This is a genomic window from Sphingomonas qomolangmaensis, assembly GCF_024496245.1.
In the GTDB taxonomy this organism is placed as follows: domain Bacteria; phylum Pseudomonadota; class Alphaproteobacteria; order Sphingomonadales; family Sphingomonadaceae; genus Sphingomonas; species Sphingomonas qomolangmaensis.
Genome location: NZ_CP101740.1, coordinates 1,081,179 through 1,172,500, shown reverse-complemented (window position 1 = coordinate 1,172,500; position 91,322 = coordinate 1,081,179). Strand labels below are relative to the sequence as shown.

The window sequence follows — 91,322 nt, the reverse complement described above, 5'->3', positions numbered from 1 at the left end:
AGGCGTGCGAAGGTTGGCTCAAGACGGTTGGAAACCGTCTGTTAGAGTGCAATGGCATAAGCCAGCCTGACTGCGAGACTGACAAGTCGAGCAGAGACGAAAGTCGGTCATAGTGATCCGGTGGTCCCTCGTGGAAGGGCCATCGCTCAACGGATAAAAGGTACGCCGGGGATAACAGGCTGATGATTCCCAAGAGCTCATATCGACGGAATCGTTTGGCACCTCGATGTCGGCTCATCACATCCTGGGGCTGGAGCAGGTCCCAAGGGTTTGGCTGTTCGCCAATTAAAGTGGTACGTGAGCTGGGTTCAGAACGTCGCGAGACAGTTTGGTCCCTATCTGCCGTGGGCGTCGAAATTTGAGAGGAGTTGACCCTAGTACGAGAGGACCGGGTTGAACATACCTCTGGTGTACCTGTCGTTCCGCCAGGAGCGCAGCAGGGTAGCTATGTATGGACGGGATAACCGCTGAAAGCATCTAAGCGGGAAGCCTCCCTCGAGATAAGATTTCACAGGACGGTCGAAGACCACGACCTTGATAGGCTGGATGTGGAAGTGGAGTAATCCATGGAGCTAACCAGTCCTAATTGTCCTATTCGCGCTTGAAGAGTCCCACCATCAATGACAGCGCTGCTGTCTAGGTGTGGATGATAAGCAACAAGCCTTGCACGGGCATCGATTTGAAAACCCAAGGACTACACCGGCTTCATTGCTTGGTGGCTATAGCGTCTGTGACCCACTCGATCCCATCTCGAACTCGAACGTGAAACCAGACTGCGCCGATGGTACTATCGTCTAAGCGATGGAAGAGTAGGTCGTCGCCAGGCATTGCAGCCGGTGTTGTCTTTGAGAAAAACCCATTCATATGTCATGCCGCCCGCCGGTCCCCAAAAAGGACCGCCGGGCGGCTAAACGTCTTTGGCGCGGGGTGGAGCAGCCCGGTAGCTCGTCAGGCTCATAACCTGAAGGTCACAGGTTCAAATCCTGTCCCCGCAACCAAACACCCCCCCCATCCGCCCAGGACATCCTGCGGCGGACTTTTTTTGCTGTTTTTGTGGCTTAGTCGAAAGGTGCTCGGCCCCCGCCTTTGGACAGGCCGCTACCAATATCTAGCGCTCGCCAGCCGCGCGCCTTCGGCGAGCACCGCGAGCTTGGCCCAGACGATGTCGCGATCGACCCCGCCCGAGCCGACATGGACAGAAAAGCCGCAATCGACCCCCGCCATGACATTGTCGCGCCCGACCAGATCGGCATAGCGGCCGATCCGCTGCGCGATCAGTTCGGGGTGCTCGATATAATTGGACTGGCATTCGACCACGCCGGGGATCAGCACCTTGCCCTCGGGCAGGCTGCCGCGCTCGAACATGGCGAATTCGTGCGCGTGGCGCGGATTGGCTGCCTCGAACTGGATCGCGTGCGGCCGCGCGCGCCAGACCAGATCGATGATGTCGTCAAAGGGTACGTCGCAATGGTGCGGGCCGGGGTAATTGCCCCAGCACATATGCATGCGCAGCTGCTCGACCGGGATGTTGGCGGTGGCGCGGTTGAGTGCCTCGATATTGAGCATCATCCGGTCGCGGAATTGCGACAGGCTGAGCTCGCGGAACTGGGTGTGGCGGCCCATCGCGAGATCGGGGCAATCGATCTGCAGCGTGATCCCGGCGGCGGCGATCGCCTCATATTCATGGCGCAACCCCTCGGCGAGCGCGAACAAATACTCCTCGTCGCTGTCGTAATATTCGTTGGCGAAGAACAGCGCGGTAACCCCTGGCGAGGCGGCGCTGAGGAACGCCTGGCGCCCGTCGTGCCGATCGATCGCGGTGGTGAGCGTCGCCACGTCGCGTTCGACCGCGGTCATGTCCTTGACGGTGATCGGCGCGTTGCAGGCCGGGGTCTTGCGATGCTTGCGCCCGGCATCGCCCGCGATGCGCGCCTTCACTCCGGGGAACGCCTCGACATCGGCAAAGACATAGCTGTTGCCGGTGCCGCCGAAGCCGTTGAGGCGATCCTTGATATAGGTTGCATAGCTTGGCTTCGACTGTTCGCCGTCGTTGATCACGTCGATCCCGGCGGCGGTCTGGCGGGCGACGACATCCTCGACCGCCGCGACGACCCGCGCCTCGACCGCGGCGGGATCGAGCGGCAGCCCCTCCTCGCGCGCGAACATCAGCGCGATCAGATCGTCCTGGCGCGGCAGGCTGCCGACATGCGTCGTCAGGAAACGCCCCGCGCTCATGCCACGCCCGCCCGGACGATCGCCTGCTTGCTGCCGACGGAGTGAGCGAAGGCGAGTTGGGTCGGCCGATCGCGTCGAGCGCTGGCAAAGGTCTTGGGGAGCAACATGGAACCGCCCTTAATCGAGGAGGGGAGCAAGGAAGTCGGCCAGCACCGCGTTGAAGCGCGCGGGGTTGTCGAGATTGCAGAGATGGCCGGCGCCGGCGATGCGGCGGACCTCGCCCTGCGGCGCGGTCGCCGCGATGAAGTCGGCGACGCGGCGGCGCCAGGCGGTATCGTCGCTGCCGACGATCGCGAGCACGGGCATCGGCAGCGCGGCGATGTCGTCGGCGGCGATCGCTATCGGTGCCGGCGGTGCGAGCAGGTCGCGCCCGTCATAGTCGCCGAGCATTGCCTCGACGAGCGGGGCGGCGCGCGGCGTACGGCGCAGCAGCACATGATCGGCCCAACCGCGCCTCATCGCTGCGATCGCGCCGTCGCGGACGAGCGCGGCGTATTGCGCATGGGGTAGCGCCTCGTCCTCGTCTTCGCGCGGCGTCAAAGCCGCGAGCGGCGCGCCGACCAGCACGAGCGCGCGCAACCGATCGGGGCGGCGGCGCGCATAATCGAGCGCGACGCTGGCGCCCTGCGACAGGCCCACGAGCACGAAGCGCTCGCGTCCGGCGAGCCGATCGATGTCGCGCCATTCCTCCGCCAGCCTGGACGGCGCGGTCGAGCGCCCGCAGCCGCGCCGATCGGGCAATACCAGCCGCGCCTGCCCGGCGAGCGGCAGTTGTGGCAGCCAGCAGCGATGATCGAGCGTCCAGCCGTGCAGCAGCACGAGCGTGATACCCGCGCCGGCGATCGCGACATGAAGATCGCCATCGTCGACAGCGATCGCATCCACGGGCGGGAGCACGTCGGCGATCACGCGATCAGTGCGTGCCTTCGAGGATGTGCCGAACATCGTTGTTGGCCCGATGATCGCCGGCGAGCCAGCGTTGGAGTTCGGCGTGTGCGTCCTTCAGCCGCAGCGCGTTGATCTCGCCGGCCTGGGGGGCGTCGCAGGTGAATTCGACGATCATGCCATCGGGGTCGACGACATAGACCGAGCGGCAATAGCCATGTTCGAGGATGTAGGTGCCCGGCGGCTGGATTCCGGCGGCGACGATCCGGCGCTCGAGCTCGGCCTGGGCGGCCTCGTCGACCGCGAGCGCGAGGTGGCGGAACGGGCTGGGGGGCAGATCGGGGCCGAATTCCGCCTGATCGGCGGGGTCGGCGAACTGGAAGAACGCCATCGCGCTGCCATCGGGCAGGCCGAAGAAGCAGTGGCAATAGGTGCGCTGCTTGCCGAACAATTCCTCCTCTTCGCACCAGGTCGCGGTGAGCGGGAAGCCGAGAATGTCCTCGTAGAAATGCCGCGTCGCCTCGAGATTCTTCGAGACATAGGCGGTGTGGTGGAGGCGGCTTGGCAATGCGGTGGTCATCGATCTGCTCCTATCGAACGGGGCGTCGGTCAGAATTTGTAGCTTGCCTCGAGCCCGTAGATCCGCGGGCGCGCCTTGAAGACGAAGCCGCCGGGCGAGAATTCGGCATTGTATTTCTTGTCGAACAAATTCTCGGCGAAGCCCGTCACGCTCCACGCGCCGCCGTCGAGCGACACGCGGGTGTCGACGATGTCGACCGGGTCGCGCGAGGTCGAATTGGTGACGTCGAACCAGGTGCGTCCGGTGCGGCGATAATCGGCGCGCAACCGGCCCTTGAGGCTGCTGCCGCCGAGCCGGCTTTCATATTGCCCGCCGAGATTGAAGGTCGATCGCGAGATGAAGGGGGCTTCGTTGCCGATCACCGCGGGATCGGGAAATTCCTTGATCTCGGAATAGGTGACCCCGAGCGCGACATTGATGTCGAGGCCGGGGGCGGGATGGAGCGCGGATTCGAGCTCGAACCCCTTGAGTTGCACCTCGGGAACGTTGCCGAGATTCTGCGTCGAGTTGGCGGCGAGGAAGACGAAGAAATAGCCGTTGCGCGACCGCGTCGTATACACGCTGCCGTTGAAGGTCAGCAGCCGGCCCGCCGGCTGGCTCTTGAAGCCGATTTCGAACGTGTCGGCGATCTCGGCCTCATAGATGTCGCCCACACCGACGACGCCGGTGCCCGCCGCGACCGCGCCCACCCCGGTCTGGTTGAACCCGCCCGAGCGGAAGCCGCGGCTATAGCCACCATAGAGCGTGAGCGTATCGACCGGCTTCCACGTCGCGGTGATCTTGGGCTGCCACGCCGCAAAGCTCTCTTTGCGCACTTCGCCGCTGGTGCCGGCGGGGAAACCCGTCACGACGGGGATGAAGGCGGGCGGGGTGAGCGTGGTGTTCTCGCGCTCGTCGCGGTCGTAGCGCAGCGACGCGTCGACTCGGAATGCGGTGGAAAATTCATATCCCAGCCCTGCATAGACCGCCCAGGCGAAATTATCCTGGCTGTCGGCAAGGAAGGTCGCCTGTGGGTTCAGCGGGTTGGTGCTCGGGGTGCGATAGACCGGCGTCACGCCGTTGCCGGTATCGACCAGATTGCCGGTCGAGATGTAGCGATCGGTGCGGATGAGATAGGTGCCGAGCGACCACGAGAAGCGCGCCTTGTCGGGCGAGGAGATGCGCAGATCCTCGCTGATCGCCGAGACATCGACGAACTGGCTCTGGTTCAGGTCGAAACCGAGGATATTGAAGAAGAGCGATTCGGGGATCGGCAGGAAATCGAACGCGTCGCCGGTGATGATCTCGCTCACCTTGTTGTACGCGGTGACCGAGCGGATCTGGCCCCAATCGGCGGTGTAATCGATCTTGAGCGAGCCGTTATAGATGTCGCGATTGTCGATCCCGGCATTGTTGACGCGCACCGGAAGGCTGACATCGTTCACGTCGCTGACGATGTTGTAATAGAAGGCCTGGGTCTCGAGCTTCGAGACATAGCCGCGCAGGTCGAAGCTGAGATCGGCGCTCGGCTCCCACAATAATTTGGCGCGCGCCGAGAAATCCCTGAGCGGGTCGGCGTCCTCGCCGAGGAAGGTGTTGGGAATGTAGCCGTCGGTGTCGCGCCACGACGCCGAGACGCGAAACTTGAGCGTGTCCGAGATCGGTCCGCTCAATCCGCCGCGCAGGACGTAGCCAAAGCCATTGTCGATCCCCGCCATCAAGCGGCCTTCGAGGGTATCGGTCGGCTGCTTGGTGGTGATGACGATCGCGCCACCGATGGCGTTGCGCCCATAGAGGCCGCCCTGCGGTCCCTTGAGTACCTCGATCTGTTCGATGTCGAACAGTTCCTGGCTGAACTCGGCGGCGTTGACCTGTTGCACGCCGTCGACGACCACCGCGACCGACGGCTCCGAATTGCGGTTCTGGGTGATGCCGCGGATGACGACGAACGCGTTGCCCGCATTCTGCGTCTCGACCAATTGAACGTTCGAGGTCAGCGCGATGAAGTCGGCGGGCTTTTCGATGCCGGCGTTTTCGATCGTCTGGGCGTCGAACACCGTGATCGCCGCCGGGGTATCCTGGATGGTGGTGTCGCGGCGAAGCGCGGTAACGACGATGTCGTTGGTATCGGGGGCGGCGGCGGGGGGCGGCGCGTCCTGCGCTGCCGCGGGTGATCCCGCGACTATCGCCGTAACCGAGATAGAGCCTGCCAGCATCGCGCGCGTCCATGCCGCTGTGACCATCGATTTCCTCCCCCAAGGTGCTCGCCCCCTCAGCTGAACATGAGGGTCACGCGCTGGATTCTCCCAAGCGAAATCTAGGTCGCTTCGCAATTCGAAGTCAAGTTCGATATGCGAAGTTACGCGCATTGGGACGATGGGGCTCGTCCCAAGGCAGGCTTTGCTTTCGTCTTCGGAATGCTCGCGTGGCGAACGCCGGGGCGATCCGAAGCGGCAACGGCCCGCACCGACGAAGCGAGCGGCCGCGCACGCACCCGTCGGACCCAAAGCTCGTCATTTACCGTTGCTGGGCACGATCAGGACTATATCCTTGCGTGCGCTGCCGACCTTCGTATCTTTGCCTCGGTCGGTTGCCGGGCCAGCGGCCTAGACCCGCTCGTCGCCATCATAGGAGATCGCCGCAGCGCCTGCGCCCGACATGATGAAGCCGATCGGGCGTTCGGTCTCTTCGTAAAGGTGCGCGACCAGGCCTGCGGTGCGCGCGAGCAGCGAAATGCCCTTGAGCGCGCCGAGCGGAAAGCCGAGGTCGAGCAGGATCGCGGGGATCGCGCCGTTAATATTGATCGGCAGTGGCCGGCCCAGCGCATCGGGCAGCGCATCGCGCAGCGCGTAGAGCATCGCGACATGCGCGCCGCCGACGCCATGTTCCTCGGCCAGCGCCAGCAGCAGCAGCGCGCGCGGGTCGCCTTCGGCATGTTGCGGGTGGCCGAAGCCCGGCACCGCGCGCTTTTCGGCGCGCAGGCGGCGGATGCCGTCGCGCGCCGCCGCATCGGGGGTGCCGCTCTCGGCGGCTTGCGCCACCAGTTGAGCATAGAACCGCCCGGCCACCTCGGCGCTTCCCAGCACGACCGATCCGCAGCCCAGCAACCCGGCGGCGACCGCGCCCTGGAACGCCTCGGGGGCGGCGGCAAGGGTCATCCGCGCGGCGACGACGCTCGGCACCAGCCCGTGCTCGGCGATCGCCACCAGTACCGCGTTGGCGAAGAAGCGCTGGGCTTCGCTCGGCGGCTGGCCCGTCACCAGCAGCCAGAAATAGCTGGTGAAATCGATCTGGCCGATCACGTCGCCGCACAGGTCGCGCCCGCGTACCGTGATGCTCGTGGCGTCCGAGGTGCAAATCGCCGTATGGGGCGCGTCCTGCTTGCCGATCCGCATCGTGCCTGTCCTTGTGTGCAGACCAACGGCCCGACTTGCTCATTCTGAAATTCGATTTACGAAGATGAATTCGTATATCGAAGTTTGCAAGCCTTGATCGCTGGAGTCACCGCATGGCCAAGCCGCTCGCCAATGTCACCGTGCTCGAAATGGGCACCTTCATCACGGGGCCTGCCGCCGGGATGCTGCTCGCCGATATGGGCGCCGATGTGATCAAGATCGAACGGCCCGATGGCGGTGACCCGTTCCGCGCCTTCGAGGGCGATTTCTACAGCCCGCATTTCCAGACCTATAATCGCAACAAGCGCTCGGTCACGCTCGACACGCGACTGCCCGATGACCTTGCCGCCTTCGACCGGATGATCGCCGACGCAGACGTGTTCATCGAAAATTTCCGGCCTGGCGTGACCCCCAAGCTCAACGTCGATCCCGATCGGCTGCGCGCGATCAACCCGCGGCTGATCTATCTGTCGATCTCGGGGTTCGGCGCCACCGGGCCCGATTCAGCGCGCCCGGCCTTCGACACCGTGGCGCAAGCGGCGAGCGGGTTCCTGCGGCTGCTGGTCAACCCCGCAAATCCGCGCGTGGTGGGGCCCGCGCTCGCCGATTCGATCACCGGTTTCTACGGCTGTTACGGCGTCCTCGCCGCGCTGCACGAACGCGCCACGACGGGGCAGGGGAGGCTGGTCGAGGTTTCGATGTTCGAGGCGATGGCGCATTTCAACCTCGACGATTTCACCCATTATTTCGCCGATGGCGAGGTGATGGGCCCCTATAGCCGCCCCAACGTCTCGCAATCCTATGTCTTTCAGTGCCAGGGCGGCGAGTGGATCGCGCTGCATATGTCCTCGCCGCCCAAATTCTGGGAGAATCTGGCCGCGGCGGTCGGGCGACCCGACATGCTCGCGCGTCCCGAATTCGCCAGCCGCAGCGCGCGCATCGCAAACTATGAGGAGGTCGCCGCGTATCTCGCGCCGCTCTTTGCGACTCGGTCGCGTACCGCCTGGTGCGAAATCCTCGAACAGCGCGAAGTGCCGCATTCGCCGGTCTATTCGCCGCCCGAGGTGATCGCGACCGAGCAGGCCCGCCACCTCGAGCTGTGCGTCGAGGATCCGGCCGGCCCGCGCGGCGCCTTCAAAACGATCCGGTCGCCCGTCAGCTTCGATGGCGAGCGGATGCTTGCGGTGACGGCGCCGCCGACGCTCGGCCAGCATAACGCGATGGTCGGCGGCGAACGCGTACCCGCAGCCGCGGTCGAATGATCGGAGCGGCCTGCCGCTTGCCGAGCGCCCGTGTGGCCGGTAACCCGGGCCATGCCCGTCACCGAAAAGCCGCCCAAGGATAGCGAGTATCTCTCGACGCTCGAGCGCGGTCTGCGCGTGTTGCGGGCATTCGACGTGACCCATCCCGAAATGCAGCTGAGCGAGGTTGCGCAGGTCACCGGCCTCAGCCCGGCGGTAGCGCGGCGCTGTCTCAACACCCTCGTCGAGCTCGGCTATATCGCGCGCTACGGCCGCAAATTCCTGTTGCGCGCCGAAGTGCTGACCTTCGCCAACAGCTATCTCTCGTCGATGAACCTTGAGCAGATCGTGCTGCCCTCGCTGCAGCGCGTGCGCGACGAGACCGGCGACAGCTCGTCGATGGCGGTGCTGTCGGGGACCGATATCCTCTATGTCGCGCACGTCTCGACCACGCGGCCCATCCGGCTGGGCGCGAGCGCGGGGACGCGCTATCCGCTGCACGCGACGTCGCTGGGCAAGGTGCTGCTCGCCTTCCAGCCCGACCCGGTTCTTGCCGCCTATTGGCAGCACGCGACGCTACCGCGCTTCACCGAACACACCGTGACGACGCGCAAGGCGCTCGAGGCACGGTTGGATAGGACGCGCAGCGACGGCTATGATACCGCGCTCGACGAGCTCGATTATGGCCTGGTATCGGTCGCGGTTCCGGTCTTCGATGCCCAGCGCCGTATCGTCGCCGCGATCAACTGTTCGACCTCGACGACGCGGATCCTGCAGCAGGATCTGGTCCAGACGCGGCTCCCGCTGCTGCGGAGCGCGGCCAGCGAAATAGGGACGGCGCTGCAGCGCTGGCCGGCGTTGATCCACTCGCTACTTTCGGGGTGCTGAGCCGCGCCTGGTCCTCCCTGGGGGAAGTTCGCGAAGGCTCCGCCCCCTGAGCGCCGTGTGCCGACGTTCGATTCATGTCGAAATGCTCGCCGCGTCGGCATTGACTGTCGCGCCAGCGTGTGAATAACTCGGACCAGATAACGAAATAATACGGAGAGGCGAATGACCGGGGGTCATCGGTACGCAGCGGTCGTGCGGCGTAATTTACTGTCGCGGTTACCTGCCCACTCGCTCGCAGCGCGTGCGCTGGCGGGGGCAAGCTCGTTCCCGGGCACTTCCGACATACAGCAGGGTGACGCATGCTGATCGACCGCAGGACGGCGCTTGCCGGCGTGGTCGGCATGTTCGGCGCGACCTTGTTCGCGCCCCTCGCGCGCGCCTTGGCCAACCAGCCCGCACCGGTGATCAACACCGGGACCGCCACGCCGGTATTTACCCCGGCGCAGCGCGCGCTGGTCGCCGCGCTCAGCGAGCGCGTGCTGCCGACCACCGATACCCCCGGCGCGATCACCGCGGGCGTGCCCGACTATATCGAGCATATGCTCGGCGACTGGGCGATCGATGACGACCGCGCGCTGATCCTCGGCGGCCTCGCCGCGATCGATGCGCGCAGCATGGCCGATTATCGCAAGCCCGCCGCCCAGGCCACGCCGGCGCAGCAGGATGCCTTGCTGACGCTAGCGATGAACGGCGGCCTTTCGGGCCCGGCGGACTTCTTCGAGGCGTTCCGCCAGCTCGTCATCACCGGCTATTATACCTCCGAAGTCGGCATCAAGCAGGAGCGGCATTACCTGCCTGTCCCCGGCGAATATGACGGCGCCTACCCGTATGCGAAGGTCAAAAAGATCTTCTCGTCCTAGGCGATCCAGCGGTTTTGGCCCGCGCGCGCAACCACCCTTTCCCGACCCTTCGATCCGGCGGACAATGAACATGGCAGCAACAGATCGCTTCGACGCAATCGTCATCGGCTCAGGCGTGAGCGGCGGCTGGGCCGCAAAGGAACTCACCGAAAAGGGGCTTCGCGTCCTGCTCGTCGATCGCGGCCGGATGGTCGAGCATGGCGAGGATTATCCGTACGAGGGCAAATCGGCCTTCGAGATTCCAGCGCGCGACCGGATGCCCGCGGCGATCGCCAAGAGCGAGTATTTCGCGCTCAACGGCTGGGTCTCGCCGAGCACGCGGCCCTTCTTCATCAACGACCGCCTCAACCCCTATGATTACGACGCGCCCAACAAGTTCAACTGGGTCCGTCCGTCGGTGGTCGGCGGCAAGTCGCTGACCTGGGGGCGCTGGAGCTTCCGCTGGGGCCCGAATGATTTCGAGGCCAACAAGCTTGAGGGCATCGGTACCGATTGGCCGATCCGCTATGACGACGTCGCGCCCTGGTACAGCTATGTCGAGAAATATATCGGCGTGTCGGGCGGCCGCGAGAACTTGCCCTATCTGCCCGACAGCGAATTCATGCCGCCGGTGCCGATGAACATCGCCGAGCAATGGCTCAAAGGGCGGCTCGAGGGCGAATTCCCCGGGCGCAAGCTGATCAACACCCGGCTGAGCAACATCACCGAGGACAAGCCCGACCAGGGCCGCGCGAAGTGCCAGAACCGCGCGCAATGCCATCGCGGCTGCAGCTTCGGCGCCTATTTCTCGACCCAGGCGGTCACGCTCCCCGCCGCGCGCGCAACCGGGCGGCTGACGGTGCGCGCCGATGCCTGGGCGACCAACATCGAATACGACCCGGCGCGCAAGCGCGTGACCGGCGTCCGGCTGGCCGACGCCAATACCGGCAAGATCGAGGTCATTGACGCGCGGATGGTGTTCCTATGCGCCTCGGCGATGAGCTCGCTCCACGTGCTGCTCAACTCTCGCCCCGCCGACAGCGAGCGGAGCTATTTCCACTCGAACGGCGCGCTCGGCAGCGCGGTGATGGACCATATCTTCCGCGTGAACGTCTCGGGCGAAATCCCGGGAATGACCGATTATGTCGAATATGGCCGGCGTCCCGGCGGCGTCTATGTCCCGCGCTTCCGCAACCTCGAGCAGGAGGAGCTGCCCTTCAAGCGCGGCTATGGCTATCAGGGCGGGGCGGGACGCCAGGCCTCGACACCCGAAGGCTTCGGCGCATCGATGAAGCACGGCATGCGCGAATATGGCCCATGGCGCTTCAACATGGGCGCGTTCGGCGAATGCCTGCCCTATGACGACAATCGCGTGATGCTGAACTTCTGCAAGACCGATCGCTTCGGCACCCCGCTGCTGCGCTTCGACGTCACCTTCCGCGACAACGAGATCAAGATGATGGACGATGCGCAGGAACAGGGGATGATCATGCTGCGCCAGGCGGGGCTGAAGAACGTCAACAGCTACCGCGGCAAGCATGTGCCGGGCGAAGCGATCCACGAAATGGGCGGCGCGCGCATGGGCCGAGATCCCGGCACGTCGGTGCTCAACGAATGGAACCAGGCGCACGACGCCCCCAACCTGTTCGTCACCGACGGCGCGATGATGGCGTCGGTGTCGTGCGTCAACCCGTCGCTCACCTTCATGGCGATGACCGCGCGCGCCGCCGACCATGCGGTCAAGCAGATGAAGGCCGGCGTAATCTGATCATCGCCGGCTAAGGCCGCTCGGTCGGGCGGGCGGGGTGCTGCGGCGCCGCGCCGTCAGGCTGCGGCGGGGCAGTAGCCGGCGATGAAGCGCTCGTGCGTCGGCATCTGCTCGGCTGCCGCCGCCATCGCGCTGCGCATCGACCCCAGGCTGCGCGCGATGTCGGCGGCGGGGAGCGTGGCGACGATCGGGTCGCACGTTTCGGGCATGATCCGCTGCCCCAGCATCACCGCGACCCAGCTCGGCCGCGCGAACAATTCCTCGTTGTAGCGGAACACCCGCCCGGTCTCGCGGAACAGCTCGATCTTGTGCGTCAGCGTGTCGGGCACCGGCATCGTGCGGCAGTAGTTCCAGAAGTCGCTGTCGTCGCGCTCGGTCGCGCAATAATGCAGGATGATGAAGTCGCGCACCTGCTCGAATTCGGTGCGCATGTGGCGGTTATATTCGGTGCGGAGGATGTCGGGGATCGCCGCGCGCGGGAATAGCGAGATGAAGCGGCTGATGCCCTCCTGGATCAGATAGATCGAGGTCGATTCGAGCGGTTCGAGAAATCCGGCGGCCAGCCCGATCGCGATGCAGTTGCGCGTCCAGAACGCTTCGCGGCATCCGGCGCGGAAGCGGATCTGGCGCGGATCGGCGAGCGGCTTGCCCTCGACCCTCTCGAGCAGCGTGGCGGTCGCGACGTCGTCGCCCATGAATGCGCTCGAATAGATATGGCCGTTGCCGACGCGCCGCTGCGTCGGGATTCGCCATTGCCACCCCGCCGTCTTCGCGGTCGATCGGGTATAGGGCGCGGGCGGCCCCAGATGCTCGCTCGGCACCGCCAGCGCGCGATCGCAGGGCAGCCAATGGCTCCAGTCGACGAAGCCGACCCCCAGCGTCTCCCCCGCCAGCAGCGCGCGAAAGCCGGTGCAGTCGAAGAAGAAGTCACCCTCGATGACGCGCTCGTCGCCAAGGTCGATGCCTTCGATGAACCCGTCTTCGGGGCGAAGCCGAACGTTTCGGACGATCCCCTCGACCCGGCGGACGCCGCGCGCCTCGGCATAGCGGCGCAGGAACTTGGCATAGAGCGTCGCGTCGAAATGATAGGCGTAGCGGACGTGCGACAGCACCGATCGTGGGTTGGGATCGGGCAGTGCGAAGCGGCCCGCCTTCGCCGCGACGGCGCACTGGCTATACGCCTCGATCGGGTGCCGATCGCCATCGGCGCGGCTGCGCAGCCAATATTGGTGGAAATCGATCCCCTGCATGTCGACGCCATGCTGGCCAAAGGGATGGATATAGCTATCGCCGCGCCGCCCCCAATCGACGAACTCGATCCCCAGCTTGAACGTCGCCTGCGTCGCCGCCATGAATTCGGCTTCGTTGACCCCGAGCATCCGGTTGAAGGCGAGGATGTCGGGGATCGTCGCCTCGCCGACGCCGACGGTGCCGATCGCGTCGGATTCGACCAATGTGATCGTCACTTCCTTGGGATCGAGCAGGCTCGATAGCGCAGCCGCGGTCATCCACCCCGCCGATCCGCCGCCGACGATCACGATCCGCCGCAAAAGCGGTTGCTGGGTCATCGTGGGCTGCGCTCCAGATAGTGTTCGAGTTGCGCACGATAGGTAGCGCTGGCGGGCATCTTCGCGACGACCTGTTCGATGTCGTGTCGGGTCTTGGCGAGGAACTGTTTGACGCGCGCGGGGTCGGCGCGGTCGGCCAGCCGGTCGTGCCGGGCCGGCCGGCGGCCCATGCCCAGATGCAGGATCGTCCAGTCCTCGGGGTGAAAGGGTTCGAGGTCATAGGCGACCAGCACGCCGCGGCTTTCGAACATGCCGATCTTGTGCTCCAGCTTGGGCGGCATCGGTGCGGCGCGCGCCGCCCGCCAATAGGGGGTGTCGGGCAAGCCATCGGCTTCGAACAGCGCGCGGGTGAACAGCGCGGCGTGGGTGTGATCCTCGCCGAAGCGGCGGTTATATTCGGCGCGTTCGACCGCCATGCCGCCGGCGTTGGGCAACAGCGCCAACAGCCGCTCGATATCGCGCTCGAGCAGCATCAGCGGCGCGGGGGTAAGCGGTTCGACCACCGCGGCCGCGTGACCGATGCCGACGCAATTGCCGCTCCACGCCTCGCGCCTTGCGCCCAACGTTGCTTCGCCGGTGATTTCGGCCCCGCTGCGATGCGCTGCCATTGCTTCGCCGGTCTGCGCTAGGTCAAAGACGCTGGTGCGCCTTACCCGCCCGCGCAGCGGGGTGTCGCTCATCCAGCCATAGGGCGCAGCAGTGACGGTGCGCAGCGGCGCGTCGGGCTGCGCAGGTGCGGCGTCGCTCGCCGCGATTCCGATGCGGCGCGTGCCGTCGATCTCGGGAACCAGGCGCGAGAGCAGCAAAGCATCGGTGCCGGTGCAGTCGATATAAAGGTCGGCGGTCAGCACGCGCCCGTCGCGCAGCCGAACGCCGGTGATCGCGGCAGCGTCGGTCGCTACATCGTCGAGCTCACCCGTGATCCGTTCGACCCGATCGGCGGGAATCACCCCGGCGAACAGCCGTGAATAGGACGCAGGATCGAACTGATAGGCGTAGTCGGCACGGGCGAGCGGGTGCTGGCCGGTCTCGCCGGGGCCACGCGGCGGATGCGCGAACGCCCCCCGCTGCGCCGCGCGCGCCGAGACCAGGAAGGGCTCGATCGGACCGACCCCGCTCGACGCCAGATATTGGTGGAACTGCACGCCATCGAGGATCGGAAAGGGCAGCGCGAAGCATTGGGTCCATGCGCGATCGCCGCCCCATTGGGTATAACGTGTGCCCCACGAAAAGCCGGTGTCGCTGCGCTGCACCAATGCTGGTTCGTCGACCCCCGCGGCGAGGTTGAAGGCATAGGCCAGCGGCGCCGACACCGTCCCGTAGAACAGGTCGCTGCTGGCGGTGTCGCAGATCGCGGCGAGGGTGATCCGGGTAGCGGCTGGCAGTTGCCGGGCGAGCGCTGCGGCAGTCATGTGCGCGGCGAGGCCACCCCCGCAGATGAGGATGTGGCCGATCGGTTCGGCGAAATCAGACGGGCGTTGCATCGCTGATCCTACGCCGCGGGTGCACGCTGCGCCAGGCTGCCCGCCGCAGCCGAGCGACGGATATAGTCGGCGTGGTCGGGGGTGCCGCGTACCGCCGCCGCCACCTCTTGGCGGATCGCGCTGGCACGCGCGGCCAACGCATTGTCGCCCATCGATCGCGCGCGCGGATCATAACCCGTCGGCATCAGATTTTGCCCCAGCATCACCGCCACCCAGCTCGGCGGCAGGAACAGCCCGAATTCATAGGGCACGACATAGGCGCGCGTCTGCCACGCTTCGATCTTCTCGCGCAGGCTATCGGGCAGCGTCAGCGCGCGGAAATGACGCCACATCTCGCTATCGTCGCGCTGCGTCGCGACATAGTGCAGCAGCAGGAAATCGCGCACCCGCTCGTAGTGCAGGCTCATGCGGCGGTTATATTCGACGATGTCCGACGCATCGAAGCCGCGGTCGGGGAACAGCGCCAGCAATTCGGTGATGCCGTCCTGGATCAGGTGGATCGATGTCGATTCGAGTGGTTCGAGAAACCCGCCCGCCAGCCCGATCGCGACGACATTGGCCTTCCAGAAATCGCGCCGCCGCCCGGTGGTGAAGCGCAACTGGCGTGGTTCGGCCTGCATCGGCGCATCGAGATTCTCGACCAGCTGGCGGGTCGCGTCGTCGTCGCTGATGAAGCTGCTGCAATAGACATGGCCGTTCCCCACGCGGTGCTGCAGCGGGATTCGCCACTGCCACCCCGCGGTGCGCGCTGTCGCGCGCGTGTAGGGGCCGAGCGGCCCGGCGCTTGCGGTCGGCACGGCAACCGCGCGGTTACACGGCAGCCAGTGGCTCCAGTCGTCATAGCCCGACGCCAGCGCGCCTTCGATCAGCAGCCCGCGAAACCCCGAACAATCGACGAAGAGGTCGGCGCTGACCTCGCGCCCGTCGGCCAGCGTCACGCTGCGAACATGCCCGCTCTCGCCGTCGAGCGCGGTATCGACGATCTTGCCTTCGAGGCGCGTGACGCCATTGGCCTCGGCATAGCGGCGCAGGAACGCGGCATAGAGCGACGCATCGAACTGATAGGCATAGCCAAAGGTCGATTCGATTCGATCATGCTCGGCGGCCGGATGGCGAAACCGGTTCTGCTCGGCGGCGACGATCGGAAACGAATAATCGTCGAGCCGCGAGGTGTCGCCCAGGCTCTTGAGCCGCAGCCAGTGATGGTAGAAGGGCACGCCGTTCACCGCGGGGCCGTAATCACCGAACGGGTGGATATAGCGGTCGCCGATCTTGCCCCAGTCGCGAAATTCGATGCCGAGCTTGAAGGTGGCTTCGGTCGCGCGCATCAGGTCGCGCTCGTCGATGCCGAGCGTCTTGTTGAAGGCACGGATATGCGGAAGCGTGGCTTCGCCGACCCCGACGGTGCCGATTTCGGACGATTCGATCAGCGTGACCGCGATCGACAGCCCGTTGAGCTTGTTCGCCAACGCCGCCGCGGTCATCCAGCCCGCCGTCCCACCGCCGACGATGCATACGCGCCGAATCATAGGTTCACGCATGATCACAGGGTCGGTGCAGGCGCAGGGGCGGTCATCGATAACATCTCCTCCGGACCCGCGCTGTGCCGTTCGAGATGACGGCCGCTATGCGCTAACGCGATCCTAATTGTCCGCAGCGCCCGCATCGACGCAGGCGTCCAAATCGAGGTCGACAAAAGCGGACGGCTTGGGTGATGTCAATCGGACCGATTGGTCCGCGTTGTCTATCTTGCTTGGATGTTAAGTCTGAGTTATCCGAGTCGTCGCCCGACGAGAAATCGCGAGCGCCAGCGTGTAAGGCGCGGCGTTCAAAACGATCCGGAACGGGCGGGGAAATCGGGGCCGGGCGACCGGTCTTATGAAGAGGGGGTGCACTGTGAAGAAGAATGCGATTCCGAATCTTTCGTGGTCGGCCAAGCGCTTGCTCTTGGCGACGTCGGCGCTGACCTTGGCGCTATATCCTGCGGCAGCATCGGCACAGACGGCAGGCTCCGATCCCGAAGGCGAGCAGCAGGCCGAAGCGCCCGCTGGCGAAGAACGCGAAATCATCGTTACCGGTATTCGCGGCGCGCTCGAATCGGCCAAAGAGATCAAGCGCAATGCATCGACCTTCGTCGATTCGCTGTCGGCGTCGGACATCGCGACGCTTCCCGATCTTTCGGTTGCCGAAGCGCTCGGCCGCATTCCCGGCGTCACCATCTCGCGTTTCCCCACCGGCGGCGCGAGCCCCGACTTTCCTTCGCCCGAGGGACGCGGCAACCTTGTTCGCGGCCTGAGCTTCGTGCGGTCTGAGTTCAACGGTCGCGACGCGTTCAGCGCCAATGGCGGCCGCTCACTCGACTTTTCGAGCATTCCCCCCGAGCTGATCGGTGGCGTCGACGTGTACAAGAACCAGAGCGCCGACCTGATCGAAGGTGGCATCGGCGGCACGATCAACCTGCGCACGCTCGAACCCTTCGACCGTCCCGGCGGGCTGTTGGTGGTGGCGGGCGACGTCACCTATTCGGACCTCCGCAAGGAATGGTCGCCGCAGATCAGCGTCACCGGCGGCAATCGCTGGTCGACCCCGATCGGCGATGTCGGCTTCGTCGCTTCCTATTCGCGTTCGAAGCTCGATTCGCGAATCAACGGCTGGCAGCAGAACGCGCCGATGCCGCGCGTGCTCGATGCCAACGGGAACGTGCCCGAGTCGTTGCTCACGGGCGCCAACAAGCTCAGCGAGTTCGCCGGCGTCGATGCCTCGAACATCGTCGGTATCACGCCCGGTTTCCAGCTGCGCACCAACGACGTCGATCGTGACCGCGAGAGCTATTATTTCGCGGGTCAGTGGAAGAACGACCGGCTGCAGTTGACCGCGAAATATATCCGCGCCGAAAATACCATCGACAGCATCGAGCGCACCTTCGAATGGTTCCCCGAGCATGACACCGGCACGCGCGCTGGCGTCCGCGATCTTGTTCTCGATACCGGTTGGGGCTCGGCCGGCACCGCGATGTGCAGCGGCCCCGGCGGCTTCCCGAACAACCCCGGCGACTGCGAAACGCTGATCCCCGTTGGTGGTGGCCTGATGAAGTCGGGTTTCGTCACCAGCAGGATCGATGACTATACCGGCGCGATCGGTTCGCCCGTCGGGTCGCTCGGCATCGGCAAGATCGAGGAAGCGACCACCGAGGATTACAGCCTCAACCTGAAATGGGATGCCTCCGATCGCCTTAAGGTGACCCTCGATGGTCAATATACCAAGGCCAGTGCCCGCCAGCGGCAAATCTGGGGCGGGATGAACACCTATCTGGATTGGCAGATCCAGCACGATCTCGACAACCCGCAGATCCAGTTCTTCGTCAATCCGGCAACCGGATTCAACGGGAACCAGACCCGCTTCACCGGCGATAATGATGATCCGGCGACGCCTGATGTTGTCGAGGGCGTTCGCATTCCGCAGGCGACCAGCACGGGCGACTTCAACGGCTCGACCTGGCAATTCGTTGCCGATCAGTTCCAGGAAGGCACCGGCGAATTGTACGCACTCCGGGCCGACTTTGATTACGACGTTTCGGGCGGCGACGGGCTGGCCAGCTGGTTCGACAGCGTGAAGTTCGGTGCGCGCTATTCGGAGCGCAGTCAGGTCAACTCCGAAATGGCGCTCAACTGGGGCTCGATGGCACCGGCATGGGACGGCCGTGGCGGGTTCGCCGTGGCGGGCACGATGCAGGATCCTGCAGCAGGCTTCGAAGCGGTACCGTTCGGCGATTTCTTCCGCGGCGGCGTCGTCAACGGCTCGAACAATGAGTTCGTGTTCGTGAACGAGAACCTGTTGTCGAGCTATGAAAATTTCCGCAACTACATCGCTGGCGAGCCGCAACTCGGCACCAACTATAACTGGGTTCCGCGCGGCGAAGCCGATGGCTCGCGGTTCGGTCGCGCGACGTTCCGGCCCGAAGATACATCGGACATCGACGAAAAGACCTGGAACGCCTATGCCCGGATCGATTTCAAGCAGGAATTCGACAACGGCATGTCGCTCGACGGCAATTTCGGCGTCCGATACGTCAAGACCACGCTGACTTCGAACGGCTTCCAGGCGTTCCGCCCGTTTGTCGCCGATATCCAGACGCTACCCGTCACCAATGGCGTGCGTACGCGGACCGATGATGCGGAAAGCCGCGACGACATCGCCGATTTTGCGCCTGAAGCAGTGGCCTATGCCGCACAGGCCGCAGTCCCCACCAGCATCAACCAAAGCGATGAGCGCTGGCTGCCGTCGTTCAACCTGAAGTGGAACCTGAACCGCGAAATGCTGCTGCGCTTTGCCTACAGCAAGGGCCTCAGCCGTCCGAACGTCCAGGATCTGCGATCGTCGCAGGAATATGTCGTCACCACCAACCGGCTGAATTTCGACCCGGTCGCGGAAACCGATCCGCTGTTCGGGATCGATCGTGGTGCGCAGAACATCAGCGTCGGCGAAATCCGCGTCAGCCGCGGCAACCCGTTCCTGAAACCGACGACTGCCGATAGCTTCGACGCGTCGTATGAATGGTATTTCCCGGGCGGGTATCTGTCGGTCTCGGGGTTCTACAAAGATCTCTCGAACATCATCACCAATGGCGATCTGCCGCTCGGCACCACGACGCTCGACGGGCAGCAGGTGAATATCATCTACAACGGCCCGGTTAACCAGGCCAAGGCGACGATCAAGGGCGTCGAAATTGGCTATCAGCAATTCTTCGACTTCCTGCCGGGTGTGTTGAAGAATTTCGGCGTCCAGGCGAACTACACCTACATCGACGCATCGACGACACCGCCGGGTAATGGCGCCGATGCCGATGGCGATGGCAACCCCGATGATCTGACGACGGTGTTCCGTTTCGGCGTCGACGATCTGCTGGGACAGTCGAAGCATATCGCCAACGCCGTTGCGATCTACCAGAACAAGGTGGTCGAGGCGCGACTGGCGTATAACTGGCGGTCGGAATATCTGACCACCTATCGCGATTACGTCACCGGCAACCCGATCTATAACTCGGCTGCAGGGTTCCTCGACGCGTCGCTGAAGTTCAACATCGGCCAGTTCCAGATCCGCGGGTCGATCGCGAACATCCTCGACACCAAGAGCAAGGCGCGCTCCTATATCGACGAAAGCGGGCAGCTGTACGACCGGTTCAGCTTCCTGAACGATCGCCGTATCGTGCTCGGCGCGCTGTGGCGGATGTAATCGAGGTAGGCAGACGCCAACCTTGACGGGGGCGTTCGGTGGGCGGCGATCGCTGACCTATCGCCACCCGCCAAAGGCTGACACTGCAGAACAACCCCCGTCGCCTCAGCGACGGGGGTTGTTCCTATTTGCGCCCGGCTCCCGCGTCGGCGCTCCCCGCCGCCGCATCGCTGTCCTACAAGCACCGGCTTTGCTATCCTCGGCAGATGCCCATGTGTGTGCCACGCTCCACTGGTATCGCGTTTCGATCCCGGGGCAGGGGGCATTCCGGGGGGGGGACGTAGTGTAGCTTTTGTAGCCTTCCGAGCCACCGGCCTTGTGCGACTCGACGCTATCGACGTGTCGGCGACGTCGCTTTCCTAGACGCCATCGTTGATTGTCGCGCGTTGATCGCGCAATCCCGATGCTGGAGGTCGATAGCGCGTGAACGATACTAATGGGCAGCCCTTCCAGGCGCCCGAATTCCTCCTCGGCGGCGGCGAGACCGGCGGGTTGATCGCCGCGCATGATTGGTCGGGCACGTCGCTTGGCCCGATTCAGCAATGGCCGCAAAGCCTGCGGACGACGCTCGGCTTCGTGCTGCGGTCGCCGGTGCCGATGACGATGATGTGGGGCATCGAGGGCGTCATGCTCTACAACGATGCCTTCTCGGTGTTCGCGGGGGGGCGTCACCCTGAGCAGCTCGGCAAGCCGGTGCGCGAGGCGTGGCCCGAGGTTGCCGACTTCAACGACAATGTGATCAAGGTCGCGCTCGCTGGCGGGACGCTCGCTTATAAGGACCAGGAACTCACGCTGTACCGCGACGGTGTCGCCGAACAGGTCTGGATGAACCTTGATTATTCGCCGGTGCTCGACGCGTTCGACCGGCCGGCCGGCGTGCTGGCGATCGTGATCGAAACCACCGAACGCGTCGCCGCCGAGCGCGCGCTGCGCGACGAGCGCGATCGCACCCGCGACGTGCTCGACAATATGGGCGATGCCTTTGCGCTGCTCGACAAGGATTTCCGCATCGTCGAGATGAACGCGGCCGCCTGGCGCCTCGAAGCGCGGCCGCGCGAGCAGGTGATCGGCAAGACGCATTGGGAGGCGCACCCCGACGCCGCCCCCGAACTCAGCCAACTATACCGGCGGGCGATGACCTCGGGCCAGCCCGTCGAACTCGAACATCGCTATGTCTGGCCCGACGGGCGCGAATCCTGGATCGACATGCGCGCCTACCCGGTCGGCGAGGGGCTGGCGGTCTTCTATCGCGATATTTCGGATCGCAAGCACGACGAGGCCGCACTCGCCGAAAGCGAAACGCGTTTCCGCAACATGGCCGACCAGGCGCCGGTGATGATGTGGGTCACCGATCCGAGCGGCTTTTGCACCTACCTCAACCGGCGCTGGTACGAGTTCACCGGCCAGGAGGTCGGCACCGGCGAGGGCTATGGCTGGCTCGACGCGATCCATGACGACGATCGGCCGCTCGCCGAGGAAGCCTTTGTGACGGCGAATGCCAAGCAAGAGGATTACCGCGTCGAGTTCCGCATCCGCCGCGCCGATGGCGTCTATCGCTGGGCGATCGACGCCGCCGCCGCGCGCTTTGGTGCCGATGGCGCATATCATGGCTATGTCGGCTCGGTGATCGATATCGACGAGCGGCGCGAGGCCGAGGCTGCGCTCCAGGCATCGACCGCGCGGGCGCAGAAACTGGCTGCCGAACAGGTGGCGATCCTGGGTCAGCTCGCCGAGGGGGTGATCGTCACCGATCGCGAAGGCAACATCACCTTCGTCAACGATGCCGCCAGCCGGATCCACGGCGTCAGCCGGCTCGATGTCGCCCCCGATGCCTATAGCAGCGCCTATCATTTGCTCACGCTCGATCGCGAACCCTATCCGACCGATCAATTGCCGCTGGTCCGTGCGGTGCAGGGCGAGACCGTGGCCGAGGCACGCTGGCGCATCCAGCGGCCCGACGGTTCCGAAGTCCTTGCTGTCGGCAGTGCCTGCCCGGTCCGCGACGAAAATGGCGAGACGCTCGGCGCGGTGCTGACCTTGCGCGACGATACCGAGCGCGCCGAAGCCGAACGGCAGTTGCGCGAGAACGAGGCGCGGCTGCGTGCCCTGACCGACAACCTGCCCTCGGGAATGGTCTATCAGATCGCGACGGGCAATGATGGCGCGCAGCGACGGTTTCTATACGTCTCGCAGAGCCACGAAAAGCTCACCGGCATCCCCGCCGACGCGGTGCTCGCCGATCCGACTATACCGTATAGCTTGATCCTTCCCGAGGACCGCCCCGCGCTGCTGGCGGCGGAGGCCGCGGCGATGGCGGCGCGTAAGCCGTTCGACGTCCAGATGCGGTTCCGCCGCGCCGACGGCATGGTACGCTGGTCACGGATCATCTCGGCGCCGCGCGATCAGATCGACGGATCGGTCGTCTGGGACGGTATCCAGGTCGACATCACTGATCAGAAGCGCGCCGAAGCGCTGCTCGTCGAGATGAACGACGAGCTCGAGCGCCGCGTCGCCGAACGCACGCGCGAGCTTGAGGAAGCGCAGGAGGCGCTTCGCCAGGCGCAGAAGATGGAGGCCGTTGGGCAGCTCACCGGCGGGATCGCGCACGACTTCAACAACCTGCTCACGGGGGTGATCGGCTCGCTCGACATGATGCAGCGCCGGATGGCGAAGGGCGAGACCGACAAGATCGAGCGCTATGCGACCACCGCGATGACCGCGGCCAATCGCGCCGCTGCGCTCACCCACCGGCTGCTCGCCTTCTCGCGCCGCCAGCCGCTCGATCCCAGGCCGGTCAACGCCAATCGGCTGGTGAGCGGCATGGAGGAGCTGCTTCGCCGCACCATCGGCGAAAGCGTCAGGCTCGAGATCGTCACCGCGGGGGGGCTGTGGCAGACGTTGTGCGATCCCAACCAACTCGAAAGCGCCATCCTCAATCTCGCGATCAACGCGCGCGACGCGATGCCCGATGGCGGCGAGCTGACGATCGAGACCTGCAATGCGCATCTCGACAACGCCTATGCTGCGCAGCATCGCGAGGTGGCGCCGGGCCAATATGTCTGCATCAGCGTCACCGATTCGGGCAGCGGAATGACCAAGGCGGTCATCGGCAAGGCGTTCGAGCCCTTCTTCACCACCAAGCCGATCGGGCAGGGTACGGGGCTAGGGCTGTCGATGATCTACGGCTTCACCCGCCAGTCCGAAGGCTATGCGCGGATCTATTCGGAGGTCGGCCAGGGAACGACGATCAAGCTGTACCTGCCGCGCTATCTCGGTGAGGCCGAGGAGTCGCAGGTTAGCCACCGCGAACTCACCGACGCGCATCGTGCCGAAGATGGCGAGGTGGTGCTGGTGGTCGAAGACGAAACCGCGGTGCGCGATCTGGTCGTCGATGTGCTCGAAGAGCTCGGCTATCGCGCGATCGAGGCGGTCGATGGCCCGGCGGGGCTCAAGCTCCTGCAGTCCGATATCCGGCTCGACCTGCTGGTCACCGACATCGGCCTGCCCGGGCTCAACGGCCGCCAGCTTGCTGACGCCGCGCGCGAGCGGCGGCCCGATCTCAAGATCCTGTTCATGACCGGCTATGCCGAGAATGCGACGATCGCCAACGGCTTCCTCGACCCCGGCATGGAGATGATCACCAAGCCCTTCGCGATTGAGGCGTTGGTGACGCGCATCCGCGATATGATCGAAGACCGATGACCTTGGAAGAACTCGGCTGGAACCCGCATTTCAGCAGCCAACTATCGCCCGACGAGGCCGACGAGTGCCATCCTGTCCGGGTGATGTCGGTGCATCGCGGGCAGATCGCGGTGGCGGGGGCGGCATCGCAGCGTTTCGTTACCCCCTATATCGCCGGCGCCAGCGCAGCCGATGACCACCCCACCGTGGGCGACTGGCTGTTGATCGACAGTCACTCGCTCCAGCCGATTCGCGTGCTGACGCGGCTGAACCTGTTCAAGCGCCGCTCGCCGGGCGATCCGCGCAAGGAACAGATGATCGCCGCCAATGTCGACACGGTGTTTATCGTCGCATCGTGTAACCAGGATTTCAGCGTCCCCCGGCTCGAACGCTATCTGGTGCTGGCGCGCGAAGTCGGGGTGAACGCGGTGGTGGTGCTCACCAAGATCGACCTGACCGACACGCCCGAGGCATTCGCCGAGGCCGCGCGCGCGATCGAGCCGGGGCTGCGCGTCGAGTCCGTCGATGCCCGCGATCCCGCCAGCGTCGCGCGGCTGGCGGCGTGGTGCGGCCGCGGCAAGACCGTCGCGCTGCTGGGGTCGTCGGGGGTCGGCAAATCGACGCTGGTCAACACGCTGCGCGCGTCGGACAGCATCGCGACCCAGGCGGTGCGCGCGCATGACGGCACCGGTCGCCACACGACCACGGTGCGGACGATGCACCGGCTCGATCATGGCGGGTGGCTGCTCGACCTGCCGGGCATGCGCGAATTGCAATTGGCGCAGGCGGCGACGGGGATCGCGGAAATCTTCGACGACTTCGCGTTGGCGGCGCAGGATTGCCGCTTTTCGGACTGCTCGCATCGAAGCGAACCCGGCTGCGCGGTCCGCGCCGCGATCGCCTCGGGCGCGCTGACCCAGGCGCGCTTCGATCGCTGGACGCAGCTGTCCGCCGAAGAGGCGGGCACCGCATCGCTGCAAACGAGACGCCGACCTCGCTGAGCTCGCGCCGGACATCGTCGGCTTGAGTTCTGCCAGCTTTTGCTGTCAACATGGCAGCGCGCTGGGGACCGGGCGCCGGGGGGCGTGGCGTGACGCAACGAAAGACCCAGATCGTGGTGGTCGGCGGCGGCGCCGGGGGGCTCGAACTCGTCCGCAAGCTCGGCGCGCGCTATGGCCGCAAGCGCCACGACATCATCCTGATCGATCGCAACCTCACCCATATCTGGAAGCCGTTGCTCCACGAAGTCGCGGCGGGCTCGCTCGACGCCAATCTCGACGAGGTCGGCTATGGCGGGCATGCGGTGCGCTGGGGCTATCGCTTCTTCAACGGCAGCATCGAAAGCATCGATCGCGTCGCGCGCACCATTACCACCGCGCCGCTGATCGACGAACGCGGCGACGAGATCATCGGCCGCCACAGCATCCGCTACGATTATCTGGTGTTGGCGATCGGCGGCATCTCGAACGACTTCGGCGTGCCGGGGGTGCGCGAACACGCGATGTTCCTCGAGGATCGCCCGCAGGCCGACCGCTTCCGCCAGAAGCTGCTAAACGCGTGCCTGCGCACCAACCATGCCCACCAGACCGGCGATGCGCATGCGAGGGTGCGTGTCAGCATCGTCGGCGGCGGCGCCACCGGGGTCGAGCTCGCCGCCGAGCTCTACAACGCCGCCAAGGCGCTGCGCCACTACGGGCTCGAGGTGTTCGACGAGACCAAGCTCGAAGTCTCGCTGATCGAGGCGGGGCCACGGATCCTGCCCGCGCTCGACGAGGCGCTGGCGGCGACCGCCAAGCTCGAACTCGAGCGGCTGGGGGTGCGCGTGCTCGACAACACCCAGGTTACCGCGCTCGAGGATCGGCGGGTGCGGATCGGCGATGGTACCAGCATTGACGCCGATCTGATCGTCTGGGCGGCGGGGGTGAAGGGCGCCGAGGAGATCAAGACGATGAGCGATCTAGAGCTCACCCGCGGCAACCAGATCGTCGTGCGCCCGACGCTGCAATCGAAGGCCGACGATCGGATCTATGCGCTGGGCGATTGCGCCTCGTGCCTGCTTCCGGGTCGCGAGCGCCCGATCCCGCCGCGCGCGCAATCGGCGCACCAGATGGCGAGCCTGGTCTTTACCAATCTGGTCCTCGCGCAGGAGGGCAAGCCGCTGCGCGACTTCGTGTATCAGGACCACGGGTCGCTGGTGTCGCTCAGCCGCTTCTCGACCGTTGGGAGCCTGATGGGCAACCTCATCGGCGGGCGGATGTTCGTCCAGGGCTGGATCGCGCGCACGGTATATACTTCGCTCTACCGGATGCACCTGATCGCGATCCACGGCTGGTGGCGCGGCACCGGGCTGATCTTGATCGGCCACGTCAACCAGATCGTCCGCCCCAAGCTCAAGCTGCACTAGCCGGCGGAAAGGCCGCGGCCGATCAATCGAGCCTTACATGCTCGGGATGCAGATACGCCGGATCGAAGTCCGACAGGCGCTTGAGCCGTTCGATATCGCAGATCGTCAGCTGTTCGCGCTCGAAGACGATCAGCTTGTCCTGCCGCAGCTTCTGGATGACCCGGTTGACGTGGACGGGCGTCAGCCCGAGCGAATCGGCGATCTCGACCTGGGTCAGCGGCATCAGGAACTGATCGCCCGCGACCAGCCCGACATTGTTCATCCGCTCGTACATTTCGCACATCAGGTGCGCGGTCCGTTTGAACGCGTCGCGGCGGCCGAGATTGACGATCCACGCGCGCAGCACCCCCTCGTCGACCAATGTCGCCCACCACAGCGCCTGCGCGAGCTCGGGCTGTTGGCGGATCAGTTCGTGCAGCTTCTGCAGCGGGATATACGCGATCTTCGCCGGACCAAGCGTCGCGATGCTATGATCCATCTGCTGCAGCACCATGGTGTGCAGGTCGCAGAAGTCGCCCGGGATCAGAAACGCCGTGATCTGTCGTGAACCGTCGGCCAGGTTATTATAGCGGATCGCCCAACCCTCGAGGATCAGATGCAGCCGGTTGGGCTTATCGCCCTCGCGAAGGATATCGTAATTGGGCGGCATTACGCGCGCATGGTCGCACAAGCCCCTTAGCACCTCGCGCTGATCTTTGGTGAGATCGGCAACATTTTCCAATTTGGCGACTAGCGGGTTGTCCATTGGAACGAACCTTTTCGTGCATTGGGAAAAGCGGGAGACGGCCGCGCAACATCCTGTTCTCAGCATTGCCCAGATTGGCCGCTGCGCCAAGGCCCGGTTCGAATACGGTCAAAGGTGACGATCGATGTTGACGGTCGGGCGTCACTCGACGCTTGCGCCGCGCAGGCATCATTCATCCGGCCGCGCCCAACAAATGCACCGCCAACCACCTCGTCGGCTCGTCGGGCGCGGTGAAGGTAACCCAATGGCGCGCGCCGCCGGGGATCAGCATATGATCGCCCGGCGCGAGCGATCGCTCGGGCTCGCCCTCTACCAGCAGCCGCGCGGCGCCACTGAGAAGCATCACCCATTCGTCGTGCGGTTGCTGGTAGGGGTGGTCGTGCGGGGTGACGTGACCGTGCGAGACGATCCGCTCGATCAGCACCCCGCGCCGTTGCAGCAGCGCCTCGAACGTCTCGTCGCTCATGCTGTCGCTCCCCTTCTTCAGGGGATCAGCCGGTCGGCGCGCAATTGCTCGAACAACGCGAAGAACGAATCGTCGGTGGGGCGATAGCCGGTGAAGCCCAGCCGCCGGCTCTTCGACATGTCGGTCACCACTTCGATCGGCCGGCCTAGATCGGCATCGGTGTGCCAGGGTGAAGCCAGCCGGTCGAGCGCGGGCTCGGCAAGTCCCTCGCGCTCGGCGAGCGCACGCCATACGCCTTGATCGCCCGCCATCTGTTCGGCGAGCGGCTGCACGCTGCCGTCGAACGGCGCCGGCTCGATCTCGAACCATTCGGCGATCCGGCCCCACATCCATTGCCAGCGAAACACGTCGCCGTTGACGATGTTGAACGCCTCGTTCTGCGCCGCCGGGGTGGTCACCGCCCACAGCAGATGCTCGGCGAGCTGCCGCGCATCGGTCATGTCGGTGAGCCCTTCCCATTGCGCCGCCGATCCGGGGAAGCGGAACGGGCGACCGGTTTCGCGGCACAGCGTGGCGTACACCGCCAGCGTGGTGCCCATGTTCATGGCATTGCCCACCGCCTTGCCGATCACCGTATGCGGGCGATGGACGCTCCAGCTGAAGCCGTCGCGCGCCGCGGCAGCGAACACTTCGTCTTCCTGCGCGTAATAGAAATTCTCGATGTCGAGCCGGCCCTGCACTTCGCGGAACGGGGTCTGCGGCAGCGCGCCTTTGCCATAGGCCTCGAACGGCCCGAGATAATGTTTCAGTCCGGTCACCAGCGCGACATGGCGCGCGCTGCCCGCGGGGCGCAGCGCGTCGAGCAGGTTGCGCACCATCAGCGAATTGACACGGATATTTTCGGCCTCGCTGTCCTGCCGCAGCCAGGTGCTGATGAACACCGCATCGGGACGAAGCGTGGCGAGCGCGGCGGCGGTGCCCTCGGAATCGAGCAGGTCGGCGGCCGCCGGCTGGACGCCGGCCTGCTCGGCGGGGCGGCGCGCCAGACCGTGGACGGTCCAGCCCTGCTCGACCAGCAACGCCGCGGTCGCGCTGCCGACGATCCCGCTCGCGCCCACTACCAATGCCGTTTTCGCCATATGCCTGTTTCCTTATCGGTTTGTCGGGTCACAGCTAGGGAGCGGGGAAGGTAACCGCCAGTCGCGCCTTGCGTAAGGTCGTGCCGCGCCGCGCCGCGCCGCCCTCACCGTGCCGAACGATGGCGATCGATCCCTTCGACACCGGCGTTCGCCTCGGCTAGAACGCCGGCCATGTCCGATCTTTCCTTCGATCTCGGCGAGCCAGCGCCGCCGCCCAAGCCCGAGGCGTATCGGGTGCTGGCGCGCAAATACCGTCCGCAGACCTTTGCCGAACTGATCGGCCAGGACGCGATGGTCACCACGCTGGGCAATGCGATCAAGCGCGACCGGCTGGCGCATGCCTTCCTGCTCACCGGGGTGCGCGGGGTCGGCAAGACGTCGACCGCGCGGCTGATTGCCAAGGCGCTCAACTGCATCGGGGCGGACGGGCAGGGCGGGCCGACGATCGATCCGTGCGGGGTGTGCGATCCGTGCATCGCGATCGCCGAGGGGCGGCATATCGACGTGATCGAGATGGACGCCGCGAGCCATACCGGCGTCGACGACGTCCGCGAGATCATCGAGGCGTCGCGCTATTCGGCGGTGTCGGCGCGCTACAAGATCTACATCGTCGACGAAGTTCATATGCTCTCGAAAAGCGCCTTCAACGCGCTGTTGAAGACGCTTGAAGAGCCACCCGCGCATGTGAAGTTCCTGTTCGCGACCACCGAGGTGAACAAGGTGCCGATCACCGTGCTGTCGCGTTGCCAGCGCTTCGATCTGCGGCGGATCGGTTCGGACAAGCTGGCGGCGCATTTCGCGCATGTCGTTACCGCCGAGGGGTTCGAGGCCGAGCCCGAGGCGCTGGCGCTGATCGCGCGCGCTGCCGAAGGATCGGCGCGCGACGGGCTTTCGATTCTCGACCAGGCGATCGCGCATGCCGGGCTCGAGGGCGGCGGGGTGCGCGCCGTGGTCGTTCGCGACATGCTGGGGCTGTCGGATCGCGGTGCGGTGCGCGCGATGTTCGCGCTGTTGCTTGGCGGCGATTCGGCAGGGGCGCTGGCGGCGCTGCGGAAGCAATATGATCTGGGGGTCGATCCGCTGTCGGTGCTGCGGACGCTGCTCGAGACGGTGCATGGCGTGACGCTCGCCAAGGTGGGGACCGAGCCCGATCCTTCGCAGCCGGTCGAAGAGCGCGAGGCGCTCGCCGACTGGGCGTCGCGGCTGTCGTTTCCGATCCTCCACCGGCTGTGGCAGCTGCTGCTCAAGGGGCATGACGAGGTCGCGCGCGCGGCGATGCCGATCGAGGCGTGTGAAATGGCGCTGCTGCGCGTGATCCATGCGTCGCAACTGCCCGACCCCGGCGACCTGGCGCGGCAGCTTGCCGACGGCAAGACGCCGGCGATCCAGGCCCCGCCCCAGCAGCCGCAACCCGCTGCGGCGGAGCCCGTTGCGGCGGCACCGTTGCCAGCTTCGACCGCGCCGGCGTTGCCCGACACGGTCGAGGCGATCCGCGACCTGCTCGCCCGCCATGGCCGTCACGCGCTGGGCGAAGCGGTGCGCAACCATGCGCGCCCGACTCGGATCGAACCGCCCGAGATCGAGCTCGGGACGCAGCGACCGATCCCTTCGGACTTCGCGCGTGACCTTGCCGACGAACTCAAGCGGATCACTGGCGCGCGTTGGCGCGTTACCACCAGCGACGCCGCCGGCCAGCCTTCGATGCGCGAAGCCGAAGAGGCTGCCGAGGCCGCGAAGGAAGCAGAAGTACGCAATTCCCCCGTCGTCGCAGCTGCACTTGCCGCCTTTCCCGGAGCAAGGCTGCTCGGCGTAACCCCCGATCGGAGTGTAGGATGAAGAACCTAGAAGACATCATGGCAATGGCGCAGAACGTCCAGGCCGAACTCGAAAAGGCGCAGGCGAGCCTCGATACGATCGAGGTCGAAGGCGTCTCGGGCGGCGGCCTGGTCAAGGTCCGCGCGAGCGCCAAGGGCCGGATCATCGGCGTCGATATCGATGAATCGCTGCTCGCGCCGTCGGAGAAGGGCATCGTCGAGGACCTCGTCGCCGCCGCGCTCAACGACGCGCGCGCGCGCGCCGATGCCGCATCGTCGGCGGAGATGTCGAAGCTCACCGCGGGGATGCCGCTGCCGCCAGGGTTCAAGCTGCCGTTCTGAGCGCGCCCAAGCTGAACGTTACACAACGGGAACAATATCGCCGATCGCGACGTTTAGCCCGCCAGTAACAACAGAGGAAAGCGTATCATGATCGAGGAACGGACCACCGAAACCAACGCGCCGCACACCACCACCGTGATCGAACGGCGCAGTGGTGGCGGTGGCAGCACGATCCTGATCGGCCTGGCACTGCTGATCGCCGTGGTCGTGGGCGCCTATTTCCTGATGAACCAGAGCCGCAACGACGCGATCAAGACCGATGCGATCACCGGCGCCGCCGATGCCGTATCGGACGGCGCGACCGCAGTCGGCGACGCCGCCAAGAAGACCGTCGAGTAACGACGCCTTACTGGCCCGCGCCCGGGTGAACCGGGCGCGGGCCGTTCAGCGAAGGCAGCTATCGAGCCCTTCGCGCCGCACCACCCCGATCCGCGACTGGATCGAGCGCGCATAGCGCCGCGTGAAGCCCGTCGGCGAGACCCCCGCGCGCTTCTTGGGCAGTGGCAATACCGCGGCGATCTGCGCCGCTTCGCGCTCCGAGAGCGTTCCCGCACCATGTTTGAAATAGCGCCGCGCGCCCTGTTCGACGCCATAGGTGCCGATCCCGGTCTCGGCGACGTTGAGATAGACCTCCATGATCCGGCGCTTGTCCCAGCCGGTCTCGATCAGCAGCGTGAACCACGCCTCCAGGCCTTTGCGAAAATAGCCGCCACCCTGCCACAGGAACACGTTCTTGGCGGTCTGCTGGCTGATCGTCGATCCGCCGCGGATGCGTCCACCCTTCGCATTGCGCACCACCGCCGCACCGATCGCCTGATAATCGAACCCGCTATGCGTGCAGAAGCGCGAATCCTCGCCGCCGATCGCCGCACGCGCCATGTCGCGGTCGATCGCCGACAGCGGCTTCCAGGTCTTGGTAACGCTGCGGCCGGCAAAGACGTCGCCCAGCATCGTCAGCGTGAAGGGCGGGGGGACGAAGCGAAAGACCACCACCAACAGCAGCGACAGCAGCACGAACGCCACCACCAGCTTCAACAACCAACCCACCATTCGCCCGCCCACCGATCGCCGTGAACGCGAAACGCCGGCTGAAGGGTGGCCCCTCCGACCGGCGCTACGCTGTTTGCTGTTGCTGCCCGTAACCATGGGCAGGAACTGCCCGATCAACCGAACGCTAGCAACCGCTTCTCGCCCGCCAGGCGCATCATGCCTTTTTGCAGCTTCTCGAACGCACGAACTTCGATCTGGCGGACCCGCTCGCGCGATACGCCATAGACTTGGCTCAGTTCCTCGAGCGTCTTGGGGTCGTCGGTCAGCCGGCGCTCGGTCAGGATATGCTTTTCACGATCGTTGAGGTCGTCCATCGCCTCGACCAGCATCGTGTGGCGGACATCGGCCTCCTGCGCATCGGCGACGCGCTCGTCCTGCAACGGCTGGTCGTCGGCGAGCCAATCCTGCCACTGGCTTTCCGAATCCTCGCGCATTGGCACGTTGAGCGAGGTGTCGCCGCCCATCGCCATGCGGCGGTTCATGCTCGTCACTTCGTCCTGCGTGACGCCCAGATCCTTGGCGATCTTCGCGAGGTCGTCAGGGCGCAAGTCGCCGTCCTCGAACGCGTCGAGCTTCGCCTTCATCCGCCGCAGGTTGAAGAACAGCTTCTTCTGCGCCGCGGTGGTGCCCATCTTCACCAGGCTCCACGACCGCAGGATGTACTCCTGGATCGACGCGCGGATCCACCACATCGCATAGGTGGCGAGGCGGAAACCGCGATCGGGCTCGAACTTCTTCACGCCCTGCATCAGCCCGATATTGCCCTCCGAGATCAGCTCGGAAACGGGCAGGCCATAGCCGCGATAGCCCATCGCGATCTTGGCCACGAGCCGCAGATGCGAAGTGACGAGCTGCGCCGCAGCCTCGGGATCCTGATGTTCCTGGAAGCGTTTCGCGAGCATATATTCACGTTCGGGCGCCAGGATGGGGAATTTCTTGATCTCGGAGAGATAGCGGTTGAGGCTGGCCTCGCCGCCCAGGGCGGGGACCGTTGCGGGCACGTTGCTGCCGATTGCCATGACCAAATCTCCCTTGATTGGGCAATATCGCTGCGCGGAGATGCGCGGGCAATATCACCATAAGTCTATACGAGAAGCGTAGTGAACAGTTCCTGCATGTCGCCCGGCATTTCGCTATCGAACGCCAAAGCGATGCTTGTCACGGGGTGAATGAACCCCAGCCGCGCGGCATGCAACGCCTGGCGGTGGAAACCCATGGTTTCCAGCATCTGACGGTGCACCGCCTTGCTCCTGCCATAGACTGGGTCGCCAAGCAGGCCGTGGCCGATCGAGGTCATGTGGACGCGCACCTGATGCGTCCGCCCGGTCTCTAATCGACATTCGAGCAAAGATGCGCCGCGCAGTTCCTTGATCAAGCGATAATGGGTGACGGCGCGCTTCCCATTTGGGGTGATCGCCATCATCTTGCGATTGGCCGACGAGCGCCCAAGCGGCGCGTCGATCGTGCCCATCAGCATGTTGGGCCGGCCGGCGACGATCGCGCGATAGCGCCGATCGATGCTGTGCGCCTTGAACTGGCTTGCCAGCCCTTCATGCGCACGATCGGACTTGGCGGCGACCATCAGCCCCGATGTGTCCTTGTCGATGCGGTGGACGATTCCCGGCCGCGCGACCCCGCCGATCCCAGAAAGCTGGCCGGCGCAATGATGTAGCAGCGCGTTGACCAGGGTGCCGTCGGGATTGCCCGCGGCGGGGTGCACCACCAGCCCGGCGGGCTTGTCGATGACGATCAGATGCTCGTCTTCATACACCACCACCAGCGACAGGTCCTGCGGCCGGGCTTCGGCGGCGACGGGTTCGGGAATGACGATCGTGAAGCGCGTGCCGGCAACCGCCTTGCGCGAGGGGTCGTTCGCAGGGAGCCCGGCGGCGTCGACGACCTGCCCCTCGGATACCAGCGCCTTCAACCGCTCGCGCGAAATCGTCGGGACGGCAAGCGCGAGCGCACGGTCGAGCCGCCAGCCATGGGCTGTATCGGCAATCAGCGCTTCTATGGTGGAAACCCCCCGGTTCATCGTCCTATGATAGATTGGTGCAGCGCATCGACATTGCAAGTTCGGCCCTCAGCTTCATCGGTGCCGCGGCGACCCGCGACCCGAGCGTCGAGGCATGCGGCCTGCTGCTCGGCATGGGCGCGATCGCGCGCGCGACCGAAGCCCGCAACGTCGCGGCCGAGCCGGCGCGCACCTTCGAGATCGATCCCGCGGCGTTGTTCGCCGCGCTGCGCGCCGAACGGGCAGGGGGCGAGCGGGTGATCGGCTATTGGCATTCGCACCCCAGCGGCGATGCGAACCCCTCGGCGACCGATGCAGCGATGGCGACGCCCGACGGTCGCATCTGGCTCATCGCTGCCAAAACCGAAGTATCGGCGTGGCAGGCGGTCGCGCGCGGTACGGTCCATGGTCGTTTCGATGCCGTCGAACTGGTCGCGATCGACGACCAACGCTTGCTTGCGACTTGACCGCGCGTGCGCCACAAGGCGCCAACCCCGTGGAGCGTAGCCTTGGATATTTCCCCGACCGAATTCGCGAGCCTTTTGTGTTCGCGGTTGTGCCATGATCTGTTGAGCCCCGTCGGCGCGCTCAACAACGGGCTCGAACTGCTTGCCGATGAAAACGACCCCGAGATGCGCGCGCGCTGCCTCGAACTGCTCGCCGAAAGCGCACGGGCTTCGGCGAATAAGCTGAAATTCTTCCGCCTGGCCTTCGGTGCCGCAGGCGGCTTCGGCGAGACGATCGACACGCGCGAGGCGCATGCCGCGATCGAGGGATTGTTCGCCGACAATCAGCGGCTGACGATCGGCTGGATGGTCGATGCACCGGTTTTGCCCAAGCATGCGGTGAAGGTGCTGATGAACCTCGCGCTGATCGGCGGCGACGCGCTGATCCGCGGCGGGCGGCTCGACATCGGTGCCGAAGCCACCGACGACCGCGTTGAGATCGTCGTGCGCGCCGATGGGACGCGGATCGTGCTCGACCCTGAATTGCGCAACGCGCTCGAAGGCGGCACCGCCGAGGACGGCGTCACCCCGCGATCGGCGGCGGCGCATCTGGTGCGGTCGCTGGTGGATCAGGGCGATGGTGAGCTTCAGGTTTCGCCTGCCGAGGCCGAAACTCTGTTGTTCGGCGCTTCGTTTCGGATGCGCTAGGCTAACCTGCCCTTAACCGGCGGGCGTCATTACCGGTCCCACGCGACTGCGGGGGCCCATGGACGATCTGCTGCAAGAATTCATTGCCGAGACCCGAGAGACGCTCGAAGCGCTGTCGGGAGAGGTCGTCGCGTGGGAAGCCGCGCCCGACGATCGCGCCCGGCTCGATTCGATTTTCCGCTTCGTCCACACGGTGAAGGGAAGCTGCGGCTTCCTTGATCTGCCGCGGCTGCAACGGCTGAGCCACGCCGCGGAGGACGTGCTGGCGCAGGTGCGCGATGGCGACCGGCGGCCCGATCGCGGATTGGTGAACGCGGTGCTGGCGATCATCGATCGGATCGGCGAGATCGTCGAGGCGATCGATGCGGGCGTCGCGCTGGACGATAGCGGTGAAGACCATCTGATCGCCGCGCTCGATGAGGGCGCGCGCGAAGTCGCGGTCGTGGAGACCGCGATCACCCCGCGCGCGCCGGCGCGCAGCGTTCGCCTCAGCGTCGACCTGCTCGACCGGATGATGGGCGGCATGTCCGACATGGTGCTCGCGCGCAACGAGCTGGCGCGGCGGATGCGCGAAGGCGACCTCGATCCCTCGGTCGAAGCCGCGCTCGAACGCATGTCGGCGACGGTCACCGAATTGCGCGACACCGTCACGCGCACGCGGATGCAGAAGATCGACGGGCTGTTTTCGGCGCTGCCGCGGATGGTGCGCGATACCGCCGCCGGGGTCGGCAAGCTGGTGACGTTGTGCGTCGAGGGCGCCGATGTCGAACTCGATCGCGAGATGATCGAGGTGATGCGCGATCCGCTGGCGCACATCATTCGCAACGCGATCGACCACGGGATCGAGTCCCCGACCGAGCGGCTGGCCGCGGGCAAGCGCGATCATGGGCGGCTGACCGTCAGCGCGCGCCAGGCTGGCAACCAGATCGTCCTGGAGATCGCCGACGACGGTCGCGGTATCGATGTCGATCGCGTCATCGCCAAGCTGGTCGCGGCGGGGCGCAGCGAGCGCGAACTGCGCGCGCTGCCCGATCGCGCCAAGCTGGGGCTGATCTTCGAAGCGGGGATGACGACCAAGGACGAAGTATCGGCGGTATCGGGTCGCGGCGTCGGGATGGACGTGGTGCGCGCCTGCGTCGAGCAGATCGGCGGGCGGATCGAGCTCGACAATGCGCCGGGTACCGGGCTTCGCATCGCGATCCATGTGCCGCTGACGCTGTCGATCATCGCCACCATCATCGTCGGGCTCGCCGAGCATCGCTTCGCGGTCCCGCGATCGGTGATCGAGGAGATCGTCGCCGAACGCGGCAATGCCGTACGTATCGATCGGATCGGCGGCAGCCAGGTGGCGCAGGTGCGCGACCGGTTGCTGCCGGTGGTCGAGCTGCGCGATCTGCTCGGCATCGACGCTCTTACCGAGCGTGCCACCCCCGGCATGCTGCTGATCGTCGGCATCGGCACGTCGAGCTTCGCGCTCGCGGTCGACAGCGTGATCGACGCCGAGGAGCTGGTCATCAAGCCCGCGGCGCCCGCGGTGATGGCGGCGGGGGTCTATGCCGGGCAGACGATGCCCGACAGCGGCCAGCCGATGCTGCTGCTCGATTGCGCCGGGATCGCCGATGTCGCCGGGCTTCGCTTCCAGCGCGAACAATTGATCGAGGCGCCCGAGGATCCGGTCGAGCAGATCCCGATGATGAAGGTACTGCTGTTCATCGATCTAGATGGCGTTCGGCGCGCGGTTGCGCTGTCGGTAGTCGATCGGATCGAACAGGTGGCGAGCGCCGCGGTCAGCATGGCGGCGGGGCGGTTGCGTCTGACGCTCGCCAGCGGGTTGCTGTCGCTGGTGGCGCAGGGCCCGCTGCCCGAAGCGACGTCGTTCCCTGTGCTCCGCCTGAAGGACGACCGGACCGAAGTCGGCTATGCGATCCTCGAGGCCGCCGACATCGTCGAAATCCCGCAGGCATTCGCACCCGCCGCGACCAGCGGCGCGGTCGCCGGAGCCAGTTTGATCGGCGGCGAGCCGGTCGAACTGCTCGACCCGTTCTGGCTGTTCGCGCAGCACGGCGACCTGCTACCGACCGCCGAGCGCCCGTTGTTCCTGATCGAACCCGATGCGGCGGGATGGATGCCGAGCTTCCTGGCGCCGATCCTCAACAATGCCGGCTATCGCGTCGCGACCGAGGCGGGGAATGACGATCGACCCGCTGCGGTGCTCCGGCTCGAAGGCGAGCCCGCGAACGAAGCGGGGGTCACCAGCGATTTGCCGGTCGTGCTGCTGCGCCACGAACGCAGCGGCGATTCGGGAATCTATCGCTACGACCGCGAAGGGCTGCTCGAGGCGCTGCGCGATTGCTCGCGCCGCGCCGGCGGAGCGCCGCGATGAACGACCTGTACCTGATCGCGCATGTCGCCGGCCGGACGGTGGCGATCGAATCGGCGTCGGTCGAATCGGTGGTCGATATCGGGCCGGTAACCCCCGTGCCGCGCGCCGCCGACACCGTGCGCGGGCTCGCGACCCTGCGCAGCCGGGTCGTGACGGTGATCGACACCCAAGCGGCGCTGGGGATCGAGCCCGATGGCGATATGGCGCGCCGCGCGATCGTCACCCAGGTCGAGGGGCATCATTACGCCTTTCTGGTCGATACGCTCGACGATGTCGCCCCATTCGCGGTGCAGCCACTTGCCGGCGCGGTCGTGCTCGAAGGCGCATGGGCGCGTGCCGGCCGCGGATTGATCGAGCGCGATGGCGAACCGGTGCTGGTCATCGACCTTGCGTGCCTGCTGCCCGTCGCCGCCGAATGAGCGCGAGGTGCGATTAACGCAACGCTTACGATGGCTGTGCAAAGCCTTCCCCATGATCGCAACAGGATGCGCCCGCTCATGAAGACCTGCCTAGTCGTCGATGATTCGAAGGTGATCCGCAAGGTCGCGCGCCACATATTGGAGACGCTCGATTTCGAAGTGCGCGAAGCCGCCGACGGACGCGAGGCGCTCGACGCCTGCCTGGCCGAGGCACCCGACGTGGTGCTGCTCGACTGGAACATGCCAGTGATGAGCGGGATGGATTTCCTGCGCGCGCTCGGCGACAGCGGCATCTCGCCGCGCCCCAAGGTGGTGTTCTGCACCACCGAGAATGGCATGGCCTATATCCGTGCGGCGATCGAGGCGGGTGCCGACGAATATGTCATGAAGCCGTTCGATCGCGAGACGCTGGAGAGCAAGTTCCAGATCGTCGGCCTGGCGTAACGCCGTGGCGACTGCGAATGCCCGGACCGAGTTCGACGTCGATCGCCGCGTCTTGATCGTCGATGATTCGGCGGTCGCGCGCGCGGTGGTGCGGCGGGTGGTCGAGGCGACCCCGGGGCACCGCGTCGCGCGCAGCGTGGCCAATGCGTCGGCGGCATTGGACTATCTCAAATCGAATGTGGTCGAGGTCGTGCTGCTCGATATCGACATGCCCGGGATCGACGGGCTGGCGGCGCTACCCGACATCCTGGCCGCGGGGCAGGGGGCGCACGTCATCGTCGTTTCTTCGGCCTGCGGCGAAGGCGCTGCCGCCACCATCGATGCGCTGGCACTCGGCGCGTCGGATACGCTGGGCAAACCGGCATCGGGCAATTTCGCCGGGCTGTTCGTGCGCGGCTTGCGCGAACGGCTCGAACGCCTCGCGCTGGCCGAGCCACAGGCTGTAGCGGTTCCGGCGAAGAAACGGACTGCGGTGGCGAGCCGCCCCGACGTCGCGGTGCTGGCGATCGGTGCCTCGACCGGGGGAATCCATGCGCTGAGCAAGCTGCTGCGCGCGCTGCCGGCCAGCTTCCAGGCCCCCATCCTTATAACCCAGCATCTTCCGGTATCGTTCATGCCGTATTTCGCGGCGCAGGTAGCGGTGCTCGCCAATCGGCCCTGCGTGGTGGCGACCGACCATCTGCGGCTTCGCAGCGGTGAAGTCGTGACCGCGCCGGGCGACGCGCATATCCGCTGTGTCGCGACGTCGGACGGGTTCGCGATCCGCTTGCTCGACAAGCCCGTCGCCAATGGCTGCATGCCCTCGGCCGATCCGATGTTCGCCAGCGTGGCGCAGCTCTGGGGCGCGCGCGCGATTGCGGTGGTGCTGAGCGGAATGGGCCGCGACGGCGCCGAGGGCGCGCAGGCGGTCGCTGCGGCGGGCGGCATGGTACTTGCGCAGGATCGGGCGACTTCGGTCGTGTGGGGGATGCCCGGAGCGGTCGCCGAAGCGGGGATCGCCGATGCGATCCTGCCGCCCGAGGCGATCGGCGCGCTGGTCGGACGCCAGGGGCGGGGGCGTTGACCGCGGCGCCGCGGCCGATCGGGGGGGCGAGTGGTGCGGTAGGGATATTGATCGGCTTGATGGAAGCGCGCACCGGCCAGCGGATCGCCGCAAATCGCGCCTGGCGGGTAGAAAGCGCGCTGAAGCCGCTGCTGCGCGCGCGCGGGTTCGAATCGCTCGACGAGCTGGTCACGGCGCTGGTCGGGGACGCGCATCGCACGCTTGCGGACGAAACCGTCGAGGCGATGCTCAACCACGAAAGCTCTTTCTTCCGCGACCCGGCGGTGATCCAGCAGGTCGGGAAGCTGGTGCACGACCAGCAAGCCTCCGCGCCCGGACGGCGGCTGCGCATCTGGTCGGCGGGCTGTTCGACCGGGCAGGAGCCGCTGAGCCTGGCAATGCTGCTCACCGAACAGAACGTGCCGGGCGAATTTCCCGATATCGTCGCGACCGATGTATCGGCGGGCGTGATCGCGCGCGCCAGGGCGGGGCGTTTCACCCAGTTCGAGATCCAGCGCGGCTTGCCGGTGCGCAGCATGGTCCGCTGGTTCGAACCCGCGGGGAAGGATTGGGTCGCATCGCCCCACCTGCTCGCGCGCGTGCAGTTCCGACGGCACAATCTGGCGCAGGATGTCGCGCCCCCTGGGCTGTTCGACGTGATCCTCTGCCGCAACGTCCTGCTGTACCTGTCGCCCGCGATGCGCAGCGCGGTGCTCGCCAAGCTGGCGGCGGCGTTGCGCCCCGATGGCCGGCTGGTGCTGGGCGCCAGCGAGACCGTGATCGGCCAGACCGATGCGCTGGTCCCCTGCCGCGCCTATCGCGGCTTCTATCATCGCAACGACAAGATGGCGGCGTCACCCGCGCCTGCTACGGCAGTCGCGCTGCGCTGATGCCTTGCGTCGATGCGCGTTCCGCCGCATCGATAGCGACCGCAGACGGGGGGCATATGGAATTCATCGAAGCACCGTCGCCCAATTTCGACGACCGCGTAGTCCCGGTGTCGCTGATCGTGCTGCACTATACCGGCATGGAGGATGCCGACGCCGCGCTGGTGCGGTTGCGTGATCCCGGTGCGGGGGTGTCGGCGCATTACCTGGTCGCCGAGGATGGGACGATCCTGCGCCTAGTCGACGAATCGCGCCGGGCCTGGCATGCGGGGCGCTCGCACTGGCGCGGGGTGCGCGACGTCAACAGCGCCTCGATCGGAATCGAGATCGTCAATCCGGGGCACCAGCTCGGCTATCGTCCCTTTCCCGAGCCGCAGATCGATGCCGTCATCCGGCTGGTTGCCGATATCAAGCAGCGTTATGCGATCACCCGCGGCAACGTCGTCGGCCATTCGGACATCGCCCCCGACCGCAAGGATGATCCGGGCGAGCTGTTCCCCTGGGGTCGGCTGGCCCGGCTAAGGCTCGCGCTGCCGCGCCCGACCAAGCACCTGATGGACCCCGAATGGGGCGATGCGGGCTTCCTGCTGGCGCTCGAGCGCTTCGGCTATGACGTCCGCGATCCGGTGAAGAGCGTCATCGCCTTTCAGCGGCGCTTCCGCCCCGAGATGATCGACGGGATCGTCGATGCCGAATGCCGGATGATCCTGCTCGCGTTGCTGCTTCCCAAACCGCAGGGCGACGACTAAGCACTGGCAAGTGCCAGAGGGTCGGGCGACCGCGGGCGGGCAACCGCGCGAGGAAAGTCCGGGCTCCACGAAACGACGGTGCCGGGTAACGCCCGGCGGGGGCGACCCTAGGGAAAGTGCCACAGAGAGCAGACGGCTAAGGCTTCGGCCCAGTCAGCGTGAAAGGGTGCGGTAAGAGCGCACCGCGCGCCTGGTAACAGGGGCGGCACGGCAAACCCCACCGGGAGCAAGACCGAATAGGGACGGCACATGCGCCTCGTTTCGGCGCGTCGTCCGGGTTGGTCGCTCGAGCGCGTCGGCAACGGCGCGCCTAGAGGAATGGTCGCCCATCCGCCCGCCGCGCAAGCGAACGGGCGGTGGACAGAACCCGGCTTACAGACCCTCTGGCATCACCGGCTCGAATACCCGCCCGGGCACTTCCATCTCGGCGATGTCGGTGTTCGCGTCGATCTCTAGCAGCGGCTTGAGCAGCCCGTCGCTCAGGTCATAGACCCAGCCGTGCAGCTGGAGCGGCTTGCCCTTGGCGAACGCCGCCTGGACGATATCGGTGCGCGCGACGTCGAGCAGCTGGTCGCGGACGTTGCATTCGACGAAGCGGTTCACCTTGGCCTCGGCGGTCGGTTGCGCCTCGATCTCCTCGGCGTGGCGCGCACGGACGCCCTTGGCGTTTTCGAGCCATTCGGCGATCGGCCCCTCGACCCCGCCGTCGAGCACCGCGCGGATGCCGCCGCAACCATAATGGCCGCACAGCACGATGTGCGGCACTTCAAGGACCTCGACCGCATATTGCAGCACCGACATGAAGTTCAGGTCGTGCGCGTGCACCAGGTTGGCGATGTTGCGGTGGATGAACATCTCGCCCGGCAGCGTCTGGGTGATCTGGTCGGGCGACACGCGGCTGTCCGAACAGCCGATCCACAGCACTTCGGGCCGCTGGCCGCCGACCTGGCGCTTGAAGAACTGGGGATCCTGCTCGGTGATTTCCTGCACCCACGCCTTGTTCGACAGGATCAGCTGTTGATAGCTCTTCATGCGAAAACGATCTCCTTGGTCGGTGCCTTGATCTGCGCGGCGGTCCGCCCGGCCAGGTCACCGCGGACGCTGACCCTGATGTTGCGATATTCGGCGTTCTTGATGAACGCGTTGATGATGTCGATATTGTCGGGATCAACGAATTCGGTCGCGGTGACGTCGACCACCACCGTGGCATTGTCGGGCACCCGGTTGAGCGCCGACTGCAATTCGACCTTGTGGATGAAGTACAGGTTGCGGCGTGCGCGGACCATCACCGCGTTGCCGTCCTCGACATAGCTGACCGACGGGCGGAAGTTGCGCGCGATCACGAACACGAAGCCGACGCCAAGGCCGATGACGATGCCGATGAGCAAATCGGTGAACAGGATCGCGACGATCGTGACGACGAAGGGCACGAACTGCGCATAGCCCATCTTCCAGCGCGCGAGGAACAGCGCGGGCTTGGCGAGCTTGTATCCGGTCTGGATCAGGATCGCGGCGAGCGCCGACAGCGGGATCAGGTTGAGTACGGTCGGGATCAACGCGACGCTGAGCAAGAGCCAGAAACCGTGAAAGATCGTCGACATCTTCGACCCGGCATTGGCGCCGACATTGGCCGAGCTGCGAACGATGACCGAGGTCACCGGCAGCCCGCCGATCAGCCCCGACACGATATTCCCCCCGCCCTGCGCCATCAACTCGCGGTTCTTGTCGGTCACCCGGCGCTTGGGATCGAGTTCGTCGATCGCCTTGACGCTGAGCAGCGATTCGAGGCTGGCGACGATCGCGAGCGTCACCGCGATCGTCCAGACCGTGGGCAGCGTGATCGAACTGAAATCGGGGAAGGTGAAGAGACCGACGAACTCGCCGAACGAACCCGCAATCGGCACCTGGACGAGATGCGAGCGCTGGACTTCGAGGGCCGGCGCCACGACCGCAAACAACAGGTTGGCGAGGACCGAAAAGACCACCACCACCAGCGGTGCGGGCAGGAACTTCAGCGGCCCCTCGGTCGGGCGTGCCTTTTCCCACCAGAACAGGAACGCGAGCGACGCCAGCGCGATCAGCGCCGCGCCCCACAGGAAGCTGTCGGTGAGCGTGTACCAGATTGCGCTGAAGGTATTCAGGCCATCGGTCTGGAAGAAATTCCAGTCGCCTTCGGGATCGCCGTCATAGCCCAGCGCGTGCGGGATCTGCTTGAGGATCAGCGTCAGGCCGATCGCCGACAGCATCCCGGTGATCACCGAGGTCGGGACGAATTCGGCGAGCACGCCCGACTTCGTCAGCGAAAACGCCATCTGCATCACGCCCGCGAGCATGACCGCCAGCAGGAACGCCTCGTAGCTCGGCACGCTCTGGATCGCGCTGAACACGATGACGGTAAGACCCGCGGCGGGGCCGCTGACCGACAGCGGCGATTTCGACAGCGAGCCGACAACGATGCCGCCCACCATGCCCGCGATGACGCCCGAAAAGAGCGGTGCGCCCGAGGCTAGCGCGACGCCGAGGCAAAGAGGAAGGGCGACGAGCGCCACGACAATCGAGGCCGGCAGATCCTGCCGCCAGGTTGCGAAAAGCGCGTTCAAGTGCTGAATCCTCTGTTGAAACAATATAACAGTGTATGCGGAGTATGCCGTTTTGGGGCTAAGCAGGCAACCCGACACCGGTTATCCGTAAGGGCAGCTTGCTATGATGCCCCGGCAGCCTATGTCGTTGCCGATGGCTCGTTATACTCGCTCGAACGATTGGGGATTCCCGCGCTGGCGGGGCTATGGCTCGGGCCGCGAGGCGACGCAGGTGCGGCTTTGCGACCGGCATGGCTGCGAGGAACCGGGCGATCGGCCCGCCCCCAAATCGCCTAACTCCCCAGAGCGCTGGTATTTTTGCGAGGTCCACGCCGGCGAGTACAACCGCGGCTGGAACTATTTCGAAGGGCTCAGCGCCGAAGACGCCGCCAAGCGCGAAGCCGAGGAGCGCGGCGATACATCGGGTTACCGCGAATCGAGCCATCACGCGTGGGCAGGACCGGGTGACGGGAGCCGTTCGCGCGACGAAATGCGCGCGCTCGAGCTGCTAGAACTCGAAGTCGATGCCGATTTCGAGGCGGTTCGTGCGGCATGGCGGCGGCAGGCAAAGGCGAATCACCCCGATGTCCGACCGGGCGATGCCGAAGCCGCGGCGCGGTTCCAGGCGATCCAGGCGGCGTATGACGTGCTGCGCACTGCCGAAGAACGCCGCCAATGGCAGCCCGGCTGACCCGCATATGAAAACCATCGTGCGGTCGAACTGGTCGCAGGCGGTGCTCGTCTGCGCCAAATGCTCGAAAAAGGTCGGTGGCGGCTTCGGCGAGGGCGGCAAGGCGCCGCTCGCCAAGGCGTTGCGGCGTCACCTGGGGCTCAAGAAGGGCCGCAAGGGCGATGCCGGGATTGTCGAGGTGCGCTGCCTGGGCGTCTGTCCGCGCAACGCGGTGGTGGTGGTCAACGGTGCCGACAGCCGGGTGTGGAATTTGGTGCAGCCCGGGGCCGATCTCGAGGAGGTTGCAACCGGGCTCGGGTTGCGGCGTTCATCTCTTCCCTGAAAGCGAGGGGCAAGGGTAGGTCGGGTGCGCGCGATACCTGTCGTCACGCCAAACACCGTTCGTTTCGAGCAAAGTCGAGAAACGGTCCATAGGGGCACGTCTCGGTTTCTCGACTTCGCTCGAAACGAACGGGAAATGGAAACGTCGTCTCCGGCCTCGACCCACCCCCTAACCCCTCCCTTTCAGGGAGGGGAGCTAGGCGTAGCGTTCCGCTGTTTCCCGGATCAGCGCGATCATGTTGGGTATCCCCTGCGTCCGGTTCGAACTCAGCTGGTTCTTCAGATCGAAGGGCGCAAGCGCGTCGGGGATGTCGGTCGCCAGGATCGCAGCGGGCGCCTTGTCCTGCACGCTGGTCAGCACCAGCGCGATGATCCCCTTCGTGATCGCGGCGTTGCTGTCGGCCAGGAAGTGCAGCGAGCCGTCACCCGCGACGGTGGGATAGACCCACACCGACGCCGAGCATCCGCGCACCAAGGTCGAGTCGGTCTTGAGCGGATCGGGCATCGGCTCGAGCGCCTTGCCAAGGTCGATCAGCAAACGATAGCGATCGTCGGGATCGAGAAAGCCATATTCGTCGGCGATGTCGGTGAGGGTCTGCATCGGCGCGCTATAGCGGCGGGGTGCGGTGCGGGCCAGCGGACCTTGGGGCCATGATTGCAACCGTCACCCCAGCGAAGGCTGGGGCCTCCTCGTTGCGAGCGCACCCCCGGCCGAAAGAGACCCCAGCCTTCGCTGGGGTGACGGGAAGACGGTTATAGTTCCACCCCGGCGGCGATCGCCTCGAGCTTGCGCATCCGCTCCTTGAGATCGGCGATCTCGATCCGTTGGCTCGCCGAGGGCGCTTGCGGTGCAGGGTCATGTGCCCCTGCCATGGCGAGCTCCTGCCGCTTGAGTGCCAGCCAGCCGCGCCACCCGGCGAGCATGCCGGCGGTGACCAGCCCGAGGCCGAGCAGGCCCTCGGTGGCGATGATCAGGTAGAGATTGGGGTCAGTCATTGCCGAGCCTTTCGTGTCAGCGCGGGGGGAAGGGGCGGGGTTCAGTTGAGCGGTGCGTCGCGCAGCCGTTCGATCTCGTCGGCAACGCCCATCCCGCGATCGGTGACGATCCGTTCGAGTACGCGGACGCGCTGTTCGAGCCGTTCGACCTGCGCTGCGTATTGCGCGGCCTTTTCGGCGGTCTGGTGATTCAGCGCGCTGGTCATCGCTTCCTTGTGCTTGAGCCAGCGCTTGAACATGTCGCCGCCCACCCCGAGAATCACCGGGATTCCGACGACGATGAAGAAGAAACCGAGGATGAAAGCGGCGTTCATGGGGCGATCCTTTTAGTTCGCGCGGCCACGCAATTGTTCGATCTCGCGATCGAGCGCGTGGCTGCTGTCGGTAACGATGCGTTCGACATTGGCGAGCCGGTCCTTGATCGAACCGAGCTCGGCACGCAGCTGGGCGTTTTCCTGGCTGAGCAACCGGACGCGCTCGGTCGTTTCGTCGCTGGTCTTGGGGTACAAGGCCTGGCCCCAGCTCCCGTCGAGCGGGTAGCCGTTCTTGATGCGAAGCCAGGTGGTGAACGCCCAGCCCGCGGTGCAGATCGCGGTGATCGTCACGATCAGCGGCGCCGCGTTCATCAGAATGTCGATCATTTCCATCGTTCGTTCCCTCTGTTCAGCGCAGCGCGTCGATGTCGCGGCCCAGCCGCTCGGCGGGATCGGTGGCGATGCGTTCGAGCACCGCGATCCGTTCCTCGAGCCGCGAGACCTGGCCGGTCAGCCGCTCATTCTCGTTCGACAGCAGCGCGATCTTGCGCTCTGCGTCGGGGCCGGTGCGATGCACCGTGTTGCCGTTATCGTCTTCGAGCGGATAGCCATGCTTGGCTTTGATCCACGTCGTGAAGGCGGTGCAGATGCCGATCGTAGCGACGATCAGCACGGGGACCATCCAACTCCACTGCATGATATTCTCCCTTTTTGACCGGCGCGCTCAGCGCAACCGGTCGATCTCGTCGGCCAGCCGGGTATTGCGGCTGACATAATAGGTCTCGATCTCGGCGAGCCGGCGATCAATGTCGCGGAACTTCGAGCGGACCTCAGCGGTCGAGCGCTTGGGGTTCGATCGTACGCCCTGCCAGAACTTGGCGTCCTCGGCATTGTCGTACAGGCCACTTGGCTTCTGCGGTGCCATCCAGCCGATCATGCCATAGGCGATCAGCGTCCAGGGAAAGCCGCCGAGCAAAGTCAGCATGACCGCGCCGACGCGGACCCAGATGACATCGACCCCGGTATAGTCGGCGATGCCTGCGCATACGCCCATCCATTTCCCGTTCGGCTTGTCGAGATACAGTTTGGTGCGGATCGCGGACATCAGTTCCTCCGATAGTCATAGGGCGATTCGGGCTCGGCGCTGCGCGCCTGCGGCCGGAAATCGGGGTTGTCGGCAGACACGATCCGTTCGATCGTCTCGAGCCGTTCGTCGAGGCGGCGCGCCATGAGGTGCAGCTCGTCGAGCAGCTTCTCGTCCTCGTTGGTCAGCGTCGGCGCCTGTTTCCACTTCGTGATGTAGTGGAGGATGATCCAGGGCATGCCGATGAACAGCACGCCGCAGATCATGATGGGCAGGAAGACGTCTTCCATCGGATCAGCCCTCCTTACCCATCCGAGCCTTCAGCGCGGCAAGGTCGGCATCGACCTTTTCGGCTGATTTGAGCTCGGCGATTTCCTCCTCCAGGCTCTTGGTGACGCCGCCCATGCCCGCCGCATCGGCGCGGCCCTCGGCGACATCGACCCGGCGCTCGAGAATGTCGAAGCGCGAGAAGGCGTCGGCGACCTTTTCGCCGGCATACATTTCACGCATCCGCACGCGGTTGTTCGCGCTTTCGAGGCGGGTGACGATCGAATTCTGCCGGGTGCGCGCCTCGCGCAGCTTGTTCTGCAGCTTGGCGATGTCGGTTTCCGACGCGGTCAGCGATTCATCGAGCACCGCGATCTCGGCGTGCAGCTGGGCGGCCATGTCGGCTGCCTTCTGGCGCTCGACCAATGCGGCCTTGGCCAGATCCTCGCGATCCTTCGACAGCGCCAGCTCGGCCTTCTCGGTCCAGCTGTCCTGCAGCTTGTCGAGCTTGGCGATGTGGCGGCGCATTTCCTTCTGGTCGGCGATCGTGCGTGCCGCCGATGCGCGGACCTCGACCAAGGTTTCCTCCATTTCGAGGATGATCATGCGGATCATCTTCGCGGGGTCTTCGGCCTTGTCGAGCAGGTCGGTCATGTTCGCGGCGATGATGTCGCGGGTGCGGGAAAAAATGCCCATGTAGATACTCCTAGGTCCAAATCGGGAAAAGACCGGGGCGGGCGAACCCGCCCCGGCAGGAGCCGGTCACGCGACCATCCGACCGGCGGGAACCTCGTTGACCGCAGCCATCACCGGCGCCAGGCCGCCATCGGTCGCGACATGCGTCAGCGCCGCGGTGCTGACGATCGATGCGAACAGCGCGATCGCGGTGAAGGTGGCGGACTGGCGGCGAAACATCTTGGTGCTCTGGATCGTCATGGCGGTTCTCCCTGAACCTGGTGGTTATTGCCCGCTCTGAGGCGGTTGCAGGAAGCGTTGCAGGAGCCGTGCCAATTTCGATAATGGCGGTTTTGCGTGGGTTTTCTGGTTCGGTGACGTCCCGCGCGGAAGCGGCTTGCCAACAGTTGGCAATTTACGCCACAAGCTTGGCGGATGGATCGTATCGCACCCGTAATAGGCCAGGCTTCGGTCTTTCTCGACGCACTCGAGCGCGCCAGCCGCGCCGCGACGCTCGACCGCCCGGTGCTGGTGATCGGCGAGCGCGGGACCGGCAAGGAGCTGGTCGCCGAGCGGCTGCATCGCCTGAGCAACCGCTGGGATCAGCCGCTCGTCATCATGAACTGCGCCGCGCTCCCCGAAACGCTGATCGAGGCCGAATTGTTCGGCCACGAAGCCGGCGCCTTCACCGGCGCGTCGAAGTCGCGCGCGGGGCGCTTCGAGGAAGCCGATGGCGGCACCTTGTTTCTCGACGAGCTCGGCACGCTGTCGATGGCGGCGCAGGACCGGCTGCTGCGCGCGGTCGAATATGGCGAGATCACGCGGATCGGCTCGTCGCGCGCGATGCGCGTCGATGTGCGGATCGTCGCGGCGACCAACGAGCATCTGCCCGCGCGCGTCGAACAGGGGACGTTCCGCGCCGATCTGCTCGACCGGCTGAGCTTCGAGGTGGTGACGCTGCCGCCGCTGCGCGCGCGGGTGGGCGACATCCTGGTGCTCGCCGATCATTTCGGGCGGCGGATGGCGGCCGAGATCGGCTGGGAGCAATGGCCGGGGTTCGGCCCGAACGCGACCGAGATGCTCGAACGCTATGGCTGGCCGGGCAATGTCCGCGAGCTGCGCAACGCGGTCGAGCGTGCCGTGTATCGCTGGGAAGGCGGCGGCGCGGTCGATGCGATCCAGATCGACCCGTTCGATTCGCCCTATCGCCCGGGTGCGTCGGCGGCGCCGATGAGTGCCGAGGCGACGCCGGTCGAGGTCGCGACCGAGCCGGTCGAGGGCGACTTCCGCACCCGCGTCCAGAGTTATGAGCGCCGCCTGCTCACGCGCGCGCTCGCCGAGCATCGCCACAACCAGCGCAGCACCGCGGCGGCGCTCGGGCTGACCTACGACCAGCTGCGCCACGCGCTTCGCAAGCATTCGTTGCTGTAGACGCGGTTGCGTAACGATCGGCGCGGACCCATTGAAGGGCTCCGGCGTTCCCCTGCCGAACCCTTAATTTAGGAGCATGTTTCCATGGCTTTCGAACTTCCCCCGTTGCCCTATGCCTATGACGCGCTGGAGCCGACCATCGACCAGGAAACGATGACGCTGCACCACGACAAGCACCACAAGGCCTATACCGACAAGCTGAACGAGGGCGTCGCCAAGGACGGGCTCGAGGGCAAGTCGATCGAGGAAATTCTGGGCAGCATTTCGTCGGCATCGACGCAGGTACGCAACAATGGCGGCGGCTATTGGAACCATGACTTCTTCTGGAAGACGATGGCACCCGCAGGCGAGCGCGGCGAAATGTCGCCCGAGCTAAAGGCCGCGGTCGAAGCGTTCGGTGGGCTCGACAAGCTGAAGGAAGAGTTCAACACCAAGGGCGCCGGCCAGTTCGGTTCGGGCTGGGCGTGGCTGATCGCCGACGCATCGGGCGCGCTGCAGATCACCTCGACCCCCAACCAGGACAATCCTCTGATGGACGTCGTCGAGGCCAAGGGCACCCCGCTGCTCGGCAACGACGTGTGGGAGCACGCTTATTATCTGACGTACCGCAACGATCGCGGCGCGTATCTCAAGGCGTGGTGGGATGTGGTGAACTGGGACGTCGTGTCGCAGCGCTACGCAGCCGCGAAGGGCTGAGCTGGTTCGATCGCCATGCCGGACCCGTTGGTTCGGCATGGCGGTCATGCTCAACCCTCGGGCGGAATCGGCGCTTCCTTGGGGTCGCTCACCTTTAGGCCATGGCGCATCAGCATCGGGATGTTGGCGATCGCGAAGACCAGCGTCATCGGGATGACCGCCCAGGTCTTGTAAGCGACCCAGCCGTCCCAATCGAGCCAGGCGCGCATCACCTCGTTGAGCCCCGCCTGCGCGACGAAGAATATCATCCAGTTGATCGTCAACAGCCGCCACCCCTTGGGGGTGAGCCCCGGATAGGCGGTTTCGAGCAGGCTCTGCAGCAGCGGCCGTCCGGTGATCAGGCCGAACGCCAGGATCGCGGCGAACATGCCGTAGACGATCGTCGGCTTCATCTGGATGAAGGCCTGATCGTGGAAATACAGCGTCAGGCTGCCGAACACGAGCACCAGCGCGCCCGACAGCCACAGCATCGGCGAGATCGTCCCTGCCTTGAGCTGCGAATAGACCATCGCGGCAATGATCGCGACCATGAACACCGCGGTCGCCGCGAGCACGCGCTCTAGCTGGCTGCCGGGCAACAGGCTGTTGGCGGCGAAGAACACCACGAGCGGGCCGTAATCGATTGCCATCCGTGCGGTGGGGGAGAGGGGAGGCTTGGTGGTCATGGTTTCAATCCGTCACCCCAGCGAAAGCTGGGGTCTGTGTCGATAGGGCGCGCGGGTGGCGCTAGACCCCAGCTTTCGCTGGGGTGACGATCCGCCGTCATCGCACCATCGCCTCGACCCCCGATATGATCCGTGCGACTTCGTTGGCGTCGAACGGGCGCAGGTCATCCGCCTGCTCCCCTACGCCGATCGCGTGGATCGGTAGCCGGTACTTTTCCGCCGCAGCCACCAGCACGCCGCCGCGCGCGGTGCCGTCGAGCTTGGTCATCACCAGCCCGGTAACGCCGGCGACTTCCTTGAAGACCTCGATCTGGCTGAGCGCATTCTGGCCGGTAGTTGCGTCGAGGACGAGCACCACGTCGTGCGGCGATTCGGGGTTCAGGCGCCCCAGCACGCGGCGGATTTTCGCCAGCTCGTCCATCAGTTCGCGCTTGTTCTGCAGCCGGCCGGCGGTGTCGACGATCAGCACGTCGATGCCGGTCGCAGTTGCCTGCTTCACCGCTTCGAACACGATGCCAGCCGCGTCGCCGCCTTCGCTGCCGCGCACCAGCGGCACGCCGACCCGGTCGGCCCAGGTCTGCAACTGGCCGATCGCGGCGGCGCGGAAGGTATCGCCCGCGCAGAGCATCACGCCATAATCCTGGTCGACCAATGTTTTGGCGAGCTTGGCGATCGTCGTGGTCTTGCCCGATCCGTTGACGCCGATCACCAGGATCACCTGTGGGCGCGGGAAAGCGTCGATCTCGAGCGGCTGCGCGACCTTTTCGAGCACCTTCTCGATCTCTTCGGAGACGACCAGGCGGATGCCCAGCTCTTCCATGTTGCGCTCATAGGCACCATCGGCAAGGCGGGTGCGAATCCGCGCGGCAGTCTGGGGGCCAAGGTCGGAGGCGATCAGCGCCTCCTCGATCTCGTCGAGCGTCGAATCGTCGAGCCGCGCCGCCGACAGGCCCGCAAGGTTGCCGATCAACCGGTCCGATGTCTTGCGGAAGCCGCCGAGCAGGCGATCGTGCCAGCTGGAGTTGGTCATGCGAAATTTCCTGTAAGCGCGGTTTCGGTGGCGGCGGTGATGAGGGTCGGGGCGACGCGTCCCGGGGAGGCTGCGAACGGTTCGGAGGCCAGTTTCACCTCGGCGAAGTTCTCGGCATGGCCGCGGTCGCCTGGGCGTTCGACCAGGATCGATTGGCGAGTGCCGACCAGCGATCGGAGCCATGCCGAGCGGCGGCGTTGCGCCGCCTCGCGCAGCCTCGCGGCACGTTGCTTCACCACCGCGGGCGCGACTTGCGGCATCCGTGCGGCGGGCGTGCCGCTGCGCGGCGAGAAGGAGAAGATGTGGGGGTGAACGACGTCGCAATCGTCGAGCAATGCCAGCGTGTTTGCAAACGCGGCATCGTCCTCGGTCGGGAAGCCCGCGATCAGGTCGGCGCCGATCGCGATTGCCGGGCGCGCGGCCTTGAGGCGCTCGACCAATGCCACCGATTGCGCGCGGCTATGGCGCCGCTTCATCCGCTTGAGGATCATGTCGTCGCCCGCCTGTAGCGACAGATGGACATGCGGCATCACCCGCGGCTCCTGCGTCAGCAGCGCGAACAGCCGGTCATCGATCTCGATCCCGTCAAGCGAGGACAGCCGAAGACGCGGGAGGGCGGGGACGTGGGTGAGAATCCGCTCGACCAGCTGGCCGAGCGTCGGCTGGCCGGGAAGGTCGTGGCCATAGCTGGTCAGGTCGACGCCGGTGAGGACGATTTCGCGGTGGCCGGCATCGACGAACCGGCGGACCTGTCCTATCACACCGCCTGCGGGCAGCGACCGGCTAGGGCCACGGCCGTAGGGGATCGCGCAGAAGGTGCAGCGATGGTCGCAGCCATTCTGTACCTCGACAAACGCGCGCGAATGGCTGGCGAAAACGGGACGCGGTGCGGTCAGGGCGTCGGGCGCCCAGTGCATCGGATCGAGCTTGGTCACGTTGGACACGACGCGATCGACTTCGGGCATCGACCGATAGTGTTCTGGATCGATGTTCGACGCACATCCCGTCACGACGAGTTCGGCATCGGGATGGAGCCGGCGCAGGCGGCGGATCGCGCGGTTGGTGTTGGCCACTGCCTCGTTGGTCACCGCGCAGCTGTTGACCACCGCCACCGCGCGGTCGCCGACCAATGCGCGGATCGTTTCGCTTTCGGCGATGTTCAGGCGACAGCCGAGGGTGACGATGTTCGTCACCGGCAAAGGACCAATCGAGGGGGAGCGACCATGGCGAGCGATCTAGGGACCGAAGGCGCCGAAGTCCATGCAGCGGCGGCGAGGGTGCTGGCGTTCTGGTTCGACGAGACGCCGCCCGAGCGGCAATTCGCGCAGGATGCCGAGTTCGACGAAATGATCACCGATCGCTTTGGAGGCTTGCGCGATCAGGTGCTGGCGACCGGCGCGGCGGCGTGGCGCGATGCGCCCGAGACGTTGCTTGCGGCGGTGATCCTGCTCGACCAATTCTCGCGCAACATCCATCGCGGCACCGCGCGCGCATTCGAAGCCGACGCGCTGGGGCTCGAGCTGGCACGCGCGGCGATCGCGCGCGGATGGGACCGGGCGATGTCCGATGCCTGGCGGGTGTTCCTCTACATGCCCTTCATGCACGCCGAGGACGCTGCGACGCAGGCCGAGAGCGTGCGGTTGTTCGAGGCGCTGGGGGTGGCCGAAAACATCCCCTTCGCCCGCGATCACGCCGAGGTAGTGACGCGCTTCGGGCGGTTTCCGAGCCGCAATAAGGCGCTGGGACGCGAAGGCTCCGAAGCCGAGAGCGAATATCTGGCGACGCGCGACAGCGGCTGGTGAAAGGCTTGGCCCCGCTAGGGCAAGCTGTAAGCGCGCAAGCTCGGTCGGGTAGCTCGGTGCAGCGCCGCCCTAGCTAAGCGGTTTCCCGGTGCCGTTATCGATCAGAACCGCCTGCTGCCAGCGACTTGGCGGCTTGTCAGTCCGGTGGATGCAACCCGGCCAGCAGCAAGGGCGCTTCTTGCCCTCTAGTAGTTCTTCGCAGGTTCGCTGGATGCGGCGCTGGCGTGTGGCCGGTTGCCTCGCGTCGTCGACCCAGCAGATGAATTCGTCGCGTCCCAGGGGCGTCAATTGCTCCCATAGCACCATTGCTTGGGGATCAGCGCGCACCGCTGCCTGAAGGTCAGGCAGCGCTTGATGAACGGTACCATGCAAAAATGTGTCGTTCATCGCTCGATTCTACATCACCCGGCCATTCGCTTCGATCCCATTTCTTCGACTTTACTTGCTGCCGGCATTCCCAGCAGCATATGCCGCTCGGCAAGAAACCGCCGCACGCCGATCAGCGACAGCGGTTTTCCGTAGAACCAGCCCTGGCCCTTGGCGCAGTTCATCGCCTTCAACCGCGCCTCGATCGCGGCGTCCTCGATCCCCTCGGCAGTGACGGGGAGGTTGAGGCTTTCGCCCAGTCGCACGATCGCGGTGACGATCGCCGCCGAATCGGCGCTTTCGTTGATCGAGGTGACGAAGGATTTGTCGATCTTGATCCGGTCGAAGGGCAGCGCGCGAAGATGCGCGAGGCTCGAATAGCCGGTGCCGAAATCGTCGAGCGCCAGCTTTACCCCCTGGTTCTTCAGGCTGCCCGCGATCGATTGCGCCAGCGCCATGTTCTCGAACAGCGCGCTTTCGGTGATCTCGATCTCGAGCCTGCCGGCGGGGAAGCCGGTTTCGGTGAGCGTCTTGATGATCTTCTGCGCCAGCCACGCGTCGCGCAGCTGCCAGGGGGAGATGTTGATCGAAATGGTGAGCGAGGGATCCCAGTCGCGCGCCGCGGTGAACGCCTGTTGCATGATCGACATCGACAGGTCGGCGATCATGCCGGTTTCCTCGGCGATCGGGATGAAGCGTTCGGGGCTGATGATGCCGCGCGTCGGATGCTCCCAGCGCGCCAGCACTTCGAAGCCGTTGAGCTTGCCGGTGGCGATGTCGACCTGCTGCTCGAAATAGGGGACGATCTCGCCGCGCGGGATGCCGACGCGAAGCCCCTGTTCGAGGTCGTTGCGCTGCTGGAGCTCGCGCTCCATCGATGCGTCGAACCACACGCAGCGATTGCGGCCCGATTTCTTGGCGGCGTACATCGCGATGTCGCCCGCGCGCATCAGCGCCTCGATCGTCGGGCATTCGAAGTCCGATCGCGCGACCCCGACCGAACAGCTGATGTGCAGGCGAAGCCCCTCGGCCTCGAACGGCTGCGCGAGGCGGCTGACGAGGCGATCGGCGATCCGATCGACCATGTCGGGGACGGTCGGATCGAACAGGAAGGCGCAGGCGAATTCGTCGCCGCCCAATCGGGTATTGAGCGCGGTCGGCGGCAGGATCGCGATGATCTCGTCGGCGACCATGCGCAGCAAGGTGTCGCCGATCGCGTGGCCGTGCATGTCGTTGACCGACTTGAAATGGTCGAGATCGAGCATCAGCAGCGCAACCGCCTTGCCTCGACGCTGCGCCAGCGCGAGCAGCGCGGCGCCTTCGTCGGCCAGGCTGCGGCGATTGTAGAAGCCGGTGAGCGGATCGCGCGATGCCAGCATCGTCGCGCGCGCTTCGGCAGCGGTGCGGACGCGGACTTCCTTCGACAGGGCATCGTGGCGGCGCCAGCCGATCAGCACCAGCGCGACGTTGAGCAGCAAGGCGATCACCAACCCGCGATCGGCGGGGGCCCCACCTGCGGTATAGTGCGCGACGGTCTGCGATAGCACCGCGCCGCCAGTCGCGACGAACAGCAGGATCGCGGCGGCGGAAACCGCGCCGGTGATGATATCGGTGCGGACGAGGCTCGTGCGCCGGCGTTCCAGCAGGTCGTGATCGCTCGGCATGCTCGGGTTCTCCATGCCGCGTTCTTGGCATGATGTGGGTATAGAAGGAGTTAAGGGCGCGGGTGGGCGCAGGTGGGCTAGGGCGAGGCCTCTCGCCGACAAGCGATGCTTGCCTCTGACGCTGAGTTTCGCTATTGGCGCTCTCGATCGTTCCTTCGCGAACGTGAGGCATCCGCGCCCCGAGGGGTACGCCGGCCGACGAGTTCTCGTCCGCCGGCGTGTTTTGCGTTACGGTCGTGGCGGTACGAAGCGACTGGAGTAGAACATGTTCGAATCCCTCAGTGACCGGCTAGGCGGCGTCTTCGACCGACTGCGCGGCCGTGGTGCGCTGAGCGAAGCCGATGTGCGCGGCGCGATGCGCGAGGTCCGGATCGCGCTGCTCGAGGCCGACGTGGCGCTGCCCGTCGCGCGCGATTTCGTCGAAGGGATCACCGAAAAGGCGATCGGCCAGCAGGTGCTGCGTTCGGTCACGCCCGGCCAGCAGGTCGTCAAGATCGTCAACGACGCGCTGGTCGAGATGCTGGGGCCCGATACCGCGGGGCTCAACATCGACGTCTCGCCGCCCGCGGTGATCATGATGGTCGGCCTGCAGGGGTCGGGCAAGACGACGACCACCGCCAAGCTCGCCAAGATGCTGGCGGGCAAGGAGCGCAAGAAGGTGCTGATGGCGTCGCTCGACGTCAATCGCCCGAACGCGCAGGAACAGCTGGCGGTGCTGGGCACCCAGGCCGAGGTTTCGACGCTGCCGATCGTCGTGGGCCAGCAGCCGGTGGAGATCGCGCGGCGCGCGCTGCAGGCGGCGAAGCTGCAGGGCTTCGACGTGGTGATGCTCGACACCGCCGGGCGGCTGCACGTCGATCAGGCGCTGATGGACGAGATGAAGGCGGTCGCCGACATCGCGCGGCCCAACGAAATCCTGCTCGTCGTCGATTCGCTGACCGGCCAGGACGCCGTCAATGTCGCGCAGAACTTCAGCAACCAGGTGCCGTTGACCGGCGTCGTGCTGACGCGGATGGACGGCGACGCGCGCGGTGGTGCGGCGCTGTCGATGCGCGCGGTGACGGGCAAGCCGATCAAGTTCGCGGGCACCGGCGAAAAGCTCGACGCGATCGAGGCGTTCCATCCCAAGCGGGTCGCCGGGCGAATCCTGGGCATGGGCGACGTCGTCTCGCTGGTCGAGCGCGCCGCCGAGGCGATCCAGGTCGACGATGCCGAGAAGATGGCGCAGCGGCTGGCCAAGGGCCAGTTCGACATGAACGACCTGCGCGCGCAGCTGGGTCAGATGCGGCGGATGGGCGGCCTCGGCGCGCTTGCCGGCATGATTCCGGGCATGAAGAAGGCGCAGGCGGCGATGGCCAATGGCGCGGTCGACGAGCGGCTGTTGCTGCGGATGGACGCGATGATCGGATCGATGACGGTCAAGGAGCGCGCCAAGCCCGAACTGCTCAACGCCAAGCGCAAGATCCGCGTTGCCAAGGGCAGCGGCATGACCGTGCAGGACGTCAACAAGCTGCTCAAGATGCACCAGGAAATGGCCGGTGCGATGAAGCGCATCAAGAAGATGGGCGGCATCAAGGGCATGGCGGCGTTGCTCGGCAAGGGCGGTCCGGGCGGCGGCATGGGCGGCATCGGCAACGCGCTGGGCGGCCCCGCAATGGGCGATTTCATGTCGAAGGCGGGCGGCGGGCTGCCCGGCTTGGGCGGGAGCGGTGACGGCACGATGAAGCTGCCACCAGGTTTCGAGAATCTCATGAAGAAGAAGTGAGCTAGCCCGGACCTTTCCCGTCACCCCAGCGAAGGCTGGGGTCTCGCGGTGCGGTTCGGACCATCAACCAGAAAATCCCGGCTTTTCGCTGGGGCGACGATTTCAAAGAAGGAAGACGATTACATGGCAATCAGCATGCGCCTGTCGCGCGGTGGTTCGAAGAAGCGCCCTTATTACCGCATCGTGATCGCCGATGCGCGCGCACCGCGCGATGGCAAGTTCATCGAGAAGATCGGCACCTACAACCCGTTGCTGGCCAAGGACGATGCCGAGCGGATCAAGCTCGACAACGAGCGCGCGGCGCACTGGCTGAGCGTCGGCGCGCAGCCGACCGACCGCGTTGCCCGCTTCCTCGACGCAGCCGGCCTGCGCGAGCGTGCGGCGCGCAGCAACCCCAACAAGGGCAAGCCCGGCGAGAAGGCGACCGAGCGCGCCGAAGAGCGTGCAGCCAAGGTCCAGGCAGCCGAAGACGCTCGCCGCGAAGCCGAGGAAGCCGCCAAGGCGAAGCCTGCCGAGGAAGCCGCTCCCGCCGAGGAAGCAGCGACCGAAGACGCGACCAACGAAGGCAAGAGCGCGGCCGCACCGGCCGAGGGCTGAACCGATGTCCCCCTCCCGCCCGGCGGGAGGGGTTAGGGGAGGGGCGGTGGGCCTCTAGCAAACGTCTATGTCAACAACCCCCCCCTCGACTCCTCCCGCCAGCGGGGCGGGAGACAAGCGCGTGACGCTTGCCGTCGTCACCGGTGCGCATGGCATCGGCGGCGAGGTACGGCTGAAGGTCTTCGCCGAGGATCTGACGCCGCATAAGAGCTTCAACGACGGCGCGCTGACGGTGAAGGCTATGCGGATCGTGCCCGCGGGCGCGATCGCGCGCTTCGCCGAGGTCGCCGATCGCAACGCCGCCGAGGCGATGCGCGGCACCGAACTGACCGTCCCGCGCTCGGCGCTGCCGCCGCTGTCCGAGGGCGAATATTATCATGTCGACCTGATCGGGCTGCCGGTGGTGAGCACCGATGGCGATGCGGTCGGCCGCGTCGTGGCGATCGACAATTTCGGCGCCGGCGACGTGATCGAGATCGAAAAGCCCGCCGACGACCAGGGACGCGCCAAGCGCTTCATGGTGCCGATGCGGCCCGAAGCGGTACCCGAATGGGATGCCGCTCGGATGCTGCTGGACAGCGCCTACGTCGAGGATTGAGCGGCGGGTTCAGCGCCGAATCGGCGTGCGCTCGTTGAGCAGGTTGCGGATCGTCGTCGCCGCCACACCCGCCTGGCCCATCGCGTTGCTGATCTGATCGAGCCCAAGCACCACATCGCCCGCCGCGAACAGCCCGGGGACGCTGGTGCGCATGTGGCTGTCGACCTTCAGGCTGCCATCTTCGGCGGTCTCTGCCCCCGCGGCGATTGCGAGGTCCGAGCGGATCGTCGAGCCGAGCGCCGGGTAGACGCTGTCGAACGATAGCGGGCCGGTGGCGGTTTCGACGACGAAGCGCTCTTCTTCGATGCGATACTCGCCGCAGGGACCATCGACGCGGACGATGCCGGCATCGTCGAGCTTGGCGAGGCAGGCGGCGTCGAGATCATGCTCGCTGTCGGGCGCGATCAGCGTGACGTCGGCGGTGTAGGCGCGCAGGAACAAAGCTTCTTTCATCCCGTGATCGCTGGTGCCGATCACGCCGACGCGCTTGTCTGTGACCTCATAGCCGTCGCAGACCGGGCAGTAGCGCAGCAAGCCGCGAAGCAACGCATCGTCGTGAAGCGCGTCGTCGAGGGTTTTGGGGCGCAGATTTATCACGCCGGTCGCGAGCAGAACCGTGCGCGCGGCGAAATCGTGATTGGCGGTGCGGACGACGAAGTTTTCGCCATCGGGTTCGATTGCGGTGACGACGCGGTTCTCACGCGACACGCCGAAGCTCTTGGCCTGTTCGTGCATCAGCCGCAGTAGCTCGGGGCCCTCGACGCCGCCGGGATAGCCGGCGTGGTTGTGCGTTCGCGGGATCATCGCCGCACGGCTGTCGCCGCTGTCGAACAACCGGATCGAGAGGTGATAGCGCGCGAGATAGATCGCCGCGGTAAGGCCGGCGGGCCCGCCGCCGATGATGATGCAATCGTCCATGCCAAGCGCAATCGGTGAGAGCGAAGAACGTTCCTTGTGGGAGCAGCGACGACGGCGTATATCCGGTGTATATACGCAAGGAACAGCGCATGACCGAATATCGTACCAAGGTATTCAAATCGGGCAACTCGCTCGCCATTCGCCTGCCCAAGGCACTTGGTCTGGAGGCGGGGATGGAGTTCGATCTGCTGCGCGACGATAGCGGTGCGATCCTCGCTCGACCAAAGCGCTCGGCGGGGGTGTCGCTGTCCGATCTGTTCGGCAGCTTTTCACCCGGTTTCATGGCGGAGGGGCGCGGCGATACCGAACAGAAAGAGCGTGACTGGTCCGAGGGATCGGCTGCCGCCTGATGGCGTTCCTGCTCGACACCAATAGCTGCATCGACTTTGCGCGTGGCCGCTCGATCGCGCTGCTCTGGCGGATGGATCGCGTCCCTGCCGGATCGCTTTCGATGTCGGCCATCACGTTGGCCGAGCTTTCCGTCGGGGCGCGCGCCGATCGAGACGATCAGGCAAAGCTGGATGCGCTGACGCAGATTGTGACGGTACATCCCTTCGATGCCGCGGCGGCCGAGGTATATGGCATGCGTGCCCGGATGTTGGGGGTACGACGCAAGAGCTTCGATCGGCTGATCGGCGCGCATGCCTTGGCGCTCGACCTTACGCTGGTTACCGCCAACGAGCGCGACTTCGCCGACCTGCCCGGGCTTCGGATCGAGAACTGGACTTTGCCGCTGTGACCTTCGCCACCACCATCCTCACCCTCTACCCCGAGATGTTTCCCGGCCCACTGGGGGCGTCGATCGCCGGGCGGGCGCTGCGCGAGGGGCGGTGGGCGCTAGAGGCGATGCAGATTCGCGACTTCGCCACCGACAAGCATCGCTCGGTCGACGATACCCCGGCGGGGGGCGGGGCGGGGATGGTGATGCGCGCCGATGTGATCGCCGCTGCGCTCGACAGCGTTGCGGGCGCGAGGCCGGTGCTGGCGATGACGCCGCGCGGTACGCCGTTGACGCAGGCACGGGTGCGCGCGCTGGCGGCGGGGCCGGGGGTGACGATCCTGTGCGGGCGGTTCGAGGGGATCGACGAACGGTTGTTCGAGGCACGCCAGATCGAACAGGTTTCGGTCGGCGACTACATCCTGTCGGGCGGCGAAATGGCGGCACTGACCTTGCTCGATGCTTGCATTCGGCTGCTCCCCGGCGTAATGGGCGCGGCTTCTAGCGGCGATGACGAGAGCTTCGAAACGGGGCTGCTCGAATATCCGCAATATACCCGACCGGTAGAATGGGAGGGCCGCACGATCCCCGAAGTGCTGCGATCGGGGGATCATGCGCGGATCGCGGCCTGGCGAAAGCAACAGGCCGAGGTCGATACACGGTCACGGAGGCCGGATCTGTGGGAGCGTCATGAGGACGCTCGGGTCCAGTCTCCCTCTGGCGCGCGGCGACAGAATAGGAACGAATGAGATGAACCTCATCCAGCAGATCGAAGCCGAACAGATTGCCAAGTTCGCCGCTTCCAAGACCATCCCCGAGTTTCGCGCGGGCGATACCCTCAAGGTCGGCGTGAAGGTCGTCGAGGGCGAGCGTACGCGTACCCAGAATTACGAAGGCGTGTGCATCGCGCGTTCGAACAAGGGCATGGGTTCGAACTTCACCGTGCGGAAAATCAGCTTCGGCGAGGGTGTCGAGCGCGTCTTCCCGCTCTACTCGCCCAACATCGAGTCGATCGAAGTCGTGCGTCGCGGCGTCGTCCGGCGCGCCAAGCTATATTATCTGCGCGGTCGTACCGGCAAGTCGGCGCGTATCGCCGAGCGTCGCGACCCGCGTCCGGCCAAGGCGACCGCTGCCGAGTAATCGGTGCGGGCTTGACGGTCGCCCAGGGGCGCGGTGGCTTCGGCTGCCGCGCCCTTTTGCTTTTGTCGGCGCGTTGCTTTTGCCAGCGCGTTGCTTTTGTCGGCCCGTGTGGACCAAGCACGGCGAGCGGTCGTTACGCTGTTGACGGGGCCGGGTAGCGATCGGCGCAGGTCGTTGGAAAGCGGGAAGAGATGGGCAGTTCGGACCAGGCACGCGTGGTGCGCAATACGTTGATCGTGCTGCTGCTGGTCGGCGTCGCGATGCTGCTGACCCAATTGTCGTTCGTGTTCCTGTTGATCTTTGCGGCGATCCTGCTGGCCACCTTGATCCGATCGGCGGCGCTGCCGTTCCTGCATATGGGGCTGCCCGATACGCCCGCGACGCTGCTGGGGCTGGCAGCGATCGTCGCGCTGCTGTGGCTTGCGGGGGGGCTGTTCGGAGCGCAGCTCGGGGAGCAGTTTGTGATCGTGGGCAACCAATTGCCCGGCGCGATCGCCCGCGCGCAGCAATGGGCGGCGGGCATCCCGTTTTTCCGATCGATGCTGTCGAGCACCCCCGACATCCAGAACGTCGCCGGGCGTGTGCTGACCTTTGCCTTCGGCGCGGTCGGCGCGGCGACCAATTTGGTGCTCGTAGTGATCGCAGCGATCTATCTGGCGCTGCAACCCGGGCTCTATGCCGGCGGCGTCGCCAAGCTGTTCCCCAAAAACGAAGGGCCGCGGGTTGCCGAGGCGTTGCATGCGAGCGGGTTGGCGCTGCGCAAATATCTGCTGGCGCAGTTCGTTACGATGGTCGCGGTGGGAACGCTGGTGGGGGTCGGGCTGACCTTCGTCGGGGTGCCCTCGGCCGCGGCGCTGGGGGTGATCGTCGGCCTCGCCAATTTCGTGCCGTTGGTCGGGCCGTTCATCGGTGCGGTCCCCGGCATCTTGCTCGCGTTCGCGCAGAGCCCCGAAACCGGGCTGGCTGCCACTGCGGTGTACATGGTCGCGCAGCAATTGGAGGGAAATTTGCTGACCCCTCTGGTGCAGCGCTTCGCGGTGTCGATCCCGCCCGCGCTGCTGCTGTTCGCGCTGGCGGGGCTGGGATCGCTGTTCGGCGTGCTTGGGGTGATCGTGTCGGCGCCGCTCGCGGTGGTGCTCTATACACTGGTGACGATGCTGTGGACGCGCGACGCGCTGGGGCACGACGTGAAGGTGCCGGGGATCGATCGCGGTGCGTGAGGCTTTACGCGACCGCCGCGGCTCGCGATAACGGCGCATGGTCCCGCGTTCGTCGGGCAACGTCACCGGAGAGCGAGGAATGCGTAGATGGTTGGTTGGGATTGCGCTCGCGTCGGTGAGCGGTCTTGCGATGGCGGCTGATCCGGTGGCGGCCCAGGCACAGGTGGCCACGCAAGCGGTGAAGCAGGACGGCGGCGCGCTGACGATCGACCGGGTGTTTTCGGGCCCCGATCTCAACGGGCAGAGCGCGCGCGCGGTGAAGCTGTCGCCCGACGGCAAGCTGCTGACGCTGCTGCGGGCGCGCGCCGACGAACCCAACCGCTTCGACCTTTGGGCGCTCGATACCGCGACCAGCGAGTGGCGGATGCTGGTCGATTCGAAGCAGGTCGGCAGCGGCGCCGAATTGTCCGAGGCCGAGAAGATGCAGCGCGAGCGCGCGCGGATCGGCGGATCGGCGGGGATCGTCGCCTATGATTGGGCACCCGATGGCAAGTCGATCCTGGTGCCGCTCGACGGCGATCTGTACCTGGCGACGCTCGATGGCCAAGTGCGCCGGCAGACGCAGACCGAGGGCGGCGAGCTGAACCCAGTGGTTAGCCCGGCGGGGGGCTATGTCTCGTTCGTCCGCGACCAGAATCTGTGGGTGCAGCCGCTGGGCGGCGGCCAGGCGCGGCAGGTGACCAAGGATGGCGCAGGCACGGTCCATTGGGGCGAGGCCGAGTTCGTCGCGCAGGAAGAGATGGATCGCTCGACCGGCTATTGGTGGTCACCGGGCGATCGGCTGGTCGCGGTCGAGCGGTTCGACGAAGCACCGGTCGGCATCGTCAGCCGCGCGGCGATCGGTGCCGAGGGCACGACGGTGTACGACCAGCGCTATCCCAAGGCGGGCACCGACAATGTCGCGGTCGAACTATATGTAATGCGGCCCGATGGGTCGGGGCAGGTCAAGGTCGATCTGGGGGCCGAGCGCGACATCTATCTGGCGCGGGTCAACTGGCTACCCGACGGATCGGCATTGCTGGTGCAGCGCCAGAGCCGCGATCAGAAGACGCTCGATGTGCTGCGCGTCGATCCGGCGACGGGCAAGTCGCGCGTGTTGTTCACCGAACGATCGGGCGATCGTAGCTGGGTGAACCTGTCGAACGGGCTGCGCACGCTCGACGACGGCAGCCTGATCTGGTGGTCCGAGCGCGACGGGCACGGGCATCTGTATCGCTTCCGCGACGGCAAATGGACGCAGCTGACCAACGGCGAATGGGAAGTCGCCGATGTGGTCGGCATCGACCAGGAAAAGGGGCGGATCACCTTCCTGGGCAACAAGGACGGCGTGCTCGAGCGGCACCTCTACACCGTCGACATCGCCAAGCCGGGTGCGGTGACGCGGTTGACCGAGGCGGGGTGGTGGCATGGCGCGAGCATGGATTCGAGCGGCACGCGGTTGATCGTGACGCGATCGAACGTCAACCAGCCGGCGCAGAGCTATCTTGCCGATGCGGCGGGCAAGCGCTTGTCGTGGATCAGCGAGAACCGCGTCGAGGGCGAGCACCCCTATGCGCCGTTCCTGGCGAGCCATCGCGAGCGCAAGTTCGGGACCTTCAAGGGACCCGACGGCACGACGCTGCACTATGAAATGATGACCCCGCCGCTCGAGCCCGGCAAGAAGTACCCGGTGTTCTTCCAGCATTATGGCGGGCCGCATTCGCAGACGGTGAGCCGCGCCTGGGGCGGGGCGCTGCAGCAGATGATCGTCGATCGCGGCTGGATCTGGTTCCAGATCGACAATCGCGGCGCCGCCAATCGCGGCAAGGCGTTCGAGGACCATCTGTACCACGCAATGGGCAGCGTCGAAGTGGCGGACCAGGTGGCGGGCGCGAACTGGCTGAAGCAGCAGCCCTTCGTCGCGCCCGACAAGATCGCGACCTATGGCTGGTCCTATGGCGGCTACATGACGCTCAAGATGCTCGAGGCCGCACCCGGCGTGTTCGCCGCGGGGATCGCGGGCGCGCCGGTGAGCAAATGGGACCTGTACGACACGCACTATACCGAACGCTATATGGGCGATCCGCGCGTCGTGCCCGATGCCTACAAGACCTCGAACACCGTCGAGGATGCGGGCAAGATCACCGATCCGCTGTTGCTGATCCACGGCATGGCCGACGACAATGTCGTGCTCGAACACTCGACCGTGATGATGGCCAAGCTGCAGCAGAATGCGCGGCCCTTCGAGGTGATGCTGTACCCTGGCCAAACCCACCGCGTCGGCGGCGCGGGGGTGAGCCAGCATCTGTGGGGGACGATCTGCGACTTCCTCGACCGCGAGGTGGTGGCAAAGCCAGCGCGATAGTTGCGTTTGTGCATGCCCTAGCGAAAGGGTCTTTCAATCGGAGCGCGCCCGCGTAAACAGCGGGCCGCGCCGTTCGCGCGCCTAATACGGGATAATGGATCATGGGTTATCGGGTGGTGGTCGCAGGCGCGACCGGCAATGTCGGGCGCGAAATGCTCAACATCATGGCGGAGCGCGAGTTTCCCGCCGACGAGATCGCGGTGCTGGCATCATCGCGCTCGGCGGGCGAGCTGGCCGATTATGGCGAGACCGGGCGCAAGCTGAAGATCCAGAATATCGAGCATTTCGATCCCACCGGCTGGGACATGGCGCTGTTCGCGATCGGCAGCGAGGCGACCGCGATCCACGCGCCGCGCTTTGCCGCCGCCGGCTGCGTCGTGATCGACAATTCGTCGCTCTACCGGATGGACCCCGATGTGCCGCTGGTGGTGCCTGAAGTAAATGCCGAGGCGATCGACGGCTACAAGGCCAAGAATATCATCGCCAACCCCAATTGCTCGACCGCGCAGATGGTGGTGGCGCTCAAGCCGCTGCACGACGCCGCCAAGGTGCTGCGCGTGGTCGTTGCGACCTATCAGTCGGTGTCGGGCGCGGGAAAGGCGGGGATGGACGAGCTGTTCGAGCAGAGCCGCAACATCTTCGTCGGCGACAGCGCCGAGCCGCGCAAGTTCACCAAGCAGATCGCGTTCAACGTGATCCCGCACATCGACAGCTTCCTCGACGATGGATCGACCAAGGAAGAATGGAAGATGGTGGTCGAGACCAAGAAGATCCTCGACCCCAAGATCAAGGTGATCGCGACCTGCGTGCGCGTGCCCGTCTTCGTCGGCCATTCCGAAGCGGTCTATGTCGAGATGGAGCGCGAGCTTTCGGCCGAGGACGCACAGAACCTGCTGCGCGAGGCACCGGGGATCATGCTGGTCGATAAGCGCGAGGATGGCGGCTATGTCACCCCGGTCGAGTGCGTGGGCGATTACGCGACCTATGTCAGCCGCGTGCGCGAGGACCCCACGGTCGAGAACGGCCTGGCCTTCTGGTGCGTGTCGGACAATCTGCGCAAGGGCGCTGCGCTGAACGCGGTGCAGATCGCCGAACTGCTGGGGCGGCGGCATCTCAAGAAAGGTTGAGCGATGCTAGCATAAGTGCTATCATTCGCAGATGGCACAGATGACAGTTCGGCAGATCGACGACCGTCGCTACGAGCAACTGAAAACGCGGGCGCGGTTGAAGGGTGTTTCGGTCGAGGCGCTTGCGCGCGATGCGATCCACGAGATCGCCGAACTGACGCCCGAGGAAAAACGCGCGTTGGTGCAGCGGATGCAGCAAGCGGGCGAGCGCGCGAAGGTATCGGGGGTCGCGCAAACGCCGGGTTGGCAGCTGGTTCGGGAGGATCGTGACGGTGATCATTGATGCCAGTGTCGGCGTCAAATGGATCGTTCCCGAAGAAGATCACCAAGCCGCCGCAGCTCTGATCGGCGATCAGCGATTATATGCGCCGGCCTTGTTCTTCAGCGAGGTCGGCAATGCATTGGTCAAAAAGCATCGTCGTGGGGAAATTGTCATTGCCGAGGTGGTTCAATCCTTTGCCGATTTGCCGCTGCTGATCACCAGCGTCGATGAATTGCACGTGATGGGCCGGGCGATGGAATTGGCCACCGAACTTGGCCATAGCATCTACGACTGTGTCTATGTTGCCCTGGCCGAAGACATGCGGGTCGAGCTGGTGACGGCCGACCTGAAGTTTCTCGCAAAGTTGGAAGGGCATGCCGCGCGACGACACGTCGTGCCGCTGAGGGAAAGCGCATGACGGCTTCGATAACTTCGATCCACCATTTCACCAGCTTCGACGGCACCAAGATCGCCTGGACCGAGGTCGGCGAGGGCAGCCCCGTGGTGCTGATCCACGGCTATATGTCTGACGCGCATACCAATTGGGTGCGCTATGGGCATGCGGCGAAGATCGCCGCGGCGGGGCGGCGGGTGATCATGCCCGACCTTCGCGGGCATGGGCACAGCGATCGGCCGCACGATCCTGCGGCCTATCCCGCCGATGCGCTGGCGATGGATGGCGAGGCGCTGATCGCGCATCTGGGGCTGACCGATTACGACCTGGGTGGCTATTCGCTCGGCGCGCGCACCGCGATGCGGATGCTTGCGCGCGGGATCGTGCCTGCGCCCAAGCGTGTGGTGTTCGCCGGCATGGGGCTCGAAGGGTTGCTCGACACCCATCGCCGCGCCGGGCATTTCCGCGACATCCTCGACAATCTGGGCAGCTATGAACGCGGATCGCCCAAATGGATGGTCGAGGCGTTCCTTAAGACCACCAAGGGCGACCCGGTGGCGCTGCGCCACGTGATCGATACCTTCGTCGATAGCTCGCGCGAGCAGGTGCTGGCGGTCGAGCAGCCGGTGCTGGTGTTGGCGGGCGAGGAGGATGACGACAACGGATCGCATGCCGAACTCGCCGCGATGCTCGCCAACGCGACGTTGGTCGAGGTGCCCGGCGGGCATATGAGTTCGGTGACCAAGCCCGAAATGGGCGATGCGCTGGCGGCGTTCCTGCGCGACTGAGGCACCGGGCCGTGCTTGCGGCTATTCGGTACGAACGGAAGGCTCAGCTTCGGGGATTGTGCTTTCATCGGCGATCCCGGCTGCGAACGACGCGCTCGAGTCGGTGCCGTCGGGCTGGTGCGCGCCGGTCGCCTGGACGGCGAACACCGGCGGCTGCGGCTTGCGGGTGAGCAGATAGGCGGCGGCGCCGAGGCCAGCGATCACCGTCGCAGCCGCCAGCGGACGCATCTGCGCTTCGAGCGTCACGCTCTGGCGACGGACATAAATGTCCTGGTTCGATCGCTCACGGCCATCCTTCCGTGGTTCGAACAGATTGTCCTCGGCACCGACTTCGGCAGGCTGGTCGATCGTTTGCGCGGTGCGGCCCATGAAGCTTTCGATCACCAGATCGGTCATGCGCGGCATCGCATTGCCGAGCCCCGAGATCATCAGCCCGACCCCGCCGACGGTGAGTTCGCGCTTGCGGTTGGCCGCGGCGAAGCAGATCGCCTTGGCGACCAGTTCGGGATCGTAGACGACCGGCGGGATGCGAGCCGGCGCGCCGATCTTGTTGCGCGCATGTTCGGGATAGGGCGTGTCGATCCCCGCAGGCTTGATGAGCGTGATCGACACCGGCTTGCCCGCGGCTTCGACCTCGGTGCGCAGCGCTTCGGTGAAGCCGAGCACCGCATGCTTGGCGGCGCTGTACGCGCCCTGCAGTGAGATCGCGCGTTCGGACAATACCGAGCCGATGTTGATGAGCGCGCCGCCGCCGCGTTCGTCGAGCCGGGGCACCGCGAACAGCGACGCCCGCACCAACGCGAAATAGCCGACTTCGAAGACGCGACGATGCTCCTCGATGCTGGTGTCGAGCAGTTCGGCATACATCGCCGCCGCCGCATTGTTCACCCAGGTGTCGAAGCCGCCGAAGCGTTGGTCGGCGAGCGCGCCGATTCGCTGCGGCGCATCCTCGTCGGCGACGTCGAGCGCGATATAGGCCGCCTTGCCGCCGCGCAGGATGATCCCCTCGGCCGCCTCGCGCACCGCATCCTCGTTTCGCGCGACCAACACGACCCGCGCGCCCGCACGGGCCGCACGACGCGCGGTGGCGAGGCCGATCCCCGAAGAGGCGCCGGTGATGACGATCGTCTGTTCGGCGAGCGGCTTGAGTGCGATGGCCATGCTGAAACTCCTGCTGGGATTTGCCTGGTCAACGCGCGAGGCGGCCAAGCTCTCCCAACAAGATCAACGAAAGGGGGGTTCGTTGAATGCGCGCAGCTTTCGGCTGTGCAGCTTGGCGCCCTCGCGGCGTAGTTCCTCGCACGCCTCGATGCCGATCCGCATATGCTCGCTGATCGCGCGTTCGTAGAAGCGGTTGGCCTGGCCCGGCAGCTTGAGTTCGCCGTGCAGCGGCTTGTCCGAGACGCACAGCAAGGTGCCGTAGGGTACGCGGAAGCGATAGCCCTGTGCGGCGATCGTCGCCGATTCCATGTCGATCCCCACCGCGCGGCTGAGCGAGAAGCGCAGTGCCGAGGCCGAGAAGCGAAGCTCCCAGTTGCGATCGTCGGTGGTGACGATCGTCCCGGTGCGCAGCCGGCGCTTGAGGTCGTCGCCCGACTGGCCCGAGACGGTCGCGGCAGCGCGCGCGAGGGCAAGCTGCACCTCGGCGATCGCGGGCACCGGGATCGCGGGGGGCAGCACTTCGTCGAGCACGTGATCGTCGCGAAGATAGGCGTGCGCCAGCACATAGTCGCCGATCCGCTGGCTGGGGCGCAGGCCGCCGCAATGGCCGATCATCAGCCACGCCTCTGGCCGCAGCACCGCCAGGTGATCGGTGATCGTCTTGGCGTTCGACGGCCCGACGCCGATGTTGACCAGCGTGATGCCGGTGCCGTCGGGGGCGATCAGGTGGTAGGCGGGCATCTGATGCCGCCGCCACGCGCTGTCGGTGACGATCTGGTCGGGATCGCCGCCGGCTTCGATATACAGCCCGCCGGCGCCCGACAGCGCGGTGAAGCGGCTGTCGGTATTGAGCTGCCCCAGCCCCCATTGGACGAATTCATCGACATAGCGGTGATAGTTGGTGAACAGGATGTAGCGCTGGACATGTTCGGGCGGGGTGCCGGTGTAATGCCGCAGCCGCGCGAGGCTGAAGTCGGTGCGCAGTCCGTCGAACAGCGCCAGCGGACGCGTCTCGTCGGTGCTGACCCACAGCCCGTCGGCGATCTCGTCGCCGATATGCGCGAGTTCGGTCGCGGGGAAGAAGCGCGCGAGTTCGAGCGCCGAGACTTCGTCGAGCTGCAGCGCGTGGCCGGGATCGAGCACGTACGGGAAGGGGATTTCCTGCGTGCCCGCGACCGCCGATACCTCGACCGCATAATCCTCGATCAGCAAGGTCAGCTGCTCGACCAGATAGTCCGCGAACATCGCGGGCTTGGTGACGCTGATCCGATAGTCGCCCGCGGTGACGAGCCGCCCGAACGAGCGCAGCGGAGTCGGGCGTTCGGCACCGCCGGTATAGCGGACGCGGATTTCGGGATAGGCGAACGATCCGTCGCTGCGGCTGTGCGGCGGCGGGGTCGTGCCGTCGGCGAGATAGGCGCCAAGCGCTGCCTGGAGGCGCGCCACCGAGGCGCGGTAGAGCCGATCGAGTTCGGCGACGATGTCGGATGCCTGTGTCATCCCAAGCGGCTATCGCGCGCGCGTGAAGCTGGCAAGACTTCGGCATTGGCGGCGCGATGGCCGGACGCGCATCGGGGCCGGCGCGCGGGGCGATCCCCGGTGCGCCGACCCCGGCAAGTTGAGCGGCGGATCAGCCCTTGGCGGTGGTGCTCGCCGGCTTCTTCGCCGCAGTCTTGCGCGGTGCGGCGGGCTTCTTCGGCGTAGCCGGCGCCTTGGGCGCGCTCGACTTCGACGGCGAAGCCTTCTGCTTTTCCATCAGCTTGCTTACCCCGAAAGCGGCGCCAGCGACGGCGGCGGCAGCGCCTGCGACGATCGCCGCGGCGGCGACGGGGTGGCGGCGCGCCGAGTCGACCGTGGTCTCGGTCGCCGATTCGATCTTGTCGCGCGCGGCGCCCGCAGCCTTGGCGGTGGCGTCGCTCGCCTTCGACAGCTGCTTGGTCGCAGCCTCGGTGAGTTGGGCAACCTTGCCCTCGGCGGTGTCGTTGGCGGCGGTGTCGTTCTGGAAACGCTCGGTGGTCATGAATTTCTCCCTTCGCACCTGCAAACCGTTACGGGGGCGATGTTGTTCCCTTACGGCCATCCGTCGCCCCCGTCAGCGGGCTTAGAGCTTGTCGACCAGATAGTCGGCCGAGCTCACCTTGAACTCGCCGGGCGCTTCGACGTGGAGCTGTTCGACGACGCCGTCGTTGACGATCATCGCGTAACGCTGGCCGCGCTGGCCCATGCCATAGGCCGAGCTGTCGGTATCGAGGCCGATCGCGCGCGCGAACTCGCCATTACCGTCGGCGAGCATCGTCACCCGGCCATCGGCTTCGTTGGCCTTGCTCCACGCCGCCAGCACGAACGCGTCGTTGACCGCGGTGCAAGCAACCTCGTCGATCCCCTTCGAAAGGATCTCATCGGCGCGCTCGATGAAGCCCGGCAAGTGCTTGACCGAGCAGGTCGGGGTGAAGGCGCCGGGAACCGAGAACAATGCGACGCGGCGGCCGGCAAAGAAATCGTTGGTGGTAACCTGGTCAGGACCGGCTTCGGTCGCCTTGACGAGGGTGGCTTGGGGCAGTTTCTCGCCGATTGCGATGGCCATGATGTCGATGCTCCCGTGAAATGCGCCCACGCGGCGCGGTGCGCGGCACTTCGGGGTGCGACGATAAGTTTTCAAGCGGTGGCGGATCGCGGGCAGGGGGCATATGCTTAACCGATGATCGACGAGACCCCCTATCTGACCGGCCAGTTCCTGCTGGCGATGCCCGGCATCGGTGACCCGCGCTTCGACCGCGCAGTGATCGCCATGTGCAGCCATGACGACGAGGGCGCGCTCGGCGTCGGCATCGGCGCGGTAATCGACGGGCTGACGCTGGGCGATGTGCTGCGCCAGTTCGAGATCGAGCCGGGGATCGTCGGCGATGCCCCGGTGCATTTCGGCGGCCCGGTCGAACCGCAGCGCGGCTTCGTCCTTCATTCGAACGATTGGGGCGGGCAGGATTCGATCGACGTCGCGGGCCGCTGGGTGCTGTCGGGCACGGTCGACGTGCTGCGCGCGATCGCCGACGGCACCGGGCCGTCGCAATGGCTGGTGGCGCTCGGCTATGCGGGATGGAGCGAAGGGCAGCTCGATGGCGAGATGACGCGCCACGGGTGGTTTAACACCCCGGGTGACGTCTCGCTGCTCTACGACGCCCCCGCCGAAGCGCGCTGGGAGGCGGGGTTTTCGCAAGCGGGGATCGACCCGCGGCTGCTCGCGAGAAGCGCCGGGAGCGCCTGACCGAACACATATAAAGATATCTTTATATTGAGTTTGCGTTTGGCAGGCGGATTGGCTAGGGAAGCGGCAGCACCGACGGGCGACTTGCGCCTGCCGGCCTCTTTTCACGACCCGGGAGATTTTCCAGTGGCCACCGCCCCCGTTCTCGACACCAAAGATTATGTCGTTGCCGATATCAGCCTCGCCGATTTCGGCCGGATGGAAATCGACATCGCCGAAACCGAAATGCCCGGCCTGATGGCATTGCGCGAGGAATTCGGCGCGTCGCAGCCGCTGAAGGGCGCGCGCATCACTGGTTCGCTGCACATGACGATCCAGACCGCGGTGCTGATCGAGACGCTGACCGCATTGGGTGCCGACGTCCGCTGGGCGACGTGCAACATCTTCTCGACGCAGGACCACGCTGCCGCCGCGATCGCCGCGACCGGCGTGCCGGTGTTCGCGATCAAGGGCGAGAGCCTGGCTGATTATTGGAACTATGTCGGCGACATCTTCAACTGGGGTGCCGACACCGACGGTACGACCGCCAACATCATCCTCGACGATGGCGGCGACGCGACGATGTTCGCGCTCTGGGGTGCCAAGCTCGAAGCCGGCGCAACGCTGAGCGAGCCCGAGAATGACGAGGAAGTCGAGTTCCAGCGCGCGCTCAAGGCGTTCGTCGCAAAATATCCCGGCTACCTGACGCAGACGGTCAAGAACCTGAAGGGCGTCTCGGAAGAGACCACCACCGGCGTCCATCGCCTGTACGAGATCGCCAAGAAGGGCGAGCTTCCCTTCCCCGCGATCAACGTCAACGACAGCGTCACCAAGTCGAAGTTCGACAATCTGTACGGCTGCAAGGAATCGCTGGTCGACGCGATCCGTCGCGCCACCGACGTGATGCTGGCGGGCAAGGTCGCTTGCGTCGCCGGCTTCGGCGATGTCGGCAAGGGCTCGGCACAGTCGCTGCGCAATGGCGGCGCGCGCGTGATGGTGACCGAGATCGATCCGATCTGCGCATTGCAGGCGGCGATGGAGGGCTTCGAGGTCGTGACGATGGAAGAGGCGGTCAAGCGCGCCGACATCTTCTGCACCGCAACGGGCAATGCCGACGTCATCACCGCCGATCACATGAAGGCGATGAAGCCGATGTCGATCGTCTGCAACATCGGCCATTTCGACAGCGAGATCCAGATCGCCGCGATGTCGAACTACAAGTGGACCGAAGTGAAGCCCGGCACCGACCTGGTCGAGTTCCCCGACGGCAAGCAGATCATCGTGCTCGCCAAAGGCCGGCTGGTGAACCTGGGCTGCGCGACCGGTCATCCTTCGTTCGTGATGTCGGCCAGCTTCACCAACCAGGTGCTGGCGCAGATCGAATTGTGGACCAAGGGCGATGAATATCAGAACCAGGTCTATGTCCTGCCCAAGCATCTCGATGAAAAGGTCGCCGCGCTTCATCTCGAGAAGCTGGGCGTCCAGCTGTCGCAGCTGACCCCGAAGCAGGCGGGTTATATCGGCGTGCCGGTCGAAGGGCCGTTCAAGCCCGATCACTACCGCTACTGATCGGTCGAACCGAGTAGAGAAGGGGGCGTCGGTATCCACCGGCGCCCCTTTTTATTTGCGCCCCGCGCGATCGGCTGCGGCGCCCCCTTCCGCGCACCGCCGCCGCGTTCTAGGGCTATGGCATGATGCGAAGGCGGGGCAGGGGTTCGGTTCGGGACGGCCGGACATGATCGACACGGACATCTGGCAGGTCGTGCTTGCCGGGATGGTGCTGGCTGCGCTGGTGGGGGGCGCCGGGTGGTCGCTCTATACCGGGCTGGCGCTCCGTGTGCGGGCGCGTGCGGGTGAGCGCGACAATGCGCGGTTGTGGGCGCTGGTGCGGGCCGCGCCGGCGCGCGCGATGGTGGTGCGCGCCGACGGGCAGGTCGAGCTGTCGAGCCATCTCGCCGATTGGTTGGGGCTGCAGGCGCCGGCGCGCGATGTCACGGGGCTGTCGGCGGGCGAGGAGGGGCTGGTGCGCGAGGACCGCGACGCGCTCGCCCACGCGATCGACGTCGCCGCCAAGGCGGGGCGCGGATTTCGCTTGCCGGTGCGCGCGCAAGGGTCGGCGCGGCTGATGCTCGCGGTGGGCGAACGCGCCCCCGATGCACTGGGAGCGACCGGCGGGGTGCTCGTCTGGTTCTTCGATGCGACCGAGATGCAGGGCGAGGTCGCGCGGCTCGCCGATCGCGCGCAGCGGCTCGAGGACGCCTATACCGCGCTGACCGGGCTGATCGAGGCGGCACCGATGCCGATGTGGTATCGCGGGCACGATCTGCGGCTGGCGATGGTCAACACCGCTTATGTCCACGCGGTAGACGCCAGCGATGGCGAGGATGTCGTCGCACGGCAGGTGGAGCTGATCGAACGATCGGCGCTCGGCGGGCCGATGGCGCAGGCGGCGATCGCGCGCGATACCGGGGCGCCGCAGGTCAGCGCGATGCCGACGACGATCGCCGGCGCGCGGCGGATGCTGCGCGTCCACGACGTGCCGCTCGCCGATGGCGGCACCGCGGGCTTCGCGATCGATATCGAGGAGCTCGAACAGGCGCGCAGCGGCATCAAGCGCTTCGGCCAGGCGCAGCGCGCGATGCTCGATCGGATTTCAGCCGGCGTGGTCCAGTTCGGCCCCGATCGCGCGATGGTGTTCTGCAACCAGCCGTTCCGGCGGATGTTCGCGATGCGCAGCGAATGGCTGGCCGATCGCCCCGAATTCGATCGCGTGATCGAACGGATGCGCGAGGCGGGGCGCTTGCCCGAGGTCCGCGACTTTCCCGGCTGGAAGGCCGAGCGGCGCGAATGGTTTCGCTCGGCCGAGGCGTCGATCGAGGAGAATTGGCACCTCGCGGGGGGCACGCATCTGCGCGTGGTGGCGCAGCCCTTGCCCGATCGCGGGCTGCTGATCATCTTCGAGGACCGCACCGAGCAGGTGCAATTGGCGAGCGCGCGCGACACGCTGCTGCGCGTGCGCACCGCGACGACCGAGAATTTGTTCGAGGCGGTGGGGGTGTTCGCCGCCGACGGTCGGCTGCAATTGTGGAACAACAAGTTCCGCACCGTCTGGGGGTTTTCGACGTTGCTGCTCGCCACCCATCCGCGCGTCGACGCGCTGGCGCGCGAGGCGGCGCATCGCCTCGCCAAGCCCGAGCGCGCGATGCTGATCGCCGAGCTGGTACGATCGGCGACCGCCGACCGGCTCCAGCGCGGCGGGCGCGTTGCCTTTGCCGACGGGCGCCATTTCGAGTTCGCCGCGGTGCCGCTTCCCGATGGAAACGCGCTGCTGACGATGCTCGACATCTCGGACAGCAAGCGGATCGAACAGGCGCTGCGCGATCGCAACGAAGCGCTCGAAGCCGCCGACGAGGTCAAGACGCAGTTCGTCGCCAATATGAGCTATGAGCTTCGCACGCCGCTGACCTCGATCAAGGGGTTCGCCGAGATGCTCCATGCAGGCTATGCCGGGCCGCTGAGCGAAAGCGGGACCGGTTACACCGCGGCAATCCTCGAATCGGTCGAGCGGCTGGGCACCTTGGTCGACGACGTGCTCGATCTGACGCAGGGCGATGCACCCCCGGTCCGCGAGCGGATCGACCTCAAGCCCGCCGCCGAGGCGGTGGCGGCGGGGCTGGCGGCGGCGGCGGCGGACAAGGCGATCGACTTCGCGGTCGAGGCGCAGGAGAGCGCGGGCGTGGTGACCGGCGATGTCCGGCGGATCGGCCAGGCGATCGAGCATGTGCTTCGCCACGCGCTGGCCGAAACCCCGCCGGGGGGCCGGATATTGCTCCACGTCGACGGCACCGACGAGGGCGCACGGATCGTCGTTTCCGATGACGGGCCGGGGATGGACGCGAAGGCGCAGGCGCGCGCGTTCGATCGGTTCGCGCGGCATGGCTTCAACGGCAGCGGCGAACGCGCGCTGGGGCTCGGCCTGCCGCTCGCCAAGCAGTTCGTCGAGGCGCATGGCGGAACGATCAGCCTGGTGTCCGAGCCGGGACAGGGGACGCTGGTGACCATCGCGTTGCCGCGAACATGATCCGCCTGATTGGCGATGCCGAAAGCCGCGCGTTCGGCGCCAAGCTCGCCCGCGTGCTGGCCCCGGGCGACGTCGTCACGCTGAGCGGGCCGCTGGGGGCGGGCAAGACCAGCATCGCGCGCGGCTTGCTCGCCGAGCTGGGGCTGGCGGGCGAAGCACCGAGCCCGAGCTATGCGATCGTCCAGCCCTATGCCCCGCCCGAACTCGCGCTTCCGGTGCTGCATGTCGATCTGTACCGGATCGAGGACGAGGACGAGCTGCTCGAACTCGGGCTCGACGATGCGCGGCATGATTCGGCGTTGCTGGTCGAATGGCCCGAGCGCGCAGGCGCGCATTGGTGGCATGATGCACTCGCGCTGACGCTTGTGGTGGCCGAGGACGACGCGCGCGTCTTGACAGCGCAGGTGCCGGCGGCTTGGAGGGCGCGATGGCCCCTGACCTGAACCCGCCTGCCGCCGCCGTCCCGTTCCTGGCTTCGGTCGGGTGGGACGATGCCGAAATCCAGCCGCTTGCCGGCGATGCCTCGTTCCGCCGCTATTTTCGCGTCGTCGCGCCCGGGCGCAGCGCGATCCTGATGGACGCGCCGCCGCCGCACGAGGACCCGCGCCCGTTCCTGGCGGTCGCGCGCTGGCTCGGCGAGCGTGGCTTTGCCGCCCCCGCAATCCTGGGCGAGGAGCTCGGCGAAGGGCTCGTACTGATCGAGGATTTCGGCAATGCGCGGATGCGCGAGACCGCCGACGCCGCACCCGAAAGCGAATTGCGGCTCTATGAAGCCGCGATCGATGTGCTGGTCCGCCTGCATGGCGAGGCGCCGATGGCGCTCAAGCCCTATGACATGGCCGAATATCAGCGCGAAGCTGGGCTGCTGGTCGACTGGTATTGCCCCGCGATCGGGTTGACGGTCGATCTGGAGAGCTACCGCGCCGCCTGGGCGCAGGTGCTGGAGCCGCTCGGCGATGCGCCGATCGTGACCGTGCTGCGCGATTATCATGCCGAAAATCTGATGCTGATCGAAGGCAGCGAGACGCTGGGGCTGCTCGATTTCCAGGACGCGCTGGCGGGGCATCCCGCTTATGATCTGGTGTCGTTGCTGCAGGATGCGCGGCGCGACGTGCCTGCAGCATTGGAGGCCGCGATGCTCGATCGCTATCGCCGCACCACGGGTGCCGACCGCTCGTTCGAAACCGCCTATCATGTGCTCGGCGCGCAGCGGAACGCCAAGATCATCGGCATCTTCACCCGCCTGTGGAAGCGCGACGGCAAGCCGCGCTACCCAACCTTGTGCCCGCGCGTGTGGGACTATCTCCACCGCGATCTGGCGCATCCGGCGCTGCGCCCGGTCGCCGACTGGTTCGACGCCAACATCCCCGCCGCCAAGCGCGGCGACCCGACCTTGCTGGAAGCCTGACACCCATGGCGCAAACGCTGGCGTTGCGGCCCAATCCTGCCGTCGCCGTACCGCAGGTCGCGATGGTGATGGCGGCGGGCCTCGGCAAACGGATGCGGCCGCTCACCGCGACCCGTCCCAAGCCGCTGGTCGAAGTGGCGGGTAAGCCCCTGATCGATCACGTGTTCGATCGACTGCGAGCGGCGGGCGTCGCGCGCGCGGTGGTCAACGTCCATTACCTCGCCGACGCGATGGAAGCGCATCTCCAGCACCGTGTGAAGGGCATCGAGATCGCGATTTCGGACGAGCGCGCCGAATTGCTCGAGACCGGCGGCGGGCTGGTGAAGGCATTGCCGTTGCTCGGCGATTCGCCGTTCCTGTGCGTCAACAGCGACAATCTGTGGGTCGATGGGCCGGTCGACGCGATCCGCGCGCTCGCCGCGACCTGGGATCCCGACCGGATGGATGCGCTGCTGCTGATGGTGCCATTGGCGCGCGCCAACAGCCATTTGGGCCAGGGCGATTTCCATCTCGACGCGCAGGGGCGGATCGTCGGGCGGCGCAAGCCCGGGCGGCTCGCGCCCTTCGTCTATACCGGGGTGCAGATATTGAGCCCCAAGCTGATCGTCGATTATCCGCAGGGGCCGTTTTCCACCAATATCTTCTGGCAGCGCGCGATCGATGCGGGGCGCGCTTGGGGCATGGTGCACCAGGGGCTCTGGTTCGACGTCGGCAGTCCGGGGGCGATCGGCGCGGCCGAGGCGTTGCTCGCCGATGGCTGAGCGCAGGCTCGGCCTCTATACGATACCGCCGCATCGGGCGTTCGCCGATACGCTTGCGATCGGGCTGATCCGGCGCTTCGGGCGCGACCGGATGGGGCTGGCGCGCGGGGTGGTGCTGGTGCCCAATCATCGCGCTGGGCGGGCGATCACCGATGCGTTCGTGCGCGCGAGCGAGGGCGGGTTGCTGCTGCCGCGGATCGTGGCGATCGGCGATCCCGATCTCGACGAGGCGGTGGGGCCGCTGTTCGATCCCGCCGATGCCGATCCGGTGCCGCCGGCAGTCCCACCGCTCAAGCGCCGGATGATCCTGGCGCGGCTGCTGACCGAGGCACGCGGCGACGCGATCGAACCTGCCGAGGCGGTTCGATTGGCCGGCGAGCTGGGCCGCACGCTCGACCAGATGCAGGTCGAGGAGGTCGAGGCGTCGGCGCTGCGCGATCTCGAACTCGCCGCCGAGCTTTCGGACCATTGGCAAAGCGCGCTGTCGACTTTTGAAGTGGTGCTCGATCGCTGGCCGGGCGAGCTGGCGCGGCTGGGGATGATCGACATGGTTGAGCGGCGGCGGATGCTGCTCGATCGCACCGCAGCCTCATGGCGCGAGCGGCCGCCCGAAGGGTTCGTGTGCGTCGCGGGCGTCACCAATTCCTCGCCGCCGATCGCGCGGCTGTTGCGGGTGGTGGCCGAGATGCCGCGTGGGCTGGTCGTGCTGCCGGGGCTCGCAACCGATATGGACGAGGCGCAATGGGCATCGCTCGGGCCGCACGCGTCCGATCCGGTGACCGGCGCGCGGATGCGGTCGATCGAGACCCACCCGCAATATCATTTGAAGCTGCTGCTCGACCGGATGGGGGTGAACCGCGCCGAAGTGGCGGCGTGGCGGGTGGCGAGCGAGCTGGATGCAACCCCGGCGCGCGGCAAGGCGATCGCCAGCGCGATGGCCCCCGCGGCGTTCACCCATCTGTGGACGACGTTGCCCGGCGGCCAGCGGCGCTTCGACGGGGTGCGCGCGCTCGAGGTCGCGACGCCAGCCGAAGAGGCACAGGCGATCGCGCTGGCGCTGCGCGAGGTGCTCGAACTGCCGGGGCGGACCGCGGCGCTGGTGACCCCCGATCGTAATCTTGCGCGGCGGGTGGCGGCGCATTGCGCGCGCTGGGGCGTGGCGGTCGACGATTCGGCGGGGCAGAAATTGTCGACGCTGCCGCCGGGGACGCTGTTGCTGGCGATTGCCGATGCGATCGGCCAGCGCTTCGCGCCGATGGCGTTGCTGACATTGCTCAAGCACCCGCTGGTCGCGGCGGGCGAGGGGCGGCTGGCATGGCTCGAAGGCGCGCGCGCACTCGATCTGGCGCTGCGGGGGCCGCGGCCGGGGCCGGGGCTCGAGGGGATCGACGCGCATCTGCGCGAGGGTGACAAGCGGACGGCAAGGGTGCGCGAGACGGCGGCGGCGTGGTGGAGCGAGGCGCGCGCGCGGTTGGAGGGGATTGCTGCCTTAAGCTCCCCTCCCTGGAAGGGAGGGGCTGGGGGTGGGTCGAGTGCTCGCGATACGGAAGCGCTTGTGCCCCCGACGTCAGCAGCTCCAGGCCTCCACCCACCCCCGACCCCTCCCTTCCAGGGAGGGGAGTTGTCGAGCCTCATCGCGATGCTCCGCGAAGCCGCCACGACGCTCTGTGGCGATGCCGTCTGGTCGCGCGCCGATGGCCGCGCTGCGGCGCAATTGCTCGCCGACCTTGAAATCGAGGGCGCCGATGGCCCGCGCCATGTCGCCCCCGGGGATCTGTTGCCGCTGCTGCGCACGCTCTTCGAGGAAGTCTCGGTGCGGCCGCCGCAGGGCGGGCATCCGCGCCTGGCGATCTACGGTCTGATCGAAGCACAGTTGCAGACGGCGGACCTGATGGTGCTCGGCGGGCTCAACGAAGGCGTCTGGCCGGCATTGCCTGCGCCCGATCCCTGGCTTGCGCCGCGCATCCGTAGCGAGTTGGGGCTGCCCTCGCTCGAACGCCGGATTGGGCTTGCCGCGCACGACTTCGCGATGGCGCTCGGCGCGCCCGAGGTGCTGCTGACGCGGGCGCGGCGCGATTCGTCTTCGCCGACGATCGCGTCGCGCTTCTGGCTGCGGATGGAGGCACTGTCGGCGGGGCTCGAAGCCCCCAAGGGGCTGGCAGATTGGGCGCGCGCGCTCGACCGGCCCGATGCCTACGCGCCTGCCACCCGGCCCGCGCCCAATCCGCCGGTCGAGGCACGCCCGCGGAAAATATCAGTGACCGAGGTCGATCGGTTGAAGGCCGATCCTTACGCCTTTTACGCGCGGCGGATGCTGGGGCTGATGCCGCTCGACCCGGTCGATGCCGATCCGACCCCGGCGTGGCGCGGCACTGCGGTCCACGCGGTCTTGCAGGCCTGGTCCGAGCAGGACCAGTGCCGGCCCGACGCGCTCAAGCCGCGCGCGCTGGTGATGCTCGGCGATGCCCGCACGCATCCGGTGCTGCGCGCATTGTGGCAGCCGCGCTTGATCGAGGCGATCGACTGGATCGCAGGCGAACTCACCCGCCAGCGCGACGAGGGCCGCGCGGTGATCGACGTCGAGCAGGCGGGCAAGCTGCAGATCGCGGGGGTGACGCTGAGCGGCAAATATGACCGGATCGACCGGATGCCCGACGGGACGCTGGGGATCGTCGATTACAAGACCGGTACCCCGCCGTCGAACAAGGCGGTAACCGCCGGATACAGCCTGCAACTGGGGCTGATCGGGCTGATCGCCGAGCGCGGCGGGTTCGAGCGGGTCGACGGCATCGCGCGGACCTTCGAATATTGGTCGCTGGGGCGCAATGCCGGCAAGTTCGGCTTCATCCGCTCGCCGGTTGCGCCCGAGGGCAAGGGCGGCAAGATTGATCCCGACGACTTCATCGCCACAGCTTTCGATCACTTCCAGCGATCGGTGGAGCAATGGTTGACCGGCGAAGAGCCTTTCGTGGCGAAGCTGCAGCCTGAATATGCGCCTTATGCTGAGTATGACCAGCTGATGCGGCTCGATGAATGGTATGGCCGTGAGTAGCGCTATACATCCGCTGAAGGGCGCGCAGCGCGAAGCTTCGGACCCGACCGCGCATATCTGGCTGTCGGCGTCGGCGGGGACGGGCAAGACCCAGGTGTTGTCGGCGCGCGTGTTCCGGCTGCTGCTGCACGGCGCGCGGCCCGAGGGCATATTGTGCCTGACCTTCACCAAGGCGGGCGCGGCGGAGATGGCCGAGCGGATCAACGGCACGCTGGCGCGCTGGGTTCGAATCCCAGAGGCGCAATTATTCGCCGAATTGCAGGCGCTGGGCGAGCGTGGGAGCATCGAGCAGATCGAACGTGCGCGCAGGTTGTTCGCGCGGGTGCTCGATGCGCCCGGCGGGCTGCGGATCCAGACGATCCACGGTTTTTGCCAGAGCCTGTTGTCGGCCTTCCCGGTCGAGGCCAATCTGGTGCCGGGTTTCCGGCCGCTCGAAGGGCGAGAAGAGGCGGTGCTGGCGCGCGAGGCGCTGGCGCGGATGCTCGAGGACGAAGCGGCCGCCGGGCGGGTGCGGATCGTCGAGGCGATCGGCGCGCTGTCGCTGCGGCTGGGCGAGGGCAAGGCAGAGGATTTCCTGATGGCGTGCGCGCGCAAGCCAGCGGCGATGGCGGCGCTGCCGGGCGGCATCGGCCCGTTCATCCGCCGCGCGCTCGATCTGCCGAGCGGCGATATCGGCGCCGAGATCGAGCGATGCTGCGGCGATGATGAGTTCGACATGCCATCGCTGCGCGGTATCGCCGCGGCGAATGCCGGCTGGGCGACCAAGACCGGGCTCGCGCGCGCCGACGCCATCGCGCGCTGGATCACCGGTTCGCCGCGCGCCCGGGCGGCGGGGTTGGGCGAGCTGCATTCGGTATGGGCGACGGCAAAGGGCGAGATGCGCGCCAAGCATGGCCCCAAGGACGAGGGCTATGACGGCTGGGCGGTTCGGCTGCACGAGCGTTGCGGCGCGCTGCTCGCGATGCGGTCGCAGGCGGCCTATGCCGATTGCTTGGCCGAAGCGCTCGAGGCGGGGCGGGCTTATGCCATCGCCTATGGCGAAGCGAAGCGGCGCGCGGGCGCAGTCGATTTCAACGATTTGATCGAGGCGACGGTGAGACTGCTCGAGACGCCGGGTATGGGCGATTGGGTACGTTACAAGCTCGACCAGGCTACCGACCACGTGCTGATTGATGAAGCTCAAGACACTAATTTTGAGCAATGGCGGATCATTGGTGCGCTCGCTGACGAGTTTTTCGCGGGCGAGGGCGCGCGCGGATCGGGGGTGCGGACGCTGTTCACCGTCGGCGATTACAAGCAGGCGATCTATGGCTTTCAGGGCACCGACCCGGTCTATTTCGGCGCGGCGCAGGCGCGGTTCGATGCGCTGGCGAGCGCCGAACCCTTCCCCAACGAGCCTGCGCGCCCGCTGCAATCGCTCTCGCTGACGCAGAGCTTTCGATCGACCCGGACGGTGCTGCGCTTCGTCGATGCAGCGATCGAAGCGGTGCCCGAACCGGGGCTGGGGGCGCTGAGCGCGATCGAGCCGCATGCCTCGCAGGTCGCAGGGCCAGGGATCGTCACGCTGTTGCCGCCGGTGGTGGCGGGGGGCGATGCCGACGATGAGGAAGGCTGGGTCGACGACGCGACGCGCAAACTCGCCAAGCGGATCGCGCGGCAAATCCGGCAATGGCTCGACGACGGGCATAGGCTGGGGGCCAAGGGCCGCGCGCTTCGCCCCGAGGACATCATGATCCTTGTCAAGCGGCGCGGCGACCTCGCGGCGCTGATCGTCGCGCGGCTTTATGCCGAGGGGGTGCCGGTGGCGGGGGTCGATCGGTTGCGGCTCAACGCGCCGCTGGCGGTGCAGGATCTGCTGGCGGCGGTGCGCTTTGCGTTGCAGCCCGAGGATGATTTGAGCCTTGCCAGCCTGTTGGTGTCGCCGCTGATCGGCTGGACGCAGGATGAATTGATGGCGGCGGCGATGGATCGCCCGGCGACCAGCCTGTGGCGGCATCTGCGCCGCACGCAGGACGAGGCACGGCTCGCGCCCTTGTTCCTGTTGCTGCGGCGCGCCGACGTCGCGACTCCCTATCGTTTCCTCGAAGAAATCCTGTCGGGCGACCTCGACGGGCGGCGCAAGCTGATCGCGCGGCTGGGCGAGGAAGCGCGCGATCCGATCGAGGAGTTGCTCAACGCCGCACTCAATTTCGAGGGGCTGACCGCACCGTCGATGCAGCGATTCCTCGACTGGTTCGATCGCGGCGATGTCGAGATCGTGCGCGATTCTTCGCGGCCGCAGGCGGCGGTGCGGGTGATGACCGCGCATGGGGCCAAGGGGCTGCAGGCACCGCTGGTGATCCTGGCCGACGCCACCGCCGATCCCAAGGCGGCGCGGCGCGACCTGCTCGACTGGCTGCCCGAGCGGCATGAGGGCGCGGCGTTTCCGATCTTCCGCCCGCGCCCCGAGGAGCGTGGCGGGCCGCTGGGCGAGGTGCTCGCGGCAACCGTGCAGCGCGAGATCGAGGAGCATTGGCGGCTATTCTATGTCGCGGCGACCCGCGCCGAGGAGCAATTGGTGATCGCCGGATCGCTATCTGCACGCGCCAAGGGCGAGCCGCCGGCGCTTAGCTGGTATGCGGCGTCCGTGCGGGCGTTTGATTCGCTGGGGGTTGCGCCGGGCGAGACGCGGATGCTCGACGATGCCGAATTGCCGGTGGCGGCCAAGGCCGTGGCTGCGGTTGCTGCCGAGGCATCGCCCGCGCTTCCCGGTTGGGCGCGGCGACCCGCGCCGCAGGAGGCGCGCCCGCCAAGGCCGCTAGCCCCGTCGGCGATCGGCGACGATTCGGTCGCTGATCCGCCGCCGACCCCGGCGATGCGCGCCGCTGCCGAGCGCGGGCGGTTGCTGCATGGGCTGTTCGAGCGGTTGCCGGGGGTTGCGCCAGCCGAGCGGCGGATGGCGGGCGAGCGTTGGCTTGCGCGCGCTGGCGCGGATGATGTCGCGCCCCTCGTTGATGCCGCGCTGGCGGTGATCGAGCATCCCGATTTCGCCGAATTGTTCGGCGACGATGCACTGGTCGAGGCGCCGATCGCGGCGGTGGTAGAGGGCGCGGTGGTATCGGGCACCGTCGATCGCCTGCTGGTGCGCGACGACCGGATCGTGCTGGTCGATTTCAAGACCGGGCGCAGCGCGCCAGCGACGAGCGACGACGTGCCGGTGTACCATCTGCGGCAGATGGCGGCCTATGCCGCGGCGTTGGCGGTGATCTTTCCCAGGCGGGCGGTCGAGGCAGCGTTGCTCTACACCGCCGCGCCGCGGCTGATCGCGTTGCCCGCCGAACTGCTGGCATTGCACAAGCCCGGCTTCGCGCGCGGGGAGCAAAGCTTGGCCTCGCGCGCTTGAGCCAAAGCGCGGCGGTGCATAGATTGTCGTTCAAGACGTTTCAGGAGAATTTCGATGGGTACCAAGGCAATCACCGACGCAAGCTTCGACACCGACGTGCTCGGGTCGGACAAGCCGGTACTGGTGGATTTCTGGGCCGAATGGTGCGGGCCTTGCAAGATGATCGGGCCGAGCCTGGAGGAACTGTCCGAGGAACTGGGCGAGCAGGTGACGATCACCAAGCTCAACATCGACGAGAACCCCGACGCGCCCGGCAAGTACGGCGTGCGCGGCATCCCGACGATGATCCTGTTCAAAAATGGCCAGCCTGCGGCGACCAAGGTTGGGGCCGAGCCCAAGGGGCGGTTGAAGGCGTGGCTCGAGGGCGAATTGGGCTGATTGCAACCGTCATTCCGGCGGATGCGGGGATACGCAAAGGCGGCAGTTGAGGTTTGGGCCTCGACCGTTCGGGCTCTGGATCCCCGCTTTCGCGGGGATGACGGGGTGCTTCAGCTGCGATAGTCGGCGTTGATCGAGATGTAGCCGTGGGTGAGATCGCAGGTCCACACCGTGGCGCGGCCTTCGTGCAGGCCTAGGTTCACGCCGATCTCGATCTCCTGCCCCTTGAGATGCGCGGCGACGGGCGCCTCGTCATAGCCTTCGACCACCAGTCCTTCGCGCGCGACTTCGATCCCGCCGAAGCGGATCGACAGCAGGTCGCGCTCGGCGGGTTCGCCTGCCTTGCCGACTGCCATCACGACTCGGCCCCAATTGGCGTCCTCGCCCGCGATCGCGGTCTTCACCAGCGGTGAATTGGCGATGCTCATCGCGATCGTGCGCGCGCTGCGGTCGCTGTCGGCGCCTTCGACGTCGACCCGGATGAACTTCGTCGCGCCCTCGCCGTCGCGCACCACCAGATGCGCGAGCTGGCGGCAGACATCGCCGAGCGCGGCGCGGAAGGCGTCGGCGCCCGGATCGGTGGCATCGCCCAGCACGCGGTTGCCCGCCTGGCCGGTCGCGAACACCAGCACGGTGTCGCTGGTCGAGGTATCGCTATCGACGGTGATACACGAAAACGTGTCGCGATTGGCTTCGGCCAGCGCGTCCTGCAGGAAGCCGGGCTCGACCGCGGCGTCGGTGAAGACGAAGCCGAGCATCGTCGCCATGTCGGGGGCGATCATTCCCGAACCCTTGACGATCCCGCCGATCGTCACGGTGCGACCATCGACGATCGCGGTCGCGGTCGCGCCTTTGGCGAAGGTGTCGGTGGTGCCGATCGTGTCGGCGGCTTCTTCCCAAGAGGCGGCCGGCGCGGCGAAGGCGGCGTCGAGCCCGGCCTCGGCCTTGTCGATCGGCAGCGGCACGCCGATCACGCCGGTCGAGGCGACGAAGATGTCCGAAGGCTGGCAGCCCAGATGCGCAGCGGTGCGCGCGGCGATCGCCTCGACAGCGGCGCGCCCGCGCGCGCCGGTGAAGGCGTTGGCGTTGCCCGCATTCACCACCAGCGCGCGGGCGCGGCCAAGCACCAGTGCCTTGCGGCACCATTCGACTTCGGGCGAAGGGCACTTGCTCTGCGTCGTGACACCCGCGACGACGGTGCCTTCGTCGAGCGTCACGAAGGTTAAGTCCGCGCGGTCCCACGGCTTGTACCCGGCGCGCGCGACATGCGGGGTGACGCCGGCGATGGTGGGGATGGCGGGGAAGGGCAAAGCGAGCGGGGAGCGGGTCATGCGCGCGGGTTAGCGTGGTTGGGGGCGCTTTGCTACGGGGGTGGGGCGCTGGTCGCGGCACTATTTGGCGGCATTCGGTGGACGTTCATCGTTCGACGCCATAAGTAGCGGATCGTGAACCTGCTTCCGTTCCTCTACGCGCTGCTTGCGGCGATTACCGGTATCGCCGCTGGCGCCACGGTCATCGACGAGCCGCGCGTTGCCGCGAGTGCGGTCGGGCAACGCGCGCAATCGGTTGCGGTCGCTGCCTCGCGGCTGGTGACGGTGCCGCTGCGCGCTTCGTTCGAAGCGTTGCGGTCGCGCGTCGCGCCGGCGCTGCGTATCGACGCACTACGCTTTGCGCTGGCCTTCCTGCCCGCCGACGAACGCCCCGCGCGCCGCCGCGAATAGGCTGCCGGCCGGCGCGGGACCCCGCGCGCGCCCCTTGCTCTCGTCATACAAGCGCTCCCGGCACGTGCATTCGCGGCCGGTCGCTGCGACCAAAATATCAGGAAATCATCATGTTCGGTGGCCTAGCCAAGACCTTTTTCGGTTCCTCCAACGATCGCTACGTCAAGTCGCTCGGCTCGATCGTCCAGAAGATCAACGCGCTCGAACCCTCGCTCCAGGCGATGAGCGACGACGAGCTCGCGCAGCAGACCACGCGCTTCCGCGATCGGCTGGCGGCGGGCGAAACGCTCGACGATATCCTGCCCGAAGCGTTTGCGACCGTCCGCGAGGGATCGGTGCGGATCCTGGGCATGCGCCATTTCGACGTCCAGATGATCGGCGGCATCGTCCTGCACCGCGGTGAGATTGCCGAGATGCGGACGGGTGAGGGCAAGACGCTGGTGGCGACGCTCGCGACCTATCTCAACGCGCTGGCGGGCAAGGGCGTCCACGTCATCACCGTCAACGACTATCTGGCGCGCCGCGACGCCGAGTGGATGGGGCAGCTCTACCGTTTCCTCGGCATGACCACCGGGGTGATCGTTCCCAATCTGCCCGACCATGAGCGCCGCGCGGCCTATCATTCGGACATCACCTACGGCACGAACAACGAGTTCGGCTTCGACTATCTGCGCGACAACATGAAATATGACCGGGCGTCGATGACGCAGCGGCCCTTCGCCTATGCGATCGTCGACGAGGTCGATTCGATCCTGATCGACGAGGCACGCACCCCGCTGATCATCAGCGGCCCGACCGACGACAAATCGGATTTGTATCGCAGCGTCGACCTGATCGTGAAGCAGCTGGCGCCCGAGGATTACGAGAAGGACGAGAAGCAGAAATCGATCATCCTGACCGAAGACGGCACCGAGCGGATCGAACGCCTGCTCGAAACCGCAGGCCTGCTGCAGGGCGCGAACCTGTATGATTTCGAAAACACCCAGGTCGTCCACCATGTGAACCAGTCGCTGCGCGCGAACATGATGTTCAAGGTCGATACCGACTATATCGTCAAGGACGACAAGGTCGTCATCATCGACGAATTCACCGGGCGGATGATGGACGGCCGCCGCTGGTCCGACGGGCTGCATCAGGCGGTCGAGGCCAAGGAGGGCGTGCAGATCGAGCCCGAGAACCAGACGCTGGCATCGATCACCTTCCAGAACTATTTCCGCATGTACCCCAAATTGAGCGGCATGACGGGTACCGCGGCGACCGAAGCCGCCGAATTCCACGACATCTACAAGATGAACGTCGTCAGCATCCCCACCAACGTCGAGGTCCGCCGGATCGACGAGGAGGATGAATTCTACAAGACGATGCAGGACAAGTTCATCGCGATCGCCAAGGCGATCCGGGTGCATGCCGAAAAGGGCCAGCCGGTGCTGGTGGGTACCGTATCGATCGAAAAGTCCGAGCTGTTGGGCGAATATCTCACCCAGGAGGGCGTGCCGCACAAGGTGCTGAACGCGCGCTATCACGAGATGGAGGCGTACATCGTCGCGCAGGCTGGACGCGCCGGCGCGGTGACGATCGCGACCAACATGGCGGGGCGCGGTACCGACATCAAATTGGGCGGCAACCTTGAGTTCCGCGTCGAGGAAGAGCTCGCCGAGATGCCCGAGGGCCCCGAGCGCGACGCGGCGATCGCCAAGATCCGCGAAGAGATCGAGGTCGAGAAGCAGGCGGTGCTCGCCGCCGGCGGGCTGTTCGTGCTCGGCACCGAGCGTCACGAGAGCCGCCGGATCGACAACCAGCTGCGCGGGCGTTCGGGGCGTCAGGGCGATCCCGGCCTCAGCCGCTTCTACCTCAGCCTCGACGACGATCTGCTGCGCATCTTCGGCCCCGACACGATGTTCGCCAAGATGATGCGGTCGAACATCGGCGATGGCGAGGCGATCGGCAGCAAGTGGCTGAGCAAGGCGATCGAGACCGCGCAGAAGAAGGTCGAGGCGCGCAACTACGACATCCGCAAGCAGGTCGTCGAATATGACAACGTCATGAACGACCAGCGCAAGGTGATCTACGAGCAGCGCAGCGACATCATGGATGCCGACACCGTCGGCGACGTCGTGATCGACATGCGCGCTGAGACGGTGAACGCGATCGTCGCCGAGGCGATCCCGCTCAACAGCTATCACGAGCAATGGAATGTCGAGGGGCTGAAGGAGCGCGCGCAGGCGGTGCTAGGCATCGACGTGCCCGTCGATCAGTGGATCGCCGAGCAGGACGGGCTCGAGCCCGAGGATATCGAGACGCGGATCCGCGAAGCCGCCGACAAGCTGATCGACGACAAGTCGGCAGGGCTCGCGCCCGAGACGTGGAGCCAGGTCGAGAAGTCGATCCTGCTGCAGAATCTCGATCACCACTGGAAGGAGCATCTGGCGATGCTCGATGCGCTGCGGCAGGTGGTGCATCTGCGCGCCTATGCGCAGAAGACGCCGATCAACGAATATAAGCAGGAAGCCTTCGCGATGTTCGAGCGGATGCTCTCGGCGATCCGTGAGGACGTGACGAGCACCTTCGCGCGCGCGCAGTTCCAAATGGCGCCGCCTCCGGGCTTGCCCGAACTTCCCGATTTCCTGACGCATCATTTCGACCCGCTGACCGGCGAGGACGACAGCGACGATTGGGACGCCGCGACCTTCGGCACGCTGCCGCAGCAGATGCCGCCGTTCCAGATCCCGCAGCCGACGGGCGAAGCGATCGGCGAGGATCCGGCGGACTGGGAGGGCAAGGTCAGCCGCAATGCGACGTGCCCGTGCGGTTCGGGGCGCAAGTACAAGCACTGCCACGGCGCGCTGGTGGCCTGAGCGGGTGAGGCTCCCCTCCCTGGAAGGGAGGGGCTGGGGGTGGGTAGGCCGGCAAGGCGAGGCCAAGTCCGCCAACTGCCCAACCCACCCCCGACCCCTCCCTTTCAGGGCGGGGAGGAAAGCCAAAAAAAGGGACCGCGCATCACCCGATGCGCAGCCCCTTTTGCATTCGATCACCAAGTCACCCGATCAGCGACGACCCGGCTCGGGCAGCGCGACGTTGGGCCCAAGATTCTCGATCACTTGGCGCGCATCGAAGGCGCGGACATTGTCGGCGGGCTTGGGGCCACGACCGGTGAGGATTTCGGCCATCGCCTCGTAGCGGTCGATCTGGCGGATGTCGGCCATACCGCCGCCGAAGCCACCGCCAAAGCCGCCGCCCCAGCCACCCCAACCGCCCCAGCCGAGGCCCGGACGGAAATAGCGCCAGCGCGGGCCCCATCCGCCGAAACCGCCAAAGCCACCGCCCCAACCGGGACCAAAGCCATTATCGATGATCTGGGTGCGCGTGCGGCGTTCGGTATCGCGGTCGACCAGCGTGAAATGGTCGAACCCGCGCTCTAGCGTGAGCTGTGCCGCGCGGAACAGCAGATAGCGCTCGACGGTCTCGCGCGCGGTGACGCTGTTGCCCGAGAAGGATACGCGGAACCGATTGGCTTCGATCTGCTCGTCCAAATAGCCGGTGCGGCTGTAGCCCTGGCCGGTCGCGGGCGCATAGGGGGTGGGGGTGGCGCATGCGGCCAGCGCCAGGGTGCTCGCGATTGCGAGCAGTGCGGGACGGAAACGGCGGTCAGTCATTCATACTCTCCACGGGCGCGCCGACGAGACGCTTAGCCAAACCAACGCGCGGCGGCGCGTTGCGCTCCACGCTGTATAGCGACGAAGAGTGGCATGAACAGGATTGATCGTTGCTGAACGGCCGCGCCATGCCGCAAAACGGCAAGAGCGGCGGTGGCTCCCCGGGCCTGATTCGAACAGGCGACCATTCGATTAACAGTCGAACGCTCTACCGCTGAGCTACCGGGGAACACCGTCGAGAGCGGCCAGGCCGCCCGCGTCGAAGCGGCTGGGCCGCTGCGGGAGCGGGGCCTATAGCAGTGGTTTTTCGCGCTTGGCAAGCGGGCTTTCGCCGAAAGATCGCGTTGAGGCTCAGGCGATGAACTGTTCCATCGTAATCCGGTCGTCGAGCGCGTGTTCAGGATCGAACATCAGCGTCAGCCCGCGCATCCGATCGATCGCGATCTCGACGTGCGCGACGTCGCGTACCTCGCGTTGGTCGGCCACCGCGCTGACCGGCCGCTTTTCGGGTTCGAGCACGGTGATCGCGATCCGGGCCTTCTCCGGGAGGATCGCGCCGCGCCAGCGCCGCGGACGAAACGGGCTGATCGGGGTGAGCGCCAGCAGCGCCGAACCCAACGGCAGGATCGGACCGTTGGCCGAGAGGTTGTATGCGGTCGAGCCCGCAGGGGTCGCGACGAGGATGCCGTCGCAGACGAGCTCGGGCAGCACCGCGCGGTCGTTGACCGTGACTTCGAGCTTGGCGGTCTGGCGGGTTTCACGCAGCAGCGAGACTTCGTTGATCGCGGGAATCTGGTGCGTCTCGCCGTCGATCGTCGTCGCGGTCATCGACAGCGGCGATACGCGAAAGGGCTTGGCGCGCGCGAGCCGCTCGTCGAGCCCCTCGAGCCGCCAGTCGTTCATCAGGAAGCCGACAGTGCCGAGGTTCATGCCGAACGCCGGTACGATCCGGCGGCGCTCGAGCATCGCGTGGAGCGTCTGCAGCATGAACCCGTCGCCGCCGAGCACGACGATCATGTCGGCCTCGTCGGGCGCCACCCATTCGTAGCGGTCGCGCAGCTCGCGCTCGGCCACCTGCGCGGGGTGGGTGGGCGAGCCGACCAGCGCGCGGCGAACGCCGTCGCTCATCCGCCGGTGACGCTCATGTGGCGCGATACCGCGGGCGCGGCCCCAGCTTCGACGTTGAAGTCGTGCGCTGCGGGCTTGGCGGCGATCGCCTCGTCGAGCGCGGCATCGACCGCGGCAAGCCCGCCGCTGCGGATCGCCGCCTTGAGATCGACCGAATCGTCATGGCCGAGGCAGGTGTAGAGCATCCCCTCGGTCGT

General features: G+C 66.2%; 87 protein-coding genes, 2 tRNA genes, 2 rRNA genes, 1 other RNA gene and 1 pseudogene (2 of these 93 cut by a window edge). 53 read left to right on the top strand and 40 right to left on the bottom strand.

The annotated features are described in order from the left end of the window. From NMP03_RS05580 to NMP03_RS05570, 3 genes are all read left to right on the top strand, one after another. A 23S ribosomal RNA gene (locus NMP03_RS05580) occupies positions 1 to 606 on the top strand; it begins 2,187 nt to the left of the window's first position. A gap of 105 nt (positions 607 to 711) precedes the next feature. Then, positions 712 to 826 (top strand): 5S ribosomal RNA (gene rrf / locus NMP03_RS05575). A gap of 95 nt (positions 827 to 921) precedes the next feature. Beyond that, positions 922 to 998: transfer RNA gene (locus tag NMP03_RS05570), tRNA-Met, on the top strand. 100 nt (positions 999 to 1,098) lie between these two features. Here the strand turns inward: NMP03_RS05570 and NMP03_RS05565 are convergent. The 5 genes from NMP03_RS05565 to NMP03_RS05545 all read right to left on the bottom strand — a co-directional run bounded on the left by NMP03_RS05565 (position 1,099) and on the right by NMP03_RS05545 (position 7,074). After that, complete coding sequence (locus tag NMP03_RS05565; RefSeq protein WP_256507518.1) at positions 1,099 to 2,235, bottom strand: cobalamin-independent methionine synthase II family protein; 1,137 nt, start codon at positions 2,233 to 2,235, stop codon at positions 1,099 to 1,101. Positions 2,236 to 2,352: 117 nt separating this feature from the next. After that, on the bottom strand, positions 2,353 to 3,180 hold the full coding sequence (locus NMP03_RS05560) for an alpha/beta fold hydrolase (protein ID WP_256507517.1): 828 nt from the start codon (positions 3,178 to 3,180) through the stop codon (positions 2,353 to 2,355). Next, positions 3,149 to 3,700, bottom strand: coding sequence for a VOC family protein (locus tag NMP03_RS05555; RefSeq protein ID WP_256507516.1), 552 nt, complete (start codon positions 3,698 to 3,700; stop codon positions 3,149 to 3,151). Before NMP03_RS05555 ends, NMP03_RS05560 begins: the two co-directional genes overlap by 32 nt. A 29-nt stretch (positions 3,701 to 3,729) precedes the next feature. Further along, on the bottom strand, positions 3,730 to 5,922 hold the full coding sequence (locus NMP03_RS05550) for a TonB-dependent receptor (RefSeq protein ID WP_256507515.1): 2,193 nt from the start codon (positions 5,920 to 5,922) through the stop codon (positions 3,730 to 3,732). A gap of 363 nt (positions 5,923 to 6,285) precedes the next feature. Next, positions 6,286 to 7,074 carry a citryl-CoA lyase gene (locus tag NMP03_RS05545; protein ID WP_256507514.1) on the bottom strand — a complete coding sequence of 263 codons (789 nt, stop codon included), beginning with the start codon at positions 7,072 to 7,074 and terminating at the stop codon, positions 6,286 to 6,288. A gap of 113 nt (positions 7,075 to 7,187) precedes the next feature. Between NMP03_RS05545 and NMP03_RS05540 the strand changes: the two genes are divergently transcribed. The 4 genes from NMP03_RS05540 to NMP03_RS05525 all read left to right on the top strand — a co-directional run bounded on the left by NMP03_RS05540 (position 7,188) and on the right by NMP03_RS05525 (position 11,810). Then, positions 7,188 to 8,336 carry a CaiB/BaiF CoA transferase family protein gene (locus NMP03_RS05540; protein ID WP_256507513.1) on the top strand — a complete coding sequence of 383 codons (1,149 nt, stop codon included), beginning with the start codon at positions 7,188 to 7,190 and terminating at the stop codon, positions 8,334 to 8,336. A 51-nt stretch (positions 8,337 to 8,387) separates the two neighbouring features. Further along, entirely contained in the window at positions 8,388 to 9,203 is an 816-nt protein-coding gene (locus NMP03_RS05535; RefSeq protein ID WP_256507512.1) for an IclR family transcriptional regulator domain-containing protein, read from the top strand. Positions 9,204 to 9,502: 299 nt separating this feature from the next. Next, a complete protein-coding gene (locus NMP03_RS05530) occupies positions 9,503 to 10,063 on the top strand; it encodes a gluconate 2-dehydrogenase subunit 3 family protein (RefSeq protein WP_256507511.1) in 561 nt (186 codons plus the stop codon). 70 nt (positions 10,064 to 10,133) lie between these two features. Beyond that, positions 10,134 to 11,810 (top strand): GMC oxidoreductase, encoded by a 1,677-nt coding sequence (locus NMP03_RS05525; protein WP_256507510.1) that lies wholly within the window; start codon positions 10,134 to 10,136, stop codon positions 11,808 to 11,810. Positions 11,811 to 11,866: 56 nt separating this feature from the next. Here the strand turns inward: NMP03_RS05525 and NMP03_RS05520 are convergent, their stop codons facing one another. Genes NMP03_RS05520 through NMP03_RS05510 form a run of 3 tightly spaced genes read right to left on the bottom strand, consistent with a single transcriptional unit; the run spans position 11,867 to position 16,403 of the window. Continuing rightward, positions 11,867 to 13,378 (bottom strand): tryptophan halogenase family protein, encoded by a 1,512-nt coding sequence (locus NMP03_RS05520; protein WP_256507509.1) that lies wholly within the window; start codon positions 13,376 to 13,378, stop codon positions 11,867 to 11,869. Next, positions 13,375 to 14,862: a tryptophan 7-halogenase gene (locus NMP03_RS05515; protein WP_256507508.1), complete on the bottom strand. Its 1,488-nt coding sequence runs from the start codon at positions 14,860 to 14,862 to the stop codon at positions 13,375 to 13,377. Before NMP03_RS05515 ends, NMP03_RS05520 begins: the two co-directional genes overlap by 4 nt. Before the next feature lie 8 nt (positions 14,863 to 14,870). Continuing rightward, positions 14,871 to 16,403, bottom strand: coding sequence for a tryptophan halogenase family protein (locus NMP03_RS05510; RefSeq protein WP_256507507.1), 1,533 nt, complete (start codon positions 16,401 to 16,403; stop codon positions 14,871 to 14,873). Positions 16,404 to 16,758: 355 nt separating this feature from the next. On the opposite strand from NMP03_RS05510, the gene NMP03_RS05505 reads away from it, so the two are divergent. From NMP03_RS05505 to NMP03_RS05490, 4 genes are all read left to right on the top strand, one after another. Beyond that, positions 16,759 to 20,094, top strand: coding sequence for a TonB-dependent receptor (locus NMP03_RS05505; RefSeq protein ID WP_256507506.1), 3,336 nt, complete (start codon positions 16,759 to 16,761; stop codon positions 20,092 to 20,094). Positions 20,095 to 20,691: 597 nt separating this feature from the next. Further along, positions 20,692 to 23,796 (top strand): PAS domain S-box protein, encoded by a 3,105-nt coding sequence (locus NMP03_RS05500; protein ID WP_256508024.1) that lies wholly within the window; start codon positions 20,692 to 20,694, stop codon positions 23,794 to 23,796. After that, positions 23,793 to 24,776 carry a ribosome small subunit-dependent GTPase A gene (gene rsgA, locus NMP03_RS05495; protein WP_256507505.1) on the top strand — a complete coding sequence of 328 codons (984 nt, stop codon included), beginning with the start codon at positions 23,793 to 23,795 and terminating at the stop codon, positions 24,774 to 24,776. Before NMP03_RS05500 ends, rsgA begins: the two co-directional genes overlap by 4 nt. Before the next feature lie 50 nt (positions 24,777 to 24,826). Further along, the gene (locus NMP03_RS05490) at positions 24,827 to 26,179 is read left to right on the top strand and encodes an NAD(P)/FAD-dependent oxidoreductase (protein ID WP_406698263.1); all 1,353 of its coding nucleotides are present in this window, start codon (positions 24,827 to 24,829) and stop codon (positions 26,177 to 26,179) included. Between the two features lie 22 nt (positions 26,180 to 26,201). On the opposite strand, the gene NMP03_RS05485 is transcribed toward NMP03_RS05490, so the two are convergent. The 3 genes from NMP03_RS05485 to NMP03_RS05475 all read right to left on the bottom strand — a co-directional run bounded on the left by NMP03_RS05485 (position 26,202) and on the right by NMP03_RS05475 (position 28,469). Then, positions 26,202 to 26,924, bottom strand: coding sequence for a Crp/Fnr family transcriptional regulator (locus NMP03_RS05485; RefSeq protein ID WP_256507503.1), 723 nt, complete (start codon positions 26,922 to 26,924; stop codon positions 26,202 to 26,204). 172 nt (positions 26,925 to 27,096) lie between these two features. Beyond that, on the bottom strand, positions 27,097 to 27,390 hold the full coding sequence (locus NMP03_RS05480) for a cupin domain-containing protein (RefSeq protein ID WP_256507502.1): 294 nt from the start codon (positions 27,388 to 27,390) through the stop codon (positions 27,097 to 27,099). Positions 27,391 to 27,407: 17 nt separating this feature from the next. Continuing rightward, positions 27,408 to 28,469, bottom strand: coding sequence for an SDR family oxidoreductase (locus NMP03_RS05475; RefSeq protein WP_256507501.1), 1,062 nt, complete (start codon positions 28,467 to 28,469; stop codon positions 27,408 to 27,410). Between the two features lie 171 nt (positions 28,470 to 28,640). Here NMP03_RS05475 and NMP03_RS05470 point away from each other — a divergent pair, with 171 nt between their 5' ends. From NMP03_RS05470 to NMP03_RS05460, 3 genes are all read left to right on the top strand, one after another. Continuing rightward, entirely contained in the window at positions 28,641 to 30,305 is a 1,665-nt protein-coding gene (locus NMP03_RS05470) for a DNA polymerase III subunit gamma/tau (RefSeq protein ID WP_256507500.1), read from the top strand. Next, positions 30,302 to 30,625 (top strand): YbaB/EbfC family nucleoid-associated protein, encoded by a 324-nt coding sequence (locus tag NMP03_RS05465; protein ID WP_033921206.1) that lies wholly within the window; start codon positions 30,302 to 30,304, stop codon positions 30,623 to 30,625. The genes NMP03_RS05470 and NMP03_RS05465 overlap by 4 nt, the downstream gene beginning before the upstream one ends. Before the next feature lie 87 nt (positions 30,626 to 30,712). Next, positions 30,713 to 30,964, top strand: coding sequence for a hypothetical protein (locus tag NMP03_RS05460; protein ID WP_256507499.1), 252 nt, complete (start codon positions 30,713 to 30,715; stop codon positions 30,962 to 30,964). 45 nt (positions 30,965 to 31,009) lie between these two features. On the opposite strand, the gene mtgA is transcribed toward NMP03_RS05460, so the two are convergent. The 3 genes from mtgA to NMP03_RS05445 all read right to left on the bottom strand — a co-directional run bounded on the left by mtgA (position 31,010) and on the right by NMP03_RS05445 (position 33,710). Beyond that, positions 31,010 to 31,675 carry a monofunctional biosynthetic peptidoglycan transglycosylase gene (gene mtgA / locus NMP03_RS05455; RefSeq protein WP_256507498.1) on the bottom strand — a complete coding sequence of 222 codons (666 nt, stop codon included), beginning with the start codon at positions 31,673 to 31,675 and terminating at the stop codon, positions 31,010 to 31,012. 113 nt (positions 31,676 to 31,788) lie between these two features. Then, entirely contained in the window at positions 31,789 to 32,694 is a 906-nt protein-coding gene (rpoH, locus tag NMP03_RS05450) for an RNA polymerase sigma factor RpoH (protein ID WP_256507497.1), read from the bottom strand. Positions 32,695 to 32,759: 65 nt separating this feature from the next. Then, positions 32,760 to 33,710 (bottom strand): RluA family pseudouridine synthase, encoded by a 951-nt coding sequence (locus NMP03_RS05445; protein ID WP_256507496.1) that lies wholly within the window; start codon positions 33,708 to 33,710, stop codon positions 32,760 to 32,762. A gap of 17 nt (positions 33,711 to 33,727) precedes the next feature. Here NMP03_RS05445 and NMP03_RS05440 point away from each other — a divergent pair, with 17 nt between their 5' ends. The 9 genes from NMP03_RS05440 (at position 33,728) to rnpB (ending at position 41,158) form a co-directional block, all read left to right on the top strand. Further along, positions 33,728 to 34,156 carry a M67 family metallopeptidase gene (locus NMP03_RS05440; protein ID WP_256507495.1) on the top strand — a complete coding sequence of 143 codons (429 nt, stop codon included), beginning with the start codon at positions 33,728 to 33,730 and terminating at the stop codon, positions 34,154 to 34,156. A 42-nt stretch (positions 34,157 to 34,198) separates the two neighbouring features. Beyond that, positions 34,199 to 34,843 carry a histidine phosphotransferase family protein gene (locus NMP03_RS05435; protein WP_256507494.1) on the top strand — a complete coding sequence of 215 codons (645 nt, stop codon included), beginning with the start codon at positions 34,199 to 34,201 and terminating at the stop codon, positions 34,841 to 34,843. 58 nt (positions 34,844 to 34,901) lie between these two features. Beyond that, complete coding sequence (locus NMP03_RS05430) at positions 34,902 to 37,226, top strand: chemotaxis protein CheA (protein ID WP_256507493.1); 2,325 nt, start codon at positions 34,902 to 34,904, stop codon at positions 37,224 to 37,226. Further along, entirely contained in the window at positions 37,223 to 37,645 is a 423-nt protein-coding gene (locus tag NMP03_RS05425) for a chemotaxis protein CheW (RefSeq protein WP_256507492.1), read from the top strand. The genes NMP03_RS05430 and NMP03_RS05425 overlap by 4 nt, the downstream gene beginning before the upstream one ends. 78 nt (positions 37,646 to 37,723) lie before the next feature. Then, on the top strand, positions 37,724 to 38,089 hold the full coding sequence (locus NMP03_RS05420) for a response regulator (protein WP_256508023.1): 366 nt from the start codon (positions 37,724 to 37,726) through the stop codon (positions 38,087 to 38,089). A 4-nt stretch (positions 38,090 to 38,093) separates the two neighbouring features. Continuing rightward, on the top strand, positions 38,094 to 39,152 hold the full coding sequence (gene cheB, locus NMP03_RS05415) for a chemotaxis-specific protein-glutamate methyltransferase CheB (protein WP_256507491.1): 1,059 nt from the start codon (positions 38,094 to 38,096) through the stop codon (positions 39,150 to 39,152). Further along, on the top strand, positions 39,149 to 40,021 hold the full coding sequence (locus NMP03_RS05410) for a CheR family methyltransferase (RefSeq protein ID WP_319937622.1): 873 nt from the start codon (positions 39,149 to 39,151) through the stop codon (positions 40,019 to 40,021). The genes cheB and NMP03_RS05410 overlap by 4 nt, the downstream gene beginning before the upstream one ends. A 56-nt stretch (positions 40,022 to 40,077) precedes the next feature. Beyond that, positions 40,078 to 40,767, top strand: a complete 690-nt coding sequence (locus NMP03_RS05405) for an N-acetylmuramoyl-L-alanine amidase (protein ID WP_256507490.1) — start codon at positions 40,078 to 40,080, stop codon at positions 40,765 to 40,767. A gap of 13 nt (positions 40,768 to 40,780) precedes the next feature. Further along, positions 40,781 to 41,158, top strand: an RNA gene (rnpB, locus tag NMP03_RS05400) — RNase P RNA component class A. Between the two features lie 137 nt (positions 41,159 to 41,295). Here rnpB and NMP03_RS05395 read toward each other — a convergent pair. Further along, positions 41,296 to 41,661, bottom strand: a pseudogene (locus NMP03_RS05395) (carbonic anhydrase); the annotation flags it as partial. Between NMP03_RS05395 and NMP03_RS05390 the strand changes: the two are divergent. Next, positions 41,615 to 41,788 (top strand): hypothetical protein, encoded by a 174-nt coding sequence (locus NMP03_RS05390; protein ID WP_256507489.1) that lies wholly within the window; start codon positions 41,615 to 41,617, stop codon positions 41,786 to 41,788. The pseudogene NMP03_RS05395 and the gene NMP03_RS05390 overlap by 47 nt on opposite strands. A 7-nt stretch (positions 41,789 to 41,795) precedes the next feature. On the opposite strand, the gene NMP03_RS05385 is transcribed toward NMP03_RS05390, so the two are convergent. Further along, positions 41,796 to 43,367 carry a SulP family inorganic anion transporter gene (locus NMP03_RS05385; RefSeq protein ID WP_256507488.1) on the bottom strand — a complete coding sequence of 524 codons (1,572 nt, stop codon included), beginning with the start codon at positions 43,365 to 43,367 and terminating at the stop codon, positions 41,796 to 41,798. 133 nt (positions 43,368 to 43,500) lie between these two features. On the opposite strand from NMP03_RS05385, the gene NMP03_RS05380 reads away from it, so the two are divergent. Together NMP03_RS05380 and NMP03_RS05375 are read left to right on the top strand one after the other, a co-directional pair. After that, positions 43,501 to 44,037: a J domain-containing protein gene (locus NMP03_RS05380; RefSeq protein WP_256507487.1), complete on the top strand. Its 537-nt coding sequence runs from the start codon at positions 43,501 to 43,503 to the stop codon at positions 44,035 to 44,037. 7 nt (positions 44,038 to 44,044) lie between these two features. Then, a complete protein-coding gene (locus tag NMP03_RS05375) occupies positions 44,045 to 44,359 on the top strand; it encodes an NADH-quinone oxidoreductase subunit NuoE family protein (RefSeq protein WP_256507486.1) in 315 nt (104 codons plus the stop codon). Between the two features lie 195 nt (positions 44,360 to 44,554). Here NMP03_RS05375 and NMP03_RS05370 read toward each other — a convergent pair whose 3' ends face one another. From NMP03_RS05370 to NMP03_RS05330, 9 genes are all read right to left on the bottom strand, one after another. Next, positions 44,555 to 44,959 carry a SufE family protein gene (locus NMP03_RS05370; RefSeq protein ID WP_256507485.1) on the bottom strand — a complete coding sequence of 135 codons (405 nt, stop codon included), beginning with the start codon at positions 44,957 to 44,959 and terminating at the stop codon, positions 44,555 to 44,557. 152 nt (positions 44,960 to 45,111) lie between these two features. Then, a complete protein-coding gene (locus tag NMP03_RS05365; RefSeq protein ID WP_256507484.1) occupies positions 45,112 to 45,354 on the bottom strand; it encodes a hypothetical protein in 243 nt (80 codons plus the stop codon). 41 nt (positions 45,355 to 45,395) lie between these two features. After that, on the bottom strand, positions 45,396 to 45,668 hold the full coding sequence (locus tag NMP03_RS05360) for a hypothetical protein (RefSeq protein WP_256507483.1): 273 nt from the start codon (positions 45,666 to 45,668) through the stop codon (positions 45,396 to 45,398). 12 nt (positions 45,669 to 45,680) lie between these two features. Beyond that, on the bottom strand, positions 45,681 to 45,980 hold the full coding sequence (locus tag NMP03_RS05355; protein WP_256508021.1) for a hypothetical protein: 300 nt from the start codon (positions 45,978 to 45,980) through the stop codon (positions 45,681 to 45,683). A gap of 37 nt (positions 45,981 to 46,017) precedes the next feature. Next, on the bottom strand, positions 46,018 to 46,305 hold the full coding sequence (locus NMP03_RS05350; RefSeq protein WP_256507482.1) for a hypothetical protein: 288 nt from the start codon (positions 46,303 to 46,305) through the stop codon (positions 46,018 to 46,020). Positions 46,306 to 46,332: 27 nt separating this feature from the next. Continuing rightward, on the bottom strand, positions 46,333 to 46,713 hold the full coding sequence (gene pspC / locus NMP03_RS05345) for an envelope stress response membrane protein PspC (RefSeq protein ID WP_256507481.1): 381 nt from the start codon (positions 46,711 to 46,713) through the stop codon (positions 46,333 to 46,335). Next, on the bottom strand, positions 46,713 to 46,982 hold the full coding sequence (gene pspB / locus NMP03_RS05340; RefSeq protein WP_256507480.1) for an envelope stress response membrane protein PspB: 270 nt from the start codon (positions 46,980 to 46,982) through the stop codon (positions 46,713 to 46,715). Before pspB ends, pspC begins: the two co-directional genes overlap by 1 nt. Before the next feature lie 4 nt (positions 46,983 to 46,986). Continuing rightward, positions 46,987 to 47,655 carry a phage shock protein PspA gene (pspA, locus tag NMP03_RS05335; RefSeq protein WP_256507479.1) on the bottom strand — a complete coding sequence of 223 codons (669 nt, stop codon included), beginning with the start codon at positions 47,653 to 47,655 and terminating at the stop codon, positions 46,987 to 46,989. A gap of 66 nt (positions 47,656 to 47,721) precedes the next feature. Beyond that, positions 47,722 to 47,895: a hypothetical protein gene (locus NMP03_RS05330; RefSeq protein ID WP_256507478.1), complete on the bottom strand. Its 174-nt coding sequence runs from the start codon at positions 47,893 to 47,895 to the stop codon at positions 47,722 to 47,724. Positions 47,896 to 48,069: 174 nt separating this feature from the next. On the opposite strand from NMP03_RS05330, the gene pspF reads away from it, so the two are divergent. Both pspF and NMP03_RS05320 read left to right on the top strand, forming a co-directional pair. Further along, positions 48,070 to 49,065: a phage shock protein operon transcriptional activator gene (gene pspF / locus NMP03_RS05325; protein ID WP_256507477.1), complete on the top strand. Its 996-nt coding sequence runs from the start codon at positions 48,070 to 48,072 to the stop codon at positions 49,063 to 49,065. 84 nt (positions 49,066 to 49,149) lie between these two features. Then, on the top strand, positions 49,150 to 49,761 hold the full coding sequence (locus tag NMP03_RS05320; RefSeq protein ID WP_256507476.1) for a superoxide dismutase: 612 nt from the start codon (positions 49,150 to 49,152) through the stop codon (positions 49,759 to 49,761). Between the two features lie 50 nt (positions 49,762 to 49,811). Here the strand turns inward: NMP03_RS05320 and NMP03_RS05315 are convergent, their stop codons facing one another. From NMP03_RS05315 to mtaB, 3 genes are all read right to left on the bottom strand, one after another. Then, on the bottom strand, positions 49,812 to 50,426 hold the full coding sequence (locus NMP03_RS05315) for an inner membrane-spanning protein YciB (RefSeq protein ID WP_256507475.1): 615 nt from the start codon (positions 50,424 to 50,426) through the stop codon (positions 49,812 to 49,814). A 97-nt stretch (positions 50,427 to 50,523) separates the two neighbouring features. Beyond that, the gene (gene ftsY / locus NMP03_RS05310; RefSeq protein WP_256507474.1) at positions 50,524 to 51,456 is read right to left on the bottom strand and encodes a signal recognition particle-docking protein FtsY; all 933 of its coding nucleotides are present in this window, start codon (positions 51,454 to 51,456) and stop codon (positions 50,524 to 50,526) included. Beyond that, positions 51,453 to 52,655, bottom strand: coding sequence for a tRNA (N(6)-L-threonylcarbamoyladenosine(37)-C(2))-methylthiotransferase MtaB (gene mtaB / locus NMP03_RS05305; protein WP_256507473.1), 1,203 nt, complete (start codon positions 52,653 to 52,655; stop codon positions 51,453 to 51,455). The genes ftsY and mtaB overlap by 4 nt, the downstream gene beginning before the upstream one ends. Before the next feature lie 24 nt (positions 52,656 to 52,679). Between mtaB and NMP03_RS05300 the strand changes: the two genes are divergently transcribed. After that, positions 52,680 to 53,258, top strand: a complete 579-nt coding sequence (locus tag NMP03_RS05300) for a DUF924 family protein (protein ID WP_256507472.1) — start codon at positions 52,680 to 52,682, stop codon at positions 53,256 to 53,258. 69 nt (positions 53,259 to 53,327) lie between these two features. Here NMP03_RS05300 and NMP03_RS05295 read toward each other — a convergent pair whose 3' ends face one another. Together NMP03_RS05295 and NMP03_RS05290 are read right to left on the bottom strand one after the other, a co-directional pair. Beyond that, positions 53,328 to 53,645, bottom strand: a complete 318-nt coding sequence (locus NMP03_RS05295; protein WP_256507471.1) for a YdeI/OmpD-associated family protein — start codon at positions 53,643 to 53,645, stop codon at positions 53,328 to 53,330. 14 nt (positions 53,646 to 53,659) lie between these two features. Further along, positions 53,660 to 55,288, bottom strand: coding sequence for a putative bifunctional diguanylate cyclase/phosphodiesterase (locus NMP03_RS05290; protein ID WP_256507470.1), 1,629 nt, complete (start codon positions 55,286 to 55,288; stop codon positions 53,660 to 53,662). A gap of 265 nt (positions 55,289 to 55,553) precedes the next feature. Between NMP03_RS05290 and ffh the strand changes: the two genes are divergently transcribed. The 3 genes from ffh to rimM all read left to right on the top strand — a co-directional run bounded on the left by ffh (position 55,554) and on the right by rimM (position 58,248). Then, positions 55,554 to 57,053, top strand: coding sequence for a signal recognition particle protein (ffh, locus tag NMP03_RS05285; RefSeq protein WP_256507469.1), 1,500 nt, complete (start codon positions 55,554 to 55,556; stop codon positions 57,051 to 57,053). 123 nt (positions 57,054 to 57,176) lie between these two features. Continuing rightward, entirely contained in the window at positions 57,177 to 57,650 is a 474-nt protein-coding gene (gene rpsP / locus NMP03_RS05280) for a 30S ribosomal protein S16 (protein ID WP_256507468.1), read from the top strand. A gap of 67 nt (positions 57,651 to 57,717) precedes the next feature. Beyond that, complete coding sequence (gene rimM, locus NMP03_RS05275) at positions 57,718 to 58,248, top strand: ribosome maturation factor RimM (protein ID WP_256507467.1); 531 nt, start codon at positions 57,718 to 57,720, stop codon at positions 58,246 to 58,248. A gap of 9 nt (positions 58,249 to 58,257) precedes the next feature. On the opposite strand, the gene NMP03_RS05270 is transcribed toward rimM, so the two are convergent. Further along, complete coding sequence (locus tag NMP03_RS05270; RefSeq protein WP_256507466.1) at positions 58,258 to 59,166, bottom strand: NAD(P)/FAD-dependent oxidoreductase; 909 nt, start codon at positions 59,164 to 59,166, stop codon at positions 58,258 to 58,260. An 89-nt stretch (positions 59,167 to 59,255) separates the two neighbouring features. Between NMP03_RS05270 and NMP03_RS05265 the strand changes: the two genes are divergently transcribed. The 10 genes from NMP03_RS05265 to NMP03_RS05220 all read left to right on the top strand — a co-directional run bounded on the left by NMP03_RS05265 (position 59,256) and on the right by NMP03_RS05220 (position 67,159). Further along, on the top strand, positions 59,256 to 59,516 hold the full coding sequence (locus tag NMP03_RS05265) for an antitoxin (RefSeq protein WP_256507465.1): 261 nt from the start codon (positions 59,256 to 59,258) through the stop codon (positions 59,514 to 59,516). Continuing rightward, positions 59,516 to 59,905 carry a type II toxin-antitoxin system VapC family toxin gene (locus tag NMP03_RS05260; RefSeq protein ID WP_256507464.1) on the top strand — a complete coding sequence of 130 codons (390 nt, stop codon included), beginning with the start codon at positions 59,516 to 59,518 and terminating at the stop codon, positions 59,903 to 59,905. Before NMP03_RS05265 ends, NMP03_RS05260 begins: the two co-directional genes overlap by 1 nt. Continuing rightward, the gene (trmD, locus tag NMP03_RS05255) at positions 59,902 to 60,633 is read left to right on the top strand and encodes a tRNA (guanosine(37)-N1)-methyltransferase TrmD (RefSeq protein ID WP_256507463.1); all 732 of its coding nucleotides are present in this window, start codon (positions 59,902 to 59,904) and stop codon (positions 60,631 to 60,633) included. The genes NMP03_RS05260 and trmD overlap by 4 nt, the downstream gene beginning before the upstream one ends. A 1-nt stretch (position 60,634) precedes the next feature. Then, positions 60,635 to 61,024: a 50S ribosomal protein L19 gene (gene rplS / locus NMP03_RS05250; RefSeq protein WP_256507462.1), complete on the top strand. Its 390-nt coding sequence runs from the start codon at positions 60,635 to 60,637 to the stop codon at positions 61,022 to 61,024. 191 nt (positions 61,025 to 61,215) lie between these two features. Further along, entirely contained in the window at positions 61,216 to 62,244 is a 1,029-nt protein-coding gene (locus tag NMP03_RS05245) for an AI-2E family transporter (RefSeq protein WP_256507461.1), read from the top strand. Positions 62,245 to 62,323: 79 nt separating this feature from the next. Further along, the gene (locus tag NMP03_RS05240) at positions 62,324 to 64,588 is read left to right on the top strand and encodes a S9 family peptidase (protein WP_256507460.1); all 2,265 of its coding nucleotides are present in this window, start codon (positions 62,324 to 62,326) and stop codon (positions 64,586 to 64,588) included. 101 nt (positions 64,589 to 64,689) lie between these two features. Then, a complete protein-coding gene (locus NMP03_RS05235; protein WP_033921242.1) occupies positions 64,690 to 65,715 on the top strand; it encodes an aspartate-semialdehyde dehydrogenase in 1,026 nt (341 codons plus the stop codon). A 31-nt stretch (positions 65,716 to 65,746) separates the two neighbouring features. Beyond that, entirely contained in the window at positions 65,747 to 65,998 is a 252-nt protein-coding gene (locus NMP03_RS05230; RefSeq protein WP_033921243.1) for a FitA-like ribbon-helix-helix domain-containing protein, read from the top strand. Beyond that, positions 65,982 to 66,395 (top strand): type II toxin-antitoxin system VapC family toxin, encoded by a 414-nt coding sequence (locus NMP03_RS05225; protein ID WP_256507459.1) that lies wholly within the window; start codon positions 65,982 to 65,984, stop codon positions 66,393 to 66,395. Before NMP03_RS05230 ends, NMP03_RS05225 begins: the two co-directional genes overlap by 17 nt. Further along, positions 66,392 to 67,159, top strand: a complete 768-nt coding sequence (locus tag NMP03_RS05220) for an alpha/beta fold hydrolase (protein WP_256507458.1) — start codon at positions 66,392 to 66,394, stop codon at positions 67,157 to 67,159. The genes NMP03_RS05225 and NMP03_RS05220 overlap by 4 nt, the downstream gene beginning before the upstream one ends. A 21-nt stretch (positions 67,160 to 67,180) precedes the next feature. On the opposite strand, the gene NMP03_RS05215 is transcribed toward NMP03_RS05220, so the two are convergent. The 4 genes from NMP03_RS05215 to NMP03_RS05200 form a co-directional block, all read right to left on the bottom strand. Continuing rightward, positions 67,181 to 68,320 carry an SDR family oxidoreductase gene (locus NMP03_RS05215; protein ID WP_256507457.1) on the bottom strand — a complete coding sequence of 380 codons (1,140 nt, stop codon included), beginning with the start codon at positions 68,318 to 68,320 and terminating at the stop codon, positions 67,181 to 67,183. A 63-nt stretch (positions 68,321 to 68,383) separates the two neighbouring features. Then, the gene (locus tag NMP03_RS05210) at positions 68,384 to 69,820 is read right to left on the bottom strand and encodes an AMP nucleosidase (RefSeq protein WP_256507456.1); all 1,437 of its coding nucleotides are present in this window, start codon (positions 69,818 to 69,820) and stop codon (positions 68,384 to 68,386) included. A 130-nt stretch (positions 69,821 to 69,950) separates the two neighbouring features. Beyond that, positions 69,951 to 70,340 carry a hypothetical protein gene (locus NMP03_RS05205; protein ID WP_256507455.1) on the bottom strand — a complete coding sequence of 130 codons (390 nt, stop codon included), beginning with the start codon at positions 70,338 to 70,340 and terminating at the stop codon, positions 69,951 to 69,953. 81 nt (positions 70,341 to 70,421) lie between these two features. Then, positions 70,422 to 70,904 (bottom strand): peroxiredoxin, encoded by a 483-nt coding sequence (locus tag NMP03_RS05200; RefSeq protein ID WP_256507454.1) that lies wholly within the window; start codon positions 70,902 to 70,904, stop codon positions 70,422 to 70,424. 117 nt (positions 70,905 to 71,021) lie between these two features. On the opposite strand from NMP03_RS05200, the gene NMP03_RS05195 reads away from it, so the two are divergent. From NMP03_RS05195 to trxA, 9 genes are all read left to right on the top strand, one after another. Beyond that, positions 71,022 to 71,582 carry a YqgE/AlgH family protein gene (locus NMP03_RS05195; RefSeq protein WP_256508020.1) on the top strand — a complete coding sequence of 187 codons (561 nt, stop codon included), beginning with the start codon at positions 71,022 to 71,024 and terminating at the stop codon, positions 71,580 to 71,582. Between the two features lie 198 nt (positions 71,583 to 71,780). Next, on the top strand, positions 71,781 to 73,130 hold the full coding sequence (ahcY, locus tag NMP03_RS05190) for an adenosylhomocysteinase (RefSeq protein WP_256508019.1): 1,350 nt from the start codon (positions 71,781 to 71,783) through the stop codon (positions 73,128 to 73,130). A gap of 166 nt (positions 73,131 to 73,296) precedes the next feature. Next, positions 73,297 to 75,642: a sensor histidine kinase gene (locus NMP03_RS05185; protein ID WP_256507453.1), complete on the top strand. Its 2,346-nt coding sequence runs from the start codon at positions 73,297 to 73,299 to the stop codon at positions 75,640 to 75,642. Further along, entirely contained in the window at positions 75,639 to 76,085 is a 447-nt protein-coding gene (tsaE, locus tag NMP03_RS05180) for a tRNA (adenosine(37)-N6)-threonylcarbamoyltransferase complex ATPase subunit type 1 TsaE (RefSeq protein WP_256507452.1), read from the top strand. The genes NMP03_RS05185 and tsaE overlap by 4 nt, the downstream gene beginning before the upstream one ends. Beyond that, positions 76,070 to 77,050, top strand: coding sequence for an aminoglycoside phosphotransferase family protein (locus NMP03_RS05175; RefSeq protein WP_256507451.1), 981 nt, complete (start codon positions 76,070 to 76,072; stop codon positions 77,048 to 77,050). Before tsaE ends, NMP03_RS05175 begins: the two co-directional genes overlap by 16 nt. A gap of 5 nt (positions 77,051 to 77,055) precedes the next feature. Next, positions 77,056 to 77,811 (top strand): nucleotidyltransferase family protein, encoded by a 756-nt coding sequence (locus NMP03_RS05170; RefSeq protein WP_256507450.1) that lies wholly within the window; start codon positions 77,056 to 77,058, stop codon positions 77,809 to 77,811. Further along, the gene (gene addB / locus NMP03_RS05165) at positions 77,804 to 80,863 is read left to right on the top strand and encodes a double-strand break repair protein AddB (RefSeq protein WP_256507449.1); all 3,060 of its coding nucleotides are present in this window, start codon (positions 77,804 to 77,806) and stop codon (positions 80,861 to 80,863) included. The genes NMP03_RS05170 and addB overlap by 8 nt, the downstream gene beginning before the upstream one ends. Then, on the top strand, positions 80,850 to 84,245 hold the full coding sequence (gene addA / locus NMP03_RS05160; protein WP_256508018.1) for a double-strand break repair helicase AddA: 3,396 nt from the start codon (positions 80,850 to 80,852) through the stop codon (positions 84,243 to 84,245). Before addB ends, addA begins: the two co-directional genes overlap by 14 nt. Before the next feature lie 54 nt (positions 84,246 to 84,299). Further along, positions 84,300 to 84,623 (top strand): thioredoxin TrxA, encoded by a 324-nt coding sequence (gene trxA / locus NMP03_RS05155; RefSeq protein WP_256507448.1) that lies wholly within the window; start codon positions 84,300 to 84,302, stop codon positions 84,621 to 84,623. A gap of 110 nt (positions 84,624 to 84,733) precedes the next feature. Here trxA and argJ read toward each other — a convergent pair whose 3' ends face one another. Continuing rightward, positions 84,734 to 85,954 (bottom strand): bifunctional glutamate N-acetyltransferase/amino-acid acetyltransferase ArgJ, encoded by a 1,221-nt coding sequence (gene argJ, locus NMP03_RS05150; protein ID WP_256507447.1) that lies wholly within the window; start codon positions 85,952 to 85,954, stop codon positions 84,734 to 84,736. Positions 85,955 to 86,068: 114 nt separating this feature from the next. Between argJ and NMP03_RS05145 the strand changes: the two genes are divergently transcribed. Together NMP03_RS05145 and secA are read left to right on the top strand one after the other, a co-directional pair. Then, positions 86,069 to 86,344 carry a hypothetical protein gene (locus NMP03_RS05145; protein ID WP_256507446.1) on the top strand — a complete coding sequence of 92 codons (276 nt, stop codon included), beginning with the start codon at positions 86,069 to 86,071 and terminating at the stop codon, positions 86,342 to 86,344. 110 nt (positions 86,345 to 86,454) lie between these two features. Next, positions 86,455 to 89,199, top strand: a complete 2,745-nt coding sequence (secA, locus tag NMP03_RS05140) for a preprotein translocase subunit SecA (RefSeq protein WP_256507445.1) — start codon at positions 86,455 to 86,457, stop codon at positions 89,197 to 89,199. Positions 89,200 to 89,388: 189 nt separating this feature from the next. On the opposite strand, the gene NMP03_RS05135 is transcribed toward secA, so the two are convergent. From NMP03_RS05135 to moaA, 4 genes are all read right to left on the bottom strand, one after another. Continuing rightward, on the bottom strand, positions 89,389 to 89,997 hold the full coding sequence (locus NMP03_RS05135) for a CC0125/CC1285 family lipoprotein (RefSeq protein WP_256507444.1): 609 nt from the start codon (positions 89,995 to 89,997) through the stop codon (positions 89,389 to 89,391). A gap of 154 nt (positions 89,998 to 90,151) precedes the next feature. Further along, positions 90,152 to 90,226 (bottom strand) — tRNA-Asn (locus tag NMP03_RS05130). A gap of 122 nt (positions 90,227 to 90,348) precedes the next feature. Beyond that, entirely contained in the window at positions 90,349 to 91,125 is a 777-nt protein-coding gene (locus tag NMP03_RS05125) for an NAD kinase (protein ID WP_256507443.1), read from the bottom strand. Next, positions 91,122 to 91,322: the end of a GTP 3',8-cyclase MoaA gene (gene moaA, locus NMP03_RS05120; protein ID WP_256507442.1), read on the bottom strand. The gene runs 798 nt beyond the window's last position; 201 of the gene's 999 nt are visible here — the last part of the coding sequence; the start codon falls outside the window, past its right edge; the stop codon is at positions 91,122 to 91,124. The genes NMP03_RS05125 and moaA overlap by 4 nt, the downstream gene beginning before the upstream one ends.

Excerpts from the sequence above, each read along its gene's own strand:
- NMP03_RS05565 (WP_256507518.1), bottom strand. The coding sequence starts at position 2,235 with ATGAGCGCGGGGCGTTTCCTGACGACGCATGTCGGCAGCCTGCCGCGC.
- NMP03_RS05560 (WP_256507517.1), bottom strand. The coding sequence starts at position 3,180 with ATGTTCGGCACATCCTCGAAGGCACGCACTGATCGCGTGATCGCCGAC.
- NMP03_RS05555 (WP_256507516.1), bottom strand. The coding sequence starts at position 3,700 with ATGACCACCGCATTGCCAAGCCGCCTCCACCACACCGCCTATGTCTCG.
- NMP03_RS05550 (WP_256507515.1), bottom strand. The coding sequence starts at position 5,922 with ATGGTCACAGCGGCATGGACGCGCGCGATGCTGGCAGGCTCTATCTCG.
- NMP03_RS05545 (WP_256507514.1), bottom strand. The coding sequence starts at position 7,074 with ATGCGGATCGGCAAGCAGGACGCGCCCCATACGGCGATTTGCACCTCG.
- NMP03_RS05540 (WP_256507513.1), top strand. The coding sequence starts at position 7,188 with ATGGCCAAGCCGCTCGCCAATGTCACCGTGCTCGAAATGGGCACCTTC.
- NMP03_RS05535 (WP_256507512.1), top strand. The coding sequence starts at position 8,388 with ATGCCCGTCACCGAAAAGCCGCCCAAGGATAGCGAGTATCTCTCGACG.
- NMP03_RS05530 (WP_256507511.1), top strand. The coding sequence starts at position 9,503 with ATGCTGATCGACCGCAGGACGGCGCTTGCCGGCGTGGTCGGCATGTTC.
- NMP03_RS05525 (WP_256507510.1), top strand. The coding sequence starts at position 10,134 with ATGGCAGCAACAGATCGCTTCGACGCAATCGTCATCGGCTCAGGCGTG.
- NMP03_RS05520 (WP_256507509.1), bottom strand. The coding sequence starts at position 13,378 with ATGACCCAGCAACCGCTTTTGCGGCGGATCGTGATCGTCGGCGGCGGA.
- NMP03_RS05515 (WP_256507508.1), bottom strand. The coding sequence starts at position 14,862 with ATGCAACGCCCGTCTGATTTCGCCGAACCGATCGGCCACATCCTCATC.
- NMP03_RS05510 (WP_256507507.1), bottom strand. The coding sequence starts at position 16,403 with ATGCGTGAACCTATGATTCGGCGCGTATGCATCGTCGGCGGTGGGACG.
- NMP03_RS05500 (WP_256508024.1), top strand. The coding sequence starts at position 20,692 with ATGACGATGATGTGGGGCATCGAGGGCGTCATGCTCTACAACGATGCC.
- rsgA (WP_256507505.1), top strand. The coding sequence starts at position 23,793 with ATGACCTTGGAAGAACTCGGCTGGAACCCGCATTTCAGCAGCCAACTA.
- NMP03_RS05490 (WP_406698263.1), top strand. The coding sequence starts at position 24,827 with ATGGCAGCGCGCTGGGGACCGGGCGCCGGGGGGCGTGGCGTGACGCAA.
- NMP03_RS05485 (WP_256507503.1), bottom strand. The coding sequence starts at position 26,924 with ATGGACAACCCGCTAGTCGCCAAATTGGAAAATGTTGCCGATCTCACC.
- NMP03_RS05480 (WP_256507502.1), bottom strand. The coding sequence starts at position 27,390 with ATGAGCGACGAGACGTTCGAGGCGCTGCTGCAACGGCGCGGGGTGCTG.
- NMP03_RS05475 (WP_256507501.1), bottom strand. The coding sequence starts at position 28,469 with ATGGCGAAAACGGCATTGGTAGTGGGCGCGAGCGGGATCGTCGGCAGC.
- NMP03_RS05470 (WP_256507500.1), top strand. The coding sequence starts at position 28,641 with ATGTCCGATCTTTCCTTCGATCTCGGCGAGCCAGCGCCGCCGCCCAAG.
- NMP03_RS05465 (WP_033921206.1), top strand. The coding sequence starts at position 30,302 with ATGAAGAACCTAGAAGACATCATGGCAATGGCGCAGAACGTCCAGGCC.
- NMP03_RS05460 (WP_256507499.1), top strand. The coding sequence starts at position 30,713 with ATGATCGAGGAACGGACCACCGAAACCAACGCGCCGCACACCACCACC.
- mtgA (WP_256507498.1), bottom strand. The coding sequence starts at position 31,675 with ATGGTGGGTTGGTTGTTGAAGCTGGTGGTGGCGTTCGTGCTGCTGTCG.
- rpoH (WP_256507497.1), bottom strand. The coding sequence starts at position 32,694 with ATGGCAATCGGCAGCAACGTGCCCGCAACGGTCCCCGCCCTGGGCGGC.
- NMP03_RS05445 (WP_256507496.1), bottom strand. The coding sequence starts at position 33,710 with ATGAACCGGGGGGTTTCCACCATAGAAGCGCTGATTGCCGATACAGCC.
- NMP03_RS05430 (WP_256507493.1), top strand. The coding sequence starts at position 34,902 with ATGGACGATCTGCTGCAAGAATTCATTGCCGAGACCCGAGAGACGCTC.
- NMP03_RS05425 (WP_256507492.1), top strand. The coding sequence starts at position 37,223 with ATGAACGACCTGTACCTGATCGCGCATGTCGCCGGCCGGACGGTGGCG.
- NMP03_RS05420 (WP_256508023.1), top strand. The coding sequence starts at position 37,724 with ATGAAGACCTGCCTAGTCGTCGATGATTCGAAGGTGATCCGCAAGGTC.
- NMP03_RS05405 (WP_256507490.1), top strand. The coding sequence starts at position 40,078 with ATGGAATTCATCGAAGCACCGTCGCCCAATTTCGACGACCGCGTAGTC.
- NMP03_RS05390 (WP_256507489.1), top strand. The coding sequence starts at position 41,615 with ATGAACATCTCGCCCGGCAGCGTCTGGGTGATCTGGTCGGGCGACACG.
- NMP03_RS05380 (WP_256507487.1), top strand. The coding sequence starts at position 43,501 with ATGGCTCGTTATACTCGCTCGAACGATTGGGGATTCCCGCGCTGGCGG.
- NMP03_RS05375 (WP_256507486.1), top strand. The coding sequence starts at position 44,045 with ATGAAAACCATCGTGCGGTCGAACTGGTCGCAGGCGGTGCTCGTCTGC.
- NMP03_RS05370 (WP_256507485.1), bottom strand. The coding sequence starts at position 44,959 with ATGCAGACCCTCACCGACATCGCCGACGAATATGGCTTTCTCGATCCC.
- NMP03_RS05365 (WP_256507484.1), bottom strand. The coding sequence starts at position 45,354 with ATGACTGACCCCAATCTCTACCTGATCATCGCCACCGAGGGCCTGCTC.
- NMP03_RS05360 (WP_256507483.1), bottom strand. The coding sequence starts at position 45,668 with ATGAACGCCGCTTTCATCCTCGGTTTCTTCTTCATCGTCGTCGGAATC.
- NMP03_RS05355 (WP_256508021.1), bottom strand. The coding sequence starts at position 45,980 with ATGAACGCGGCGCCGCTGATCGTGACGATCACCGCGATCTGCACCGCG.
- NMP03_RS05350 (WP_256507482.1), bottom strand. The coding sequence starts at position 46,305 with ATGCAGTGGAGTTGGATGGTCCCCGTGCTGATCGTCGCTACGATCGGC.
- pspC (WP_256507481.1), bottom strand. The coding sequence starts at position 46,713 with ATGTCCGCGATCCGCACCAAACTGTATCTCGACAAGCCGAACGGGAAA.
- pspB (WP_256507480.1), bottom strand. The coding sequence starts at position 46,982 with ATGGAAGACGTCTTCCTGCCCATCATGATCTGCGGCGTGCTGTTCATC.
- pspA (WP_256507479.1), bottom strand. The coding sequence starts at position 47,655 with ATGGGCATTTTTTCCCGCACCCGCGACATCATCGCCGCGAACATGACC.
- NMP03_RS05330 (WP_256507478.1), bottom strand. The coding sequence starts at position 47,895 with ATGACGATCCAGAGCACCAAGATGTTTCGCCGCCAGTCCGCCACCTTC.
- pspF (WP_256507477.1), top strand. The coding sequence starts at position 48,070 with ATGGATCGTATCGCACCCGTAATAGGCCAGGCTTCGGTCTTTCTCGAC.
- NMP03_RS05320 (WP_256507476.1), top strand. The coding sequence starts at position 49,150 with ATGGCTTTCGAACTTCCCCCGTTGCCCTATGCCTATGACGCGCTGGAG.
- NMP03_RS05315 (WP_256507475.1), bottom strand. The coding sequence starts at position 50,426 with ATGACCACCAAGCCTCCCCTCTCCCCCACCGCACGGATGGCAATCGAT.
- ftsY (WP_256507474.1), bottom strand. The coding sequence starts at position 51,456 with ATGACCAACTCCAGCTGGCACGATCGCCTGCTCGGCGGCTTCCGCAAG.
- NMP03_RS05300 (WP_256507472.1), top strand. The coding sequence starts at position 52,680 with ATGGCGAGCGATCTAGGGACCGAAGGCGCCGAAGTCCATGCAGCGGCG.
- NMP03_RS05295 (WP_256507471.1), bottom strand. The coding sequence starts at position 53,645 with ATGAACGACACATTTTTGCATGGTACCGTTCATCAAGCGCTGCCTGAC.
- NMP03_RS05290 (WP_256507470.1), bottom strand. The coding sequence starts at position 55,288 with ATGCCGAGCGATCACGACCTGCTGGAACGCCGGCGCACGAGCCTCGTC.
- ffh (WP_256507469.1), top strand. The coding sequence starts at position 55,554 with ATGTTCGAATCCCTCAGTGACCGGCTAGGCGGCGTCTTCGACCGACTG.
- rpsP (WP_256507468.1), top strand. The coding sequence starts at position 57,177 with ATGGCAATCAGCATGCGCCTGTCGCGCGGTGGTTCGAAGAAGCGCCCT.
- rimM (WP_256507467.1), top strand. The coding sequence starts at position 57,718 with ATGTCAACAACCCCCCCCTCGACTCCTCCCGCCAGCGGGGCGGGAGAC.
- NMP03_RS05270 (WP_256507466.1), bottom strand. The coding sequence starts at position 59,166 with ATGGACGATTGCATCATCATCGGCGGCGGGCCCGCCGGCCTTACCGCG.
- NMP03_RS05265 (WP_256507465.1), top strand. The coding sequence starts at position 59,256 with ATGACCGAATATCGTACCAAGGTATTCAAATCGGGCAACTCGCTCGCC.
- NMP03_RS05260 (WP_256507464.1), top strand. The coding sequence starts at position 59,516 with ATGGCGTTCCTGCTCGACACCAATAGCTGCATCGACTTTGCGCGTGGC.
- rplS (WP_256507462.1), top strand. The coding sequence starts at position 60,635 with ATGAACCTCATCCAGCAGATCGAAGCCGAACAGATTGCCAAGTTCGCC.
- NMP03_RS05245 (WP_256507461.1), top strand. The coding sequence starts at position 61,216 with ATGGGCAGTTCGGACCAGGCACGCGTGGTGCGCAATACGTTGATCGTG.
- NMP03_RS05240 (WP_256507460.1), top strand. The coding sequence starts at position 62,324 with ATGCGTAGATGGTTGGTTGGGATTGCGCTCGCGTCGGTGAGCGGTCTT.
- NMP03_RS05235 (WP_033921242.1), top strand. The coding sequence starts at position 64,690 with ATGGGTTATCGGGTGGTGGTCGCAGGCGCGACCGGCAATGTCGGGCGC.
- NMP03_RS05230 (WP_033921243.1), top strand. The coding sequence starts at position 65,747 with ATGGCACAGATGACAGTTCGGCAGATCGACGACCGTCGCTACGAGCAA.
- NMP03_RS05220 (WP_256507458.1), top strand. The coding sequence starts at position 66,392 with ATGACGGCTTCGATAACTTCGATCCACCATTTCACCAGCTTCGACGGC.
- NMP03_RS05215 (WP_256507457.1), bottom strand. The coding sequence starts at position 68,320 with ATGGCCATCGCACTCAAGCCGCTCGCCGAACAGACGATCGTCATCACC.
- NMP03_RS05210 (WP_256507456.1), bottom strand. The coding sequence starts at position 69,820 with ATGACACAGGCATCCGACATCGTCGCCGAACTCGATCGGCTCTACCGC.
- NMP03_RS05205 (WP_256507455.1), bottom strand. The coding sequence starts at position 70,340 with ATGACCACCGAGCGTTTCCAGAACGACACCGCCGCCAACGACACCGCC.
- NMP03_RS05200 (WP_256507454.1), bottom strand. The coding sequence starts at position 70,904 with ATGGCCATCGCAATCGGCGAGAAACTGCCCCAAGCCACCCTCGTCAAG.
- ahcY (WP_256508019.1), top strand. The coding sequence starts at position 71,781 with ATGGAAATCGACATCGCCGAAACCGAAATGCCCGGCCTGATGGCATTG.
- NMP03_RS05185 (WP_256507453.1), top strand. The coding sequence starts at position 73,297 with ATGATCGACACGGACATCTGGCAGGTCGTGCTTGCCGGGATGGTGCTG.
- tsaE (WP_256507452.1), top strand. The coding sequence starts at position 75,639 with ATGATCCGCCTGATTGGCGATGCCGAAAGCCGCGCGTTCGGCGCCAAG.
- NMP03_RS05175 (WP_256507451.1), top strand. The coding sequence starts at position 76,070 with ATGGCCCCTGACCTGAACCCGCCTGCCGCCGCCGTCCCGTTCCTGGCT.
- NMP03_RS05170 (WP_256507450.1), top strand. The coding sequence starts at position 77,056 with ATGGCGCAAACGCTGGCGTTGCGGCCCAATCCTGCCGTCGCCGTACCG.
- addB (WP_256507449.1), top strand. The coding sequence starts at position 77,804 with ATGGCTGAGCGCAGGCTCGGCCTCTATACGATACCGCCGCATCGGGCG.
- addA (WP_256508018.1), top strand. The coding sequence starts at position 80,850 with ATGGCCGTGAGTAGCGCTATACATCCGCTGAAGGGCGCGCAGCGCGAA.
- trxA (WP_256507448.1), top strand. The coding sequence starts at position 84,300 with ATGGGTACCAAGGCAATCACCGACGCAAGCTTCGACACCGACGTGCTC.
- argJ (WP_256507447.1), bottom strand. The coding sequence starts at position 85,954 with ATGACCCGCTCCCCGCTCGCTTTGCCCTTCCCCGCCATCCCCACCATC.
- secA (WP_256507445.1), top strand. The coding sequence starts at position 86,455 with ATGTTCGGTGGCCTAGCCAAGACCTTTTTCGGTTCCTCCAACGATCGC.
- NMP03_RS05135 (WP_256507444.1), bottom strand. The coding sequence starts at position 89,997 with ATGACTGACCGCCGTTTCCGTCCCGCACTGCTCGCAATCGCGAGCACC.
- NMP03_RS05125 (WP_256507443.1), bottom strand. The coding sequence starts at position 91,125 with ATGAGCGACGGCGTTCGCCGCGCGCTGGTCGGCTCGCCCACCCACCCC.